At 39.2% G+C, this 115,343-nt stretch carries 112 protein-coding genes, 1 tRNA gene and 4 pseudogenes (2 of these 117 cut by a window edge); 52 read left to right on the plus strand and 65 right to left on the minus strand.

The features are described 5' to 3' along the window. Positions 1–1,164, plus strand: partial view of a DnaJ domain-containing protein gene (locus NMG86_RS03095; protein ID WP_043939416.1) — the 3' portion only. Its footprint begins 621 nt before the window's first position; the window shows 1,164 of its 1,785 coding nt (coding positions 622–1,785); the start codon falls outside the window, past its left edge; its stop codon occupies positions 1,162–1,164. Continuing rightward, complete coding sequence (locus tag NMG86_RS03100; RefSeq protein WP_043938869.1) at positions 1,145–1,357, plus strand: hypothetical protein; 213 nt, start codon at positions 1,145–1,147, stop codon at positions 1,355–1,357. The genes NMG86_RS03095 and NMG86_RS03100 overlap by 20 nt, the downstream gene beginning before the upstream one ends. Here the strand turns inward: NMG86_RS03100 and clpS are convergent. Further along, positions 1,354–1,647, minus strand: coding sequence for an ATP-dependent Clp protease adapter ClpS (gene clpS / locus NMG86_RS03105; RefSeq protein WP_026788621.1), 294 nt, complete (start codon positions 1,645–1,647; stop codon positions 1,354–1,356). The two genes, NMG86_RS03100 and clpS, sit on opposite strands and share 4 nt — an antisense overlap. Positions 1,648–1,882: 235 nt before the next feature. Between clpS and NMG86_RS03110 the strand changes: the two genes are divergently transcribed. Then, entirely contained in the window at positions 1,883–2,218 is a 336-nt protein-coding gene (locus NMG86_RS03110) for a type II toxin-antitoxin system HicB family antitoxin (protein WP_081694435.1), read from the plus strand. On the opposite strand, the gene NMG86_RS03115 is transcribed toward NMG86_RS03110, so the two are convergent. Both NMG86_RS03115 and NMG86_RS03120 read right to left on the minus strand, forming a co-directional pair. Beyond that, positions 2,189–4,312 (minus strand): DNA-binding protein, encoded by a 2,124-nt coding sequence (locus NMG86_RS03115; protein WP_026788622.1) that lies wholly within the window; start codon positions 4,310–4,312, stop codon positions 2,189–2,191. The genes NMG86_RS03110 and NMG86_RS03115 overlap by 30 nt on opposite strands. Positions 4,313–4,735: 423 nt before the next feature. Continuing rightward, complete coding sequence (locus tag NMG86_RS03120; RefSeq protein ID WP_026788623.1) at positions 4,736–5,305, minus strand: hypothetical protein; 570 nt, start codon at positions 5,303–5,305, stop codon at positions 4,736–4,738. 96 nt (positions 5,306–5,401) lie between these two features. On the opposite strand from NMG86_RS03120, the pseudogene NMG86_RS03125 reads away from it, so the two are divergent. The 3 genes and pseudogenes from NMG86_RS03125 to NMG86_RS03135 form a co-directional block, all read left to right on the plus strand. Continuing rightward, a pseudogene (locus NMG86_RS03125) lies at positions 5,402–6,012 on the plus strand (transposase family protein); the annotation flags it as partial. Positions 6,013–6,203: 191 nt separating this feature from the next. Beyond that, positions 6,204–6,482, plus strand: coding sequence for a hypothetical protein (locus NMG86_RS03130; RefSeq protein ID WP_199918608.1), 279 nt, complete (start codon positions 6,204–6,206; stop codon positions 6,480–6,482). After that, positions 6,482–6,922, plus strand: coding sequence for a PIN domain-containing protein (locus NMG86_RS03135; RefSeq protein ID WP_026788625.1), 441 nt, complete (start codon positions 6,482–6,484; stop codon positions 6,920–6,922). The genes NMG86_RS03130 and NMG86_RS03135 overlap by 1 nt, the downstream gene beginning before the upstream one ends. Positions 6,923–7,002: 80 nt before the next feature. Here NMG86_RS03135 and NMG86_RS03140 read toward each other — a convergent pair whose 3' ends face one another. Together NMG86_RS03140 and NMG86_RS03145 are read right to left on the minus strand one after the other, a co-directional pair. After that, a complete protein-coding gene (locus NMG86_RS03140; protein WP_026796987.1) occupies positions 7,003–7,467 on the minus strand; it encodes a hypothetical protein in 465 nt (154 codons plus the stop codon). Positions 7,468–7,668: 201 nt separating this feature from the next. Then, a complete protein-coding gene (locus NMG86_RS03145; protein ID WP_026788627.1) occupies positions 7,669–7,851 on the minus strand; it encodes a hypothetical protein in 183 nt (60 codons plus the stop codon). A 181-nt stretch (positions 7,852–8,032) separates the two neighbouring features. Here NMG86_RS03145 and NMG86_RS03150 point away from each other — a divergent pair, with 181 nt between their 5' ends. After that, a complete protein-coding gene (locus NMG86_RS03150; protein ID WP_026796988.1) occupies positions 8,033–8,548 on the plus strand; it encodes a helix-turn-helix domain-containing protein in 516 nt (171 codons plus the stop codon). A gap of 198 nt (positions 8,549–8,746) precedes the next feature. Here the strand turns inward: NMG86_RS03150 and NMG86_RS03155 are convergent, their stop codons facing one another. The 8 genes from NMG86_RS03155 to NMG86_RS03190 form a co-directional block, all read right to left on the minus strand. Further along, positions 8,747–8,896, minus strand: a complete 150-nt coding sequence (locus tag NMG86_RS03155) for a hypothetical protein (protein ID WP_162144795.1) — start codon at positions 8,894–8,896, stop codon at positions 8,747–8,749. Positions 8,897–9,002: 106 nt separating this feature from the next. After that, positions 9,003–9,803 carry a tetratricopeptide repeat protein gene (locus NMG86_RS03160; protein WP_043938867.1) on the minus strand — a complete coding sequence of 267 codons (801 nt, stop codon included), beginning with the start codon at positions 9,801–9,803 and terminating at the stop codon, positions 9,003–9,005. Positions 9,804–9,874: 71 nt separating this feature from the next. Beyond that, the gene (gene kaiC, locus NMG86_RS03165; protein ID WP_026788630.1) at positions 9,875–11,437 is read right to left on the minus strand and encodes a circadian clock protein KaiC; all 1,563 of its coding nucleotides are present in this window, start codon (positions 11,435–11,437) and stop codon (positions 9,875–9,877) included. A gap of 254 nt (positions 11,438–11,691) precedes the next feature. Next, entirely contained in the window at positions 11,692–11,994 is a 303-nt protein-coding gene (gene kaiB, locus NMG86_RS03170; protein WP_026788631.1) for a circadian clock protein KaiB, read from the minus strand. Positions 11,995–12,025: 31 nt separating this feature from the next. Further along, entirely contained in the window at positions 12,026–12,790 is a 765-nt protein-coding gene (gene map / locus NMG86_RS03175) for a type I methionyl aminopeptidase (protein WP_026796990.1), read from the minus strand. A gap of 77 nt (positions 12,791–12,867) precedes the next feature. Then, complete coding sequence (locus NMG86_RS03180) at positions 12,868–13,284, minus strand: hypothetical protein (protein WP_026794831.1); 417 nt, start codon at positions 13,282–13,284, stop codon at positions 12,868–12,870. 166 nt (positions 13,285–13,450) lie between these two features. Next, entirely contained in the window at positions 13,451–14,143 is a 693-nt protein-coding gene (bchM, locus tag NMG86_RS03185; protein WP_026788634.1) for a magnesium protoporphyrin IX methyltransferase, read from the minus strand. 145 nt (positions 14,144–14,288) lie between these two features. Then, complete coding sequence (locus NMG86_RS03190; RefSeq protein WP_026788635.1) at positions 14,289–14,807, minus strand: DUF4330 domain-containing protein; 519 nt, start codon at positions 14,805–14,807, stop codon at positions 14,289–14,291. A 38-nt stretch (positions 14,808–14,845) separates the two neighbouring features. Here NMG86_RS03190 and NMG86_RS03195 point away from each other — a divergent pair, with 38 nt between their 5' ends. The 13 genes and pseudogenes from NMG86_RS03195 to NMG86_RS03255 all read left to right on the plus strand — a co-directional run bounded on the left by NMG86_RS03195 (position 14,846) and on the right by NMG86_RS03255 (position 30,514). Further along, positions 14,846–15,025 carry a hypothetical protein gene (locus NMG86_RS03195; RefSeq protein ID WP_144018191.1) on the plus strand — a complete coding sequence of 60 codons (180 nt, stop codon included), beginning with the start codon at positions 14,846–14,848 and terminating at the stop codon, positions 15,023–15,025. 39 nt (positions 15,026–15,064) lie between these two features. Continuing rightward, positions 15,065–16,156: an ISAs1-like element ISPlr1 family transposase gene (locus NMG86_RS03200; protein ID WP_026795269.1), complete on the plus strand. Its 1,092-nt coding sequence runs from the start codon at positions 15,065–15,067 to the stop codon at positions 16,154–16,156. 693 nt (positions 16,157–16,849) lie between these two features. Next, positions 16,850–22,042, plus strand: a complete 5,193-nt coding sequence (locus NMG86_RS03205) for a response regulator (RefSeq protein ID WP_026796992.1) — start codon at positions 16,850–16,852, stop codon at positions 22,040–22,042. Positions 22,043–22,129: 87 nt separating this feature from the next. Then, the gene (locus NMG86_RS03210) at positions 22,130–23,179 is read left to right on the plus strand and encodes a mannose-1-phosphate guanylyltransferase (protein WP_026796993.1); all 1,050 of its coding nucleotides are present in this window, start codon (positions 22,130–22,132) and stop codon (positions 23,177–23,179) included. A 297-nt stretch (positions 23,180–23,476) separates the two neighbouring features. Next, the gene (locus tag NMG86_RS03215; protein WP_026798726.1) at positions 23,477–25,009 is read left to right on the plus strand and encodes a SagB/ThcOx family dehydrogenase; all 1,533 of its coding nucleotides are present in this window, start codon (positions 23,477–23,479) and stop codon (positions 25,007–25,009) included. Positions 25,010–25,076: 67 nt separating this feature from the next. Beyond that, positions 25,077–25,538, plus strand: coding sequence for a gas vesicle protein K (locus NMG86_RS03220; RefSeq protein WP_026796994.1), 462 nt, complete (start codon positions 25,077–25,079; stop codon positions 25,536–25,538). Positions 25,539–25,764: 226 nt separating this feature from the next. Next, entirely contained in the window at positions 25,765–26,550 is a 786-nt protein-coding gene (gene gvpF, locus NMG86_RS03225; protein WP_348534565.1) for a gas vesicle protein GvpF, read from the plus strand. A gap of 26 nt (positions 26,551–26,576) precedes the next feature. Further along, positions 26,577–27,029 (plus strand): annotated as a pseudogene (locus NMG86_RS03230) (SagB/ThcOx family dehydrogenase); the annotation flags it as partial. A gap of 67 nt (positions 27,030–27,096) precedes the next feature. Then, positions 27,097–27,558, plus strand: coding sequence for a gas vesicle protein K (locus tag NMG86_RS03235; protein WP_026796994.1), 462 nt, complete (start codon positions 27,097–27,099; stop codon positions 27,556–27,558). A 226-nt stretch (positions 27,559–27,784) separates the two neighbouring features. Continuing rightward, complete coding sequence (gene gvpF / locus NMG86_RS03240) at positions 27,785–28,570, plus strand: gas vesicle protein GvpF (protein WP_348534565.1); 786 nt, start codon at positions 27,785–27,787, stop codon at positions 28,568–28,570. 26 nt (positions 28,571–28,596) lie between these two features. Further along, positions 28,597–29,049, plus strand: a pseudogene (locus NMG86_RS03245) (SagB/ThcOx family dehydrogenase); the annotation flags it as partial. 67 nt (positions 29,050–29,116) lie between these two features. Then, positions 29,117–29,578, plus strand: coding sequence for a gas vesicle protein K (locus NMG86_RS03250; RefSeq protein WP_026796994.1), 462 nt, complete (start codon positions 29,117–29,119; stop codon positions 29,576–29,578). A 215-nt stretch (positions 29,579–29,793) separates the two neighbouring features. Then, positions 29,794–30,514, plus strand: a pseudogene (locus tag NMG86_RS03255) (ISAs1 family transposase). A gap of 351 nt (positions 30,515–30,865) precedes the next feature. On the opposite strand, the gene NMG86_RS03260 reads toward NMG86_RS03255, so the two are convergent. The 4 genes from NMG86_RS03260 to NMG86_RS03275 form a co-directional block, all read right to left on the minus strand. After that, complete coding sequence (locus NMG86_RS03260) at positions 30,866–31,816, minus strand: o-succinylbenzoate synthase (RefSeq protein WP_026795749.1); 951 nt, start codon at positions 31,814–31,816, stop codon at positions 30,866–30,868. Then, positions 31,813–32,622 carry a 2-succinyl-6-hydroxy-2,4-cyclohexadiene-1-carboxylate synthase gene (gene menH / locus NMG86_RS03265; RefSeq protein ID WP_026796995.1) on the minus strand — a complete coding sequence of 270 codons (810 nt, stop codon included), beginning with the start codon at positions 32,620–32,622 and terminating at the stop codon, positions 31,813–31,815. The genes NMG86_RS03260 and menH overlap by 4 nt, the downstream gene beginning before the upstream one ends. Positions 32,623–32,639: 17 nt before the next feature. After that, the gene (locus NMG86_RS03270) at positions 32,640–32,828 is read right to left on the minus strand and encodes a hypothetical protein (protein WP_026796996.1); all 189 of its coding nucleotides are present in this window, start codon (positions 32,826–32,828) and stop codon (positions 32,640–32,642) included. A 71-nt stretch (positions 32,829–32,899) separates the two neighbouring features. Continuing rightward, positions 32,900–34,576 (minus strand): serine/threonine-protein kinase, encoded by a 1,677-nt coding sequence (locus NMG86_RS03275; RefSeq protein WP_026796997.1) that lies wholly within the window; start codon positions 34,574–34,576, stop codon positions 32,900–32,902. 332 nt (positions 34,577–34,908) lie between these two features. Here NMG86_RS03275 and pheT point away from each other — a divergent pair, with 332 nt between their 5' ends. After that, positions 34,909–37,404, plus strand: a complete 2,496-nt coding sequence (gene pheT / locus NMG86_RS03280; RefSeq protein WP_026796998.1) for a phenylalanine--tRNA ligase subunit beta — start codon at positions 34,909–34,911, stop codon at positions 37,402–37,404. Positions 37,405–37,441: 37 nt separating this feature from the next. Continuing rightward, positions 37,442–37,711, plus strand: a complete 270-nt coding sequence (locus NMG86_RS03285) for a YciI family protein (RefSeq protein WP_026788645.1) — start codon at positions 37,442–37,444, stop codon at positions 37,709–37,711. Positions 37,712–37,772: 61 nt separating this feature from the next. On the opposite strand, the gene NMG86_RS03290 is transcribed toward NMG86_RS03285, so the two are convergent. The 3 genes from NMG86_RS03290 to NMG86_RS03300 form a co-directional block, all read right to left on the minus strand. After that, positions 37,773–38,243 carry a DUF2141 domain-containing protein gene (locus tag NMG86_RS03290; protein WP_026798725.1) on the minus strand — a complete coding sequence of 157 codons (471 nt, stop codon included), beginning with the start codon at positions 38,241–38,243 and terminating at the stop codon, positions 37,773–37,775. Between the two features lie 108 nt (positions 38,244–38,351). Next, positions 38,352–38,825 carry a tRNA (adenosine(37)-N6)-threonylcarbamoyltransferase complex ATPase subunit type 1 TsaE gene (gene tsaE / locus NMG86_RS03295; protein ID WP_026788647.1) on the minus strand — a complete coding sequence of 158 codons (474 nt, stop codon included), beginning with the start codon at positions 38,823–38,825 and terminating at the stop codon, positions 38,352–38,354. 80 nt (positions 38,826–38,905) lie between these two features. Further along, positions 38,906–40,288: a gluconeogenesis factor YvcK family protein gene (locus tag NMG86_RS03300; protein ID WP_026796999.1), complete on the minus strand. Its 1,383-nt coding sequence runs from the start codon at positions 40,286–40,288 to the stop codon at positions 38,906–38,908. 363 nt (positions 40,289–40,651) lie between these two features. On the opposite strand from NMG86_RS03300, the gene NMG86_RS03305 reads away from it, so the two are divergent. Continuing rightward, positions 40,652–41,380, plus strand: coding sequence for an ABC transporter ATP-binding protein (locus NMG86_RS03305; RefSeq protein WP_043939411.1), 729 nt, complete (start codon positions 40,652–40,654; stop codon positions 41,378–41,380). A 22-nt stretch (positions 41,381–41,402) separates the two neighbouring features. Here NMG86_RS03305 and NMG86_RS03310 read toward each other — a convergent pair whose 3' ends face one another. After that, complete coding sequence (locus tag NMG86_RS03310) at positions 41,403–41,690, minus strand: hypothetical protein (RefSeq protein ID WP_052338617.1); 288 nt, start codon at positions 41,688–41,690, stop codon at positions 41,403–41,405. Positions 41,691–41,865: 175 nt separating this feature from the next. Further along, positions 41,866–42,861 (minus strand): ATP-binding protein, encoded by a 996-nt coding sequence (locus tag NMG86_RS03315; RefSeq protein ID WP_337587945.1) that lies wholly within the window; start codon positions 42,859–42,861, stop codon positions 41,866–41,868. On the opposite strand from NMG86_RS03315, the gene NMG86_RS03320 reads away from it, so the two are divergent. Next, positions 42,800–42,955, plus strand: coding sequence for a hypothetical protein (locus tag NMG86_RS03320; RefSeq protein ID WP_237747580.1), 156 nt, complete (start codon positions 42,800–42,802; stop codon positions 42,953–42,955). The genes NMG86_RS03315 and NMG86_RS03320 overlap by 62 nt on opposite strands. 43 nt (positions 42,956–42,998) lie before the next feature. On the opposite strand, the gene NMG86_RS03325 is transcribed toward NMG86_RS03320, so the two are convergent. Genes NMG86_RS03325 through NMG86_RS03335 form a run of 3 tightly spaced genes read right to left on the minus strand, consistent with a single transcriptional unit; the run spans position 42,999 to position 45,087 of the window. Beyond that, positions 42,999–43,748, minus strand: a complete 750-nt coding sequence (locus tag NMG86_RS03325; RefSeq protein WP_026797002.1) for a hypothetical protein — start codon at positions 43,746–43,748, stop codon at positions 42,999–43,001. A gap of 38 nt (positions 43,749–43,786) precedes the next feature. Continuing rightward, positions 43,787–44,404 carry a hypothetical protein gene (locus tag NMG86_RS03330; protein ID WP_026797003.1) on the minus strand — a complete coding sequence of 206 codons (618 nt, stop codon included), beginning with the start codon at positions 44,402–44,404 and terminating at the stop codon, positions 43,787–43,789. Continuing rightward, positions 44,401–45,087, minus strand: coding sequence for a P-loop NTPase family protein (locus tag NMG86_RS03335; RefSeq protein WP_026797004.1), 687 nt, complete (start codon positions 45,085–45,087; stop codon positions 44,401–44,403). Before NMG86_RS03335 ends, NMG86_RS03330 begins: the two co-directional genes overlap by 4 nt. Before the next feature lie 165 nt (positions 45,088–45,252). Here NMG86_RS03335 and NMG86_RS03340 point away from each other — a divergent pair, with 165 nt between their 5' ends. Continuing rightward, positions 45,253–45,762 carry a helix-turn-helix domain-containing protein gene (locus NMG86_RS03340; protein ID WP_026797005.1) on the plus strand — a complete coding sequence of 170 codons (510 nt, stop codon included), beginning with the start codon at positions 45,253–45,255 and terminating at the stop codon, positions 45,760–45,762. A 110-nt stretch (positions 45,763–45,872) separates the two neighbouring features. Here the strand turns inward: NMG86_RS03340 and NMG86_RS03345 are convergent, their stop codons facing one another. The 6 genes from NMG86_RS03345 to NMG86_RS03370 form a co-directional block, all read right to left on the minus strand. Continuing rightward, complete coding sequence (locus NMG86_RS03345; protein ID WP_026797006.1) at positions 45,873–46,259, minus strand: type II toxin-antitoxin system VapC family toxin; 387 nt, start codon at positions 46,257–46,259, stop codon at positions 45,873–45,875. Further along, complete coding sequence (locus NMG86_RS03350; RefSeq protein WP_026788656.1) at positions 46,252–46,482, minus strand: hypothetical protein; 231 nt, start codon at positions 46,480–46,482, stop codon at positions 46,252–46,254. Before NMG86_RS03350 ends, NMG86_RS03345 begins: the two co-directional genes overlap by 8 nt. 103 nt (positions 46,483–46,585) lie before the next feature. Further along, a complete protein-coding gene (locus tag NMG86_RS03355; protein WP_026788657.1) occupies positions 46,586–46,945 on the minus strand; it encodes a DUF5615 family PIN-like protein in 360 nt (119 codons plus the stop codon). Positions 46,946–46,948: 3 nt separating this feature from the next. Beyond that, positions 46,949–47,173, minus strand: a complete 225-nt coding sequence (locus NMG86_RS03360; RefSeq protein ID WP_026797007.1) for a DUF433 domain-containing protein — start codon at positions 47,171–47,173, stop codon at positions 46,949–46,951. A 113-nt stretch (positions 47,174–47,286) separates the two neighbouring features. Next, positions 47,287–47,664, minus strand: a complete 378-nt coding sequence (locus NMG86_RS03365; RefSeq protein ID WP_141295697.1) for a type II toxin-antitoxin system VapC family toxin — start codon at positions 47,662–47,664, stop codon at positions 47,287–47,289. 54 nt (positions 47,665–47,718) lie between these two features. Continuing rightward, positions 47,719–47,934: a hypothetical protein gene (locus NMG86_RS03370; protein ID WP_026788659.1), complete on the minus strand. Its 216-nt coding sequence runs from the start codon at positions 47,932–47,934 to the stop codon at positions 47,719–47,721. Between the two features lie 155 nt (positions 47,935–48,089). On the opposite strand from NMG86_RS03370, the gene NMG86_RS03375 reads away from it, so the two are divergent. Beyond that, positions 48,090–48,407, plus strand: coding sequence for a hypothetical protein (locus NMG86_RS03375; protein WP_026788660.1), 318 nt, complete (start codon positions 48,090–48,092; stop codon positions 48,405–48,407). Continuing rightward, positions 48,404–48,766, plus strand: a complete 363-nt coding sequence (locus NMG86_RS03380) for a hypothetical protein (protein WP_026788661.1) — start codon at positions 48,404–48,406, stop codon at positions 48,764–48,766. The genes NMG86_RS03375 and NMG86_RS03380 overlap by 4 nt, the downstream gene beginning before the upstream one ends. 130 nt (positions 48,767–48,896) lie before the next feature. On the opposite strand, the gene NMG86_RS03385 is transcribed toward NMG86_RS03380, so the two are convergent. The 3 genes from NMG86_RS03385 to NMG86_RS03395 form a co-directional block, all read right to left on the minus strand. Then, on the minus strand, positions 48,897–49,160 hold the full coding sequence (locus NMG86_RS03385; RefSeq protein ID WP_026788662.1) for a hypothetical protein: 264 nt from the start codon (positions 49,158–49,160) through the stop codon (positions 48,897–48,899). Between the two features lie 23 nt (positions 49,161–49,183). Beyond that, entirely contained in the window at positions 49,184–49,477 is a 294-nt protein-coding gene (locus tag NMG86_RS03390) for a type II toxin-antitoxin system Phd/YefM family antitoxin (RefSeq protein WP_071782622.1), read from the minus strand. 114 nt (positions 49,478–49,591) lie between these two features. Beyond that, positions 49,592–49,807, minus strand: a complete 216-nt coding sequence (locus tag NMG86_RS03395) for a hypothetical protein (RefSeq protein ID WP_026788663.1) — start codon at positions 49,805–49,807, stop codon at positions 49,592–49,594. 173 nt (positions 49,808–49,980) lie between these two features. Here NMG86_RS03395 and NMG86_RS03400 point away from each other — a divergent pair, with 173 nt between their 5' ends. After that, entirely contained in the window at positions 49,981–50,511 is a 531-nt protein-coding gene (locus NMG86_RS03400) for a nuclear transport factor 2 family protein (RefSeq protein WP_026788664.1), read from the plus strand. A gap of 476 nt (positions 50,512–50,987) precedes the next feature. Next, positions 50,988–52,160: a pyridoxal phosphate-dependent aminotransferase gene (locus NMG86_RS03405; protein ID WP_026788665.1), complete on the plus strand. Its 1,173-nt coding sequence runs from the start codon at positions 50,988–50,990 to the stop codon at positions 52,158–52,160. A 4-nt stretch (positions 52,161–52,164) separates the two neighbouring features. Here NMG86_RS03405 and NMG86_RS03410 read toward each other — a convergent pair whose 3' ends face one another. Together NMG86_RS03410 and NMG86_RS03415 are read right to left on the minus strand one after the other, a co-directional pair. Further along, positions 52,165–54,219 (minus strand): ABC1 kinase family protein, encoded by a 2,055-nt coding sequence (locus NMG86_RS03410; protein WP_026788666.1) that lies wholly within the window; start codon positions 54,217–54,219, stop codon positions 52,165–52,167. A 103-nt stretch (positions 54,220–54,322) separates the two neighbouring features. Beyond that, positions 54,323–54,757 (minus strand): hypothetical protein, encoded by a 435-nt coding sequence (locus NMG86_RS03415; RefSeq protein ID WP_026797008.1) that lies wholly within the window; start codon positions 54,755–54,757, stop codon positions 54,323–54,325. A gap of 705 nt (positions 54,758–55,462) precedes the next feature. Between NMG86_RS03415 and NMG86_RS03420 the strand changes: the two genes are divergently transcribed. Next, on the plus strand, positions 55,463–56,740 hold the full coding sequence (locus NMG86_RS03420) for an NAD(P)/FAD-dependent oxidoreductase (RefSeq protein WP_043938862.1): 1,278 nt from the start codon (positions 55,463–55,465) through the stop codon (positions 56,738–56,740). Positions 56,741–56,826: 86 nt separating this feature from the next. Then, complete coding sequence (locus NMG86_RS03425; protein ID WP_026797010.1) at positions 56,827–57,507, plus strand: hypothetical protein; 681 nt, start codon at positions 56,827–56,829, stop codon at positions 57,505–57,507. 7 nt (positions 57,508–57,514) lie between these two features. On the opposite strand, the gene NMG86_RS03430 is transcribed toward NMG86_RS03425, so the two are convergent. From NMG86_RS03430 to ribE, 3 genes are all read right to left on the minus strand, one after another. After that, complete coding sequence (locus NMG86_RS03430; RefSeq protein ID WP_026797011.1) at positions 57,515–58,816, minus strand: phthiocerol/phthiodiolone dimycocerosyl transferase family protein; 1,302 nt, start codon at positions 58,814–58,816, stop codon at positions 57,515–57,517. A 106-nt stretch (positions 58,817–58,922) separates the two neighbouring features. Further along, positions 58,923–60,314 carry an asparagine--tRNA ligase gene (asnS, locus tag NMG86_RS03435; protein ID WP_026797012.1) on the minus strand — a complete coding sequence of 464 codons (1,392 nt, stop codon included), beginning with the start codon at positions 60,312–60,314 and terminating at the stop codon, positions 58,923–58,925. A gap of 411 nt (positions 60,315–60,725) precedes the next feature. Further along, a complete protein-coding gene (gene ribE / locus NMG86_RS03440) occupies positions 60,726–61,448 on the minus strand; it encodes a riboflavin synthase (RefSeq protein ID WP_026788670.1) in 723 nt (240 codons plus the stop codon). 193 nt (positions 61,449–61,641) lie between these two features. On the opposite strand from ribE, the gene NMG86_RS03445 reads away from it, so the two are divergent. The 4 genes from NMG86_RS03445 (at position 61,642) to NMG86_RS03460 (ending at position 64,517) form a co-directional block, all read left to right on the plus strand. After that, positions 61,642–62,151, plus strand: a complete 510-nt coding sequence (locus tag NMG86_RS03445) for a bifunctional nuclease family protein (RefSeq protein WP_026788671.1) — start codon at positions 61,642–61,644, stop codon at positions 62,149–62,151. A gap of 69 nt (positions 62,152–62,220) precedes the next feature. Further along, complete coding sequence (locus NMG86_RS03450; RefSeq protein WP_026797013.1) at positions 62,221–63,348, plus strand: aldo/keto reductase; 1,128 nt, start codon at positions 62,221–62,223, stop codon at positions 63,346–63,348. A gap of 58 nt (positions 63,349–63,406) precedes the next feature. Next, a complete protein-coding gene (locus tag NMG86_RS03455; protein WP_026788673.1) occupies positions 63,407–63,922 on the plus strand; it encodes a hypothetical protein in 516 nt (171 codons plus the stop codon). 13 nt (positions 63,923–63,935) lie between these two features. After that, positions 63,936–64,517: a Uma2 family endonuclease gene (locus tag NMG86_RS03460; protein ID WP_026788674.1), complete on the plus strand. Its 582-nt coding sequence runs from the start codon at positions 63,936–63,938 to the stop codon at positions 64,515–64,517. Positions 64,518–64,557: 40 nt separating this feature from the next. Here NMG86_RS03460 and NMG86_RS03465 read toward each other — a convergent pair whose 3' ends face one another. The 7 genes from NMG86_RS03465 to NMG86_RS03495 all read right to left on the minus strand — a co-directional run bounded on the left by NMG86_RS03465 (position 64,558) and on the right by NMG86_RS03495 (position 74,993). Further along, positions 64,558–66,210 carry a DUF6930 domain-containing protein gene (locus tag NMG86_RS03465; RefSeq protein WP_026788675.1) on the minus strand — a complete coding sequence of 551 codons (1,653 nt, stop codon included), beginning with the start codon at positions 66,208–66,210 and terminating at the stop codon, positions 64,558–64,560. A 235-nt stretch (positions 66,211–66,445) separates the two neighbouring features. Then, entirely contained in the window at positions 66,446–68,683 is a 2,238-nt protein-coding gene (locus NMG86_RS03470; RefSeq protein ID WP_026797014.1) for a phospholipase effector Tle1 domain-containing protein, read from the minus strand. An 85-nt stretch (positions 68,684–68,768) separates the two neighbouring features. After that, positions 68,769–71,912: a transglutaminase family protein gene (locus NMG86_RS03475; RefSeq protein WP_026797015.1), complete on the minus strand. Its 3,144-nt coding sequence runs from the start codon at positions 71,910–71,912 to the stop codon at positions 68,769–68,771. A gap of 80 nt (positions 71,913–71,992) precedes the next feature. Then, a complete protein-coding gene (locus NMG86_RS03480; protein ID WP_026797016.1) occupies positions 71,993–72,514 on the minus strand; it encodes a zinc ribbon domain-containing protein in 522 nt (173 codons plus the stop codon). A 108-nt stretch (positions 72,515–72,622) separates the two neighbouring features. Continuing rightward, complete coding sequence (locus NMG86_RS03485) at positions 72,623–72,988, minus strand: hypothetical protein (protein ID WP_042156298.1); 366 nt, start codon at positions 72,986–72,988, stop codon at positions 72,623–72,625. A gap of 83 nt (positions 72,989–73,071) precedes the next feature. Next, positions 73,072–74,088, minus strand: a complete 1,017-nt coding sequence (tilS, locus tag NMG86_RS03490) for a tRNA lysidine(34) synthetase TilS (protein WP_026797018.1) — start codon at positions 74,086–74,088, stop codon at positions 73,072–73,074. Positions 74,089–74,468: 380 nt separating this feature from the next. Then, positions 74,469–74,993, minus strand: coding sequence for a hypothetical protein (locus tag NMG86_RS03495; protein ID WP_026788681.1), 525 nt, complete (start codon positions 74,991–74,993; stop codon positions 74,469–74,471). A gap of 167 nt (positions 74,994–75,160) precedes the next feature. On the opposite strand from NMG86_RS03495, the gene NMG86_RS03500 reads away from it, so the two are divergent. Beyond that, positions 75,161–76,153: an aspartate carbamoyltransferase catalytic subunit gene (locus NMG86_RS03500; RefSeq protein ID WP_026797019.1), complete on the plus strand. Its 993-nt coding sequence runs from the start codon at positions 75,161–75,163 to the stop codon at positions 76,151–76,153. A 181-nt stretch (positions 76,154–76,334) separates the two neighbouring features. On the opposite strand, the gene NMG86_RS03505 is transcribed toward NMG86_RS03500, so the two are convergent. After that, complete coding sequence (locus NMG86_RS03505) at positions 76,335–76,931, minus strand: pseudouridine synthase (RefSeq protein ID WP_026797021.1); 597 nt, start codon at positions 76,929–76,931, stop codon at positions 76,335–76,337. 237 nt (positions 76,932–77,168) lie between these two features. On the opposite strand from NMG86_RS03505, the gene recA reads away from it, so the two are divergent. Then, positions 77,169–78,257: a recombinase RecA gene (gene recA, locus NMG86_RS03510; RefSeq protein WP_026797022.1), complete on the plus strand. Its 1,089-nt coding sequence runs from the start codon at positions 77,169–77,171 to the stop codon at positions 78,255–78,257. A gap of 62 nt (positions 78,258–78,319) precedes the next feature. Here the strand turns inward: recA and rnc are convergent, their stop codons facing one another. From rnc to trmD, 5 genes are all read right to left on the minus strand, one after another. Further along, a complete protein-coding gene (rnc, locus tag NMG86_RS03515; protein WP_026797023.1) occupies positions 78,320–79,018 on the minus strand; it encodes a ribonuclease III in 699 nt (232 codons plus the stop codon). Positions 79,019–79,165: 147 nt separating this feature from the next. Continuing rightward, positions 79,166–79,678, minus strand: coding sequence for an NYN domain-containing protein (locus NMG86_RS03520; RefSeq protein WP_026797024.1), 513 nt, complete (start codon positions 79,676–79,678; stop codon positions 79,166–79,168). A gap of 751 nt (positions 79,679–80,429) precedes the next feature. Further along, the gene (locus tag NMG86_RS03525) at positions 80,430–80,687 is read right to left on the minus strand and encodes a KGG domain-containing protein (RefSeq protein WP_036833253.1); all 258 of its coding nucleotides are present in this window, start codon (positions 80,685–80,687) and stop codon (positions 80,430–80,432) included. Positions 80,688–80,905: 218 nt separating this feature from the next. Then, the gene (locus tag NMG86_RS03530; protein ID WP_052338619.1) at positions 80,906–81,295 is read right to left on the minus strand and encodes a hypothetical protein; all 390 of its coding nucleotides are present in this window, start codon (positions 81,293–81,295) and stop codon (positions 80,906–80,908) included. Positions 81,296–81,390: 95 nt separating this feature from the next. Continuing rightward, positions 81,391–82,095 carry a tRNA (guanosine(37)-N1)-methyltransferase TrmD gene (gene trmD / locus NMG86_RS03535; protein ID WP_026797026.1) on the minus strand — a complete coding sequence of 235 codons (705 nt, stop codon included), beginning with the start codon at positions 82,093–82,095 and terminating at the stop codon, positions 81,391–81,393. 269 nt (positions 82,096–82,364) lie between these two features. Between trmD and NMG86_RS03540 the strand changes: the two genes are divergently transcribed. Beyond that, positions 82,365–83,219, plus strand: a complete 855-nt coding sequence (locus NMG86_RS03540; protein ID WP_026788691.1) for a cyanophycinase — start codon at positions 82,365–82,367, stop codon at positions 83,217–83,219. Between the two features lie 259 nt (positions 83,220–83,478). Beyond that, the gene (gene cphA, locus NMG86_RS03545) at positions 83,479–86,184 is read left to right on the plus strand and encodes a cyanophycin synthetase (protein ID WP_026797027.1); all 2,706 of its coding nucleotides are present in this window, start codon (positions 83,479–83,481) and stop codon (positions 86,182–86,184) included. Between the two features lie 357 nt (positions 86,185–86,541). Here the strand turns inward: cphA and tatA are convergent, their stop codons facing one another. Then, positions 86,542–86,736 carry a twin-arginine translocase TatA/TatE family subunit gene (gene tatA, locus NMG86_RS03550; protein ID WP_026788693.1) on the minus strand — a complete coding sequence of 65 codons (195 nt, stop codon included), beginning with the start codon at positions 86,734–86,736 and terminating at the stop codon, positions 86,542–86,544. Positions 86,737–86,826: 90 nt separating this feature from the next. On the opposite strand from tatA, the gene NMG86_RS03555 reads away from it, so the two are divergent. Continuing rightward, a complete protein-coding gene (locus NMG86_RS03555) occupies positions 86,827–87,567 on the plus strand; it encodes a phycocyanobilin:ferredoxin oxidoreductase (RefSeq protein WP_026788694.1) in 741 nt (246 codons plus the stop codon). A gap of 1 nt (position 87,568) precedes the next feature. Here NMG86_RS03555 and NMG86_RS03560 read toward each other — a convergent pair whose 3' ends face one another. After that, positions 87,569–88,438 (minus strand): hypothetical protein, encoded by an 870-nt coding sequence (locus tag NMG86_RS03560; protein ID WP_026797028.1) that lies wholly within the window; start codon positions 88,436–88,438, stop codon positions 87,569–87,571. 471 nt (positions 88,439–88,909) lie between these two features. Here NMG86_RS03560 and NMG86_RS03565 point away from each other — a divergent pair, with 471 nt between their 5' ends. Continuing rightward, positions 88,910–90,916 (plus strand): DNA polymerase III subunit gamma/tau, encoded by a 2,007-nt coding sequence (locus NMG86_RS03565; RefSeq protein ID WP_026797029.1) that lies wholly within the window; start codon positions 88,910–88,912, stop codon positions 90,914–90,916. Between the two features lie 117 nt (positions 90,917–91,033). Here the strand turns inward: NMG86_RS03565 and glyQ are convergent, their stop codons facing one another. Continuing rightward, positions 91,034–91,915 carry a glycine--tRNA ligase subunit alpha gene (gene glyQ, locus NMG86_RS03570; RefSeq protein WP_026788697.1) on the minus strand — a complete coding sequence of 294 codons (882 nt, stop codon included), beginning with the start codon at positions 91,913–91,915 and terminating at the stop codon, positions 91,034–91,036. A gap of 258 nt (positions 91,916–92,173) precedes the next feature. Between glyQ and NMG86_RS03575 the strand changes: the two genes are divergently transcribed. Continuing rightward, complete coding sequence (locus tag NMG86_RS03575; protein WP_026797030.1) at positions 92,174–92,728, plus strand: Uma2 family endonuclease; 555 nt, start codon at positions 92,174–92,176, stop codon at positions 92,726–92,728. Between the two features lie 55 nt (positions 92,729–92,783). Here NMG86_RS03575 and NMG86_RS03580 read toward each other — a convergent pair whose 3' ends face one another. After that, the gene (locus tag NMG86_RS03580) at positions 92,784–93,662 is read right to left on the minus strand and encodes a three-Cys-motif partner protein TcmP (RefSeq protein ID WP_026797031.1); all 879 of its coding nucleotides are present in this window, start codon (positions 93,660–93,662) and stop codon (positions 92,784–92,786) included. 133 nt (positions 93,663–93,795) lie between these two features. On the opposite strand from NMG86_RS03580, the gene NMG86_RS03585 reads away from it, so the two are divergent. From NMG86_RS03585 to NMG86_RS03595, 3 genes are all read left to right on the plus strand, one after another. Beyond that, positions 93,796–94,743, plus strand: coding sequence for an SPL family radical SAM protein (locus NMG86_RS03585; protein ID WP_040957289.1), 948 nt, complete (start codon positions 93,796–93,798; stop codon positions 94,741–94,743). A 119-nt stretch (positions 94,744–94,862) separates the two neighbouring features. Next, positions 94,863–95,117, plus strand: coding sequence for a hypothetical protein (locus tag NMG86_RS03590; RefSeq protein WP_026788701.1), 255 nt, complete (start codon positions 94,863–94,865; stop codon positions 95,115–95,117). Continuing rightward, on the plus strand, positions 95,105–95,524 hold the full coding sequence (locus NMG86_RS03595) for a putative toxin-antitoxin system toxin component, PIN family (RefSeq protein ID WP_026797032.1): 420 nt from the start codon (positions 95,105–95,107) through the stop codon (positions 95,522–95,524). The genes NMG86_RS03590 and NMG86_RS03595 overlap by 13 nt, the downstream gene beginning before the upstream one ends. Before the next feature lie 131 nt (positions 95,525–95,655). Here NMG86_RS03595 and NMG86_RS03600 read toward each other — a convergent pair whose 3' ends face one another. Next, positions 95,656–96,636 carry an aldo/keto reductase gene (locus NMG86_RS03600; protein WP_026797033.1) on the minus strand — a complete coding sequence of 327 codons (981 nt, stop codon included), beginning with the start codon at positions 96,634–96,636 and terminating at the stop codon, positions 95,656–95,658. Between the two features lie 147 nt (positions 96,637–96,783). Beyond that, positions 96,784–98,025 carry a Zn-dependent hydrolase gene (locus NMG86_RS03605; protein ID WP_026788703.1) on the minus strand — a complete coding sequence of 414 codons (1,242 nt, stop codon included), beginning with the start codon at positions 98,023–98,025 and terminating at the stop codon, positions 96,784–96,786. Positions 98,026–98,311: 286 nt separating this feature from the next. Between NMG86_RS03605 and NMG86_RS03610 the strand changes: the two genes are divergently transcribed. After that, on the plus strand, positions 98,312–98,707 hold the full coding sequence (locus NMG86_RS03610; RefSeq protein ID WP_026797034.1) for an allophanate hydrolase-related protein: 396 nt from the start codon (positions 98,312–98,314) through the stop codon (positions 98,705–98,707). 72 nt (positions 98,708–98,779) lie between these two features. On the opposite strand, the gene NMG86_RS03615 is transcribed toward NMG86_RS03610, so the two are convergent. Continuing rightward, on the minus strand, positions 98,780–100,513 hold the full coding sequence (locus NMG86_RS03615; RefSeq protein WP_026797035.1) for a pentapeptide repeat-containing protein: 1,734 nt from the start codon (positions 100,511–100,513) through the stop codon (positions 98,780–98,782). Positions 100,514–100,688: 175 nt separating this feature from the next. On the opposite strand from NMG86_RS03615, the gene NMG86_RS03620 reads away from it, so the two are divergent. Beyond that, positions 100,689–100,780: transfer RNA gene (locus NMG86_RS03620), tRNA-Ser, on the plus strand. 28 nt (positions 100,781–100,808) lie between these two features. Here NMG86_RS03620 and NMG86_RS03625 read toward each other — a convergent pair. Then, positions 100,809–102,173, minus strand: a complete 1,365-nt coding sequence (locus tag NMG86_RS03625) for a serine/threonine protein kinase (RefSeq protein ID WP_026797036.1) — start codon at positions 102,171–102,173, stop codon at positions 100,809–100,811. 129 nt (positions 102,174–102,302) lie between these two features. Then, positions 102,303–102,767, minus strand: coding sequence for a DUF29 domain-containing protein (locus NMG86_RS03630; RefSeq protein ID WP_026797037.1), 465 nt, complete (start codon positions 102,765–102,767; stop codon positions 102,303–102,305). A gap of 100 nt (positions 102,768–102,867) precedes the next feature. Here NMG86_RS03630 and NMG86_RS03635 point away from each other — a divergent pair, with 100 nt between their 5' ends. Both NMG86_RS03635 and NMG86_RS03640 read left to right on the plus strand, forming a co-directional pair. Beyond that, complete coding sequence (locus NMG86_RS03635) at positions 102,868–103,722, plus strand: SGNH/GDSL hydrolase family protein (protein WP_052338620.1); 855 nt, start codon at positions 102,868–102,870, stop codon at positions 103,720–103,722. 266 nt (positions 103,723–103,988) lie between these two features. Then, positions 103,989–105,020: a C39 family peptidase gene (locus tag NMG86_RS03640; RefSeq protein WP_026788708.1), complete on the plus strand. Its 1,032-nt coding sequence runs from the start codon at positions 103,989–103,991 to the stop codon at positions 105,018–105,020. A gap of 22 nt (positions 105,021–105,042) precedes the next feature. Here the strand turns inward: NMG86_RS03640 and NMG86_RS03645 are convergent, their stop codons facing one another. The 3 genes from NMG86_RS03645 to NMG86_RS03655 all read right to left on the minus strand — a co-directional run bounded on the left by NMG86_RS03645 (position 105,043) and on the right by NMG86_RS03655 (position 110,227). Continuing rightward, a complete protein-coding gene (locus tag NMG86_RS03645) occupies positions 105,043–108,030 on the minus strand; it encodes a PAS domain S-box protein (protein ID WP_081694439.1) in 2,988 nt (995 codons plus the stop codon). A gap of 677 nt (positions 108,031–108,707) precedes the next feature. Beyond that, positions 108,708–109,253, minus strand: a complete 546-nt coding sequence (locus NMG86_RS03650; protein WP_071782766.1) for a BON domain-containing protein — start codon at positions 109,251–109,253, stop codon at positions 108,708–108,710. Between the two features lie 11 nt (positions 109,254–109,264). After that, positions 109,265–110,227 carry a hypothetical protein gene (locus tag NMG86_RS03655; protein ID WP_052338621.1) on the minus strand — a complete coding sequence of 321 codons (963 nt, stop codon included), beginning with the start codon at positions 110,225–110,227 and terminating at the stop codon, positions 109,265–109,267. A gap of 393 nt (positions 110,228–110,620) precedes the next feature. On the opposite strand from NMG86_RS03655, the gene treS reads away from it, so the two are divergent. From treS to NMG86_RS03670, 3 genes are all read left to right on the plus strand, one after another. After that, a complete protein-coding gene (gene treS, locus NMG86_RS03660) occupies positions 110,621–113,941 on the plus strand; it encodes a maltose alpha-D-glucosyltransferase (RefSeq protein ID WP_026788709.1) in 3,321 nt (1,106 codons plus the stop codon). 114 nt (positions 113,942–114,055) lie between these two features. Then, the gene (locus NMG86_RS03665; RefSeq protein WP_026788710.1) at positions 114,056–114,340 is read left to right on the plus strand and encodes a BrnT family toxin; all 285 of its coding nucleotides are present in this window, start codon (positions 114,056–114,058) and stop codon (positions 114,338–114,340) included. Positions 114,341–114,344: 4 nt separating this feature from the next. Further along, positions 114,345–114,554 (plus strand): hypothetical protein, encoded by a 210-nt coding sequence (locus NMG86_RS03670; RefSeq protein WP_026788711.1) that lies wholly within the window; start codon positions 114,345–114,347, stop codon positions 114,552–114,554. 255 nt (positions 114,555–114,809) lie between these two features. Here the strand turns inward: NMG86_RS03670 and treY are convergent, their stop codons facing one another. Continuing rightward, positions 114,810–115,343: the 3' end of a malto-oligosyltrehalose synthase gene (gene treY / locus NMG86_RS03675; RefSeq protein ID WP_026797038.1), read on the minus strand. It continues 2,271 nt past the right edge of the window; only the last 534 of its 2,805 coding nucleotides appear in the window; its start codon lies off the right edge, out of view; the stop codon is at positions 114,810–114,812.

Here is a 115,343-nt window from a genome sequence, read left to right on the forward strand (position 1 = left end):
ACAGAAAAACCTAATATTGAAAATCACAATCTTGTTATTCGTCCCCATTCACCAGATTTATTATGGACAGAAACACAACGTTTAGCCGGACATCAAGATTCAATTCATGCGGTGGCTTTTAGTCCTGATGGTCAAACTTTGATCAGTGCTAGTGATGATCGCAATATTCACATTTGGGACGTTAATACAATTAAGAAAAAATATACTTGGTTTATGCCCTATGAGATGTATTCCGTTGCCATTAGTCCTAATTCAGAAATAGTTGCCACGGGGAGTGTTAATGGTCGAATTACCCTCTGGAATTTTCAGACTCGACAACTGAATCGAACTTTATTGGATCTGAATTTTCCTGAAAAAAATATGGGAATTATTACGTCCCTTGTATTTAGTCCCGACAATCAAATTTTAATTAGTGGAAGTAGCGATAAAACCGTTAGACTTTGGTATTTTAAAACCGGACAATCTAAACGAATTTTGAACGGACATACTGATGGAGTTTGGTCTGTAGCTATCTGTTCTCAGAGTCAATTTGTAGCCAGTGGTAGTGCTGATCAAACCATTAGAATTTGGGATCTTAAAACCTATCAAAATCCTATGGTTTTAACCGGACATTCTAACTGGGTGACTTCGGTTTTATTCAGTCCTGATAATCAAATTTTAATCAGTGCAAGTGCTGACAATACAATTAAAGTCTGGGATTGGAAAAATCAGCAATTAATTCGGACATTAACCGGACATTCCGCCGCTATTTTTTCAATAGCTTTGAGTCCAAATAGCCAAATTTTGGCGAGTGGAAGTGTGGATAAAACGGTTAAATTATGGAATTGGAAAACCGGAGAATTATTGCAAACGCTCTCCGGTTGTTCTCCCGTTGCCTTTAGTCCCGATGGTCAACGATTAGTTAGTGGAAGTCAAAAGGGTATTTTACAACTCTGGTATCAACAATTAGGTATACCAGAATTAATCGAATTTGAACGTTATCAAAATTGGTGGCAAGTATTAGGAGTACATCCCCAGGCAACACTTAATCAAGTTAAACAAGCCTATTATCAATTAGCAAAAAAATATCATCCTGATCATAACATTAAATCAGAAGCGATCGCAGTTATGCAAAGAATTAATCACGCCTATGAGACTTTTTTAAATGAATGGAGTCAAACGTGATTTTCGAGGAGAAATTGTTACTGTTGCAGTCAGGAATACAAAAGGAATGTCTGTTTCTCTTGCAATTGAAAGTTTACCAGCATTTCGCCCACCTGCAAAATTTGGTGGAACTGGAAAAGACCCTATATGGCAAATTGATGACAGAATTAGGTATTTTATTCTATCAAATCCAGTTAATTTTAATCAATATTAAGCCTTTTCTAAAGGCGCCATTGTTAAGCCTTCTCGACTTAATTGTTGATGATATAATTCCGCTTGTTCTTGGGGGCCAACCCATACCGTAGCTTGACCTTCATAATGGACTTGATTTGTTAATTCCCAGGCGCTATCGGCGGTCATCCCAGGAATATATTTCATCAAACAATTAGAAACGTGTTCAAAGGTATTAAAATCATCGTTCAAGACAATGACTTTATAATTAGGATAGGTTTGATTAACAGTTTGACGAGAGCGAGTTGGTGCAATAGTGGGTGAACTTGCCATGCCGCGAATAGATGCTAAAATTCCCATATTCATATCAATAACCCCAATTTCAAACACAATACAAATTAAACAATAATTTTTTATCCTCTCAACCCAAACCTGAATGATTGAGGTTTTTGGAAGTGATTTAGAATCATTATACCTTAAAATGAGTATTGTGGTTGTCAATTGGTTAGAAATGATTTTAAGGACTGGTGATGATCCAGATGCAGTTGCTAATTGAGAAAATGATACAATGACTTATTATATTGCTACTGTTCATAAAGATACTGACAGTGATTATGGAGTGCAGTTTTATGATTTTCCGGGTTGTATTACTGCGGAAGAAACTATAGAAGCCACACAAATTATAGCTCAAGAAGCCTTAATAGGTCATATTAATTTAATGGTTGCTGATAGAGATGAAATTCCAGTTCCCAGTTCCCTAGAAACAATTTTAAGCGATAGTGATCATCAAGATGCGATCGCATTTTTAGTGATTCATATTCCTGATAAAACTTTCAATAGAATTAACACTTCGACTAACAAACAACAACAACCCTTAAAGTTTGCCAAAAGCTCCCCAAATTAAACCGGAAACCATCCCCCAAATACTGCCAATTCCAGCCGATACAATAATTGAACCAATTAATAAAGAAGTTGTGCCTGTTGTTGCAGAAGTATCTAAAAAATTAGCAAAACTTGTTGCGGCTAAAACTCCTAAACCTGCTCCAGAAATTGCCCCTAAAAAATTACCCCAAATTGCCCCAATAAAAGCTCCCCTTCGTCCATATAAATTTAGGGATAAAGGCAAACTGGGAGCGCCTCCAACAGTTCCAAATAACCCTCCGGCTAAACTTCCACCAATAGTTCCCACACCCGCCGCCACAATCGCCGTTGCCATTATTCTTAGGGCAATTTCCGAAGAATTTGAGGTAGAATTAATATTAGAATTAGTTTGTTCAAATTGTTGCCAACCTACGGCTAAAATCCCTAAACAAATTCCCCCTAAAGTTCCTAAATATGACCCCCAAACTCCCCCAACAAATGCCCCACGTCTTCCCCATAATCGTCCAATATGAGGTAAGGATAAAGGAGGTTTAAATAAATGCCAAACCGCACCCCAAACCATGCCCATTAAAGCCCCCCACATTAAGGTTTGACCAATTAGGGGTTCGGTGTTCCATACTCCTAAAATTAATCCGGCAATTACCGCCGCCACAAAAATCCCTGACCAGCCCCCCACAATTAACGCCAATACTCGGTTTAATCCCCCCGGTGGAGGGAGATACACACTAATTACTATCCCTATAAATGCCCCCCACATTGCCCCCACCATTAACCCGCCAATAATTGCTTCTTTTCCTTGCACAAAAGCAACAATTAGGGCAATAATTGCTGATAAAACTGACGTTCCCCACAACCCGCCTAAGACAACTCCTTCAAATATATTACCTAATAAATTTTGGAGATAAAAATTAGGAGCTTGGGGCAAAACTAAGGTTTTTTTAGCTGTTGGTTGAGCAAAAATAGAACGGTTTGGCGGAGTGAATAAAGGACGATTATTAACCGGAACAGGTTTATTATTTAAAACTCTTTTTCGTTTGCGTTTGAGGGGTTGTAAATTCTGTTTTTGTTTAACTGCTAAACGGGAAGGAAATGGGTCGCGCCCACCTAATTTTTCTGTGCGATCACACCAAGGACAATGGCTTAAATGATTACCATAACGATGTTCTGATTGTTGATTACAGGTAATTAAATTCGCTTCAGCTTCTTTTAATACTATTAACCAAGTTTTCGCATCGGGTCTAAGTTGGGGATTATTATATGCAGTTTCAAAACATTGAATAAATAATTGTTGCAATTTTGGATACAAGATTTCAAAAGGAGGAGCATAGGGCATGGGTTGATAGGGAACCTGTTTTGTGCCATAGACAAAATGACCCGCCCGCACCCTAGACTCAATGGCTGGAGGGTCGCCACTGCCTTGATAAACGCCGGAAAAGGGGTGAGTCCCTTCCATCAATAACAGAAAAATTAATACCGCCAGTCCAAACCGATCCTGTTCGGGGGTACGGTTTAAGTCCCGAAAGGCTTGTCCCTGGAGTTCTGGGGGGGTAAATTCGGCTTTTCCCACGGGACAGCGATAAATTAACCCGGTATCGGGATCTCTAACTTGAAAGGAGTCGGTATCAACCAGAGTAACTAAGGCGGTATCACTAACTAAAATATTAGATTCATTAACATCACCAATAATATATCCACTACTATGTAAATCGGCAATAGAAGCGACTAAATTACGCGCGGTACGATGGAGATATAAATAGTTAAATAAAGGCTTTTGTTCCCGGCGACTTTTAGGGGTATAAAAAATATGAATTGGGGTAGCTTTATGCACCCGGGGCATTAAATAACCGACAATTTGGCGCTTATTATCGGTGGTATGCAGCAGGTCAACGGGCCAAGCGATCGCCGTCATTTCCGGGGAAACCATCGCCGTTGCTGGGGGATAGTTATACATGACGGTGAGTTTCTCGGCGTCTTCGTCGTTGGGTTTATGGTAGATTTTGGCAACTAAATTCGGATCTTCTAATATGCCATAGATGCGTCCTTCCCCCCCACTCCCTAGAGGGGTGTGGGTATCGAGAGTGATGGTTTGTCCGTTGAATTGGCGTTGCAGCCGCATAGCAAATTAGGGGGTTGAACCGTTGCACCTGTGAAATCGTAATTTAAGCATAGCGTGTCAGGGAAGGGTTATCCTTTCTCGACACGCCAAAAAGTAGGGTGCGTAAGCGATCTTCGCACGCACCAATTTTATAAAAAAGTGATCGCCCCATCTCCACCCACCAATTTTATAAAAGCGATCGCGCTATCTCCACCCACCAATTTATAAAAAGCGATCGCCCCATCTCCACCCACCAATTTTATAAAAGCGATCGCCTCAAATTTTAATAATTACAATTCTCTGTTTTTTCTTTGTAAATTGGGTTTTGGTGCGTGCGTAGGACTTACGCACCCTACGGTTTTGTAATTGGGGGTTTTGAGAATTATCGAAAAAAACGAGATAAGCTGTTCAGCATCTAAATTGGTCATGCAGAAATCTTGAATCTTATGCAGTGCGAGCGTCCTCGCTCGCTGGAATATACAGTTTAAATGCACAACAGCTTAATCCCATAATAATAACCGCAATTAACATCGGTAAACTACTAATAAAAAAAGCAGGAGAAGCCAGAAAAGAAAAGTCAGTATGAGATTTAGGACTCTCTTTTTGAGTGGATAAAACACTGGCAGTAATACCACTCATACTTAAAGCTGTACCAACAACAGCAATGGTTAAATTAAGATTGCGATCAGTTTTTGTCTGTTCAATATTAATAATTCCTTCTATAGTTTTAATCGCATTTTCCAAGAGATCAAATCCACTATTTAAACTTCTTAAATCCGATTTAATTTGTTCTAAATACTTTTCTTCAACATAATCACTAAAAAACTTTAAAAATGTGATTGTTGCTTCTGAATTAGAGTTAAATTTTAATTTAGAAATAGTTTTAACTCGTTTTTGATAATTGATTAAATTAGTTTTAATCGTAGATTGTTGCTCCTCTAAACTACCTAATTGATTAGAATAAATCGATAACACTTTTAATGTATCTGCTAACTCTATTTGTAACTGGTTCAAATTCGATCGCGGTTGATCAACTTGTTGGGGAAGATTGTTAACCGTAGTCTGAATAATAGGATAGGTTTTTTTAAGTTCGGATTTCAGTTTACGACTTTGCCAACAGGAAAGTTTCGTATTCCGGGAAAAAAAGTATTAATTAAAGATTCTGGTTATCCTAAAATCGTAGTGATGGATGTTACGGAAACAACTATTGAAAGACCGAAAAAAAACAGAAAAAATGTTACTCAGGAAAGAAAAAAAATCACACGCTCAAAATTCAGTTAGTAATTGATCAAGAAACTAAACAGATTATTTGTACAGATTTTGGACAAGGACATTGCCACGACTTCAGCTTATTCAAAAAAAGTAAAATTCATTTTCACCCCGAAACTGATAGCTTACAAGATAGTGGATATCAAGGGATTAAGGATTATCATTTTAATAGCTATGTCCCCAAAAAGAAACCCCAAAATGGCAATCTTTCGGTCTTAGAAAAGGACTATAATCTAGCTTTAGCTCATCAACGAATTGTGATTGAACACGTTAATCGGAGTCTGAAAATTTTCATAATCTTATCGAGTCGTTATCGGAATCGTCGCCGCCGTTATGGTCTTCGTTGTAATTTGTTGTCAGCCATTTATAATTATGAGTTGACACTAAGGTCTGAAAGTAAAAGTTTGCTATTATGGCATAGATTTTTTTTGCAAGAGGTCTATTTATTATAAACTGTGGGTTGGTGCGTGCGCGGAGCTTACGCATCCTACTAATAGCTGCGATCGGATTGGGTGGGGAAGAGTTGGGCTCTGGGGTCATGCGTCAAAGCTGTAGCAGGTCTGTAAAGATGATTGTAACCAACTCAGGGTAACTCGATAGTATAATCATCTAAATATAGTAGTGACAATAACTTTACAAGAATATGGATGTAGAAATTCAACAATTCCCTATTATTCTGGGACAAGGAGGGGAAATTACCATTCCCCAGTTATTACAAGATTCTCTCAATGTTAATCAGGGAGATATGCTGGTATTACTTCAGATAGGTAATCTGATTTTGCTTGCTCCAAAACAACCTCAAGTTCCCCAACTAATCGATCAGATTGTCTCTATTATGGAAAATGAAAATGTAGATTTAACTGATTTATTAGCGGGTTTAGAAACAGAGCGAGAGGCGATTTGGCTGGAGAAACAGGTTTGATGCGTAGGATATTTGCTGACTCTAGCGTGTTAATTGCCGGATGTGGATCGCGAACTGGAGCTAGTCGTGCTGTGCTGACAATGGCTGAGATTGGTCTTTTCAAGTTGGTTGTATCCCAGCAAGTTTTGGAGGAATGCGATCGCAACTTACGCAAAAAGTTACCTGCGTCTTTGCCAATTTTTACACAATTGCTGGCTAATATTAACCCTGAATTTCAACCCGATCCATCACTAGAAGAATCATTGCGCTGGGCCGATATTATTGAAGCTAAAGATACCCCGATTTTAGCGGCGGCTGTTCTGGCAAATGTTGACCGCCTGTTGAGTTTAAATACTAAAGATTTTACTGCTGAAGTTGCTGCACAAAGCGGGTTAATGATTCAAACTCCAGCACAATTTGTTAGAGAAATCCGAGAAATTGTGGAAGAAGGTTTGTCGTGAAAGTGATTTGATAATGATGAGAAAGAAAAAGGCGATCACACTTAGTTTTGTTCGTAAGGGCGATCGCGCTTTTGAGTAATTCAGTCTAGCCTCCCGAATTTTTCTTCTCGCTCCCTTGCTTCCTGTTCCTTCCTTTTTTTTTCTTCTGCTTTCTCAATTGGTTCTAGTTTTAACCTTAAAGACTCTATATGATTGAGCCAAGAACCTATGCGAAAGCAAGAGATACTACGCTGGGAATGATTTATCCCATAAAAGTATACTGAAAAAACATTGGTGCCAAGAGATCCTAGATTGATGCTGACATCAGATCCTGTCCTTCCATTATTATGGAGTCTCACATAATGCTTAATCTCAACAGTGTCATCCTTGTAATTCCACCTATATATTCTTCCGTTATCATCCTCTTCTTCTTCTTCTTCTTCTTTACCAAAACGTCTAGCAAAACTGCGACTGATATTATAAACTTCATACAATAGCGATACTTGCCATCCAACTTTTTCATCAAATGTTTCAATTTGTTGCCAGTCGTATTTATTTATTGACATTGTAATATTTTGAGATTTCTTATGTATTTTGTACGTGAATAGTTAGGAATAAACATCGCTGTTCAAAATTATATTTACTCCTAAAACTATAGAAATCTATTTCATCAAGAGATTAGGCAGTTTTTGTCCTATATCCTCGATAACATAATCAGAAAAACTCGAAGCAAAATGCCTACCTCCACTCTTCATTTGGTAGCCAGATTACCTAGATTGGTTGTTATACCAATAATGAACATGGTTATCATCTGGATCTGATTCACTGGCAGGTGCTACAAGAAAGCCTATTACAAGACCTGATGATGTATCAACGTTAAACTTAACTTGATATCCAGGCAATTCAGAGTAAGTATTCCAATTTTTTGGCCAAACTCGATCTTTTGCCATAAAACACCTCCTAATTTTTTTTCATGCTAGACCGATCGTACCGTCTATGTAAAGCGAAAAAAGTTGGAAAAAGTTGGATCTTCCTAGAATTGCGATCGACAACTGGTATACAAAGCAAAAAAGTTGGAAAAAGTTGGGAAAAGTTGGTTATAGTAACTACAGTTATCTCACCATCCCACCTATGGACAGTCCTCAAATATTGCAATTTGTCGATGAAACTGTCTACACCAAGACAGGCAAACATCTAAATGACTTGCAGCGAAGGATTATCGGAGGAATACTGAATCGTCAAAAGTATGCTGACGTTGCAGAAACTTATGGCTATAGTGCCAAACACATTAAGAAAGCTAGTCACGAACTTTTACAAATGTTATCTGATATTTTTGGCGAACAAGTTAAGAAAAGTAATCTTGAATCTGTTTTAGAACGGCAAATAAATCAAAACATAAATCTTGGTGATTATAATACTTTTCAAAACAATAAAATTAGCTATACTAACAATTGTTCAAATCCTTCTACTCATTCTACTCCTACCCCAGAGAAAAGTCAGCCCGAAACTCCTGATTTTCATCGCAATAATCAAGCTGATTTTGAAAAAATTGGTAAATTACGGCAATTTGGTTTGAGCGACGAGCAAATTGCAGAGATACTAGAGATACCTTTAGAGGTGGTTAAGCAGGTGAACTTCGAGGAGTAAGTCTGCCCTATCTCCGAACTTTACTGGAGCGATCGCTCTTATTTTTTTTGTTATAATCTAATTCTAACTGATTTATTAGTCGATTTCTAAGCTATGAACACAAAACTCATTGAATCTTTAGTACAAATCATCCAGGCACTTTCAGAAGAGGAGCAATTGCTAATAAAAGCAAAATTATTTAGCAACATCTCCTATCCTTTACCTCTGGAAATAACGCAGTAAAATAACATGATTAATGTTATCCAGTTTCTCAATAATTTGATTAATTCCGAGAATTTGTTGTAATTTTCTCAAATTAGGGATCATGTTTTGTCGCCAGTCAGGGAATAAACGATCTTTATTACGCATGAGGCTCCAGAAACCGGTTTTTTTAGAGCATCTGTTGGTCAAAACGAAGTATTTTGGTAAAAAAACCCGGTTTCTTTAATTGGGTGCGTAAGTCCTGAATATCAGACTATTTCAAATTCAGAAAATTGTTTAAGGCTGTTACTAATTTTGGCGGCCACCTTCTAACGGTTTTTACCCAATTAATATTTTTATATCGAGCATCCAGTCCCACTACAGCTACCCAATTACTTTCGGCTTCTCCTGGTTTTCCAATATCCCATAAACAGGCTGTTAGGGCGGCACGCATATCGGCAAAATTAGGATATTTACGCACTAGATTGTTCATGGTTTTTAGGGCTAATTCAGTTTCTCCTAATTGATATAATGTTAAGGCATAATTCCCCCGCGCAAAGGAATAATTTTTATCTAAATCACTGGCGGTCTGATAATCTAAAAGGGCTGCTGACCATTTTTCCAATCCCGCTTCCGCATTGCCTCGATTATTATAAGCCACAGGATCATTAGGGTTAATTGCTAATACCTGATTATAGTCGGCGATCGCTTTTTCCCACTCTCCTAAACCTTCATAAGCCACCCCTCGGTTTAAATAGGAATCAGGAAAATTAGGAGCTAATTCTATAGATTGATTATAGTCAGAAATCGCCGGATTTAGTTGATTTTGACTAACTCTAACATTGCCTCGGTTACTCCACATCGCCGGATTTTCAGGATATTGATCAATAATTTCAGTCCAGTAGGTTTCTGCTTGGGAAAATTGACCCTTTTGAGTAGCAGTAAATGCTTGTTCAAGTAAGGTATCCAGATCAGAAGATAGGGATTGATTTTCAGCCCCTAGGGGGGTTATATTTCCCCAAGTAAAAATCAGGATACTGAAAAATAGAACTATAATTCGGTGAAACCAACGCATTTTAGGTATTAATCAGAACAGGGAATAGGGAATTACGAATTAGGATGGCTATAGTTTAAATCCTTAACAACTTATTCATCCAAATCAATTCTCCCTTGAACTCCTTGAATAATTCGAGATAATTCATTCTTTTCATTAACAGAAATTCGGCTAGGAGAACCACTAATAATCCGTTCATAATCACGGAAAGAATCCGTAATTACCGGGCCATTCTCACTAATAGTATATTCTCTAATCCCTTTATCATGCCAGGAACCCCGCATTTTGAACACATTCAACGCCCGACACATTTCCCCACGAATTTCCACATATTGCAGCATCAAAATGGTATCGGTAATCGTTGAAATATGGGAATCCGTAATAGAATTAGACCCCATAAATTGATCGGTTGTATTGGTGAAAAATCCCGTAATTTCCTCTTGTTTAGCATAACCAGTCACCCCAATCACAAATTGACGGAAGGCGTTATTACTCACCCCTCGCGCTAAAGCTGATAAGGAATCAATCGCAATTCGATCAGGTTTAAAGTCGGAAATTTCCGATTTAATAATTTGCAAATGATCTTCTAAACCAGTAGATTCAGGATAACTACATAAAATTTTCAGTAAACCTTTGCTTTCCATTTCTTCAAAATCAATTCCCCAGGAACTCGCATTTCTAAATAATTGAGATCGGGATTCTTCATAGGCAAATAACAGAGCTCGTTGACCATTTCTACAGGCATTTTCCAGAAAAATACTAACTAATAAAGTTTTACCTGTTCCCGTGGCTCCGGTCGCCAGAATAATCGAATCTTTGAAGAAACCACCCCCACACATTTTGTCCAGGGTTGTATTCCCAGAAGAAACCCTAACATTAGACGAGCGTTGGGTAAGTCGCATCGCACCCAAGGGAAAAATACTAATTCCATCATTAGTAATCGTAAACGGATATTCCCCTTTCATGTGGGTTGTTCCCCGTAATTTCAGAATTTCCGCCGTGCGCCGACGTCGTTCTCCTTCTAAAGCATTTCTCAAAATTACGACATTATCGGAGACAAATTCTTCCACCCCAAACCGAGCCACGGGGCCATATTCAGCCTCTCGTTCCGTTGTCATAATCGTAGTGGCTCCCACCTGTTTCAGTCGCGCCACCAGTCGAAAAATCTCCCGTCTCACCACTCCAGCACCATCATATTGTTGGAAGACAGCCGTTACTGAATCAATTGATACTCGTCTAGCTTTATATTTACGAATAGCATATTGAATCCGTTCAATTAATGCAGATAGGTCAAAATTTCCGACTATATCCTGTCCTTCTGGGTCGGGAGAAGCATCTAAGATAAATAGTTTCCCTTCATCAATTAATTTTTGCAGATCCCATCCAAAACTAGAAGCGTTTTTAATAATATCTGTGGGTGATTCTTCAAAGGTAATAAAAATCCCTGGTTCATCAAAATAGACAATTCCGTTGTAGAGAAAGTGAACTGCAAATAAGGTTTTTCCGGTACCTGACGTTCCGCTAACTAGAGTAGCTCTAGCAATAGGCATTCCCCCATGACTAATATCATCAAATCCCTCTATCATGGTGCGGATTTTTTGCACCCCGGTTAGTTTGCGTTCATTACTTTCGATATCCTGAGAACTTTCAGTCATAAATTTTAAATTTTAAAAAACGTAGCTGATAATAATGCTACATTTACCACAAAATCTGGAACATTGACACTCCCCCGCCAAGCCAACCTACAAAGGCGGGAGATGGGGTGATCAAATTGAGAAACTATTGTATAGGGGTAAATACCGGAACTTGAGGGATTTTCTTTCGTGCATTGGTTGATACGCCTTGGTTGAGAGAACATCTTGACTTATGTATTTGTTAACAAACGTTAGCAAAAAAGTATCGGCTAGTTTCATTCATCCATTAGTTCTTCGTAAAGAAGATCAAGCCCAATTAAGACTTTTTCGCGATCGGACAGATCCCCAATAATTTTCCGCACCGGGGGAGGTAAAATTTTGGAGAGGGTAGGGGTTGCCAAAATTTTGTCTTCCTCCGCCAGTTGAGGATTTTTAAGCACATCAATCACTTTTAAGGCATAAACCCCTTGAAATTCCTGTTCTAAGATGTCTTTCAGGGTTTTTAACGCCCTGACTGAATTAGGCGTATTTCCAGCCACATAGAGTTTAAGGACATAAGTTTTTTGGAGAGGGCTCATAGATTTTTAGGGGTTAATAAGTAACATCCACTTAGTCTGCTAGGGTGAGAATCTCCACACCTGTTTCTGTAACCGCAACGGTATGTTCAAATTGGGCGGAGAGTTTTTGATCCTTGGTGATAGCCGTCCAACCATCTTCTAGGACTTTGGCTTCCCAAGTCCCTTCATTAATCATGGGTTCGATGGTAAAGACCATCCCCGGACGTAGACGTTTTCCTTTTCCCCGTTTTCCATAGTGGGGAATTTGGGGGGCGGTATGAAATACCGTATTCACCCCATGACCGACAAAATCCCGGACGACGGAAAAGCCCTGGGCTTCGGCATATTCTTGAATAGCTGCCCCAATATCCCCCACCCGTCCATCGGGTTTAACGGCTTCAATTCCTCGCCTTAAACATTCTTCTGTGACTTCGACTAATTTTTGGGCAATGGCCGAAGGCGTCCCCACAAAAAAGGTGCGAGACACATCACCATAATAGCCGTCTAGGATGGGGGTAACATCGACATTGATAATATCCCCGTCTTTGAGAATCTGTTTGGCGTTGGGGATACCATGACAGATGACTTCATTAACGCTGGTACAGATTGATTTGGGGAATCCATGATAGCCCAATGGGGCACTGCGAGCGCCATGTTCCTGTGTCCAGCTTTCGGCTTCATCGTTGAGTTCTAGGGTGCTCACCCCAGGTTTAATCATCGGTTCGAGATAATTTAACAGTTGCACCGCCAGACGTCCGGCTTGGCGCATTTTTTCGATTTCTCGACTGGATAAAAGAACAATTGTTTCACTGCCCATTTGTTTGTTAAAAATCTGGATGTGTCTCGCAGGTTATCAGCGTTTCTACTACGATATCATAAAAATAACCACAAATACTAATCAACGTGGAAATGATAAATAATTTCACCGTTTGATTTTTGTTCAAATTTGCCATTTAACTCTTGAGATTTTTTATCTAAAAATAATTTAGCTTCGAGTCGGGATAAATGGGTATATTGAGCTAATTTTTGGATACTAATTTCCCCTCCTTGAACTTTAACTAAATGCCAAAAGATAGAACTAATCCGTCGAGAACGAGCTTGATTTTTTTGACGGCGTTCTTGATACCATTCCCATGCGACCCATCCCCCAATTCCCAAGGAAGGTAAACCTAAAATTAATCCCCCTAAAATAATACTGAGTCTACCATCAGCAGTTGAATTAGGATTAATTAATTCCGTGGCGATCGCTAATAAACAACCCATTCCCACCGGAACTAATAAACTCGCTGTGATTACCTTCAGGAACTGCATCGTTTTTCCTCCCCACCGAGAGAGCGTGGAACACCATTAAAGCCGTATTAGCGGGGGGAGCACCGGGAGCAGGGGGAGCAAACTATTGCTTATTGCTTATTGCTTATTGCTTATTGCCTATTGCCTATTGCCTGTTGCCTGTTCCCTGTTCCCTTTTGTGTGTCTCCTAATCCGTATTGCGTATTGCTTCAATTAACCGGGAATAGTAGAAGCTAGTCCCGATCATAGTTTGTCGTTGAATCGAAAAACCATTGTCACTAAAAATTTTAACAATATTCGCTTCTTTATGTTGGTAAGCACGAGTAGTTTTACTCGGCCCTGGGAATAATTCCCCAACTTTTTTGAGTATAGTTAATGCTAAGGTTTTAGGAGCAAAACTCAAAATTACCCGTGATTCGGCTAGGGCACACAGATGAGAAATCATCTCAGGAATTTGATCTTGGGGATAATGAATCAAAACATCCAAACAAATCACCGTATGATAGCGACCTTGTAGGGTTTCTAAATCCTGGGCTGTGAAGCTGAGTTTCTGGATCACGTTCAGGCGGTCTTTTGCCCGATAATAGGCTTCAGCAACCATTTTTTCGGAAATATCACTACCGTAGACGATGGCTCCAGCCTCTGCTAAGGGAATACTCAAACTACCCACACCACATCCCGCGTCACAGATGCTTAAACCCGGCAGGTTACCATCGGCTTTTAACCACTCCAAGACCTGATCGACGGTTTGTTGATGTCCTTGACGGATATCAAGTTGCACCTTATTCACTTGACCGTCACCGTAGATGCGTCTCCACCGATCAAATCCTGTGCTATTAAAATAATCCCGAACTACGGTTTTCTCGTCTGCTACACTCATGGGTTTGTTTGAAATTAATTCCGTCCAAACCTTCATTGTAAGGTATACGGGAGCAGAGGGGGCAGTGGGATCAGGAGAGGCAGACTCTTTCTATTACCCATTACCCAAAACCCATTACCCATTACCCAAAGGATTAGTGTGCCGTTTATTGAACGCGGACGTCGATGACTGTACCGTTGAAGTTGTAGTTTTTGCCGTCAAGTTCAACGGTAGTACCCACTTTGATTTTGATATTGCCTAAAACTGGGCCTGTCTCGGTGATTTGACCTTTTCCTTCTAAGGTTAAAAGCAAATTATTATTAAATAGATTATCGGCGGTGGGGTCAGGTAGGGCTTTTAATGTGCCATCCGGTTGAGTCACGGGGATAATTCTGGGTAAAAAATTGACTTTATTCAAAGTAACTTGACCATAGGGTTGATTCCGAATAATTAAGTTAGTTTTTTCTCCGGTTTTAAATAATTCTTTGGCGTTACTGCTTTTGAGTCCTACCACCAAAACATCTATGGTCACGGGGCGGGTTGTCACACCGACTTGAGCCACTGAACCCGATGTGCCTGGATAAAAGAAAATCCCAAACAGCACCAGTAAAATTACTAAAGCTGCACCGAAATCGAGAATGCTAATCCTACCAAAGAGACGACCTTGAGAATCTAAAATTTTCATAGAACAAATGCACAATAAGTTTTACAAAGGATTGAACCTTGTCGATTGACACCAAACCTGTATTAGAGGGAAAAATTCAAGGAAACAGCGACAAACAGAACAACCCACGGTCAAGTTATAGCAGGGAACACCGGAACACCGGAACAGCCCCCCCCCAAACCCCAGGGCTGTTTCAAAGTCAGGTGAAAAAGAGTAAAGAAAGAGCGATCGCCACCTGATAAAATGGAGAGCGATCACCATTTTTTTCTAAAATAAAGATGCTAACAAGTTTAATAGAAAATTTAAAAGAAGTCAAGGATTTCCGAAAAAATCAGGGAAAAAGGTATAGTTTATGGGAAGTGCTATTAGTAGTAGTTTTAGGGGTGATGTCAGGGCATCAAGGATATCGAGAGATGGAATATTTTGTCAAAGCCAACGAAGTTATCCTGAAAAGAACATTCAATATCTATAGCCAAGGAATGCCATCTTATTCAACAATAAGGAGGGTGATGAGAGGAGTAGACGAGAAGGATTTAAGCAAAATAGTAAAAGAATGGTCAAGAGAGAATTCTCCTAAATTAAAGGGAATAGAGGGATTAGCAATAGATGGAAAAAGTTTAAGAAGTACGGTAAAAGACCCAGGCAATCAGCAGCAAAACATGGTAATAATGGTATCTCTATTTAGTCAAGAAACCGGATTAGTATTAGCGACGGAAAAGTTCGAGAGTAAAACCGGTTCAGAACAAGCTGTAGCCCAAGGGATAATAGAAGAATGTGGTCTAAAAGGAAAGTTAATAACTGCGGATGCGTTACATTGTAATGTCACCACAGTCCGAAAGATTATCGAGAGTGAAAACGATTATTTAATCGCGGTTAAAAAGAATCAAATCAAACTGTATAATCAAATTGAAAAAATTACAAAAACGACGAAAGCTGAAAGTATAGATACTCAAAAAGAGAGGGGTCATGGACGAGAAATAACTCGTCGGGTATCAGTGTTTAAAAATTCGATAAAAATTGAAAGCCCTTGGGAACATATTCAAAGTATAATTCAGGTAGAAAGGTGGGGATACAGAGGAAAAAAGCCTTATAGAGAAACGGTTTATTATATAAGTAGTATCTGGGAAAAGGCGGATTTTTTTTCCAAAAAAATTAAAGGGCATTGGGGGATTGAGAATCAAGTTCATTGGGTAAAAGATGTGTTATTTAAAGAGGATAGTATGAAAATTCATCAAGTACAAGCCGCGACTAATTGGGCACTGCTCAACACCCTAGGATTGAATATTTTCAGAGGTTTAGGATTTTTGTCAATAACAGAGGGAAGAAGGTGGTTAGGAAATCATTGGGAGAAATTAGTGGCTATCTCTTAATCCGAAGGTTAAAAATGAAAAAATAGAGCAATTAATTTAGGAAAAATAGATAAAAATCGGGAATGTAAGTCTTACTCCATAGGGAATAAGAATATTTATGCTGCTTAGATAATACCTCCTATAATTAATATTAATATAGCAATTATATGAAATATTAATTATTCGGAAAATAGCTATCATGTTTGAGAATTATGACCCAAAAGTAGGCTATAATTTTCAAACATGAAACAGCCCTGCCCCAAACCCCCCGTGCCCGGCAGGGCTAGGGGGGGAGGGAACACCGGGGGAAAACACTTTACCGTCTGGGTTCCAAGATCCGTCTGGTGTCTTAACTGCCTTGGCGGTTGCTATACCATCAAAAATTTTAAATTTAAAGGCGATTAAGAAGCCAAAATAGAGGTAAAGATTCTCGTTTAATCTCCAAAGATAACATCAATCTGGATTTTGTCTTCTACAATACCTCTGGCCCCTAGCACCCGAAATCTCAACCCCAAAAATCGCCTACAAGGTTGCCAGAGTTAGAGTAAACGGCAAAATTAGGTAAGACATCCACTAAAAATACCAATATGCTGGTAGTAGGAAAGGGTGTTACCCCCCAGGTATTCCAACCCTTTTCTTTGATCATTAGCCCAGTTTACCCAAAACCGAGTCCCAAACCTGATTCCACTCAGTACCAACCCCAATCAGCCTTCTATGTTTATTCCCTCAGTCTATCAAGCGATTAACCGCTATCCCCTCACCACAACACCGGAAACCCCTGTATCCGAGGTGATTTTGTTGATGAGTCGTACCCATTCTAGTTGTATTTTTGTGATTGAAGCGGATGATAGTGTCAATCAAAAGCCAACGATTATCGGAATTTTTACAGAACAAGATATTATTCAGCTTAATTCTATTGGAGATCCATTGCGAGGATTTCCAATTTCTCAAATTATGATTCGGTCATTTCTCACGGTGAAAGAATCGGAGGTTGATGATATATTTACCCTGATGGGAATATTAGAAAAACATCAAATTCAACAGCTTCCAGTTGTTGATGATCAAGGAAAATTAGTCGGGGTCATTAGTCCTAAAATTATTCTAAAACTCTCTTTAAGAGATTCAGAAGCTAGAAAAATAGCTAGATATTTACCCTCTGTTTCTGAAGAAATTTCTACAGAATTATCTGATAACTCGGATTTGGTGTTACCTGAATATCATCCCAGTTGCCAACAACTTCTGGATCATCTTTTTATTCCCGATCATTTAATTAAACTGAATCAACTTGCTCCTATTGCCGCTGCTAAAATTGTGCCGACATCGGGGGAGACAACTCTACGAGAATTAACGGAATTAATGTTTAACTATGGTGTGGATGAAATTGTAATTACAGAAACCTCTCCTTCTAATTCTAAGTTAACAGGGGATCAGATTTATATAACACAATCTCAATATAAATGGGTGGGTGTTGTGACTTCCCATGACATTATTTCCATGCAGGCATTGGGCTTGGATCTAAAAACTGTAAAAGCAATTACGATTTGTAATACTCCGCCTTTGGTTTTGCGATCGCAGGTTTCCCTCAAAACGGCATTAAACTTAATGAGAAAATATTATTATCAACTGCCCATAATTTTAGTGGATGATCATAATAATCCCGTCACCCTCATCTCCCCTAAAAACCTATTGTTGCAAGTTCTCCAACCCAAATCAATGCACAATACCCTATTAAGTTGGCAGCATCAATTTCAGCAGGTATTAAAAGCAACTCCATCTTCTCCTGAGTCCTTGCCTTTACCCTCAAATCATCCAGTTACGAAACCTTTAAAATCAAACCTAGAAGGAATTTATCATTGGAACTTAAAAACGAATAAAATTTTATATTCTTCCCAATGGAAAGCCATGTTAGGATATCAAGATCATGAGATTAAAAATACCCGAGAAGAATGGTTAAGTCGGATTCATCCTCAAGATTTGAAACTGGTTAAAGTCGCTCTAAAAGATTATTTTTCCAAGAAAAATAGTGAATATATTATAGAATATCGTATCCGGTGTAAAGACGGTCAATATAAATCTGTACGCAGTCAAGGTCAGGGGTTTTGGAGTGAACAAGGGGAACCTTTGCACTTGATTGGGACTCAAATTGATCTAGCATCTGATCACTTAGAAAAAACTCCATCCTTGAATGGTAATTATCCCATTGATGATCCGATTCAGCAATTAAAATCTATTGTGTTTAAAACCGATAGTCAAGGAAATTTTATATTTTTAAATCCCGCCTGGACGCAGTTAACGGGATTAACCATAGAAAATAGCTTAGGGACATCATTTGTAAATTATATTTATTCTCAAGATCGGACAAAAGTTAGCCAATGGTTTGAATGCTTAATGTTAGGTCGTCCCAAAACGGAACAACTTGATGTCCGAATGTTAGTGTTTAATCTTAAAGAGAAGGAAGGGGGCGAAAAGTCTTCTCAACCTGCAACTCGCCAGGTTTTAATTTCAGGTCAATTAATTTTAGATAAACACAAGCATATTTTGGGAGTTTTAGGAACATTAAATGATATTGCGGAACAGTTTAAAGAGTTAAATGATCTCAGAGAAAGAGAAAGACTAATCCATCAATTCTACGAAATTACTGTTAGTAATAACACGGATTTTAAAACTCGAATTAGTGCGATCTTGAGTTTGGGTTGTCATCGGTTTGGTATGGATATTGGTCTACTGGGAAAAGTTTTTGCCGACCGATATGAAGTGATTTCTTCCTATCTTGCTGATGATTTTCCTTTTGGATTTGCCAAGGGCGATACCTTAGCCATTGAACAAACCTTTGAATGGGAATCCTTAAAAACAGAGGATGTTGTTTGTTTAGAATCAATTAAACAATCACCTTGGAAAGACCATCCTGCCTATCAAACCCGACGTTTAGAAGCCTATATTGGTATTCGGGTGATGGTGGGGGGAAGGGTCTATGGAACTTTGAGTTTTATGAGTCGCAATTCCCGCGCCCCATTTCAAGAATTGGATTTAGAAATTATGGAATTAATGGCAAATTATATTGGCAATGAAATTGCTAGGGATCATTCTCAAGAAATTCTCCAACAACAAAATCAACATTTATTATTACTCAAAGAAATTACCCATAAGGTTCGTTCTAAATTAGATACGCAAGAGATTTTTCAAACTACTGCTACGCAAATTGGTAGAATTTTTGGGGTAAATCGTTGTTCAATTTATACCTATCGATCTGACCCTTATGCCCATTTATCTTGTGTGGCAGAATATCTGGAATCCGGTTATGATTCTACCTTGAATTTTGAAATTTCTGTAAGTTATAATCCCTATATTAAAAAACTCTTAGCTGAAGATCAAGCGATCGCTTCGGTGGATGTTTTTACCGAACCTTTATTAGAATCCTCTACCCCGATATGTCGGCGCATGGGGTTAAAATCAATGTTAGCGGTTCGGACTTCCTATCAAGGAGATGCTAACGGTATTATGATGCTGCATCAATGCGATAAAATGCGGCAATGGATACCCGAAGAAATTGAATTTTTAGAAGATGTTGCCAATCAAGTTGGTTTAACCTTAGCCCAGGCTAAACTATTAGAAGCAGAGGTTAAAAATCGTCAACAATTAGCTGAACAAAATAAAGATTTAGAAGAAGCTAGATTAGCCGCAGAAGTGGCGAGTCGGGCGAAAAGTGAATTTCTTGCCACTATGAGTCACGAAATCCGTACTCCGATGAATGCAGTAATTGGGATGACGGGGTTACTATTAGATATGAATTTAACCCCGGAACAATTAGATTTTGTCGAAACCATTCGCACCAGTGGCGATGCTTTATTAACGATTATTAATGATATTTTAGACTTTTCTAAGATTGAATCAGGTAAATTAGACTTAGAAACTAATCCGTTTAAACTGCGAGATTGTTTAGAAGAATCCCTAGATTTACTTTCAGGAAAAGCCGCAGAAAAAGGTCTGGAAATTGCCTATTTAATTGAACCTTCTACCCCTCAAATTATTTTGGGCGATGTGACCCGACTCCGCCAAGTTTTAGTGAATTTACTGAGTAATGCGGTGAAGTTTACCGCCCAAGGAGAGGTGGTAGTTTCGGTGAAAGCTTCGGAGGTAACTAATCTTCCAATTAACCTTAATACTGCCCCAACAATAGCCCATAAAATTTATGATATTCAGTTTGCGGTTAAGGATACCGGAATTGGGATTCCTGCCGATCGCATGGATCGTTTATTTAAAGCCTTTTCTCAGGTCGATGCTTCCACTTCTCGTCAGTATGGAGGCACGGGTTTAGGATTAGCAATTAGTCAACGTTTATGTGAAATGATGGGGGGACAAATGTGGGTGGTGAGTCGATCTCAATCCAATTCTTATACTGACAATCAATCTTTTATTTCGACAATAACTGGCAATCCTCCCGATGATTTTGTTAAGGAATTTGAGTTAGATGCAGGTTCAACTTTTTACTTTACTATTCGAGTGGAAGCAATTACAAAAATTGAAGCCAATGAACTTTCCGGTTTCCTGGTGGGTAAGAGATTATTAATTGTGGAAAATCATGGAATTAATCAAACGGTTTTAATCCGACAAGCTAAATCTTGGGGCATGATTCCTATTTCAGTTAAAACCGGACATGAAGCCTTAAATGTGTTAAAAAATAATCCTGATTTTGATTTGATTATTTTAGGCATGAATTTGGCTGATGTTGATGGGATTAATTTAGCTAAACGGATTCGAGATTGGGAACGAAGTCGTGCAGAAATATTCCCCGAACAGAAACCAATTAATATTACCTTCTTTAATTATGTGGTGAATACCGATTTGGCTAAACAGGTAGAACACAGTAATATTAATTGTGCCGGATTTATTAATAAACCTCTGAAACAATCACAGTTTTATAATACTTTGCTTCAAATTTTGGGTGAGTCTATAGAAAGTGCTATTCAAGAACCTGGGAAATCTTTAGGAGGATCAAATACGTTATCTGTTACCCCTTCTAGTAATTTAAAAATTTTGCTGGCAGAAGATCATGTTGTTAACCAAAAAGTGGCAATTCAAATGTTACAACGATTGGGATATCGTGCGGATATTGCTGGGAATGGATTGGAGGTTTTAGACGCTTTAAATCGACAATATTATGATGTGATTTTGATGGATGTTCAAATGCCCTTAATGGATGGTTTAGAAACCACCCGTCGCATTTGTGAAGAATATGCCAATCGTCCTAATAAACCTTGGATTATTGCGATGACGGCTAATGCTATGCAAGGCGATCGAGAAATGTGTTTAGCCGCTGGCATGAATGATTATATTACTAAACCTGTTCGTCGGGAAGAACTCGCCAAAGCCCTATCCCAATGTAAACCAATTCAGAATGGAAATGGTTATAAATCTTTGGAAAATTTATCGGATTTTGGCAGTAACGGACATTCTAATTCATCTTCTGAATCTCCGGCTAATTCTAATGGTAATGTGCCAGAATCTTCGGCGATTGATCAACAAGTATTAGAAAGTTTAAGGGAATATGATGATGAAGATGATCCCTTTTTCAATAGCTTAATTCAGGATTATTTAGCCGATACTCCTCAAAAAATTGCCCAAATTAAAACGGCAATCAACACTCAAGATATCCAAGGGTTAAAAGAAGCTTCCCATACCCTAAAATCTAGTAGTGCTCAATTGGGTGCTCTTAATTTTTCGGGGTTATGCAAGGAGTTGGAATATATGGGACGGGCAGGAATGGCCGCAGAAGATGGCACAAATCTGGAATGTTTTACATCGGGAAAAGCAGCTACCGGGTTATCTAAAATGGAAACGGAATGGTTAAGAGTCAAAGCCACTTTAGAACTGGAATTATCTAAGGAAACCCTGAATATACACAATTAATAATTGTTGATTTTTACTCCCTGAGTATTGACGTTTTTCTATTAATTCTTTAGAATTAATCATGAGGAAAAAAATTAAATTTTAAGTATGATTCCTGTGATTTTGGCTGGTGGAAAAGGTGAACGGTTTTGGCCCCTAAGTCGGAAACATCGACCTAAACAATTTTTGAGTTTAGATGGCAGTGGGATTAGTTTATTACAAACCACCGCAGAAAGGTTATTACCTTTAACCGAAAGTTGGGAGGGTTTATGGGTCGTAACTTCTGCTTTATTGGAGTCGGGAGTTCAAACTCAATTACCCCAATTACCCCACCCCAATATTTTAGCTGAACCGGAAGGACGAGACACCGCCGCTGCCCTAACCTGGACAACTTTAGAAGTAGCAAAACGTTACGGGGAAGAAGCAGTAATTGGGTTTTTTCCGGCGGATCATTGGATTGCGGAACCGGAGAAATTTCGCCAAACTTTAAAGGCGGCGGAGGTATTAGCAAAAACCCAAGATGTGATTGTTACTTTGGGGGTAAAACCCACATATCCTTCCACTGGATATGGTTATATTGAACAGGGGGAAGAAATTGGAATCTTTGATGGATTTCCCGCTTATAAAGTGGCTCGTTTTACTGAAAAACCCAATCGAGAAACGGCAGAAAATTTCTTAGAAACCGGGAGATTTAGTTGGAATGGTGGAATTTTTGTATTTCGTGTCGGTGTGGTTTTAGCAGAATTAAAAACATATCTTCCTGAGTTAGTTAGCGCCTTAGAATTGAAAGGAAAAGACGCTTATCCTGAGTTGAAAAAAATTAGTATTGATTACGCCTTAATGGAAAAAACCCAGAAAGCCTGTGTTTTACCCGTTGAATTTGGCTGGGATGATTTAGGGGATTGGAATGGGTTAGAACGATTATTAGGGGGAGATAAACCTAACGTAGAATTGGTTAAACATATTGGTTTAGATACAAAAGGCACAATTTTATTTAGTTCCAGTGATGAAGATGTGATCGTAACACTGGGGATTGAGGATTTAGTGATTGTGCGGGATGGAAATGTCACCCTCATTGCTAAAAAAGATCGAACTCAAGATATTAAACAGGTGTTAAAAACCCTAGGAGATGATCCAGAATTTCAGAAACTCTTGTAATCAGAGAAATTTGTATTAACAATAACCATTTGGGAGAGATGGCAAACGTCAATGATGTAACTGATGATAGACATTAGCTTTGTGGGATGGAAAGAGACTAGCACAGTGATTGATTTTTGTGATCACTGTGGCTTTGTCCTTTTGATCTGGTGTAGCGAGATCTTTTTCAAAATGTTGGGTTGAGTCAATCACCCAAATATTCCCAAAAGTAGAAATCAATTTCAGAAAATAGGAAGAAACTGAAAAGAAAAGTCTACACTAAAGAAAAGCGTTATTCTTCTGCATCAGGTTAATCTTATGTCAGAATCTCCGAAATCCATTGCCCAACACTACCATGAGCGGACGAAATATGACCCCGAAACCCTAGGGTTGAAAAGTCAGACCTTGGACTGGGAAAAACAGCCCATTCCTTTTAAAGAGTATAAAATCGGTACAGTATTTGATCTTAAACCCTACCTGCGGGACACAGACGAAGCCGTATCTAGTGATCCTAAAATCCGACTTTGGCAGCGTTTATCCCATTTGTTGCTGCATAGTTATGGTTTAACGGCCAAACTCCCCACGGCGGCGGGAGTCCATTATCTGAGGGCGGCACCTTCGGCGGGGGGGTTGTATCCTGCGGAAATCTATTTAATTTCCAGGGGGACGGCAATTTTATCGCCGGGTTTATATCATTATCAAGCCCAAACCCATGCTTTAGTTCAATTTTGGGAAAATCAAGTTTGGCCTGATTTACGAGATGCTTGTTTTTGGCATCCAGCATTAGAAAATACCCATTTAGCATTGATAACAACGGCGGTTTTTTTCCGTTCTTCTTGGCGCTATCAAGATCGGGCTTATCGGCGAATTTGTTTAGATACGGGTCATTTATTAGGTAATATTGAATTAATGGCGGCGATGAATGATTATCGACCCCATTTAATCGGAGGATTTGGGGATGATATTCTGAATCAATTGTTATATTTGGATACGGATGCTGAAGGAGCGATCGCGGTTTTAGCCTTAGCAGATTTATTAGAAATCAATGAAAATTTACCGATTTCAAGAACAGCTTTACCCTCGGAAACTCATATAGATTACCCTAATATTCCCGATGGAAAACTGCTGGCTTATTTACATAAATCTACTAAGTTAGAAACAGATTCTTCGGGAAGTCAAGGTTGGAAACTCCTAGAAACTGACGGAATATTAGAAGATAAATATAATTTTCCGTTTTGCACAAAAATTTCAACGGTGACAAGTTCAATTGATTGGGGTAAAAATTTATCAGGTTTAGAAAAAACTATTTTAAAACGGAGGTCTACAAGAGGTTACACTGGGGCAGAATTAATGTTAAATGAACTTCTAGCCCTTTTAGATTTTACCTATCAACCTTACCATTATATTCATCAAGGATTAGATGGTTCTCCAGATTATTTTGATTTGAGTTTAATTGAAACGTTTATTGCGGTTTCTGGAGTCTCTGGTTTAGAGGATGGGTGTTATTATTATGCTCCCAAAGCCCAAGAATTAAGGCAAATTCGCTTTAAGAATTTTCGTAAGGAGTCGTACTATTTGTGTTTACAACAGGATTTAGGACGGGATGCAGGGGCGGTATTATTTCATACGGCGGATTTGAAAAAAGCGATCGCCAATTATGGAGATCGGGTTTACCGCTATTTACATTTAGATGCAGGTCATCTCGGACAACGCTTGAATTTAGGTTCTGTTTATCTGCGTTTAGGAGTTAGTGGAATTGGGGGATTTTTTGATGATCAGGTGAATGAAGTATTGGGTATTCCTACGGATGAAGCCGTGCTTTATATTACAACATTAGGTAGACCCAGGTAGAGAAGCAAAGAGGGTTTGGAGATCAAACCCCTACGATAAAATATTACAACCATAGCATTTTAAACAAATGTCATCTTCTGAACCTTCGATAGAAACCATTATTACGCCGAAATCTTCTCGAAAAGATGCGGGTTTAGCGCCATTGGTGTTGACATTGGTGGAACTAATTCGACAGTTAATGGAAGCCCAAGTCATTCGACGGATGGAAGGAAATACCCTCAGTGAAGAAGAATTAGATCGGGCGGCACAGAGTTTACAACAATTAGAAATTCAGGTATTAAAACTGTGCGAAATCTTTGAAATAGACCCGGCAGACTTGAATATTGAATTATCGGAATTTGGCACATTATTACCCAAATCAGGAAGCTATTATCCAGGGGAAAATACACAAAATCCTTCGATTTTGGAATTATTAGATCGGTTAATGAATACGGGAATTGTGGTCGAAGGAAGTGTGGATTTAGGGTTAGCACAAATAAACTTAATTCATGCAAAACTAAGATTAGTCCTAACCTCCAAACCTCTCTAACTCTTGTATCATTTCCTCTGCTATAGCAATCCTAAATAGGTTGTAACATTTCAATACTGATATGAAACGGCCAGAAGTATTACCCCAGATCCCTCCCCCCCTAGCCCCCACGGGGGGTTTGGGGGGGCTGTTCCGGTGTTCCCTTTTGATCAGGGATTTTAAACACAACTCAAATAGGATTGCTATATATTAGAGAGTTTGACATTAAGGTTTATAATAGGTGTTGGTGCGATCACTTACACAGCCCAAGGGTTTAATTAATGGGGGTTCAATTATGGGAAATGGTTTATATTTATATGGGATTTTACCGACTAACCGAGTCCGACCTTTAGCCTTGCATGGGTTAGATAAACAACCGATACAAACCCATCCCGTTGATGAGTTTAGCTTTTTATATTCCGAGACTCAACAGGAACGTTATTTAGCCAGTCGGCGCAACCTATTAGGCCATGAAGACGTATTAGAAAAAGTGATGCAACATGGCTATCGAAGCGTTTTACCCTTGCAATTTGGATTAATTGTAAAAGATTGGGATCATGTGAAAGCGCAGTTAATTTTTCCCTATCAAGATCGGTTAAAAGAATTGTTTCATAAATTAGAAGGAAAACGGGAAGTTGGGGTGAAAATATTTTGGGAAGAAACAGAAGAATTAAACCTGTTAATGACAGAAAATCAAGGGTTAAGGGAAAAACGCGATAGCTTAGAAGGGAAACGTCTGAGTATGGATGAAATCATCGGTATCGGTCAAGAAATTGAATGGGCGATGAAAAATCGTCAACAGGGAATTATTGATAAATTTCAACAGACATTAAACCCCCTAGCGGAAGAAATTGTCGAAAATGATAACTTGACCAGTGCTATGATCTATAATGCAGCCTATTTAATTCCTTGGGATACGGAACCCCAATTTGGTGATAAAATTGAAGAACTTGATCACCATTTTAATAACCGCCTGCGAATTCGCTATAATAACTTTACGGCCCCGTTTAATTTTGCTCAACTCAGATCTTAATCAGGTGTGTTATGGTATTACGATACCATTATATTCATCAAGGATTAGATGGTTCTCCAGATTATTTTGATTTGAGTTTAATTGAAACGTTTATTGCGGTTTCTGGAGTCTCTGGTTTAGAGGATGGGTGTTATTATTATGCTCCCAAAGCCCAAGAATTAAGGCAAATTCGCTTTAAGAATTTTCGTAAGGAGTTGTACTATTTGTGTTTACAACAGGATTTAGGACGGGATGCAGGGGCGGTATTATTTCATACGGCGGATTTGAAAAAAGCGATCGCCAATTATGGAGATCGGGTTTACCGCTATTTACATTTAGATGCAGGTCATCTCGGACAACGCTTGAATTTAGGTTCTGTTTATCTGCGTTTAGGAGTTAGTGGAATTGGGGGATTTTTTGATGATCAGGTGAATGAAGTATTGGGTATTCCTACGGATGAAGCCGTGCTTTATATTACAACATTAGGTAGACCCAGATAGAGAAGCAAAGAGGGTTTGGAGATCAAACCCCTACGATAAAATATTACAACCATAGCATTTTAAACAAATGTCATCTTCTGAACCTTCGATAGAAACCATTATTACGCCGAAATCTTCTCGAAAAGATGCGGGTTTAGCGCCATTGGTGTTGACATTGGTGGAACTAATTCGACAGTTAATGGAAGCCCAAGTCATCCGACGGATGGAAGGAAATACCCTCAGTGAAGAAGAATTAGATCGGGCGGCACAGAGTTTACAACAATTAGAAATTCAGGTATTAAAACTGTGCGAAATCTTTGAAATAGACCCGGCAGACTTGAATATTGAATTATCGGAATTTGGCACATTATTACCCAAATCAGGAAGCTATTATCCAGGGGAAAATACACAAAATCCTTCGATTTTGGAATTATTAGATCGGTTAATGAATACGGGAATTGTGGTCGAAGGAAGTGTGGATTTAGGGTTAGCACAAATAAACTTAATTCATGCAAAACTAAGATTAGTCCTAACCTCCAAACCTCTCTAACTCTTGTATCATTTCCTCTGCTATAGCAATCCTAAATAGGTTGTAACATTTCAATACTGATATGAAACGGCCAGAAGTATTACCCCAGATCCCTCCCCCCCTAGCCCCCACGGGGGGTTTGGGGGGGCTGTTCCGGTGTTCCCTTTTGATCAGGGATTTTAAACACAACTCAAATAGGATTGCTATATATTAGAGAGTTTGACATTAAGGTTTATAATAGGTGTTGGTGCGATCACTTACACAGCCCAAGGGTTTAATTAATGGGGGTTCAATTATGGGAAATGGTTTATATTTATATGGGATTTTACCGACTAACCGAGTCCGACCTTTAGCCTTGCATGGGTTAGATAAACAACCGATACAAACCCATCCCGTTGATGAGTTTAGCTTTTTATATTCCGAGACTCAACAGGAACGTTATTTAGCCAGTCGGCGCAACCTATTAGGCCATGAAGACGTATTAGAAAAAGTGATGCAACATGGCTATCGAAGCGTTTTACCCTTGCAATTTGGATTAATTGTAAAAGATTGGGATCATGTGAAAGCGCAGTTAATTTTTCCCTATCAAGATCGGTTAAAAGAATTGTTTCATAAATTAGAAGGAAAACGGGAAGTTGGGGTGAAAATATTTTGGGAAGAAACAGAAGAATTAAACCTGTTAATGACAGAAAATCAAGGGTTAAGGGAAAAACGCGATAGCTTAGAAGGGAAACGTCTGAGTATGGATGAAATCATCGGTATCGGTCAAGAAATTGAATGGGCGATGAAAAATCGTCAACAGGGAATTATTGATAAATTTCAACAGACATTAAACCCCCTAGCGGAAGAAATTGTCGAAAATGATAACTTGACCAGTGCTATGATCTATAATGCAGCCTATTTAATTCCTTGGGATACGGAACCCCAATTTGGTGATAAAATTGAAGAACTTGATCACCATTTTAATAACCGCCTGCGAATTCGCTATAATAACTTTACGGCCCCGTTTAATTTTGCTCAACTCAGATCTTAATCAGGTGTGTTATGGTATTACGATACCATTATATTCATCAAGGATTAGATGGTTCTCCAGATTATTTTGATTTGAGTTTAATTGAAACGTTTATTGCGGTTTCTGGAGTCTCTGGTTTAGAGGATGGGTGTTATTATTATGCTCCCAAAGCCCAAGAATTAAGGCAAATTCGCTTTAAGAATTTTCGTAAGGAGTTGTACTATTTGTGTTTACAACAGGATTTAGGACGGGATGCAGGGGCGGTATTATTTCATACGGCGGATTTGAAAAAAGCGATCGCCAATTATGGAGATCGGGTTTACCGCTATTTACATTTAGATGCAGGTCATCTCGGACAACGCTTGAATTTAGGTTCTGTTTATCTGCGTTTAGGAGTTAGTGGAATTGGGGGATTTTTTGATGATCAGGTGAATGAAGTATTGGGTATTCCTACGGATGAAGCCGTGCTTTATATTACAACATTAGGTAGACCCAGATAGAGAAGCAAAGAGGGTTTGGAGATCAAACCCCTACGATAAAATATTACAACCATAGCATTTTAAACAAATGTCATCTTCTGAACCTTCGATAGAAACCATTATTACGCCGAAATCTTCTCGAAAAGATGCGGGTTTAGCGCCATTGGTGTTGACATTGGTGGAACTAATTCGACAGTTAATGGAAGCCCAAGTCATCCGACGGATGGAAGGAAATACCCTCAGTGAAGAAGAATTAGATCGGGCGGCACAGAGTTTACAACAATTAGAAATTCAGGTATTAAAACTGTGCGAAATCTTTGAAATAGACCCGGCAGACTTGAATATTGAATTATCGGAATTTGGCACATTATTACCCAAATCAGGAAGCTATTATCCAGGGGAAAATACACAAAATCCTTCGATTTTGGAATTATTAGATCGGTTAATGAATACGGGAATTGTGGTCGAAGGAAGTGTGGATTTAGGGTTAGCACAAATAAACTTAATTCATGCAAAACTAAGATTAGTCCTAACCTCCAAACCTCTCTAACTCTTGTATCATTTCCTCTGCTATAGCAATCCTAAATAGGTTGTAACATTTCAATACTGATATGAAACGGCCAGAAGTATTACCCCAGATCCCTCCCCCCTAGCCCCCCCCTTGGTAAGCAGGGCTGTTTCAAAGTCGGGTGAAAAAGAGTAAAGAAATAGCGATCGCTACCTGATAAAATCAAGAGCGGTCGCTAACTTTTTATAAAAATAAAGATGCTAACAACTCTAATAGAAAAACTAAAAAAAGTCAAGGATTACCGAAAAGCCCAAGGAACAAGGCATCCGCTCTGGCTAGTATTATTAATAGTCATCTTGGGGCTGATGCAGAGAAATTTAGGTTATAGAGAACTCGAAAATTTTGCTAAAATTAATCAAAAAGAACTCAGTCAAGTTGTAAAAATTAAGCTGGAAAAACTGCCATCATACTCAACAATAAGAAGGGTAGTAGAGGGGGTAGATTGGTCAAATTTAATCGAGATATTTAATGAGATGTGTATTAAACCTGAAAAAGTTGGAGAACAAAAAAGTTTCGGTTTATCAAGTGAATAGCAACTTTCACAAAGGCTGGAAACATCTGAAAATTGTGATTCAGATAGAAAGAAGTGGCAACAGAGGGAAAAAACCCTACAAAGAAAAAGTATATTATATCAGTAGTGCAGTCAACGAGGCGAAAACGTTAGCTCAAATTATTAAAGGACATTGGGGGATTGAGAATCAATGCCATTGGGTAAAAGATGTAATTTTTCAAGAAGATAAAAGCCGAATCCGTAACTTTCAAGCAGCTACCAACTTCTCAACTCTAAAAACTCTGGTGATCAATCTTTTCAGAAGTTGGGGTTTTGTATCAATAACAGAAGGACAACGGTGGTTAACTGATCACTGGCACAAAATTTTTATTATCTCGGAACTGTTTCCCCTGAAATCCTCAAGATAATCGAGTAAATCAGCGGCAAAAATTCAAATAAAATAGATATAAATCCTCTATGGTAAAGATATAGAGAAGTTTTTTTTGCTTAAAAATCAGAAAGATGATACCTTGAGCAATATTCCTGATAATTCAGTTAGAATTACTCGGTTTTTTCGCCGAATGAGGCAAAAATTGGGGAGTTAAATTGAGTCCCCAATTTTGGAAAATGAAACAGCCCTGCCGTGCACGGGGGGCTAGGGGGAGAGGGAACATGGGGGAAAATACTTAACCGTTTGGGTTCTAAGATCCGTCTGGTGTCCTAACTGCCTTGGCGGTTGCTATATCAGTTTTTCTCTCCTGGGATTCCGGGGATATAATTTAGGAAATAAACCAATGATTAATTCCAAATCCGACAGCACGATTATATAATAATAGTTCAGAGGCAATTTTTAAAGCGGAATTTTGACCGATATCGGTTTCAAAAACTGAAGAAAAAACGGTATCAATTTTATTTTTTTGGCAAAAATTCTTGAGTTTTCTTGGAGATCCAAAAATAGCAGGTTTGATCACAAAAATATCTGACCATCCTTGTTGATAACAAAAGTTTAATTGTTGTAAATTAGCAACGGATTCATCTAAGGCTAGAGAAGTGGAATAGCGATCGCATAATTCTAACATTAAATCCAATTGAGAAATAGATAAAGGTTGTTCTAAAAATTCAATTTCAATCAAGTCTTGATTGGCATTAATTAAATCACAGGTTTCTAACCAATATTCTGCTTGCTCAAAGGTTAAACCGCCATTTGCATCTAACCTAAGACGGATTTTTTGAGGACTGCTTAAAGTTTCTATTACGATCTTGACTAACTGTTTAAAAATATTAATTTCTGTTGTAATTTCATCAACACCTATTTTCCATTTTAAGGTTTGATATCCTTGCTGAAATAGGGTTTCCCAAGTATTTAAAACTATTTCTCCAGTAGGTAATAATCCGCTATATTGAAGTTTAGATAAATCAACTAATGGGTTAGAATTTAACTCAATTAATGCAGATTCAAACCCAAATTGACAAGCGGGTAAACTGTCAGAAATAGTAAAAATTGTTTCTGTTGAAATGATACTCGGAAGTTTTTGACAAAAGGCGATCGCATCTTCCAAGGTTTCCGACCCAAACCAACTTAAAGGTGCAATTTCTCCCCATCCTATATTACCCTGTTTATTGGTTAAATTTAAAATAATTCCTTCTCGAATATTCCAAATTCCGTGGGCGGTTTTGAGGGGAGTTTTAAACGGACGTTGATAGGGTTGAAACTGAAATTGATAATTCATTCCGATAAAAACTTAACTATTTTATTAATCCACTGTTGAGGATTTTCAATTAAAATATTATGACCACAATTCGGGATAATTTGCAACTGGGAAAGGGGACATAATTGGTTTATTTCTTGGTTAATTTGTTTGAATTTATGATCCAATTCTCCAACTAACAGCAATAGGGGTATTTGATTGTTGGGTAATTTTTCCCAGAGAGACGGTTGATTTCCGGTTCCTAAATACCGCAGGGATTTTGATAACTCCATGGGATTATTCTTTAAACGATGATCAAAAATTTGATCAAATTCAGGGTGATTTTTTAAGGTTTGAAATAGTGGTTGGTTATACCATTGGTCTAAAAATATTGGAAATTCCAGGGTTTGTAGTTGTTGAGATTTTTGAATATCTGAAATCAACCGTTGTAACCGCTCTGATTCAGTTTTGAGTCCTGGGTATGTGGATTCTAATATTACTTTTTGAAAATATTGGGGAAAATTTAAGGTTAAATATAATCCTAATCTTCCCCCCATAGAATATCCCATTAAATAACATTGGGCAATATTTAGATGGTTTAATAACTCTATTAATGCGATTGCTGTTTCAGACATTTGATAACAAATGTCTTCTCCTAAAACTTGAGTTTGTCCGTGTCCAGGGAGGTCAAGGGTTAAACAACAAAACTGGGAAAATAGTGGAGAAATTCGGGTATTAAAATCCTGACTATTTCCTAGAAATCCATGTAAAAATAAAATAACAGGTTGATTAATATTGCCGTTTTTGGTATAATGAAAACAATAGTTTTTTTGTTTTAAAAACGGCATAAAACTTGATGAAGTTATTAATCTAGTAGCCAATGTAAAAAGGGAACAGAAGCGGCACAAAATGCCATAAATCCAAATAACCCGAATAACATTCCAAACAATAAAAATTCTTCTCCTTTTTGTTTAGCTAGTTTAACAATAAAATAACTGTAACCATAACAGGCGATGAAGAAAATAACGATAAATGCGGTAAAATAGTATTGCATTGTGTTTTATGGTGCTACGCACTAGGAAATAGGGAATAGGAATAGGAAATATTTGTGCAGCTTACCCGGCTTTAAAACCAGAACCACCACCAACTTTTTCGTTTTCCATTTGGTCTAATTGTGCGCCCATTCATTTTAGCCATGGCTAATTGTTCATCGGTGACAATGGCATCCGTAAGATTAGCACCACAAAGATTCACCCCTCGCAAATTAGCCCGATTTAAACAGGCATTTCTCAAATTTGCACCCCGAAGATCTGCCCGTTCTAAATTAGCATTACTCATATAGGCTTTAACTAATTTAGCATTTCTGAAATTAACATTCGTTAATCTTGCCCGACCAAAATTAACTTCTGTTAAATCGGCCCCTTGAAAATTCGTATTACTTAAACGGGATTCATAAAAATTAGCCCCAGACCAATCAAAATTTTCCAAATTTAAACCACTTAATTTACAGTCCGCAAAATCCCGTCTACCCTTTACATAAGCAGTTTTTAATGTGTTTTCATTCCATTTTGGGGCTGAATTTACAGGGACAGAAGCAGAATTAACTTTTTTATTCGCACCAGAATCACAGATCATACTAACTGGAGCGCCTTGATTAGCACCGAAACCACTCACTAGAGCAGTTTGATCATAAATATCCTGATCTCCTCCAATCTTTCCTGATTTTTTTTGCCCTAACCGTTGTTTCCTTTCTCGAATTTGTGCACCTATTTTTTCTGAAGTCAACATCAACCCGGTATTTTCATTGAAAACAGTAGGTTCATCCGTAGGAGTTGGTAATTTGGAGTTAGAAGTTGAGTTAGACTTCTGCTGCATTACCATGCTTCCTGAAAGACCTTCATAACTAGATTCAGAATCTAATGCTCGCAGAACATCTTGCGCCGATTGATAGCGATACTGCACCGAAAATTCTAACATTCGTTGCAATATACTGCAAAAAGAATCACTCACATCTAAATGGGGTTGCCACAAAATTTCCCCGGTAATTTGATTACTTTCAAAGGAATTAGGAGACTTCCCAGTCATCAAATAAACACAGGTCATGCCCACCGCATAAATATCACTGGCATAAACCGGACGTAAAGCCATTTGTTCGGGGGGAGCAAACCCCGATGTCCCGATGGCAAAATTAGTAAAAGCCGTCTCTCCAGTTCCCATCATTGTGGCTTGGTTAACTTGATCTTTTACCGCTCCAAAGTCAATTAAAACTAAATTTTGATCAATTCGCCGACGTAAAATATTAGCAGGTTTAATATCTCGATGAATCACTTCTTGACTGTGAATATAATCTAATATGGGAATAATTTCCCGCAGAAATTTTTTGGCTTGTGCCTCGTCAAAAATACCCTTTTCCTTGACCTCTTGTTTTAAAGTATAGCCATCCACATATTCTTGTACCAAATAAAATTGTTTTCCCACGATAAAATAATCAATGAGCCGAGGAATCTGGGGATGATCACCAATTTTACCCAGGGTTTTTGCTTCCCGTTGAAATAACTCCCGTGCCATTTCTAAAATTCGAGCCGATGTCGCCGTGGGTCGTAGTTGTTTGACCACACAATTCGGGCGTCCGGGTAGGGACATATCTTGAGCTAGAAACGTTGCCCCAAATCCGCCTTTACCTAAAGGTTGAATCACCTGATAGCGATTTCTCAGCAGCAATTTTGAACCACAAGCCTTGCACTTGAGGGCATCATCTAAATTCTCAGGTTGAGGGCAGGCTGGATTAACACAGTAGCTCATGATGTTTGAGATTGCTTTTTACCAGTGAACGGAGAACTTGCAAAACCCACAGGACTGATAATATAATACTGGATTTGTGTTTCTACTTATTTCTTAACAACTATGCCACCCTTGAAGCATAAATACTCGTTTTCTATGAAACGTTTTATGGGAGCCAGAATCAATAATCTTGCCCTTGTAGCAATATTTGAACGTGTTGACACCAGAATTATAACACAAAATCCTCATAGTTTCAGTGATTGAGCTTCAACACCTTCAAAATCAACCAATAACAAACGCTCAACATCCGACTTGGTGCAACAATGGATTAGGAACATTGAAAGCGAATCACGATGCGTATTTCTCTAAATTGGTTACAAGAACTGGTAGATATCCAGAACACCCCCCAAGAGTTGTCTGAAATCCTCACAATGGCGGGGTTCGAGGTGGAAGATATTGAAGATTTACGTTCCTGGGCCGATGGGGTTGTCCTGGGGAAAATTATTCAAGCCGAACAACACCCCAATGCTGATAAATTAAGGGTTTGTCAAGTTGATATTGGTGCTTCTGACCCTCTGAATATTGTTTGTGGGGCGTCCAATGCGGCATCGGGAATGGTGGTGGCTGTGGCAGTTTTGGGAACTCATCTTCCTAAAATTAATTTAACACTAAAAAAGACAAAATTACGGGGAGTTCCCTCCGAGGGGATGATTTGTTCTTTAGCTGAATTAGGATTACAAAAAGACTCGGCGGGAATCCACAGTTTTAACCTGGAAAATCCGGCGTTAGGCAGTGATATTAGACCCTTATTAGGGTTAGATGATGTTATTTTAGATGTGACGGCAACTGCTAACCGCGCCGATGGCTTAAGTATGGTGGGAATTGCCCGTGAAATTGCCGCATTAACCGGGGCAAATTTAAGAATTCCTCAACCTCCAGAGTTATTAATTGAACAGCCAGATCAGTCTGAATCTTTAGCGATTGAAATTGCCGATAAAACCGCTTGTCCGATCTATATTGGTACTATTATTCAAGGGGTGAAAATTGCCCCTTCTCCTGAGTGGTTACAACGCCGTTTACAAGCCGCAGGAGTGCGTCCGATTAATAATGTGGTAGACATCACTAATTACATTTTATTAGAATGGGGACAACCGCTTCATGCCTTTGATTTAGATCGGATAAAACAGTTAACTTCCTCTCAAGATTTAACCGTGGGCGTGCGCTTTGCTAAATCAGATGAATCCATTAAAACTTTAGATGGTCAAACTCGGAAATTACAGGAGCAAAATCTGTTAATTACCGCCAATAATTATCCGGTGGCTTTAGCGGGAGTTATGGGAGGTGAAGAAACAGAAGTTTTTGCAGAAACTCAAAATCTATTGTTAGAAGCAGCTATTTTTTCACCCATCGCTATTCGTCGTTCTGCCCGGGCGCAAGGGCTACGCAGTGAGTCTTCTACCCGTTATGAAAGAGGAGTCAATCAGGCGGAATTAGAATTGGCTTGTCGGCGGGCTATTTTATTGTTAAAAGAGTTGGCTTCTGGGGTTCCTGTTCGTCAAGAAAGCGATCGCAGTTCTATAAAAATTCAGACTCCTGAAATTACATTAAGGTTAGATCGAATTAATGCTATTTTAGGACAACTGAAACGAGCCGAATCCCCCTATTTATTGCCGGAAGAAGTAGAAAAAACTCTCACTGCTTTAGGTTGTAAATGTAGGGGTGGGTTAATCCAAATTCCGGTAACTAGCAAAGATATAACAGAACCCGCCCGTACGGAATCTCACGGTAATTCTGTTATTTGGCAAGTTACTGTTCCCCCCTATCGTTATCGAGATTTAGAACGAGAAATTGACTTAATTGAAGAAGTTGCCCGTCTCTACGGATATGATCAATTCCGTGATACATTGCCCAGTCAAGGAGTATCCGGTTATCTACCCCCGGAACAGGTCGCAACTCGACAAATTCGGGCGGTTTTTCGCGGGGAAGGATTAACGGAATTAATGCACTATTCCTTAGTTAAAACAGAAGGGGATAATCAAGTTGTTTTAGATAACCCTTTGTTTGTGGAATATTCGGCTTTACGCACCGAAATGTTAACCGGATTAATTGACGCCTTTGTTTATAATTTAGAAAATGGCAATGGGCCGTTAAATGGCTTTGAAATCGGCAGAATTTTCTGGAAAGAAGGAGACGAATACAAAGAACAAGATGCCATTGCTGGTATTATGGGAGGCGATCGCAGTTTTGGCCGTTGGGTTAGAAGTGGTCAAGAACAACCCCTAACTTGGTTTGAAGCTAAAGGCATTTTAGAAGCAGTATTTCAACGCTTGAATTTAACCGTTGAATATAAACCGGAATCTACTATAGAATTGTTACACCCCGGACGCACAGCTTCCTTATGGTTACAGGGAAAACGCTTAGGAATTTTCGGACAATTGCATCCGCAACTCTGTCAAAAACAGGATTTACCGAATCAAGTTTATGCCTTTGAATTCGAGTTATCGGTATTATTAGAAGGGATGAATCGCCCCTCTAATTTAGTTCGTAAATTCAAACCTTTTTCTACTTTCCCCGCTTCCGATCGCGATATTGCCTTTTTCGTCCCCGTGGAAGTACCTGTATCAGATATTCAACGCTGTATTACCAAAGCCGCTGGGAATCTATTAGAATCGGTGGAAGTTTTCGACGAATATCGGGGGAAAAATGTGCCTGAAGGTCAGCGTAGTTTGGCTTTTCGTTTAGTTTATCGGGTTAGCGATCGCACTTTAACCGATACCGATATTGATCCCTTCCAACAAAAAGTCCGAGATGCTTTAGTACAACAATTTAACGTCAGTCTCAGAAGTTAGATCCCAGTCAAAAATCAACAATCAATCAGCAATAATTATGCCAAAATATGTCATGTTCGGAAGCTATTGTGAGAACGTTCTGGAGAAACGAGAACCCTATCGGGCGGAACATTTAGAACGATTAAAACAACAAAAAGAATCGGGTGTTTTATTAACTATTGGCCCGACTCTGGATGTTACTAAAATATTTGGAATTTATGAAGCGGAGGATGAAGCAACCGTGCGTCAGTTAATTGAGTCTGACCCCTATTGGCAAAATGGGATTTGGACAGAATATGATGTTAAGGCCTGGATTCAGGTCTATTAACTAGGACTTACGCAAATTTTGGGATTTAACCCTATATTTAGGGGTAATTTATGAATTACCCCTAACCGCCTAACAAATACATTAATTTAATATTAATATTAGTGTTTTCTCCAGCCACCACAACCGCAGCATCATTAAATTTTGGGGGCCCGGTGAGAATGGTGGGATTTTTAGAAAAACCAAATCCTTCGGTGGGAATTCCTAAAGCATTTCGGTTAGCCATTTTATCATTATTTGCATCATGAAGAACGGCAATCGCATAACTACCCGGTTGTAAATTATCAAAACTCATGACAACAGGAACTTCTGTAATACTCACACAACCGCTTTTTATCGCATCGTCTCCATTGCTGGGGAAGCCTTTATTACTCGCAAATAAACTCGCACAAATTTGTCCATTTTTATTTTTTAACCCATCAATAGTCAGGGTTATTTTGCTTTTGGTTTCAGCTTGAACATTAACAGCAACCGAAAAAATACTGACAAAAAGGAAAGAAGTCAGAAACATTAAGGGTTTTGTAGATTGAATCATTGGGGGATTTTGGGAAATAGGTTAAACTGGGATTAGTCTGTTTAAATTATCCCATAATTCAATAGTTTTGTAAAGTTATTTTGTTTGGCGATCGCCTCCAAATCATACTCAATTTAGCAATTCAATCTGATCTAAATCCAGATTAAAATTATTCTGACCAACATTAAATAAAGTAGCAAGACGATCAGCTTTTTCTGTATAAGTTAATTCTATTTTTAGATAACTTTCCGGTTTATAGGGCAAACAATCGGCCCATTCAATGGCAATAATTCCGGGTTCGACTTCAATTCCTTCCCAATATTGTTCTAAATTCAAGTGTTCAATTTCTGATGCTTCTAATCTATATAAGTCTAAATGATAGAGAGGAATCCTGCCATTTAGATATTCATTAATTAAAGTAAATGTCGGACTTTCAATAGATTCAGGAATATCTAAACCTGCGGCTAAACCTTGAACAAAAGTTGTTTTTCCGGCTCCTAAATTCCCTTCTAATAATAGAATACTATGGGGAGGGAGCGATCGCCCTAATTGTTTGCCTAATTCATGGGTTGCTTGGGCGTTGGGTAAATGGAATTGAGTCATAATTTTATCTGAATAGTTTAGAAAGGATTAAGCCCTGAAGGGCTTACTACGTTGTAGTGAGTCCTTTAGGACTCTCTAACCTACGGGTTATTTTTGCCAAACCATCTTAATAATACCTGGGCTAACCGATAGGGATCATGGCGTAAATATCCGGTATCGGGATCAACATCCATAACATTACTCATCACAATTCTTCGACCCAATTGTTTAACCAGATCTCGATCTAAAATAACTGGATGGGAGTCCTCTTGAGCATATCGAATTAAAGCATTAGCTGGGGGAACTGTTCCTTGAGTTAACACCGCATCAAATAATTGATAACCGCAGGCTTTATCAATAGCTTTAATATGATCAGAAACGGTGTAATCATCGGTTTCCCCAGGTTGCGTCATAATATTACAAATATAAATCCGGGGAACATTTCGAGAAGCAATAGCCGCGGCAATTTCTGGAACTAATAAATTAGGAATTACACTCGTATATAAACTACCAGGGCCAATAATAATTAAATCTGCCTCTAAAATCGCTTGCACCGCTTTCGGTAGGGCGGGAGGGTTGGGGGGAATACAGCCAATTGTCAAAATTTTTCCCTTAGCTTCAGTAATACTAGATTCCCCATGAATTCGGCGACCATCGGCTAATTTTGCCCATAAATTAACATCTGTTAATGTGGCGGGTAGGACTTGACCTCTAATAGCTAATACCTTAGAACTAGCGGCGATCGCCTGTTCCAAATCTCCTTCAATTTCACTCATGGCGGTTAAGAATAAATTTCCGAAACTATGTCCGGTTAATCCATCTCCGGCGGTAAATCTATATTGAAATAACTCCGTTAATAATCTTTCTTCATCGGCTAAGGCGGCGATACAATTCCTAATATCTCCAGGGGGTAAAACTCCCATTTCTCGCCTTAACCGTCCTGAAGATCCGCCATCATCTGCCACAGTAACAATGGCGGTAATATTAGCGCTATATTCTTTCAATCCCCGTAATAAAGTGGATAACCCAGTACCGCCCCCAAGCCCAACAATTTTCGGCCCCCGCAATAAACGGCGATGACTCAACAAACGATCGACTAATTGTTCATCTCCTGCCGGATAAAAGGCTTCACTAATTGAATTTAAACTGCGGGTTTGACTCCAAAGAACTAACACAACCCCCAAGGCAATCATCAATGGCCCTGAGATATAATTTGGCACAACGGTGGTAATCCATCCTAATAAATTTTTCAGCAGTTGTAGGATGTAATAAATCGGAGTCATTCCTGTCGAGATCGCTAACCCCAAACTGGCTACTAACACCCCCGTGGCGCTAACTGCCATCCACCGCTTGATAAACAACCCAGGAGATAACCATTTAAACCATTGGTTAATCATCCGGTGAGAACGATAGTTCGATAGGCCAAGATGGAGTCTGAGTTTCATAATTCTGCGGAAGGTGTGTTTGAACGAACCAGTTGACATAGATAGTGTTTTACTTCGATATACGGGCTTTTACAGACAATTTAGACTAGGGAGGTCGTGCTGATCGTAAAATAACGGACTAGAGGTTAATCCCATCGGGCTATCGGTGTGTTTAATTTTTCCTAACGAGGGAGATCAAAGTGATGATAACGATTAAATCGTTTGCTTAACAACTGTATTGGGTATAAGTTACAATGATAAGAAGGGTTGAGCGAAATGATCAAAGACGGTAACAAGGGAAAAACTCCGAGGATTAAGGTTGAACCCGTCGATTTTAAGGATAACTTGGTTTTATCAAAGCACTCGGAATCTTTAGAACCTTTAATTGAATTAAAAGGGGTGAGTAAAGCCTTTGGTTCCCAAATGATTTTGGATCGGGTTGATTTAACGATTTATCGGGGAGAAGCATTGGGAATTATTGGCCCTTCAGGAACGGGAAAATCAACGATTTTGAGAATTATTGCCGGACTTTTGCCCCCCGATGAAGGAGAAGTTTATATATTAGGAAAAAAACGGCAAGGATGGGTCGATGATATTACTGATCCGATTGGAATTGCTATGGTATTTCAACAGGCGGCTTTATTTGATTCTTTAACGGTGACGGAAAATATTGGTTTTTTACTATATCAACATACAAAATTACCTTCTAAAAAAATTAGGGAATTAGTTAATGAGAAATTGGAGATGGTCGGGTTGCCTAATATTGGCGATCGCTATCCCGCCGAATTATCAGGAGGAATGCGAAAACGGGTGAGTTTTGCCCGGGCAATTATGCCAAATCCAGAAAATCCGAGGGAGACTCCAGAGGTGATTTTATATGACGAACCCACCGCCGGGTTAGATCCGATTGCATCAACGGTTATTGAAGATTTAATTAGGGATTTACAACATAGTGGAAAAGGTTGCAGTACCTATAGTATTGTCACCCATCAAGATAGTACCATTCGACGCACGGCCGATCGGATTGTTTTTCTATATCAAGGTTTAGTGCAATGGCAAGGAACAATTAAGGAAGCATTTACCACCGATAGCGCGATTGTAAAACAGTTTTTTAGTGGTAGTATTGATGGGCCGATTCAAGTTGCTAAATAATATGGGAATTACGAATTACGAATTACGAATTACGAATTACGAATTGATAACGTTTTGCTGTTCCATATAGGTAATGATCGTGATTGATTGACCAATCTGGAGGAGCCTCAACAGTTCCCATTATTGATTCTAAGACATCCCAAGCATTTTGTTGATTTTGAACAACAGTTACCTTTTGCTCAGTTTTTTCTTCTTCGTGTTCTGTATTCCCTTCAGTATTCAGATAATTTTGTAACCATTCTGCCAGTTGACGGACTTCAATAGCAGATAATTTTTGAATAGCCGCTTCAACTTCTATTAGTGAATTCATCCTATTTTAGCGGTTAAGTAACAATTTGATTTTAACATTATTTCTAAATCCCTCGTTCCCTCGTTTCTAGGTTCTACCTAGAAATGCTAAAACGGTGGCTCACCCCACCCATTAATTTATAGAGGCGGAGCCTCAATCATAGCATTCCCAGGCTGGAGCCTGGGAACGAGAATAATTAATAATGTTTTTGCCTGGTTTTAACATATTGCGCTACCACCGGATTTAAACTAAAAAAAGTTATTTTTTCCCGCTCTTGTGTCTCTAATAAAAATCGCATACACAGGGATTTTATCGCATTAATTAAGTCGGAATTAGATAATTTTATTTTGTTTAATATTTCTGATAAGATAACCGCCTCTGTTTCTTGGGCAAGCTGAGTGATTACCGCAATTTCTTCCTCTGTTAATCTTCCTAATAATTTCTCTAAACGCGATTGTAATGATTCATCTAAAAGGGGCATATCATATTGCAAAAAATCAGCGACTTTACTACTAAATAATTCTCGAATCAGGGCAGCCGTTATATTTAACCAGAGGGGGTTGCCTTGATAGATATTAATTAGGGTTTCCCAGGTTTCTGTTTCTAATAATTGATGGGAGCTTAAAATCTCTTTCGCGCCTAGACCTAAACTCCCTAAAACTAAAGAATGAATTGGGGAATTTGATTTTTCTAATTCGGCAATTTCTCTAGGTTTTTCCGAACTAATTAACAGGAAACAACTATTATGATTAACTTCGGTGATTTGTTTAAAAAATAACTGATAATCTTCATAGCCTGATTTATATTGTCCAGCAAGTTGACCACTGCTAAAAAGTGCCTGCACGTCATCGAGAATAATTAGACATCGGTATTTTCGCAGATAATCGAGAGTTTGGGAAATTTTGGTTTCGATATTTTGGGGTATTTCTGATGATTCGGAGAAAATTTTTAGGATTTGGGAAAGATATTTTTCTAAGGGAGGGGAAAAGCGGAGACTCCGATAGATAATGTAATCAAATTGGGTTTTGATTGGGTCAATCAGGCGTAGGGCAAGGGTGGTTTTACCAATACCACTGATTCCTAGAAGTGCGATTAAGCGTGTACGATCTTGTGTTATCCAATTTTCGAGGGTGGAGAGTTCAGAAGTGCGATCGAAAAAGCTGAATATTTCGGGTGCGTCGCCTAAGTCTATGTGGAGTTGTTTAGAAGTTTGTTCGGGGTTTTGGGGAGATGTGGGCGATCGCGTTTTTTCTGGGCAAAAGTTGAGGTTATTAATCGCTACATGACCCTGACCAGATGAAAAGTAACAATTAGATGCTAAATAGCTTACTAAAACTCCACTTTAACCGTCAAGGTAAACTCATAGACTTCTTTTTTTAGTTGCTCAATTTGAGCCTGTAAATCAAGATAAACTGGAACTTTAATATCAGCAATTGCTTTAAAATTTTGCTTAAATTCCTCAGTGAGACTTAAAGTTAATTCTCGACTTTGTAGAGGATTACTACCTGATCTTTGAGCAATTAGACTTGTCATAGAATGATCACTTAACAGTTGATATTTATTTAGATGAGCTTCAGCTTCTTCTATATTCGGATTTCCCCCTGGGAATGTACTCCGAATTTTAAGTTGATTCCGTATTTGTTCCAAGGTTTTACTCTGTGCTTCAAGATTTCCCGTAACAGCAGAACTATTTAGAGAACCTTTATAAAGTTGCTTTCCTGTTGAAGTTTTAACTTCTATTTGTTCTACCGTAACTTCTCGCGCACCGAGGAACCCGCATAGAGTCGTAAAATGAAGATATTTTGCTAATGCAAAGGTTGAAGCCGATTTCTCAAGAACAACATAATCCGATGAATCATAAGGATTTTGAATTAATAAAGATTTTTCTTCCAAAAGTCCACTATTTTCTAATTTTTTTTCTAAAGAACTTGATGCTTCATCGGAAGGAACTAAAAGATGAATCTGCTCGCTTAAAAGTAATTCATTCCCACCCGGAGTATATTCTAGTCGGGTCAACTCATGAGAAGAAATAACTAAAATAGCTTTGCGTTTTTTAGGAGGAACTGCATCAATATTCATCTGTTTTGTTTGATTGATATTATTAGGTTGATTAGGGATTATTTTAAGTTGAATTTGCTCTGATTTGGGTTGATCAGGAATATTTGCAGGGAGATTACCAATAGGTTGTTTAGTCCTATTAACCCCCCAATTTGTAGCGGTGTTAATTGCCACCCTTGAAACTGTATCAGTAAGCTTACTGCCAAAGGAATGAAAAAACTCGTTGACAGACTGATAAGGTTTCTTTGGAACTGCACCCGCTTTTTTTTTTCTTCTAATTCGTGATCCAACCATTTTTCAATTGATTCTAATGTACCGTTTTGTAATGTTCTCTTAATTTGATTAGAGATAACTTCTTGAATCTCAGTACACACATCCTTAACCCAGTTTGCCGGGCACTCCTCTGGGAACTTTCCATAGATAACAATTGGAGCCAGACGATTACTTTCATCTTTCTCAGTAGGTATAACTTCTATGACAAATTTAGGATCACTATAACGAACAGTAACCGATGGGCCACCATAAGATGCAATTTCTATTTTTTTTGCAGAAATTTCATAAATTTCTGAGACAAGTTGCTCCTTTAATTTATCATCAGATAATTCTTTTCTGTTTCTAATAATGACATCAGGAGATTCATTATCAAGGCTTTGAACCCAAAATAATAGATTGTTCATTTTTCTACCTGTCTGAAAATTTCTTTAATTAGATTATCTGCATCTTGTTCATTTGCCAAACTTCCCAGGGCAACTTTAACTTTAGCTGCTCCCCCAGCAAGCTGAGTTATTTTTTTTACAATGGGAAGTGATGTAAATTCATTTTGATAATCACCGATTGTGTCACGAGTAAGATTTTTAAATCGCGGATCAGAATTCCAATGATTTCCAACAATAAAGAATTGCTTTCTTTCTGTTGCACCTAGTTCTTTAATCCAGTTTTGAATCTGTTTTAGATCGTTCTCAGTTCGTTTTTCTGTCCCCGAATCTTTATCTAATAACCTATCTGTTCTTACGATATATAAAACTAAATCAGCTTCTTCAAAAAGTTTTTTCCAATAAAAATATGCTATTTCACTACTTGAAACATCCTCAGTTTTTTTGATTAGAATATCCAGATCACCGAGCTTAATGCGCGTCCTCTGTATATCTTCTTTATTGACAGTTTGGTTATATCGCTCAATCAAAATCCCCTTTTCCATATATTTTAAAAGGGTAGTTTTTCCGACTCTCCTTGCGCCTAAGACGGCGATTTTCTTTCCCTTCAGGGAATAAACAATATTTTCCCAGTTAGAGACAACTGATCCGCTTACCACCGCGCCAACGGCAAAAGCGATAAAGATTGGAACAAGAGGCAACGGCATAAATATTAGACAAAATACATTTTTTAAGTCTTAAACTATACTAAGGTTCTCTGATAAAATCTGTAAAGACGGAAAAGGGCGGAAAAAGACGGCAATTTCTAAAATTTTAATGAAGGGCGGAAAAAGACGGATATAATAACAGTAGGTTTTTTCTGGTTTTTAACAATGGATATTCCTGATATATTGCAGTTTGTAGATGAAATTATCTCCTTTAAAACTGGCAAACATCTCAACGATTTGCAACGAGGAATTATTGAGGGAACACTGAAACGACAGAGGTACACTGACATTGCAGAAACCTACGGTTGCACTGCGGGTCATGCGAAGGATGAAGGTTACAAACTTTTACAACTTTTATCTAATATCTTTGGTGAAACTATTGATAAAAATAATCTTAAATCTGTACTAGATAGACAAATAAATTTGAACATAAATCTTGGCAATAATAATACTACTTTTCAAAATAGTAAAGAAATTAACTATATCAATATTTGTCCAGATGATCCAACTCTTTCCTCAAATAAAAGTAAACCTCCTACTGTTAATCCCAAAACCAGAAAAAATAAAGTTAATATAGAATTGATTAATAAATTACGGCTATTTGGCTTGAGTAATGAGCAAATTGCAGAGGTTATAAATCTTCCTTTAGATGCTGTTAATCAGGTAGATTTATAACATTATGCTTGATGTTGAGATTTTCGGGTTGATTGTTATTATAGCAATTTAGGATTGAAGGAAATGCGATCGCCTTTATCTTCCCAAAATGCGATCGCCCCTTTTTTTACCTAATCAAATGGATTTAATATAGTTAACCCATTAACGCGCTTAAAATCCTTAGCATTACGAGTTACCAAAACACATCCCTCAACTAAAGCACAGGCTGCAATTACACCATCACCTAGTTTCAAGCGATAATCTCGACGAATTTGGGCTGCACGATCTAAAACTGATTCTGTCAATGATACGCAGTTAAGAAGCCTCAAAAATTCTCGCATCTCATTCGCTTCTTCTTCCGTCAATGCCGGGTAACAAAGTAACTCTACCCAACTAATCGGACAGTAGAATGCCTCTGCATCTCCAACTTCAATTTCATCAAATATAGGCTGAACTTCCGGCCCATCATTGAAGTAGTAAATCAGGATGTTGGTATCGAGAAGATATTTATTAATCATCCCATTCTTCTCTAATTTGCAACTGGAATTCCAAAGCATCCAAACGAGGCGGCAAAAAACCGCACCATCTCTTTAAATTTTTTCCGGGTAATCTTTCACTGCTATGCTGAGTCTGGGTTGTTACTCGATCGCGCATCAATGCTGACAATACTTCTAAAAGTTGTTGTTGCTCATCAGGAGTGAGATTTTGAGCCTGACTCAGTACCTCGCTATAAGTAGACATTATGCTTGATGTTAAGATTTTTGGGTTGATTGTTATTATAGCAATTTAGGATCGAGGGAAATGCGATCGTCCTTTCCTTTCCAACACCAAATTAATTAACTCTCTATGTAAGCGGTTTTCTAAACCGATGTCCATCAGCCTCTACAACCACAAATGCCCCTTTTAGTTCTACTTCAGAGTGATTTTCTATGACTCCTGCTAGTTCGTTATGAACTGCATTCACCGTTTTAGGTAAAACTCGAAGGTAAATCACACCTGTTGCGATCGCCCTCACAAAAACAAGATTTCCGTAATCTCTGTCTCGCGTAATAAGGATGCGATTTTCTGCTTGGGCTACTCTGAGTATTTCTTCATCACTTGCTTGCGCTAGACCCATTTGAGCGACAACAATTACATCATGTCCTGTATCAATCAAAAATTTTGTGGTGACAGCGTATACATCTTGGTCTATCAGAAACTTCATAATTTAAGCTAATGCCAAATGCACATCTTCAGCCGCCACCAGTGCGATCGCATACTGTAGACACGCTCTAATATCCTCTACTTGCAAATCGGGATAGTAGTCTCGGATAATTTCTGCAAAAGAAAGTCCTTCATTTAGTAATTCGAGAACACTCTGAATAGTGATGCGGGTACCTGCTATGCAAGGCTTACCGAAGTGGATTTGAGGGTTGACCGATATCCTGTCCATGTTGACTACAGAGTTATATGTCTTTTTTATTTTAACTCATTAGATTGGCGATCGCACATTTCTATCTTCCCCAAAGTGCGATCGCGCCTATCTTCCTATCCAAAAATAATCCCTCAATTTCTCAAATTCTCCAACACTAAAACCGTTAACTCCGGTAAAGAAGGCAACCGGGCATCATTTGTCAAAAAAAACGAAGCACCCTCACAGATAGCTGTAGCCATTTGAATAGAATCGGGCGATCGCAAATTATAAGTTGCTCTTAGTTGTGCTGCTTTTTCAGCAATATCTGGAGTTAATTCAACCACAGTTAAACCTTCTTGATTGAGCAATATTTCACGATATTCTTGAGCCAAGATAGTGTTTCTCAGTCGCAGGGGATAAACTAGCACTTCTACTAGCGTTACTGTTGATGTCACTATCCTAAAATAACCGCGATCAAACGATCTAAAGAAAAGCCGCATCATCTCTATATACTTGGGATTTCGCTCCATAAAATAAATCAAAGGCGCGGTGTCTAATCCCACAACTTTTCCGGTGTAACTGAGCTATCCATTCCATGAATTTCGTTCGTGATTCACATATTCTTGAGCATCAATCCCATGCCAAATTTCCTCACCCAATCCTTCTAATTCTAAAATACTACGCTTAGGTTTAGGCTGAAATCGGTGACGAACATATACTAATAATTCAGAGATAAGTCGCAGTTGCTCATCTGGTGAAAGTCTTAGAACCTGAGTCAATACCGCGCTGTAAGTAGACATAGATTCTTGATTAAGATTTTTGTGCTGACTGTTATTATAGCAATTTAGGATAGAGGGAAATGCGATCGCCCTTAATTTTCCGAAGTGCGATCGCACTAATAACTAAGCAAAAGTATGTTAATATTTAGGGAGTATAAATCACAAGATTTAACTCCATGACTCAATCACTACCAAAAAAAAGCCCACCTCGCGGCAGAATATTCCCAGAACGCACCTTATCGCCTGAAGCACTAGCTCGACGCAAAGCTGAACGCGAAGTATTTCATAAGCGTTGTCGAGCAATTTTTGAGCAAGTTCGCCCCGCTCTCATCGCAGAACACTATGGCTGGTATATTGCTATTGAACCTGACAGCGGCGATTATTTCATTAACAAAGATCAAGAAGTAGCTAGTCAAGAAGCACGTCATAAACACCCTGATGCCGTACATTGTATGTTTTGCTTAAATGAAAGTGGAGCTACTGGCAAAATATGATTCAGGGTACTTTTGGAAGTAGGGGTGAACTGTTTTTTGAAATTGATTTGATTGCTGCTGATGGCTTAAATCTAACTGTGGAGGCAATGCTAGATACGGGATTTACAGAATTTCTGGCAATTAATAAACAAGATTTAGATGGTCTGGATTGGCAATTCGTCCGGCAAAATGAAATGATCACAGCACAAGGAGAAAGCACTTTTGATGTTTATGCTGGCAAAATACTATTAGGTGAACAAGAATTCGAGATCCCAGTTTTTGCAGGTGATGAGATTCCCGAAGTTTTACTAGGTTCCAGATGGTTAACAATCTTGCCGTTAGCGGTGAATTTTTTGGCGGGAGTTCTCACATTGGGGTAATAACTGATTCTGTCAATATGCTTGATGTTAAGATTTTTGGGCTGATTGTTATTATAGCAATTTAGGATTGAAGGAAATGTGATCGCCCTTAATTTTCCTAAGTGCGATCACCCATCTTTATTTAAGCACATTATCCATCCCTACCTGGAAGTGGACGATCTTGACGCAACTCTCGCTGCCATTTCACCGGATCGCTAATATCAGCACAGACATTACTTGCTGCAATTTTTTCCAATATTTCAACTGTTTTTTGGCGGCGAAACTCAGCACTTAGACTTGATTGATCTTCTTGTAAAGTAACGTAAACTCTAATAGGGCGATCGCTCTGTTTGGGAACATCCCGCGTCCATTCTAAAAGGTTTCCCTTCAATATAGCCTCATATATTCGCTGCATATCATCTCTAAACTATTTTTTTACTATTCTAACCTTTGAATAATTGTTTCGCTCCTTTCTTCCCCAAAGTGCGATCGCACATTTCTATCTTCCCCAAAATCTGGTAATGGTGCATCAAAATCATTACTTGTCCATATTTCTCCCTGGTGTAGTCCGGCTATTCGAGGTACATTTTGTTGAGCAATAGGAACTAGACGAGCTAACGGGTTATTACCATCTGTCAGTAAAATCTCTATCCCTTCATCAACCAGGTGTAATAATTCTTGCACGCTCATTTGTGAACGACTAATATCTACTGTTTTTTGAACTGTGGTCATATTAAGTCACCATATTGTTACTATTATAGCCCTTTCTAAATAGTTTGGATTTCGCTCCATAAAATAAATCAAAGGCGCGGTGTCTAATCCCACAACTTTTCCGGTGTAACTGAGCTATCCATTCCATGAATTTCGTTCGTGATTCACATATTCTTGAGCATCAATCCCATGCCAAATTTCCTCACCCAATCCTTCTAATTCTAAAATACTACGCTTAGGTTTAGGCTGAAATTGGTGACGAACATATACTAATAATTCAGAGATGAGTCGCAGTTGCTCATCTGGTGTAAGTCTTAGAACCTGAGTCAATACCGCGCTATAAGTAGACATAGATTCTTGATTAAGATTTTTGGGTTGATTATTATTATAGCAATTTAGGATCGAGGGAAATGCGATCGCACTAATAACTAAGCAAAAGTATGTTAATATTTAGGGAGTATAAATCACAAGATTTAACTCCATTCAAACGTTAGGTAGTAATCAACCCAGAGGAAGGGTACGACATGTCATCTCCCAGCCTGCAGGCAAAACTTGATGCGATCTTCAGTGCCCATATGGACGCGGAACTGGTCGGCGACCTTGACCAGACGCTGGCTACGATGGCGCCGAATCCGCATCTAGTGAACGTGCCAACCATGGTTGGCGGCCAAGGTTCGCGAGGCGTCAGGGCGTTCTACGCGAAACGCTTGATCGGCCAGTTCTTTCCGCCTGACGTCATGTTTGAAACGGTGTCGCGCACATACAGCGAGGAACGGCTGATCGATGAGATCATCATCTCGTTCACGCACACAAGCAAGATTGACTGGATGCTGCCAGGAGTCGAGCCCACAGGGAAACGGGTTGAAGCGGTGTTCGTGGTGATCGTCGGGATCGAAGGTGACAAGGTCTCCTACGAGCACATCGTGTGGGATCAGGCGAGTGTGCTCGTGCAACTGGGCCTGCTCGATCCGAAAGGTCTTCCAGTCGTTGGCGCGGGTGCCGCCGCCAAGTTGAGAAATCCGGCGTTGCCGGACCCGTTCTTCAATGAGGGCTAGCTGGGGCTTAATGCCAACCAATGCAGACCTAACAACAGCATACAGCGGACGGCGTTCGCGCCGCCGATGATGCTGAGCGTTATAGTGTAAACCCTTCGTCCAAAATCATTGCCAATTGCTAATATATATGTTAGGACTCTAGCATTGCTTTTCTCTATCAACACTAACCAAAAGCGCGATCTGGTTATGCTATATTATTAAGTGCGTTTTGTATATACAATATCATGCAGTTTGAATGGGTTGACTGTTTCGTCGATAAAATAAATGCTTAACTTTATTAATAAAAATTGGTAAACGGTCTGAAAACTATTTAACCCTAAATAATTATCCATTAACCTCAATAGATTAAGATTTGTTGTAGAAAAACCGTAGCAATTCTAATATAATGTTATCATTCTATAACAAATGGGTTGCCACGATGCAATCCCCCTCCTAGAATCTAAAGATTGAAACAGAAAATTACAGATTTTTAAAGTATGAAGCTAGCAGCGCGAGTAGAAAAAGTTCCACCGTCTGTAACGCTGGCGATCTCAGCGAAGGCAAAAGCAATGAAAGCTGAGGGGATGGATGTCTTAAATTTTAGCGTAGGCGAACCGGACTTCGATACCCCTCCACATATTGTTGCTGCGGCTAAAAAAGCCTTGGATGAAGGCAAAACTCGCTATGGCCCAGCAGCAGGGGAACCCCTGTTACGATCATTAATTGCCCAAACCTTAAGTAAAGAAACAGGTTTAGACTATAAAAGTGACAATATTATTGTTACTAATGGGGGTAAACATTCCCTCTATAATTTGATGGTGGCGGTGATTGATCCAGGGGATGAAGTAATTATTCCGTCTCCCTATTGGTTGAGTTATCCTGAAATGGTAAAACTGGTGGAAGGGATTCCGGTTATTGTGCCAACGGGTGCAGAAACTGGTTATAAAATCACCCCGGATTTATTGCGCCAAACTATTACACCCAAGACTAAACTTTTTGTTTTGAATTCTCCTTCTAATCCGACGGGAATGGTGTATACCCCAGAGGAAGTTCGCGCCTTAGCTGAGGTTGTTGTAGAAGCGGGTATTTTAGTGGTTTCGGATGAAATTTATTCTAAAATTATTTATGATGATGCTCAACATTTAAGTATTGCTGCTGCCCATCCTGAAAGCTATAAATCTACTTTAATTAGTAGTGGTTTTGCCAAATCCTTTGCCATGACGGGCTGGCGTCTGGGTTATTTAGCCGGAGATGTGGATATTATTAAAGCCACAACTCGTATACAAGGTCATAGTACCTCTAATGTTTGTACTTTTGCTCAATATGGGGCGATCGCTGCTTTAGAAAACTCCCTCGATTGTGTGGAGGAAATGCGTCTAGCTTTTGCGAAACGACGAGAAGTAATGTTCAATTTATTAAATGCAATTTCAGGAATTAGTTGTCTAAAACCTGATGGTGCATTTTATATGTACATTAATATTGAAAAAACAGGTTTAAATTCCGTTGAATTCTGTAATTCCTTACTAGAAGAAAAACATTTAGCCTCCGTACCAGGCCATGCTTTTGGAAATGATGACCATATTCGTTTATCTTACGCAACGGATTTAATCACGATTGAAAAAGGAATCAAGCGATTAGAGGAATTTGTTCATTCTAAGATTAAGGTATAATCAATTAACGACTGGGTGGTAGAGATAGGGGCTGTTTAGGCAAGGATTTTCCTTGACTAGAATCTCCGTTTTTTTCAACAGTAGATCCTAATTGATTATCCTCATAAATTAGAGGATCAGAAGATAGAAATAACTCCCGAATCAGTCTGGCGGCGGCTCGTTGAGCTAATTCCCCCGCCACTTTTTGGCTCAGGTTTTGTACTTCTGGTTTAACCATTAAACCAGGAACTCGCTGGACTAATAGCATGGGATCAAAGCCTTTCGTATCTTGGAGAATACCCACAATTCTTTGAATTTGTTCTAAATTATTCTGATTGGGGGTGGTTTGAGGGGCTGTGGTGGGAGTTGGGGAGACTTTGACTCCCATCCATTCCGCTACTTTAGATTGGGCTGTGGTCAACGCATTACGAGAGGCTGTATCAATACCTTTAACCAACTCATTCCCTAACTGTTCTCGAATCAATTCTCCCCGCTCTGAAAATAAAAAGTCGAGGGTTTGATCCAGCATTTGGTTGATATCATAATCCTCGCTATTTTGGGCATTTTTGAGTAAATTTTCCAAACGATTCCATCGAAATGATCCATCTTTAAACAATAAATCTTTTAAGGAGGTTCTTAACTCAACGGAAGGATCGGTTAAAAGTCTTTTTGCTACATAAGGATAGGCTTTACTTAACACTTTAAAATTGGGATCAACATTAATGGCAATCCCCTCTAAGGTGACTAAAGATCGAATAATTAAGGCATAATAAGCCGGAACTTGGAAAGGGTACTCATACATTAACTCAGAGAGTTGATCCGTAATACTCTTAAAATTTAGTTCGGCAACACTCGCCCCCAAAGCATTACTAAACACTTCTGCTAAAGCCGGAATAATTGGGGTTAAATCGGTTTCAGGCTTTAAAAATTCTAACTTCACATAATCTTTCGCTAATCCTTCAAAATCCCGATTAACTAAATGCACAATAGCCTCTAATAACCCATATCTTTGATAGGGTTTGACCTCGCTCATCATGCCAAAATCGAGATAGACTAATTTTCCTTCAGGACTGGCTAATAAATTACCTGGATGGGGATCGGCATGGAAAAACCCATGTTCCAATAATTGCCTTAAAGAACATTGTACCCCCACTTCAATTAAGTAACGGGCATCAATTCCTCGGGCAGTAACTTCTTCTAAATTGGTTAATTTAGTTCCGTTAATCCACTCCATGGTTAAAACCCGTCGCCCGGTATAACCCCAATAAATTCTAGGCACATAAATATCGGGAATATTACCGTAAAGTTGTTTAAATCGTTCGGCATTTCTGCCTTCGTGGTTGTAGTCCATTTCTTCATAAATTCTTTCCCCAAATTCATCCATGATGGCGACTAAATCACTGCGGATAAATTTGAATCTTTTCTTTGCAAACTGGGCTAGGGTTCGTAAAATATAAATATCCAGGGCAATACTTTCGGATAAACCTGGACGTTGAACTTTGACTGCAACGGTTTCTCCGGTTTTTAATTTGCCTTTATAAACCTGTCCCAAGGAAGCCGCAGCTAGGGGATCGGCACTTAATTCTGCATAGATATTATCGGGGTGATCGCCTAATTCTTCTTCAATAAATTGATAGGCAACTTCATTGGAGAACGGGGGAAGTTGATCTTGTAATTTGGTTAGTTCGTCTAAATATAAAGTAGGCATAACGTCGGGCCGGGTGGAGAGGGCCTGTCCAACTTTAATAAAGGCTGGGCCGAATTCGGTTAATATAGTTCGCAGTTGAATTGCCCGTTTTCTCTCGGTTTTAACTTTTTTTCCCCGTTTGCCATCAAACCATAATCCTAGGGCGAAGGAACCGAATTTCCAAATAATTCTAAATAGGCGTCCCCAGACTTGGAACAATCGAGAACGGTAATAGTCGGCAATGGCAACGGGATCGTAGCGCAGAGTAGGTTGATCCGATTCCTTGTGGATGGTTCCCTCTGGCCGGGGATGATGTTCGTCCATGGACTTGGAGGAAACATCAATGGTGGCAGGGGAAAATGATCCGTTCGGTTCGAGTTGGGTAATAGTCATGGGGTGAATTTAAGTCAAGCCGGGGCTGAGTTTTGAATTTATATGAACTATTGTAACAACATTCCTATCAGTGTAGAGAGACGCGCCATGGCACGTCTCTACTTCAATCCAGATTTTCTGTTTCTCGGTTGGGTGCAAGTCGGTTGCACATATTCAATAAATGGAGACGGGTACTCACGGGAAGACGGGGTAGGGGGACTTCCAGATTTGGCCAGGTGGGTAAATCAAAACAGGGACAACAATTGGGGGGCATTCCGGCAACTTTCACTGGAACCAGGAGGGAACACCGCCCACAGGATTCGATTTCCCATTGGGAGGAAAGTAGGTTTTCAATGGTTTGCTCGGTTCCATCTAAATAGCATTCTCCAGACTCGGGGGATAGAATTTCGTTCCAGCATTCCTCAAACTGTTGGCTATACCTTTCTCCTTGAACCACCGGTTGCGGTAGGCGGGAGTCTGCGCCGTTGCGAATGAATACTTTTTTGCCTAACTGCAACCAGTGGGCCAAATATTGTTTAACTTGATTTTGGGAAGCCATGATTTTAATTTTTTGAGGTTTTATAGCAGGGAACACCGGAACAGCCCCCCCAAACCCCCCGTGCACGGGGGGCTAGGGGGGAGGGAACACCGGGGGAAAATACTTCACCGTCTGGGTTCTAAGATCCGTTTCTGTCCTAATGTCCTAACTGCCTTGGCGGTTGCTATAACAGCTAAATTTAAAGATGATGGGGCAGAACTTTAACTTCAAATCAAAGGCAATTAACTATTTTTATATTTTTTGAGTTAAATTATATCGGTTAAATTCACATTAGAACCAAAACTAAATCCATACTAATCCTATAATTTTATTGATAATAAAATCGATATATTACAATTTTTCTAGGAAGTTAGCCTCGATTGGAATTGATGAGATAGCTTTATTAAAAGCAGATGAACTTGTATTAACCAACCCCATTCTATCATTTAATCATGAATATGGATAAAAATATTTATTAATCTTGGCAAAAATTAATAAATATATTTTTGTTTTTTAAATCTTCATTTATTTTAGCAATAATTATATTAAATAATTATGTGTTTTTCTTTTAATAATCAATGATTAATTTTTAATTAAATTCCCTATAAATTTATTCTGTGCAGGGCTTCTGAAACCGAAATCTTAAAAGTTGTTAATAGATTGGATATTTAGCTCATTTCTCCGATAAACTCAATAAGCAGATCAGTCCAGAAGTCACAAACTATTATGTCTAGTACAACCTCGCAACCTTCAAATTCCGATCTAACAACTCCGATAACCCGCCATCAAATTGTCATTGTTGGGGGAGGAGCCGGAGGAATTACCGTCGCCGCCCAACTAATGCGGAAAAATTCCAGCCTTGATATTGCCATTATTGAACCCTCGGATAAACATTACTATCAACCCGCTTGGACGTTGGTGGGTGGGGGAGCCTATAATATTGAAGATACAATTAAGGATGAAAAAGACTGTATTCCGGCGGGTGTCAAGTGGATTAAAGCTTATGCGGATAAATTTGAACCTGAAAATAATTTAGTGATTACAAAAGATGGTCAACGAATTAATTATCAATACTTAGTAGTTTGTCCGGGGATTCAAATTGATTGGCATTTAGTTGAGGGATTAAAAGATGCTATTGGTAAAAATGGAGTCACCAGTAATTATTCCCTAGAATATGCCCCCTATACTTGGGAATTGTTGAAGAATTTTAAAGGGGGAAATGCGATTTTTACCTTTCCATCCACACCGATTAAATGTGGAGGAGCACCCCAAAAAATTATGTACTTAGCCGATGATACTTTCCGCAATAATGGGGTGCGGGAAAAAAGTCGGGTGATGTATTGTACGGCGGTGGCTAAAATGTTCCCAATTCCGGGCTATTGTGAAGCCTTGGAAAAAGTGGTGGAACGTCGAAATATTGAGGTAAATTATAAACATAATCTCAAAGCAATTAAACCGGAAACAAAGGAAGCAATTTTTACGGTGACAACGGATAACGGTGTGGAAGAAGTCAGGATTAAGTATGATTTTATTCATGTCACACCGCCCATGAGTTCCCCTGATTTTATTAAGAATAGTCCCTTAGCGGTGCAACCGGGGGGATGGGTAGATGTGAATAAAAATACGTTACAACATAATGTTTATCCGAATGTTTTTGCATTAGGAGATGCGTCTTCTTTACCTATTTCTAAAACGGCGGCGGCTATTCGGAAACAAGCGCCTGCTTTAGTGGAAAATCTTTATGGGTTAATTCATGCTCAAAAACTAACGGGAAGTTATGATGGTTATACCTGTTGTCCGTTAATTACGGGTTACGGAAAAACGATTATGGCGGAGTTTACTTATGAGAATAAACCCGACTCTAGTTTTCCTTTTGATCCTACCGAAGAACGTTATATTATGTGGTTAGCCAAGCTTTATGTTTTACCTTGGTTATATTGGAATCGGATGTTAAAAGGTGCGCCCTTTGAAGCGGAACGTTTGAAGAAGTTAACCGGAAAATAATTTAGAAACCGGGTTTTTTGCTATTGCAATTTTGTCTAACTTTTCCCACGCTATACTAATTTTGTTGGCGTGGGATTATTGTTTAAATGGGACTTCAACTCAATAATGTGATTCCTTGGGGACGCAGTTTAAGCGAATATATCAGGATGTTTGATTTAACACCCGATGATTTGCAACAATCAATTTTAGATTGTGCGGGAGGCCCTGCTAGTTTTAATATTGAAATGATACAACGGGGCTATCAAATTATTTCCTGTGACCCGATTTATCAATTTTCGGCTGATGATATTTACCAACGGATTCAAAATACCTATACAACCGTTATTGATGGGGTAAAGGCCAGTTCTCAGGATTATGTTTGGGATAGTATTACCTCTCCTGAAACGTTGGGGGAAATGAGAATGGCGGCGATGGAACAATTTTTAGCAGATTTTACAATAGGAAAACAACAGGGACGTTATCTCACCGCAGAATTACCGCAACTTCCCTTTAAGTCGAGTCAATTTAATTTAGCATTATGTAGTCATTTTCTCTTTACTTATTCCGACCATTTTTCAGAAGAATTTCACCTAGAAGCAATTTTAGATTTATATCGAATAGCTCAACAAGTTAGAATTTTTCCCCTATTAAAAGTATCAGGAGAAACCTCTCCCTTCCTACAACCAATTATTCAGGAATTAGAAACTAGAGGCTATATGACTATGATTAAAACCGTTAATTATGAATTTCAAAAAAACGGCAATCAGATGTTACAAATTCAGAAATAATCATAGATTATTGAGAAATTTCTCTTAGGCAATCGATAACACCATTGGCAAGATGATTCATTGTTTCTTGGCTAATTGAAGGCTGGGAGACTATAAAGTTAAAAATCATTTGATCTTGAAAAGTCGTAACTGCAACTGTGAAAATCTTTCCAAAGATCACATTCGATGGTACGAAACTAATTTCTTCTATTTCTAAATCTCCATAAATATTAGGAATATCAACTCTGCCCATATTGGTTACGGAAACTGTCATAGGTGATTCATCTGGCTGATTTAGATAATACTCAACAGTCTTTCTAAAAACCTTCAAAGGTTTAAAAATATCTTGATTTTTAATCTTTGATTCAACTTGATGCGTAACATCTCTGGCTAAATCCCAAAATGAAGTTTGACTTTTAATGGTGTGGAGTGAGGTGATCCAGGAAGCGATACAACTCATATTTTTAGGGCCAATAACGGGTTTAATTCTTCTGCGTAAATCCACAAAAGAACGGCAGGATAGATTAATATTTCTTAATTCCCCTTTTCTGATTTTATCCCCTACTGTCATCAGCATAGCTGCACATAAAGCTCCTTGTATCGTTGTATTTTCTTGGTGACAAATTTTAATCAGCTTTTGGGTTAAATCCTTCTCTAAATACCTTGAAGTCATACCACAATTTCTAAGCTGAATAGGAACGGTTTTTTCTGACTCTAATCGTTCGGGTTTATGCCAAAACATTTGCCATTTTGTCTTCAATAAAAATTTTTTACCTTGGATAACTCCTTTGTTTCCTAGCATCCAACTGGGTAAAACTTCATCTATGGGCGGAAGTACATTAATAGTCTCAAAATCCATAGGACTACCCGATATCAGGGATTGGTAAAATTTCAAGATTTGCGATTGTAGGTTAATAGAAGATGTTGCATCAGTTATAGCATGATGTACTGTTGTAATTAAATAACTTTTATTACTTTCAATAGCATGGTTAATTAAAACACACCTTAACAAGCATTTACTACTATCAATACTCTGATTTAATTCTTCTCTTACAACATCTTGCCAACCCTCTGAATGGTTCTGGATGACTACACGCAGAGGAATTTTATCTACCCCTTCACTCGTAAAATTAAAGTTATCCCCTGAACTAACAATTTTAGAATTCAATCTAGGGTTAACACATTGAATCAGATTTAGCCCTTCTCTTAAAATATCTGGATTAATTTCACCCAAAATCTTACTTATTGTCACCACATTAAATGTTCCTTTCTGGTGATTCAATATTTCCATTGCTTGTTCACTATCTACAAGGGTTCTGTTGTAATCCATGGCTTTTTTGATGGTATAATTTATTGGCTGATTCACTAAATAAGTTATAATATTTTACCATAGGAGTTTGGATACCAAACCCCTATTTTTTGTCTAATTGACACGATTAAAACTCAATGGTTTGTGGGGCTCTGGGGAAGGGAATTACATCCCGAATATTCCCCATCCCCGTCATAAATTGTACCACCCGATCAAATCCTAATCCAAATCCGGCGTGGGGGACGGTTCCATATTTCCGTAATTCCAAATACCACCATAATTCCTCTGGATTTATTCCCAAGGTTTTCATCCGATTTTCTAACATTTCTAACCGTTCTTCCCGTTGGGAACCTCCGACAATTTCCCCAATTTTAGGAGCTAAAACATCCATCGCCCTAACGGTTTTTCCATCCTCATTTAAGCGCATATAAAAGGCTTTAATTTCTTTAGGATAGTCCGTAACCATTGTCGGTTTTTTAAAGTATTCTTCAGCTAAATAACGTTCATGCTCCGATTGTAAATCTAAACCCCAACTAACGGGATATTCAAACTGTTTATCCGCTTTTTCTAAAATTGCGATCGCTTCAGTATAAGTAATCCTTCCAAACTCATTATTAATAATATTATGAGCCGTTTCTAATACCGATTTATCAATCCTTTCATTAAAAAATTCCATGTCTTCAGGACAGGTTTCTAATACCGATTTAAAGATATATTTTAAGAAATCTTCGGCTAAATCCATATCTCCTTCTAAATCACAAAAAGCCATTTCTGGTTCAATCATCCAAAATTCCGCTAAATGGCGAGAAGTATTAGAATTTTCCGCCCGAAATGTCGGCCCAAAAGTATAAACATTCCCAAACGCCATCGCCATAATTTCTGCTTCTAATTGCCCACTTACGGTTAAATAAGCAGGTTTTCCAAAGAAGTCTTGATCGTAATCAACCTGTTGAGATTCAGTTAGGGGAATATCCTTTAATTTAAAGTTAGTTACACTAAACATTTCCCCCGCTCCTTCACAATCACTACCAGTAATAATAGGAGTATGAACCCATAAAAAACCCCGTTCTTGGAAGAATTGATGTACCGCCGAAGCACAGGTATTTCTAACTCGAAAAACTGCCCCCAAGGTATTAGTCCGGGCGCGTAAATGCCCAATTTCGCGGAGAAATTCAAAGGAATGACGTTTTTTTTGTAAAGGATATGTTTCAGCGTCTGCTTCCCCATAAACCGTAACTTGAGATGCTTTTAATTCTATCCGTTGTCCCTTGGCGGGAGATTCGACTAATACCCCGGAAATTTCCACCGATGCACCTGTATTTAGTTGTTTTAAAATATTCCCATAGTCAGCTAAATCGGGATTTAATACTACTTGCAAATTAGCCAAAGCTGAACCATCATTGACTTCTACAAAGGTAAATTCTTTCAATTCCCGTTTGGTTCTGACCCAACCCTGAACCGTTACGGTTTCGTTAAGTTTACCCGTTCTCAAAAGTTGAATAATTCTGCTCACTGTCATGGTTTTATCCTTTTGGCTACTATTATATAGCAATCCTAAATAGGTTGTAACATTTTAATACTGACATGAAACAGCCAGAAGTATTATCCCAGATCCGGCGTTCCCTCCCCCCCTAGCCCCCCGTGCACGGCAGGTTTGGGGGGGCTGTTCCCTTTTGATCAGGGATTTTAAACACAACTCAAATAGGATTGCTATATAGTAATCCTAAATAGGTTGTAACATTTTAATACTGACATCAAACAGCCAGAAGTATTATCCCAGATCCCTCCCCCCCCTAGCCCCCCGTGCACGGGGGGTTTGGGGGGGGGCTGTTCCCTTTTGCCCAGGACTTTTGAACACAACTCAAATAGGATTGCTATATTATTCCTAGATTAGCGAAAAATGGAGCGAGCGCCACTAAAATAACATTAATTAACTAAATCCATGTTCAGCTAAAAACTCTGGGGTAATTTCTGTTAAGGTGGAAATTGCTGGGATATTATCATAACTTTCAACATAATTCAAGTTTCCTTTGAGATAACTTTGGAGAAATTTCCCGACATATTTTCCTAAAATATCTGCTTCAATATTAACCCAACTTCCCGGTTGTAAATAGCGTAAATTGGTTTCTTGATAACTATGGGGAATAACCGCCACTTGAAACCAATTACCGTCAAGATCACAATCAGAAATTGTTAAACTAATTCCATTGACTGCAATACTTCCTTTTGGCACAATATAAGGAGCAATTTGACGCCGCCAAATATTGGCGTCACTAACAGGAGCGCCAAACCGCATTTCCCAAGAAGTTGCTGTCGAAGTAACGGACTGGAGACACCCGACTCCATCAATATGACCCGTAACAAAATGTCCCCCTAACTTACTTCCGGCTCTTAGGGACGTTTCTAAGTTAAAATAACCTTCTAAACTCTGTCCCAGTTTTGTCCGGTTTAAGGTTTCAGGAGACGCCGTGGCGATAAACCCTTTATCCCGAATTTCTACCACCGTCAGACAAACTCCATCCACTGCTACACTATCACCGATGGCTAAATCCTTTAAAATTAAGTCCACATCCCCCAAGACGCAACTAATTTGGAATTGATCTTGTCCTAGAGGTTGAAGGGTTGCCAGCGCTTGAATAAGTCCTGTAAACATAGAGCAGTTAGTTGTTAAAGGTTGAGGTGTTCAGGGTTGAGGTGTTCACGGTTAACGGTTAATACCTCAACAGCTAAAATCCAATGTCGATTCCGACAAAAATCAAGGCATACTGGAATAGAGTTGGTATAAGTATCTATGGCTTAACCACTGAGCTTGTCGGGAATATTTGATAGAGAGGCTAATAAACGTAATGATTGAAATGAAAGTCGCTGGAATTGCACTCGACGCGGCTACACGCAGCCCGATTATTCTACTGCGAGATGCGGTCGAGAGACGTGCTTTACCGATTTATGTTGGCCAGGATCAAGCCAAATCGATCCTCGGTGCTTTAGAAAATCATAAACCACCCCGACCCCTGACCCATGATCTATTTGTTAATCTTCTCGAAACTTGGGATATGACCCTGGAAAAGATTATCATTCATTCCTTGCAAGATAGCACGTTTTATGCTGTGTTAATTGTCCGTCAAGGAGAAATTAGGAAGGAAATTGATGCTCGTCCTAGTGATGCAATTGCTATTGCTTTACGCACCGATAGCTCAATTTGGGTTATGGAAGAAGTCATTGCAGATGCTTCTATTCCTGTGGATAGGGATGCGGATGAAGCAGAAAGACGAGCGTTTCGAGACTTTATCTCTAACTTGAGTCCTTCGGATTTAATCAAACGTTCAGAACTGAATAAAACCGATGAAACACAATAGGAGAGTCGGGGGAGCAGTCCGTCCTCACTTGCTAATAAGAAAGAACAGTTAATCATCAATATATCAATAATGCGTTATAGACGGTTTGGCAAAACGAACCTAGATTTTTCTGTATTTTCTTTGGGTACAATGCGTTATTTGGCATCTTCAGAAAATGCCTATTTAACAATCAAAAAAGCGATTTCTCTGGGGATAAATCATATTGAAACCGCACAGGGTTATGGTGAAAGTGAATCTTTTTTAGGGGCGGCAATATTAGGGGGTTTGTCAATAGAGCGATCGCAATTTTATATTACGACTAAAATCACCCCCGATTCTAACCCAGATGTGTTAGAAAAAAAAATTGATCAATCCCTAAAACGCCTAAATTTAGATTATCTCGACTGTCTAGCAATTCATGGAATTAACACCAGAGAACACCTAGAACAAACCCTTCAAGGACTATCAGGAGTTGAAAAAGCGATCGCCGATGGTCGAGTACATCATTTAGGGTTTTCAACTCATGCTCCCCTAGAGGTAATTTTATCAGCAATTCAAACAGATTTATTTCAATTTGTCAATCTGCATTATTACTATTTTTTTCAAAAAAATGCGATCGCCATTGAGTTAGCTGCTCAAAAAGATATGGGAATTTTTATTATTTCTCCGGCGGATAAAGGTGGACAACTTTATTCTCCTCCAGAAACCTTAAAAAACCTCTGTGATCCGATTTCTCCCCTAATATTAAATTACCGATTCTTATTAAATGATTCCCGAATTACAACTTTAAGTGTAGGGGCGACGACCCCCGAAGAATTAGAATTAGATCACCCTTTAAAAGTAGCCGACCAAGAAATTGAATTAACCCCAGAAGAAATCGCTATTTTTCAACAATTAGAAACCCAAAAAATAGAACGTTTAGGAATAACAAAATGTAGTCAATGTGATCAATGTTTACCCTGTCCAGAACAGATTAATATTCCCGAAGTCTTACGATTAAGAAATTTAGCTCTGGCTTACGATATGATCGAATTTGGAAAATATCGTTATCAAATGTTTGAAAATGCCGGTCATTGGTTTCCAGGTAATAAAGCAAATCGTTGTAACGACTGTGGCGACTGTTTACCCCGTTGTCCTGAACAATTAGACATTCCTACCTTATTAAAACAGACCCACGAACTTCTCAAAGGTACAGAAAGAAAACGACTTTGGGAATAGAAATTATCTGCCTTCGTGTCTTCGTGTCTTTGTGGTTAACTTAATCCTATCATAATTTATGAATTTAATCAATAAACTAGCTAAAGTTTTTATCTGTATCTTGATTTTTAATAGTTTAATTTATCCAGTGCGATCGCAAACATCTCCAGAAATTTCCCTGAATAAACCGACAAAATCCTGTTTTTCAGAAGATGCTGTTTTACCCTTTCCTCCTGTCTCTCAAACCGAACCTAGTATCCCTAATCTTTGGTTAGCTGAAAAACTCTATGAAGACAAAGTTATGAAAACTTGGTATATTGAAAATAATGTTGTGCAACTTTCACCTAATATTTATTTAGATGCTCCTATAACATTAGTAGTAGACCGAGAAAAATGGAATGCACAACAGTATTTAGGACAATATGTATTGGTAAATAGATTTGCGACCGTAGCTCAAAGTTATGGTTATAATTTGCGAGTTTGTAACCTTCAAGGAGATTTACTTGGCTATTATTACTGTGATTTTACCAGATCTCCTTTAGACTGTAAGGTTAAAATTAGATCTACTGGTTTAAGAAGACGAGATTTTAAATAGGAGTCAACAAATTATGATTGCTCAAAGTGAAACAAAAATCTACACTCCTGAAGAATACCTAGAACTAGAAATTGTCTGTGAAACTCGCAACGAATATCGCAATGGAGAAATTATTCCTATGACTGGTGGAACACCTGACCATAACGAAATTGCTGGAAACCTGAACGCTTCTCTCAAACTTGCGTTAAAAGGTCAACCTTATCGCATTTTTATCGCAGATCAACGGCTGTGGATTCCAACTATTAACATCTATACCTATCCCGATGTTATGGTACTGCAAAAGCCCATAGAACTGCAAATCGGACGAAAAGATACAGTGATTAATCCTGTTCTTATCGCCGAAATTCTATCTAAATCCACCCAAAATTATGACCGTAGCGAAAAATTTGCCACCTATCGAACTATCCCAACTTTTAAAGAATATTTATTAGTGGATCAATATCGGATTCATGTTGAACATTATGTTAAAACTGGTGTGAATCAATGGACATTTTCAGAATATGATGATCCGAATATTACTTTATCTTTAAATACCCTGGAATTACAAATATTAATTGCTGATCTTTATGAAAATATTGATTTTATCAATTCCTAATAGAATGATTCCCCCCTTTTTTAGTTGAGGGGGAATCTTTTTAAAAATCTGCTGGAATTAACTGTAATCGGCCTAAATCTAAATCCTCAGAAGGAATAAAATGGACTTCCAATAAAGCCATCATATCCTTAAATTGGGGTTGACCTCGGGAAGCACCCGTTAATCCCATAGCAATAATTAAACCACACCAACCCTTGGTTTCTTTACAGCGTTGTTCCCATTTTTTCCGGGCTTCTTGATGCACCGGATCATCTTCAATAAACTCCCCAAATAAATGTAAATCTCCATCTTCTGTTTTAAGAATTCCCAAGTCATAATTGCAGCCCCGAGTCGGATCTTCACCCGGATTAAAACAAATTCCTTCGAGTCCGCCCGCATCTTGTAAACTGCGAATTAATACCTCAGCTTTCGGTTTAGTAGTTTGAATCACAACCACTGGTAAACCATCGCCAGCTTCTGTAATTTCTGTTTCTGCGGCTTGATGAAATTGGGTATTACTTCGCAAATATTTAGCAGTTTTCCAGGGGATAACTCCCAAACTCAAGAAAGACTTGGGCGGGACTAAATCATCGCGTAACCGAGGAACATCGACGTCCATGTCCTCATCATCATCTTCGTCATCATCCGCCACCATTGACGCCAACTCCGAAGCAATATCGGGTAAAGTTTCCACCTTTACCGAGACCTGTTTTTTCTCCCCATCGGGCAAATCTACCGGAATCCGATACCGACGGTTTAGACTAGGAAACTCATATCGGGCTAATTTTTGACGATGATCCCGTAAAAAGCGATGTAAGGCTTCTAAAGCAATTAAAACAGTCGCCGCTTCTTCATCATACAAAATCGAACGTAATCCTTCTAAGGGATGAAGATTACCAAAATTGGGCTCGATTTCCGATGGGGATAAATTAGTGATACTGACAAAATCATCATCATCCTCGTCCTCATCTTCATCAAAACCATCGGTGCGATCAAAAGTAACAAATAAACAGTCCTGAGTTAAAAAAGCTTCCTCTAAATTTTCATAGGATTTATTGCGAATAATTCTTTCTCGAAACCGTCTTAACGAGTCCAAAGAACGATACAACAATACCCCATAATCCATTCCCAGTTTACCCAAAGTGGAAATATATAAGGTATTAACACCAAATAGGTTTAATTCAACTGAAATAATCTGATGATCTCCTAAATGTTCCCAAGGAGCATCTTGCCAAATTTGATAGGCTTTTTCCGTCACCACTTTTGCATATTGGGCCGGGAGTTGGGGCGGGCGGCTCTGGGCCACTTCCTGTAACCCTCGAAAAATTTCATCAATCAGAGGTAAATCCGGGACATATTCAATGACGATATCTAAATCTTGGAGAACCCCCCGCAGAAAAAATTGAATTTCCCGATCTTTGACCACTATTTTTTGGGGACGGGCCACGGGCGCGGAACTTTGGGGATGTTCGATGGCCCTGAGTAGTGTCCTTACAATTGCTTCTGGCCCCATATCTGATGCCACCATATCCATTGCTCGCACCATCCCCTGAGATCCATCTACCCAAATAATACATTCGCCCGTAGCTTCGGAGTCTGTGTCGGTAGTAGGACTGGCATCGGTTGCCATTGGACGCCGATCTCCTTCCCACACACTGGGAATTTGGGGTAAATTTTTGAGCCTACGGACGGTTGAGTGATTGAGAGTTGCCATCAAATTAATCTTAATCTTGGGGTAGTTTCACCAGTTTCGATGGTGCCACACAACGAATAGCTTAAACTCGCCATGTTGTAATGCAATGCTGTATCCATCTTATAGGAAAAATCCCAGAAAAATCCGTCGCTTTAGGACAGTCCATGGCAAAATCCTACACTCTGTCTTTACCAAGGACTACCCACGATTGTAAACCCTGACCAAACACTGTAGTTTGAAAAATTAATTAAGGGTATCAAAATTCGTTGTCAATTCTATTTGATGATTCGGTTTCAATCAAATCCTTGAGCATCGGATTAAGATTTTTGGGTCGATAATCGGGATCGGCGTTAAGTCGTTTGATAACACTATGATGAATAATAATTTCAGAAGATTTTGGCGATCGCCATTCCTCACCACCCAGAGAATAAACGCCAGTAAGACTATTATCAAATTTAGCCGTTATATCTGGCTTAATCTGGAATTCTTCACTTTCATTTTCAGGGAAACAAAACTCTAATCCTAATTTTTTAGCTTGGTTTATCATCCATTCTAAAGGATAATCCGATAGTCCCTGATATTCTTTAATTCCCCCACCGATACAGTTATGTTCACCAGAAAACCAGACTTCTTTAACTATTTGGTCAGGATTTTTTTCATTTCTCTCCATGACAGCTAAAGGAAAATTTTTGGATTTCTCATCAATGGCAACTGCATGAAAAGCATTTTCTACAATGGGACTTAATCTATTATCAAAAAATTCATATCTCTGATTCCATGGTTTGGCAATTGGTAACCAAGGGGTTAAATCAGGAATACCTAATTTTCCTACTGTATCCCAACAGCCTAACATTTTAATCGGTACACGATACTGTAGATAGTCTTTTTCGGTATCAATTTTTTTGGAATTTTCTTCACGGAATTTTTGAGCTTTTGGATGATTGGGACTAATTTTTACATCTCGATAAAGCTGATAGGCTTTAGGAATTTCCCGAATCTTGGAACGTTTTAACAAACCACACTTATGGATCATACCCACTAAAGAGCGAACGATGTAGGCTCCACGACTAAAACCCATGAGGTAGATTTCGTCCTGGGCATCTACGTTATAGTTCATACATAAAAAGCGATAGGTTTCTTGAATAATTCTGTCAATTCCCCATCCAAAAGCACCTTCGCCTAAACGTTTGATTAAATTATCTAAATTATCTTCTTCTTCTGTGCCATATCCTGGTAAATAGAAGACAATTTGCGGTGTTTGATCGTCGGCTGCATATTTAACTGATCGGGCAAATTTGATCACATTATTTGGATAGAAACTGGCGGGTTGATTCCAAGTTCCATCACAGCAAATCACTAATCGTTTTTTCTGAATACCAGAATAAAGTTGATTGGATTCTAGTGTTTCATCATTAGAAATTTGTTCAATAATTATGGGTTGAGTTGATTCTGAAATCGGTTCTAAGATTTCCGATTCTGATATTAGTTCATCGGTAATAATCGGTTCCGAGATTTCTAATATTGGTTCTAAGATTTCCGATTCTGATATTAGCTCATCGGTAATAATCGGTTCCGAGGTTTCTAATATTAGTTCTAAGATTTCCGATTCTGATATTAGCTCATCGGTAATAATCGGTTCCGAGATTTCTAATATTGGTTCTAAGATTTCCGATTCTGATATTAGCTCATCGGTAATAATCGGTTCCGAGGTTTCTAATATTGGTTCTAAGATTTCCGATTCTGATACAGGTTCATTAGTGGTCATAGGTTGACTAGATTTTTTAGTTTTAGTTCTGGTTTTAATTTTATTTTTAATCCTGGGAGTTTGTTCAATTTTTTTGGCAGGTAATTTCTCTAATTTCCAACTCGTCCCATAAATTATGCCATCGTTAGTATAGCTGGTTTTGTCATTAACATCCCCATTTAGAGGTAAATAAGTTGATAACCCCAGTTCATCACCGACTAAACGCCGATTCATGTCCTGTTTAATTTCTTCTTGGGTGCGAGCTTGATTCCAAATATAAAATTCAGCCAGGGAACCCTTCCAATAATGAGAACTATTGACAGAAGAACCAATGACCAGTTTTTTGATCCCCGTTAATGGTCTATTATGCCCGTTCCCTCGATGCCAGACTCCTCCATTCCGATAAATGTACATTCGCCCGGTGGTGGCATTTTTCACAAAAGCCCAATGAGTCCACCCATTATATTCTCTGAGTCTCACGGTTTTATCAATGCGATCAAACCCATCCTGATTTCCGGCGTCCCAAAAAATCCGAGTATCTGTTTCATCCCACCAAGGCAAACTAATTTGTAAGACCCGAGTATTTTGATTATTATAAGCCTCAAGAATACTGGTTTGTTCGGTCAAACTGTTTCCGCCCTTAGCCCAAAATTCGATAGTGATGGCTTTGTCCAGGTCGGGAAAACTTTTAGATAACTCTATGTGGTCATTGATACCATCAAAAACTAGGACTGATTTTTGTTCAGACATTAATTTTATCCTAATAAAATTATTAAAGGGTTCTGCACGGGTTTTAAGATATTTTACCTTTATTTTACCTGTTTTTCTTGCATCATCAAGGAATTTGGCGTAAATCTAAGGTTAATGGATATTCAGGATTTAATTTTAAAGGTGGAAGTTTAATCAATCCAGATGTGTGACCCATGGCTACAAATCGTTCTAACATTCGACTTTCTGCTTCTCGATGATTAATCGGAAATTGTTGATATATTTTACCATTGGGAGGACTCACAAAATAAGTACAACCCCCAATGGAACGGTTTGACCCAGTATCAACAATATCAAAAATTAAGGGATCATGGGGATCAATAGCAGGATGCAATAAAGAAGTATAGCGTCGCGCCCGAAACCTTACCGCACCGACATATTCCCCTGGATTTCCAGTGGATTTTAAGGGAATAGGACGACCCTGACAAGTAACAATATATCGAGCCGAATAACTATCAATATTAGCAGAATTTCCTAAAGCATTTCTTAATATAATTTGTACCCTTTCCATGGAGGAATCTACATAACGGGCCGTACTTCCTGACGAGCTTTCTTCTCCTAAAACGTGCCAAGGTTCAATTCCATGACGCAGTTCTAATTCTACCCCCTCTTTTGTGATTTCTCCATAACGAGGAAACCGAAATTCAATAAAAGGAGCAAACCAATCAAATTCAAATTCATAACCAACGGTTTTTAAGTCCTCAATAATTGTTTTTAAATCCTCTCCTAAATAATGGGGTAACATAAACCGATCATGTAGAGTTGTTCCCCAACGAATTAATGAATGGGTATAGGGTTTTTCCCAGAACCAGGCTACTAATGCCCGAATTAATAACATTTGTAATAGGTTCATCTGGGGATGGGGAGGCATGGCAAAAGCGCGAAATTCTAATAATCCTAATTGATTTTTAGGGTTTTCAATTGGGTATAATTTATCAACACAAAAAGCTGAACGATGGGTATTTCCAGTAATATCAACTAATAGGTTTCTTAATAAACGATCTACTAATTTAGGAGCAATATTGGCTTGATATTCCAACTGTTGAAAGGCAATTTCTAACTCATATAAACTTTCATGTCTAGCTTCATCCACCCGGGGAGCTTGACTGGTTGGCCCGACAAATAAATCACAGAATAAAAACGATAAACAGGGGTGATTTTGCCAATAGGTAATTAAACTTCTTAATAAATCGGGACGACGTAATAACGGGCTATCATAAACAGTTTTTCCGCCTATGGTAACATGGGCACCTCCCCCGGTAGGAATTCGTCGTCCATCTAATAGATATTTTTCCGTTCCTAAACGGGATAATCTGGCTTCTTCATATAAAATATTTGTAATTTCGACTAATTCTTGCCAGTTAGAGGCGGGATGAATATTAACCTCAATTACTCCCGGGTCTGGGGTAATTTGAAACCCGATAATTCCTGTATTTACTGGGGGTGTATATCCTTCTATTAGCACTGAATATTGAAGTTGGGCAGTGGTATTTTCAATGGCTGTAATTAAATCTACAAAACTCCGAGGAGAGGAAATTGGAGGTAAGAAAACGTGAATTTTTCCCTGTCTAACTTCCACACTTAAAGCCACCCTAATTGAATTAATTGGAGATTCTAAGGGTTCAAAATTCGGAATAATTGGCGAATGAGTTAAGGGAATAATTGCTTCTGGTTCAAGTTGATCATTTTGCCAATCTAAAGAACTTAAAGGTAAGCGAAATCCTATCGGTAAATTTCCAGTTAAAAGTTCTATTTTGTTGGGAGTAGAAAGTCGCCATTGGCAACTACTCCAATGAATATTTTCTGCTTTTTTAACTGATAAAATAGGTAGTGTATATCCAGATATAATATTAGAATTTAGTTCGTAAGCTGAAATAATAAAATCGGATTTAACTCCTAAATTTTTAGCTAAAGATTCAATAAAAATTTGGGCATTTTTTGAGGTATAATTATTGTTTTTATCCTCCTGAGCATAGAGTTCTCGATTATGCCATAAAGGGATTCCATCTGTTCTCCAATAACACCCTAAAGTCCAACGGGGCAAGGCTTCACCTGGATAAGATTTTCCTAATCCATAATGAAGTAATCCACCTTTATGAGCAAATTTAGCTTCTAATCTATTCAGCAGTTGCCAAGCAATTTTGCGTTTTTCTTCTCCTAATGCTGTAACGCGCCATTGGGAAGATTCAAAATCATCAATTGAAACAAATGTTGGTTCCCCACCCATAGTTAAACCGACATTTAAACGTTGTAAATTATCTTCAACTATTTCGCCTAAATAATTAATTTGTTGCCATTGTTCTTGATTATAAGGTTTAGTAACTCTAGGGATTTCGTGATAGCGAGAAACTGTTACTGAAAAGTCTAGTTTCGACTCGCAAGGTTCAAAAGTTCCCTGGACTGGACTGGCATCTTGGGGGTCAGCCACACAAACTAAAGGAATATGACCTTCAGCAGTAATTAAACCTGATGTGGGGTCAAGTCCTATCCAACCTGCACCCGGAATATAAACCTCAGCCCAGGCGTGTAAATCAGCATTATCATAAACTGGCCCTGGCAACCCATCCAAGGGGGGAATATCATTAGTAAGTTGAATTAAATATCCCGAAACAAATCGAGCCGCTAATCCATAATGGCGTAAAATTTGAACTAATAACCATCCCGTATCTCGACAGGAACCGATTTTTTTCTCCAGGGTTTCTTCACAGGTTTGGATACCAGGTTCTAATCTGATTTGATATTGGATATCTTGAGCTAGTTTTTGAATTAAATCCAGTAAAAAATTAGAAGTATAAATATCCTGTTGACGATGAATTTCTACCCAATTTTTTAGTAATTCTCCCGATTCCGCAATCTCTAAAAATGGACTAAGTTCTTTTGCTAGACGGGGTTCATATTCAAAAGGATAGTGAGTAGCGTAGCTTTCAATTAAAAAATTAAAGGGATTAATTGGTTGAATTTGGGCAATTAAATCAACTTCAATTTTAAGATAATCTGTGGTTTGGGGAAAGTTAACCTTAGCCAAAAAATTGCCATAATGATCCTGTAACCAGGTTAGTTGATAGTCAGAGGGGGAAATATTCAGGGCATAACTCAATATCGGTGTCCGACAATGGGAAGCAGGACGCAATCCAATGGTCTGAGGGCCAAGAATTACCGGACGTTCAAATTGATAGGAAATCTGATGGTTAAGACTAACTTTAATAGACATTTTTTAGATATATTAGATATACAATATTAGCTAACGAATAAAAACTGTTAACTGATGACTCTTAACTGATGACTGATTACTTACAATTGATGACCACAATTAGAACAAAATCGGTCTTCCGGTTTTACCGATGTCCCACATTGACTACAAAAAGACTTAGGATTCTCCTCCGATGAACCCGACCCCATTCGCATAGACATCGGGTTCATATTCATCTGCATATCCCCCATTTTTAGGTTCATGGGTTTCATGGGTTCCATTTTCATCGGTTCCATCGGTTTTAATGGAGAAACAGATACCCTCGTGACTTCCTGAACCGTGAGTTGTTGAGAATCAGTCACAGAGGGCATTTCACCCAGAATACTAACGCTAGTCCCTTGAATTTGTAGGCTTCTTTCCCCCTGTTCGGATATGACTTTGAGTACCAGACCATAAGGAGTCTGGAACACCTGGGGGGGTGAACTCCAAACTCCGGTTGTAAAACTGCTACTCGCTTGTTGCTGTTGTCCAGGGCCACTGCTAATGAGGGTGACAACAGTTTGTGCGCCCTGATTTTCTAAATAAACGCTTTGACCTGTCCCTAGCTCGCATACATAGGCCATAGGAAGGCTCCTTTGTCAACTCTATAGTGCTATTTTGCATTGTAGGGTCGAGTTTCTCAAAGGATAGGGTTTCTTAACAATTGTATTAGGAATGACCCAAGCCAAACGTTATTGATATGTGTATTCTTCACCGCTACAAATCTTTTCTCCGGTGTCCACTGATTCAGTACCATCTTCAAAGACAGCCCGAAAGTCATAGTTACAATCTTCTCGACCATCATCTATCTTAATAGTTATACTGTCGCCAGGGTTAAGAACATCAACGCCAAGAATATCATCTTCCCAATCTGAGGTACTGGGAGGGGAAGCATAAAATTCTGTCATCACTTTATCAGTCCCATTGATCAATTTAAAAGTTACAGCCTCCGATTGTGCGATCGCTTTTGAATTTGTTAAGCTGATTCCTGGTACCAATATTGCTGTCGCTAGTAACAGAGTAGAAAGACATTTATTTTTACCAAACTGACTAATCATTACAGGTTCCTCACCAAACAATGGAATTGCTATAGAACTATATACCTTGATGAATAGTTTTGTCAAGAGGGCGGAATTTAAGTCTAATTTGATGTCAGACTAAAGACGATCCACTCCCCATCAACAATGGCGATCGCACCCCCAGGAAAGGGATCGGTTTGAGTCCGATTTGGGGCATGAATTAAAGCAGTTAATTTTTCAATTTGTTCAAAATTAGCAGATTTTTGCATAACTTTTTGTAAGACTTTCCGACTCACTCGACGTTTTAGAGCTTCATGGGTTTGGCTCAGGGCTAAACGATTTATTTTTAATCGATCTTGACTGCCATTTTCCCAAAATACCACCTGTTGAAATAGGGTTTCTGTCAGTTCTTCTAAATAGTCTACTTCCGATCGCAATAATTCTGCGGTTTGGGCTAGATGAGATTCGACTTGGGGGTTAAAATGGGTTTGTAAATAGGGTAAAAGTTCTTGGCGAATTCGGTTACGAGCATAATGTAAATCATTATTGGTAATATCTAGCCAAATCTTTAGGGCTTTTTCTTGACAAAAATGCCCTGTTTGTTCCCTAGTAATATCTAATAAAGGACGAACTAAAATTATCGAATTTGTTGATATAGAATCCAGAGGACGTTGCCAAGTTAAGGCTTGTAAACCATCGGCGCCACTACCTCGAATTAAGTTATAAAGTAGAGTTTCAGCCCGATCGCTTTTGGTATGACCTGTAACAATATAAGCATAATTATTGCTTTGAGCAATTTCAGTTAAAACCTGATAACGCCATTCCCTAGCTGCGGCTTCTGTAGCGGGAATAATATCGGCGGTTTCTCGATAAAAGGGAATTTGCCAACTATCAGCTAATTGTTCAATATAATCGGTATTGGCTTGAGAATCAGAACGCCAACGATGATCACAATTAACCATAGCAATTTGCCAATGCCATTTGGGTTGTAAATCTAATAATAATCGAATTAAACATAAAGAGTCCTGTCCCCCCGATACCGCCACTAATAAACGTTTAGATCGAGGTAAAATATTGCGATCGCGTAGGGTACGATGGAGTTGGGTATGTAATAGAGTCCATTCAGAAAGATTAGACATGATTATTCGTAAAAGCAGGGAATAGGGAATCGGGAATCGGGAATCGGGAATCGGGAATCGGGAATCGGGAATCGGGAATCGGGAATCGGGAATAGCCCCCCCAAACCCCCCGTGCACGGAGGAGCCCCCCCAAACCCCCGTGCACGGAGGAGCCCCCCCAAACCCCCCGTGCACGGAGGAGCCCCCCCAAACCCCCCGTGCACGGGGGGCTAGGGGGGAGGGAACAGGGTAGAGGATTTGTAATTAATTTTTTTAGGTACTTAGGAATGGAAAACCAATAAGGTGACTAATTGAGCAATAGTTTACGGTAGATAAGGGTTTCCAGGGTTTAATTGTGCAAGTTATTTATTTTTCATTCCTTACCCAAATTTAGATGGCTTTTATAACGTAATTTCTTCTCCTTGTTCGGTAAAAATTACCTCATTAATTTGCCAATTAGAATTACCAATAATTGTTTTTCTCAAACTCCCAAACAAGGCTAACTGTTCACAACTAGACAAGGAATTAAACGTCCGATCCGCATTAGTCGGAACGCGAAAATCAATCGTCACAACCTGTTTTTCTGGATCTACATTTACCCGATAATTTAAAGTAAAATCCGAACTACTTTGTTGTGCTAAAACCTCTGCGATCGCCCTTTCTAAAGCCTGTTTTTTGGGAACCGTAATTTGTCGAGGAACTAACTCAGAACATTGAGTATCCACCTGATAAATGGTCACGGGAACCGTGTCAGCATTGGAAATAGCTTGTTTTTGAGGTTCAGAGGTCGGTTGAGGGGAAACGGTGGCTGTAGGCGTCGGTGTCTGCGGGGTTTCAGTTTCCATCGGAGGGGTGCTACAACTACTTAAGTTAAGAATAGTAACACCAAGGATACAAGCGGTCAAAAAGGATTGGATACTGTTCATAGTTCAAAGGGTATTCTAAAAATAACTATTAGTTTATTGTTCAAGCCTTGAGGTTTATATTCCGCTTTGAACGATCACCCAGTATAATTAAATATTGGATCAAAATTCCGATGATTTTAAACCTCAAATTTTGATTCCAAAATCCTATAATTGCTAATTATTTGACAATGGCTACTGCTCCCTGGACTCGCCGCCATATTTTATCCCTAGCTGACTTTACGGCGACGGAATATAATAACATTTTACAAACCGCCACTAGCTTTCGAGAAGTCTTAGGACGTCGCACCAAAAAAGTCCCCGCCCTCCAAGGTCAAGTGGTCGCCAATTTATTTTTTGAGCCCTCAACCCGGACTCGGAATAGCTTTGAACTCGCCGCCAAAAGACTATCAGCAGATACCTTAAATTTTGCTCCGGGGACTTCCTCCCTGACCAAAGGAGAAACCATTCTCGACACCGCTAAAACCTATTTAGCCATGGGGACGGATATGATGGTAATTCGTCATAAACAGGCTGGAGTTCCCTTTGCGATCGCCGCAGAATTAGACCGTTTAAATGCAAAAGTAGCGGTTTTAAATGCGGGCGATGGTCAACACGAACACCCATCCCAAGCACTATTAGATTTATTCACAATTTGCCGAATTCTTGACCCAGACAACCCTCAAATTGAACAATTAAATGGCAAAAAAATAGCCATTGTCGGAGACATTTTACATTCTCGGGTCGCCCGTTCTAATATTTGGAGTTTAACCGCTACCCAAGCGGAATTACACTTAGCCGCTCCCCCGACTTTACTCCCAGAATTATTTGCTGAATTTGGCAAAAATCGCCCCGGAAAACTATTTTTACATTGGAATTTAGATGAAGCTTTGGAAAATGCCGATTTTGTCATGACTTTGCGCTTACAAAAAGAACGGATGACCGCCCATTTATTACCCAGTTTACGCGAATATCATCAATTATTTGGTCTGACCCACGAACGCTTAAAAGCCTGTAAACCAAATGTGAAAATATTGCATCCTGGGCCAGTAAATCGAGGGGTAGAATTAAGTTCTGAATTAATGGATGATCCCGAATTGAGTTTAATTTCCCAACAAGTAACCAGTGGAATTGCAGTTAGAATGGCACTATTATATTTAATTGGAGGGGGAAAACCTAATTAATTATTATGGAATTTTTATTAAGTACCTAAACAAAATTAATTACACATCCTTTACCCTGTTCCCTCCCCCCCTAGCCCCCCGTGCACGGGGGGTTTGGGGGGCTACCCCGTGCGGGGTTTGGGGGGCTGTTCCCTGTTCCCTCCCCCTTCTATCAACTAGGTAATTTATTTTGTGCAACTACTTAATAATTTCCTAATATTTGCCTTAATTGTTTCAATTCAACCTCGGTTAAATCTCGCCATTCACCGGGTGCGAGTCCTGTTAAACTTAAATGGGCGATCGCAACTCTAACTAACCGTAATGTTGGAAACCCCACCGCCGCCGTCATCTTCCTGACTTGACGGTTACGACCTTCAGTTAAGGTTAATTCCAACCAAGCCGTAGGGACGGTTTTCCGAAACCGAATCGGAGGCTCACGAGGAGATAAACTGGGTTCAGTAGAAAGTAGTTTAACCTGGGCGGGTTTTGTCCGATAATCTGATAATTGTACCCCCTGAGTTAACTGTTGTAACGCCGTTTCATCTGGTATTTTTTCCACCTGTACCCAATAGGTTCGTGGATGGGCGAATTTAGGATCAATTAAGCGATGTTTAACAAAATTATCATTAGTTAAAAGTAACAATCCTTCACTATCTCGATCTAACCTTCCCACAGAATAAACTAAAGGAATAGAAATAAAATCCTTCAGGGTTTTACGAATAGCAGTGGTGGGATCATCATCGGTAAACTGACTCAAAACATCATAAGGTTTATAAAACAAAATATAGCGATAAGACATATAAAAATGACAGAATTGTTATTATTATATTGACGAAAACATCAATTTCTCTTATAATGGGGACAAATTCCCTGAGAGCTTGGGCAGACAAACTGCAAAAAATTGTTAAGCTCGTCGATATCCGGGGAGATCCATAATAGTCAGAACCCCGGCATAACTGCTACCATACCAGTTATGCACACTAGCGGCTAGTATGGCTAGGATGTCAAAATTAACCGTTACTTAAAATTACAGCGAATGGCTAAAGATACTAAAGATAATTCTAGTTCTGAAAAGAAAAAAGCTCTAACCCTTGTTTTAAACCAAATTGAGAAAAGCTTTGGCAAAGGGGCCATTGTTCGGTTAGGGGATTCCACCCGCATGAAAGTGGAAACCATTCCCAGTGGTGCATTAACCCTAGACCTAGCCTTGGGGGGCGGTTTACCCAAGGGACGGGTAATTGAAATCTATGGGCCAGAAAGTTCGGGTAAAACCACCTTAGCCCTCCACGCGATCGCCGAAGTCCAAAAAGCCGGAGGAGTAGCCGCCTTTGTCGATGCCGAACACGCCCTAGATCCCAGCTATGCGGCCGTCCTAGGGGTGGATACGGAAAATTTACTGGTTTCTCAACCGGACACCGGAGAAATGGGCTTAGAGGTGGTGGATCAGTTAGTGCGGTCTGTGGCCGTTGATATTATTGTGATTGACTCTGTGGCTGCCCTAGTTCCCCGGGCTGAAATTGAGGGGGACATGGGGGACTCCCACATGGGTTTACAAGCTCGGTTAATGAGTCAGGCGTTACGCAAAATTACGGGAAATATTGGTAAGTCGAATTGTACTGTTATTTTCCTCAACCAATTACGTCAAAAAATTGGTGTTGTCTATGGAAACCCAGAAACCACAACCGGAGGTAATGCCTTAAAATTCTATGCCTCTGTACGTTTAGATATTCGTCGAATTCAAACCTTAAAACGGGGAACGGATGAATACGGAATTAGGGCTAAAGTTAAGGTAGCTAAAAATAAAATTGCCCCTCCTTTCCGTATTGCAGAATTTGATATTATTTTTGGAAAAGGCATTTCTACTTTAGGCTGTTTAATTGATTTAGCCGAAGAAACCGGGGTATTAAAACGCAAAGGAGCTTGGTATAGTTACAACGGCGATAATATTGGTCAGGGACGGGATAAAACCCTCATCTATTTAGAAGAAAATGCCACCTTAGCCAAAGAAATTGAACAAAAAGTTAGAGGAGCTTTAGATAGTGGGGCTGTGGTTTCAGCTAATTCTGTCATCCAGGTAGATAGCCATGATGATGAGGATATTGATGCCAGTTCAGAAGAAGAATAAAGTTATGTAGTAAGCCCTTTAGGGCTAAGAGTCCTTCAGGGCCCAGAGTCCTAAAGGACTCACTACAATAGACCCAATTTTTGCAGCGCCACTTCGGCGGCTTTTTTTTCCCCATCCTGTTTTCGCTTCCCTTTTCCATAGCCATATACCTTATCCCTAACCCGAACTTCAATACAAAATTCCTTAGCATGATCTGGCCCAGATTCTCCGATCACATAATATTTCGGGTTTTCACCAGATTTTTCTAACGCCCATTGTTGAAAGCGGTTTTTACAATCAATCAAAGTTTGAGGGGTGGTTTCCGACTGGGGAAATACCATTTCATTCGCAACAGCAGAAAATAACGGATGTATGAACTCTCGCACAGCGTCAATATTGGTATCTAAATAATAGGCCCCAATATAGGCTTCAAAGGCATCACTAAGTAAGGAAGGGTTGGTGCGTCCACCGTCTCGAATTGCCCCTTTTCCTAACCGTAATAACTCCCCTAAATTAAATTGTACTGCAAATTTAGCTAGTTGTTTTTCATCAACCAACACAGACCGTAAACGGGTCATATTTGCCTCACTCATTTTAGTCATATCTTCGGGATAGCGCTTTTTAAATAGCAATTCTCCCACTAAAAATCCTAGGACGGCATCCCCTAAAAATTCTAATCTTTCATTGTCTTCTCCAGCGTTAGGATGTTCATTCAAATAGGAGCGATGGGTTAATGCTTGTAATCGCAATTGTTCGTTTTTGATCTCTGGTAATTTGGTCATAAGCTGTTAAGTATCTAAATTAGTTATTGTTAAATCGTAAAGCCTGTATATTGCAAACTTATCTTGCTACAGCATACGGTTTAAATGCTTAACAGCTTAATCATATCCTATTCAGGCGATCGCAATTTTTCTCAACTTAGACTAAAATCAATTCTCCGTGTAAGGAATCATAGCAGGAGAATCTAGTTTTTCTGGAGTTGCCTGATTGAGCTTAAAGGATGGGATTAATGAATCAATTTCATCAATATGATAAGCATAATCAACAGCATTTTTTAGTTCTTCAGCAACATTATTCATCCAAATTAATATTACTAATACTTTTGAGTCTTTTAACTTTTGAACTAAGGGTAAAAAACCTCCATCTCCTGTTGTTAAAACTACAGTTTTAATGCTTTTGCTTTGATCTGATAAAATATGCTTATTACAGTCTTCAATAATACGGTGATCAGCCGCATTGTTTCCTGGCAAAACATTAATCATGTCAATTTTTATGTCAGTGAGAGTTTGTTCAAATGACTTTTTTTCTTGTTTCCAATAAGCGTAAGCATTGCTAATCAATAAATCGCTTGTTTGAATTAACCCTTGATAGAAGTGTTTAATTTTGCTAGAAGAAGTTTTACCGTTTTGAACATCCCAATAAACTGCTGTAGGAGTTTTCATGATTGATTTCTAGTGTTATTGTTAATTAAACACCTAGCATTAATCAAGTTTTGAATTCTAACCTTTTAGACCCCTTCGCCTGAATTAAGACCTATTCGCCATTTCCGAGTCCAAAACAGAACTCCAAAACTAGCACTTTCAGTGCAACGTCTAAAGGATTGAATTAAAACCCGTAGTTTTGATTGTGTTTGGCTAAAGTCTCAGGTATCGGAATCAGGAATATAGCTAGAGGCAACAGACAGAGGACAAAGGACAGGAGTAAAACAATTAATAATTAAGGATCACAACCATCATTAATGTCCTAACTGCATTGCCAACTGCTGTATTCTTGATTCCGATAGATGAGACAGAAGTCAATTTTCCACTCAAACCTATTACTAGGTGATTCCATTATAATCAAGCCCTCCAAAAATGTCAAGTATTTTTTTTGCTATTTAGGTTAGGGCTGATAATTTCAAACTCCAACATGAGGATAACACACTCGGCTGGAGTCTAAAAACCTGCTATAAGAGTTTAACTTGCATAATACCCTCGCCAAAAAGTTCAACTATACCCCCCTTAATATCTTCCTTAGTGTCTTCGTGTCTTTGTGGTTATTTCCACAAAAAAATGACGAAAGAGGTATTGCTTACAAAAATAGGGTTGATCCCAGGAAAAACCCCACTTTGTAAGATCGAGTGCCAACAAAAACAGTTTTTTGTTAAAAAACCCAGATTTTATTACAGTTTACTAAAAACACCCTTCCCTGAGATTAGGGATTTTCGTCAGTATTGTTTTCATTTTCTTTATCTTTCTTATGGCTATTCTTGCCACCTTTGCGTCCAATGGCTGCCATGTGTTCGCGATTTTGGCTGACCGCCTTACCGCCTTTGCGTCCAGCTTCTCGGGCTTCTTCGGAAGTAAATTCATGAGCGCGTCCCGACTCATGGGCTGCTTTACCTCCTTTGCTCGCAATTTCCCGTTGCTTTTCTTGATCCATTGAAGCAAATCCACGTTTTTCCGTAGCCATGATTTTCTCCTTATTTTTTATTGATTGGCTAAACACTACTGTATCTGTGTGATTAGGATTAACCTTCTACCAGAAGATAGACTTAACCTTTTTCACCAATAAACCGAAACCATAATATTAATAGTAGCATTTCTAATCTAACTCATGGGGAAATGTTCTATTTATTTAATCAATATCTGCTCCAGACCCAGACCCAGACCCCAAAATCATGCCTCTACTTAATAAACAATGGTATAAAATAAATCTTTCATTTTTTCCTTTCCCACCTGAGCAAATAATTCATCGAGAGAACTGGCATCCGCAATTAAATGACCTTTTTCTAAAGCCACCCATCTGCCTCGATAATGTTCACGATGCCGAATTACCCAATTGAGATTTAAAGGAGTATCAGGCTTGCGAGATAGTTGATAAAAAGGCACATCGGGGGAGGATAAAATTCGAGCATAGCGTTGAATCTTATCATGATTCGGATAATCTTGACTGGCTTGATTAGAAAGGGTTTTAGCTTGATGAAAATTCCCTTGACATAACGCCAAATCAATCGCTTGAATTAATTCTTCTGGGGTATCAGCATTCATGGGGATTAAAAACGAATAAACTTCAGCCATTAACGATTAGTGATCAGAGACTCGAATCAAAACTAAACGTTGACTGCTTCAGTTTAATGGGATAGAAAGGCAAACCAAGGCAAAATAAGAGCGGATTAAACCCGTTCGTCCGGGTGTTCGCGTATCCAATCTTGCCACAAATCCGGGCGGCGTTCACGGGTACGTTGAAGTTGTTGTTGCTTTCGCCACTGCTCAATTTTGCCATGATGCCCTGACAATAAAACATCAGGAACGGGTATTCCTCTAAACACCGCCGGACGAGTATAGTGAGGATAATCTAGTAATCCCTGTTCAAAACTTTCAGCTTTGAGAGATTCCTCCTTTCCCACCGTTCCAGGTAATAATCGCACAACTCCATTTAAGAGTGCCATGGCTGGAATTTCTCCCCCGGTGAGAACAAAATCCCCCAAAGAAACTTCCCGGGTTACTAAGGAGATAATTCGTTCATCAATGCCTTCATAATGTCCACAAATTAAGACAATCTGATCACAGTTTAACGCTAAATCTCGGAATAGCTCTTGGTGCATTTGTTCCCCTTGGGGAGTCAAAAAAATCACTTCTCGACGGGGTAATATAGGTAAGGACTCAACCGCCAAGTAAATCGGTTCTGGTTTCAAAACCATCCCCACACCGCCCCCAAAGGGTTCATCATCGACTCGGTGATGTTTGTCCTGGGTGAAGTCCCGGGGATTCACTAAATGGACATGAGCAATTTCTTTCCCCAGGGCTTTACCCAGAAGACCTGAGCTAAGGGGAGAAGCAAAAAAATCAGGAAATAAAGTAATAATGTCAAAACGCACAGTATTATTAATTGATCAATTAGGCTTAAAATTTTTTTAAGCTCAAACTTGTAACAAACATTTAATGGTATATGATAATCCATAAACTAAAATATTTGTTAATTCGTATCAAAATATACTAAAATGGATCAGCTTTTTTGAATCTGGCTTTGCTACCAGAACTGGGTTCGGTGCGAATTTCACCCGTGAAACAATTAGGAGTCCAAGGACGGCTAACCTAATCACTCCCGTGGCTGAACCCAGTATAGATTGATTCGAGGAGACACACTATGCAGCAGTTGACATCTCAAGCCCTTGAACAAATGATTCCCCAACAAACCAAAACCTCTATCATGATTATTGGTGGAGCCGAAGACAAAGTTCATGGACGTGAGATTCTGCAAACCTTTGTTCACCGGGCTGGTGCTTCCAACGCCCACCTTGCCATCATTCCCTCTGCCTCCCGCGAACCAGTGGTTCAGGGAGAGAGATATAAAAAAATCTTTGAGGAAATGGGGGCCACATCCATTGAAGTCTTTGATATTCGGGAACGCCATCATTGTGAAGATCCCAAGTGGCACGCCTTCTTAGAAACCTGTACCGGGGTATTTATGACGGGGGGGGATCAATTGCGGCTTTATAGCTTATTGGCCGATACCCTGCTGATGGAAAAAATTAGAACCGGAGCCAGACAAGGGCGCATGGCCTTGGCTGGAACCAGTGCTGGAGCCGCTGTAATGGGCCACCAAATGATTGCCGGAGGCGGAAGTGGGGAATCTCCCAATCGCTCCCTGGTAGATATGGCAACGGGCTTAGATATTGTGCCAGAATTAGTTGTAGATCAACACTTCCATAACCGGAATCGCATGGCACGGTTAGTGAGTGCTGTCGCAGCCCACCCCGACAAAATTGGCATTGGCATTGATGAGGATACCTGTGCCCTATTTGAAGCCCAAGGTTTACTGCGGGTCGTAGGAAAGGGATGTGTAACCATTGTGGATACCCACGAAATGTCCTATACCAATTTAGTGAATGCTGGAGCCACCGATCCCCTAAGTGTATTCAATTTGCGGGTACATATTCTATCCTATGGTGATCAGTATAACTTTCACTCCCGTCGTCCAAGTTCTGCTCCCAGTGTGTAAATTGACATACATGATCGGTGAACTTGGCCAAATTCAAGGTTTTCCCCTCTAATTTGAAGATGGGAAACCCTGATTAGGGGTGATTGGGAATCGGCAAGTCTCGAAAAGAAAATCGGAAATCCCCAACTGCTCTGATCTAGCAAAGTTCAATAGTTCTGAAAAACTGTTCACTGCAAACAGTTTACAAGTCACCTTAGCTAGAAATTTAATAAAGCGGACTATCATCCCGGCCCATTCGGAGCATTATACTCACACCAATATGAAAATTCTTAAAATACAGACCTTAAGAGGCCCTAACTACTGGAGTATCCGACGCCATCAACTGATTGTGATGCGTTTGGATTTAGAAGAATTAACGGAACGCTATAGCAGCGATATTCCAGGCTTCTATAACGGCTTAACTTCCGCTCTCCCGAGTTTAATTGAACATCACTGCTCACCGGGTGTCCGAGGGGGGTTCCTCAGTCGGGTAGAACGGGGAACTTTAATGGGACATATTATCGAACACATCGCCCTGGAACTCCAACAGTTGGCCGGAATGACCGTAGGATTTGGTCGCACCCGTGAAACCTCCAGTCCGGGGATTTTTCAGGTGGCGTTTGAATATGATAACGAACACGCTGGGCGTTATGCGGGCCGAGCCGCTGTCCGATTGTGCCAAAGTATTGCGGATACGGGAACCTATCCCAGCGAAGAACTTGCCCAAGATATTGAAGATCTCAAAGAATTAAAAGCTCAAGCCTCCCTTGGCCCTAGCACAGAAACCATTATTAAAGAAGCCGAAGCCCGGGATATTCCCTGGCAACAACTGAATGCTCGGTTTATGATTCAGTTTGGTTATGGATGTTATCAAAAACGGATTCAAGCCACCCTCAGTAACCAAACCGGAGTTTTAGCCGTAGAGTTGGCCTGTGATAAAGAAGGGACAAAACAAATTCTCCGAGATGCGGGGGTTCCGGTTCCCAGGGGAACGGTGATTCGCTATTTGGATGAACTCCAAGATGCCATTGATGAGGTGGGGGGTTATCCCATTGCCATTAAACCCCTCGATGGCAACCATGGACGGGGGATTACCCTGGATATTACCAAATGGGAAACGGCTGCTATGGCCTATGAGGAAGCCAGTAATGCCTCTAAAACCCGCAGTGTGATTTTAGAACGCTTCTATACAGGTCGGGATCATCGGGTGTTAGTGGTGAACGGTAAAATGGTAGCCGTAGCGGAACGGGTTCCGGCCCATGTTGTCGGGGATGGCAAATTAACCATTGAACAATTAATCGAAAAAACCAATCGTGATCCCCGTCGGGGCGATGGCCATGATAATGTCCTCACCCGAATTGTGGTGGATAAAACCGTGCTATCCATGATTGCGGAGAAAGGTCATACCCTAGAAAGCGTTATGCCCCCCGGAGAAATCTGTTTTCTGCGAGCTACGGCTAACTTAAGTACGGGAGGCAGTGCCATTGACCGTACCGATGAAGTTCACCCGGATAATGTCTGGCTATTTGCTCGGATTGCTAAAATTATCGGTTTGGATATTGCCGGAATTGATGTGGTGACGCCTGATATTTCTAAACCTCTGCGGGAAGTCGATGGGGTGGTGGTGGAAGTGAATGCCGCCCCGGGTTTCCGAATGCACGTCGCCCCCAGTGAAGGTTTACCCAGAAATGTGGCCGGGGCGGTGATGGATATGTTATTTCCCCCTGGCCAGCCCAGTCGCGTCCCAATTTTAGCCGTCACCGGAACTAATGGTAAAACCACTACTACCCGTTTGTTAGCTCACATCATCAAACAAACCGGGTTAGCGGTTGGCTATACCACTACCGACGGGATCTATATTGGGGAATATTTGGCCGAACCAGGGGACAATACCGGGCCCCAAAGTGCCCAACTGATTCTGCGTGATCCGATGGTGGAAGTTGCTGTCCTTGAATGTGCCCGGGGCGGTATCCTGCGGGCAGGGTTAGGCTTTGATACCTGTGATGTCGGTGTGGTCTTGAATGTGTCGGCGGATCATTTGGGCTTGGGGGATATTGATACCCCGGAACAAATGGCGAAGGTGAAAAGTGTTGTGGCTGAAGTAGTGATGCCGAAAGGCTATGCGGTGTTGAACGCTGATGATCCGTTGGTGGTACAAATGGCCGAACGGGTAAAGGCTCAAATCGCCTATTTCACCATGAATCCTGATAATGAAATTGTGTTGAAACACACGGAATCCGGGGGATTGGCGGCGGTCTATGAAAACGGATATCTTTCGATATTAAAAGGAGATTGGACACTGCGGATTGAACAGGCGGTGAATGTTCCGATCACCATGCAAGGTCGCGCTCCGTTTATGATTGCTAATGCTTTGGCCGCTTGTTTGGCCGCCTTTGCCCAAGGGGTAAAAATAGAGCATATTCGGGCGGGTTTGTCAACCTTTATCGCCTCGACTTCCCAAACCCCCGGACGGATGAATTTATTTAATATGGGGAGTTATCACGCCCTGATTGATTATGCCCACAACCCGGCAAGTTACATAGCATTAGGGGCGTTTGTGAAAAATTGGCCGGGGCATCGGATTGGGGTGATTGGTGGCCCAGGCGATCGCCGGGATGAAGATTTTGTCACCTTGGGTCAATTGGCGGCGGATATCTTTGATGAGATTATTGTCAAGGAGGATGACGATACCCGGGGCCGAGAACTGGGTTCGGCGGCTCAGTTAATCAGCCAGGGGATTCAGCAAGTTTTAGGCACTATTCCTGGCCGTCAGGTACGTTATGAAACAATTCTTAATGAAACCCAAGCGGTGAATACGGCTTTGGATCGGGCTGGGGCGGGATCGTTAGTGGTGATTCTACCCGAAAGTGTGAATCGAGCGATTAAATTAATTGAGGTTCGCAACCCCATACAGGAGTCTATTGACAATTCCCATTCTCCGAGTCTTAATTCCTCAACGGTGATCCAATCTTCGATCACACTGTAGGGGCGGGTTCGAGTTAACCTTTGCTACCCACAAACAACCTCCCAAAACCCGCCCAGACATCACCCCAAATTAACGATTAATTCAATATTATTCTGGGGTTGGGCGGGTTTATAATGATTAGTTGTTGGAAACGGATATTAGTACGGAACCCGCCCCTACGGGGTTTGAAGAAATTAGTTCTGTAGGGGCGGGTTCGAGTTAACCTTTGCTACCCACAAACAACCGACCAAAACCCGCCCCGATTACCCATAAATCAACGATTAATTCAGTATTATTGTGGGGTTGGGCGGGTTTATAATGATTATTTGTTGGAAACGGATATTAGTACGGAACCCGCCCCTACGGGGTTGGGATACATTAGGATTTGTGGGAATTCTGTTCTGTCTCGGGGGAGACTGAATCAGAAATATCTGGAGGGCTGGAGAATCCATCTTTAAACCCCTTAAGACTTTGGCCCAAACTTTTCCCAATTTCAGGAATTTTTTTAGGGCCAAAAATTAACAGCGCCACCACTAAAATAATTGCGATTTCTGGCCAACCTAAACCAAACATAATCTTTAGCTGCCTTTATAAAGGGATAAGTCAACCTTCATACTAAACTGATATTCTATGATATAAGTCTGAAACGTTTAAAATCCTACAATGGTTAACACCTCCTTCCCCTCGATTCGAGAACAACAGCACTCTCTCATCCGCCAACTCGCCAACCAAATTCAGGTTAGTTGGAGCCAATATCTCGATTTGGAACCCTACCATTTACCAGAAGATTTAGGATATGTGGAGGGACGCTTAGAAGGGGAAAAACTGATCATTGAAAATAAGTGTTATCAAACCCAACACTTTCGGAAACTCCATTTGGAATTGGCTAAAGTTGGCCAAAACCTGGATATTCTCCATTGCGTGATGTTTCCGAGGGTGGAATATGATATCCCCATGTTTGGGGCTGATTTAGTCGGGGGACGGGGCCAAATTAGTGCGGCTATTGTGGATTTATCCCCTACCCATTTAGACCGTAGTTTACCGTTACCCTATCAACAGCAATTACAACCCCAACCGCAACAACAGTTTTCCCAACCCCGTGAAATTCCCACTTGGGGGGATATTTTTTCGGAATTTTGTTTATTTATTCGACCGACAACACCGGAAGAAGAAACTAAATTTTTGCAAATTGTGACGCAATATTTGAAAGTTCATTGTGAATATGCGATCGCTCAAAACCCGATTTCTGAGGAACAAAAATCGGAAATTATTGCAGGTCAACAACGGTATTGTACTCAACAACAACAAAATGATAAAACCCGCCGTGTCTTAGAAAAAGCCTTTGGTGAAGAATGGGCTAATAACTATATGACAACGGTTTTATTTGATCTGGCTCCCAGCTAACTTAAGTTAATTTAGTAGATTCTGATTTACTGCTTTTTTTGCGTTGAGTTTTCCCTTGAGTTTTGGCTTGGGTTGTTTCTTCATGATGAGTTTCATGGGGTGGTGATTTCATCCCCGCAGGTCGAGTTGTACGGAAGGTAACATTGACTCCTTCATTCGATTGTTCTAATACCAATAAAGGCGTTGGTTTGGCTTTTTGATCCCATTCAATATGAACAATTCGTCCTTGAATAGTGGGTTGCCAATTATCATGTTCATCACTGGCGCTTAAATAGGTTTCTAAACAATCAATAATTTCATTAATTGTAGTTGATGTTGATTGGGTGGGTAATTTCATCAGTCGCACTTGAATCCGAAATAACACCCGTTTTTTAGAGTCTCCAGCAACACCAGTTTCATATTCTACATCAAAGATAGAATCGACTTGACGGGCTGTTCCGGCGGTGCTTTGTTCTCCAACAGCCGTTTGAGTTGGGCGGAGGGCGATGGAAATTTGTTGTTTAACTTTCATCTTAATTTGAACAATAATGGCATAGTGGAAAACGTCCTCCGCCATCCGCATTCTCAAATAATCTAAGTTAAATTCTCGTGAGTGAATTAAATCTGGGTTTTTCTCCATTTTGGCAACCGTACCGACTGCCAATTTATATTTTTTCTGTAGCTCTTTATTTCTAAATATTTCTGTGTTTACCTGTTTAGTTAAAGCCTTAGTTTTTATTTTGAAAAAAACTATACTTCCTAATAGTAAAATAAACAAAATACCCGTCGCCCCCATCCAGATTAGATCCGTACTCATTTGGGGACTTTTAGCCGGAGGTTTTGGGGGCTTTGCTGCCAGCAAAGGCTGAACTAGGATAATTTGATTAGACATAAGTTATAATCACTTAATTTTTAGAATTTGCGATAAAACCGTTGCAACCGATCCAGAATAGGTTAAAATGAAAATGGCATGGATAGTACATCTTTATTTATCTAAGGATCAGATTAAATTTATTTTAATGGCTTGTTTTTGATCCCTTAATTTCAGGTAATTCATAAATTCCATACCTGTACTGTTTGATCAAATTTCAGGCTATTAAGAAAAACAAAAATACACCTCTGATCTTGCCATGATAAATCTATTTAACTCTAAGTTATCAAAAATTCTGTTCCATTGTCTAGGATTTAGGAAAAAAATCAGCAAACAGTTCAGGTCAGTTCAATTACTATGATTACACTGATCCTGTCCTAAATAGGAAAATCGACAGTTTCCCCTCTACAGTCCCACTTTGGTTGATCTTTAAAACTCTACTGCTATTCTAGCTAAGAGTGTTTCCTGTTCCCTTAATTTTACTGTTGCGTTGTGAGTTACGAACCCCTACACCACAAATACCGTCCCCAAACCTTTGCCCATTTGGTCGGACAAGAGGCGATCGCAACTACCCTCACGAATGCGATCGAATCTCAACGCATCGCCCCGGCTTACCTATTTACCGGGCCGAGGGGAACGGGAAAAACCTCCAGTGCCAGAATTTTGGCCAAATCGCTGAATTGTTTGGCCAATCAAAACCCAACAGCCACACCTTGCGGGGTTTGTGAGGTTTGCAAAGGGATTACTAATGGATCAACTTTAGATGTAATTGAAATTGATGCGGCTAGTAATACCGGGGTTGATAATATTAGAGAATTAATTGAGCGATCGCAATTTGCCCCGGTTCAATGTCGTTATAAAGTATATGTTATAGATGAATGTCATATGTTAAGTACGGCAGCATTTAACGCCCTATTAAAAACCTTAGAAGAACCGCCAGATCGAGTCGTATTTGTATTAGCAACAACTGACCCACAACGGGTTTTACCTACTATTATTTCCCGGTGTCAACGGTTTGATTTTCGACGAATCCCCCTAGATTCCATGATCAAACATTTAAAATATATTGCCCAACAAGAAGCTATTAATATTGCTGATGATGCGGTTTTTATGGTAGCTCAAATTGCTCAGGGGGGGTTAAGGGATGCTGAAAGTTTATTGGATCAACTTAGTTTATTATCCGGTGAAATTACCGTTGAAAAAGTCTGGGATTTAGTCGGGGCAGTTCCTGAACGAGATTTAATTAGTTTATTAGAAGCAATTGACTCCGGGGATACGGCTATTATTTTAGACTGTATTCGTAACCTATTAAACCGAGGACGGGAACCTTTAATTGTCCTGCAAAATTTAGCCGGATTTTATCGAGATTTATTAATTGCTAAAACCGCATCAACTCGTTCTGATTTGGTCGCACTGACTCAACCGACTTGGGAACAACTTTGTCAATTTTCCCACCGTTGGGATAGTACAATTATATTAGCAGGTCAGAAACATTTACGCGAAAGTGAAGTTCAAATCAAACATTCAACTCAACCGCGTTTATGGTTAGAAATTATCTTATTAGGTTTACTTCCAGCAGCGTTACAAAAATCTGTTATAACTCAAACGGTTACTGTTACCCAAACTCCTCAAAGAACCGTCCAAACCCAACCGGAAACCGTTCCATTTGTACAACGTTCAGAACCTTCAAACCCGTCACAAAATCCAGTTAATTCTCCCGTTTTTCAACCTACATACACCCCCGAACCTCAACCGCAAACCCAACCCCAAGTTAAAGCAGAAATTCCCGCACCACCCACAGAACCGCCTATTGTTACCGATGCTAATTTAGATCAAATTTGGCAACAGGTATTAGATTATATTCAACCCAATGGAACCCAACAAATGTTCCGTCAACAGGGTCGTTTAATTCAGTTTAATTCTGAAGTAGCGGTGATTAAAATGGCTTCTTCAACTCTGTTAAAAATGGCACAAACTAAACAAAAATTATCCAGTTTAGAAAAAGCATTTCAACAGGTTTTTGGTCATCCTGTGAAAATTAATTTTGATAGTAGAGGCGGAAATTCTGTGAATCAAGTTCAAGATATAACTCCCCCTTCTCCACCTTATTCTCCTGTTAATAATTCTAGGGTTTATTCTCCAGAAGTTGTACAAACTCCTGTAATTAATACTCAAGAACAACAACAAATTTCTGAATCTCCAAATCAGGATATTAACAAAAATCATCAAATAGAAAATATTAATAATAATTCATTTAAACCAATTGAAAAAGTAGAAACAGTTCCTATAAGTCCTGAACAAGCAGATACTCAAGCAGTAGCGATCGCATCTCAAAAATTAGTTGATTTTTTTCAAGGGAAAATGATTGAATTAGAAGAAAAACCCACATCTAAAACCGCTACTTTATTAGACAAAAAAGCTGATGCTATTGAAATTAATGAAAATGAAAACTTTATAGAAATTGATGATCTGGATGAAGAAAATGATGATGATTTTTGATTTCGTGTCTTTGTGTCTTTGTGGTTTATTAAAAATACCCGGTATCTCATAGGATTAAAAACTTTTATATTGTTAAGTGGAGTGGTGCGTGCGCGGAGATCCACGCACCCTAATTATTTATCTAGCCAGGGAGGTTTTTTCTAAGGGGAAACCTAACTGTTCTCGCTGTTCTAAATAGCGTTGGGCGACTCGTCTAGCTAAATTGCGAATTCGACCAATATAACGAGTCCTTTCTGTCACCGCAATTACGCCCCTAGCATCCAATAAATTGAAACTATGGGAACATTTAAGAACATAATCTAAACTCGGTAAAACTAACCCTTTTTCGATTAATTGTTCCGCTTCCTGTTCATATAATCCAAACAAAGTAAACAAAAATTCTGGGTTTGAGGCTTCAAAATTATAGGTACATTGTTCTATTTCTCCCTGTAAGTGAACATCCCCATAATTAATTTTATCTGTCCAAGAAATTTTAGTCATTGCATCCACATTTTGCAGATACATTGCTAGACGTTCCAAACCATAAGTAATCTCAATAGAAACGGGACGACAATCAATACTTCCGCATTGTTGAAAATAGGTAAATTGAGTAATTTCCATCCCATCTAACCAGACTTCCCAACCCACACCCCAAGCCCCCAAAGTCGGAGATTCCCAGTTATCTTCCACAAACCGAATATCATGATCTTCGGGGTTAATTCCTAATAGTTTCAAGGAGTCTAAGTAAACCTCTTGAATATTATTCGGAGATGGTTTAATTAACACTTGATATTGATAATAATGTTGAAAACGGTTGGGGTTTTCTCCATAACGGCCATCGGTGGGACGACGACAGGGTTCGACATAGGCGACCGACCAGGGTTCGGGGCCAATGGCGCGTAAAAAGGTATGGGGGTTCATGGTTCCCGCCCCTTTTTCGGTATCATAGGATTGGGCAATCAAACAGCCGCGATCGCTCCAAAATTGATTCAGGGTAGCAATAATTGATTGAAAATTCACGGGATGTAATTCTGATCTAATTGTTTTGACATTAATCAATTTTACCATTAATTTTTGGGCATGGATGAAATGCCTTTAAATAGCATTACTAATCCTCCAATTAAAATTGCGATCGCTATTCCCCCCATCACCGCATCTAATACCCCAGTATTTTCCATTTATTGTTAATTTCCTATAATTATTCTGATTCTATTCTAACACAATTCGTTTTTATTGATAGAATAAATATATCCATTAATTCACCGAAAGGCAACATCAATGACAATCGCCCTTTTACAATGGACAATCGAAGACTATCATCGCATGATTGATGCTGGAATTCTCGATGATCGATCTGTTGAATTATTGAATGGTCAAATTATTAAAATGTCTCCCGAAGGAATTCCCCACGCTTATTTTAGTGATGCAACAGCAGATTATTTAAGAAATTTATTAGGAAATCGGGCAAAAGTTCGGGAAGGAAAACCGATTACGTTATTTCAATCGAGTTCTGAACCCGAACCCGATCTTGCTATTGTTGAACCCTTGGGAAGTGTTTATTTAGAACATCATCCCTATCCCAATAATATTTTTTGGTTAATTGAGTTTTCTAATTCTAGTTTAACAAAAGATTTAGAGCAAAAAAGCAAAGTCTACGCAACAGAAAATATTCGAGAATATTGGGTTGTGAATTTGCAAAATCAAACGTTAATTGTATTTAGAAATCCTCAACAGGGTGATTATCAATCTCAAGAGATTTTAACTCAAGGAGACATTTATCCTCTGGCTTTTCCTGATATGGCGGTTTCTGTTCAGAGGTTATTAGTTGTTTAGTTAGAAAGCGATTACAACTTTTCCAAAATTATTACAGGAATTAAAATACTACTGTTCATGATTTTAGAATATGTTGTGCTATTTTTATAGCTGTTGGTGCGCCCTTGGGATTAGCTGATGCAAAACACAGGAGATATAGAGGTGTATTTTGGGAATTAAGCAAAAGTAGAGGATTTTCAGCTACACCTGCAAATATAATTTTTAATCTTTCAATAAAAAATCTCCCTATTAATTTATAGTCAGCAATTTTTTCCGTTTCTGTATAAGTTCCAAATAAGTTAGTTTTTTCAGAAATTGTATAAAATGTATCCCACCAACTTGTTGTTCCAAATGTTTCATTCAGTTTGTTTCTAACGGATTCACTTATATTACCATCTCGCTTGAGTAATCGATTAATCGCTATTCCTACGGGAAACAAATACCATAAATCAATTGCTTGAGTTTGGGCTATTGCTTCAATAGTCTTCCAAGGAACTTGCATTCCAAAAGGATCAAGGAAAAGAACCGCACGATGTCGTTCCCAATTAGTATTTTGATTACATTTTCTTTTTAGAAATGTATTAGCATCCGAATGAACGATTTCAATTTTGTCGGATAAATGGTTAAATTCAATTTTGAGATTATTTAATTCTTTTATTTTTTCCTCATCTTTTTCTACAAAAATATATTTATTAAATTCTGGTTTAACTTGAAGAGCAATTTTGGCAGAACCTTCTATAAATTGTTGAGATTCTGGATCAATCAATTCAGGCAACATTAGCTGACCTTGTTCATCAGGAGTATTAAGTGTTCTATATCCAGTTCCAGCAAAAGCATCTATGTAAGCATATTGGAGAGGGTATTTATTCATAATTGTTGAGTAAGCAACAAGATACTTTTTGACTCTACTCAGTTTTTCTTCTGTCCAATCTCCTCCAAAACGTTGCTTTTTCATAATCTTTATCCTTTAGCTTGCAATTTATTAAAATGTTGAAAATAAAATCAAAATATGATAAGGTAACAGAGTGGATATTTTAATAGATATCAGAAACTAACTTTGATTATCTTTGTTTTGGTTGAAAACTGTTATGTCTATTATCCAGGGAAACGAGAAAATAGTCAATCCCCTACAAAAAAGCAATTTAAACAAGAAGGGATTATGCGATTATGTGATTAATATTGCATCTGGCTGTTTGCATGGATGCACGTTTTGCTATGTTCCCTCAACACCTGCTATTCGTACCCGACAATCACAACTTAAAGAAAAAGGTGTGGATAATCCTCAAATGGACTGGGGAAAATATCTATTTATTCGTGAGGAGATTCCTGAGAAATTAAAAAAAGTTTTAAAAGGCAAAAAAAAATGGAATGAAACTCCATCAGGAAAGGGTGTTGTTTTACTTTGTTCAGGGACTGACCCTTATCAAAATCAACAGGTAGCAAAAATTACTCGTGATACAGTTAAGACTTTACAGGAAAAGAACAAGAGAATTAGAATTTTAACTCGCAGTCCTCTATGGGTAAATGATCTAGATCTTTTCAATTATCCTAATGTAACAGTTGGTATGAGTTTACCCTATTTAGATGATGAACTCAGTCGTCAAATTGAACCCCAAGCCCCTCCTCCATCTAAACGCTATGAAGCTTTATTAAAAGGCAAAAAAGCCGGATGTCGCCTTTATATTGCGATGGCACCCACTCCGCCCACTTTAACTTTAGATAACTTTAAAAATTATTTAGATAAAATCATGACTTTAGAACCAGAAGTAATTTTTTGGGAACCAATTAATGCGCGAGGAACTAATGGAAAACGAATGATTGCAGCAGGCTTAGACTGGGCAAATTCTATCATGACTAAACGTTCCTGGTCAGAAGATTTTTTAAGGCAATGGGAAGATATTGAAACGGCAGCCGAAATAGTGGGTTGTAAAGATAAACTTCATATATGGCCCGATCCAGAGTTAAAAAAATATGTCGATAATCCTCAAAAAGTTATAGATTGGTTACATCGTCCAACAATTGAAAACTGGGTTTGATATTTGCCTATAAAAATTATGTCAGGAGTATTTTATACATAAAAAAAATAAAGTTATAATAAAAATGCTATACTTTAACGATATTCGCCATCTTTCTCTAATCTGTGAGGATGATTATAATGCCAACCTTAACTATAACAACAGAACAAATTATTGATCTAATCCAACAATTGCCATTAAAAGAAAAACGGATCATATTGCTAGAACTTGTGAAAGAAACAGAAACCAAACGTCAAGAACGCTTAGACTATGGTGAAAGTCAATTGCGGAGATTGTGTAATGAAAGAGGAATCAATTGGAATACTTTATCTGACGAAGAACGCGAGGATTTTATTAATGATTTAATTCATGAGGATAGACCATGTATCCAATAGTCGTATTTGATACGAATGTATTGCTATCTGGTCTGGGTTGGCGAGGTAGTCCTTATCGATGTTTGGAATTAGCTAGAACGGGTCAAATTAAGGCGATCACTTGTCAAGAATTATTGGATGAGTTGCTGGAAAAGTTAGAGCAAAAACTCAATTTTACAGATTCTCAAATTACAGATACTTTATCCGATTTATTGAGTTTCTTACAGGTCGTCAAAATTTCTAATACTCTTAATGTTATCATCACTGATCCTGATGATAATATGGTGTTAGAATGTGCGGTTGTTGGTCATGCAAATTATATCGTAACTGGAGATAAAAAACATTTACTTCCTTTACAAAATTATCAAGGAATTGAAATTGTGAATGCAGCAAATTTTTTGAGTTTAATGGGTCAGGGGCGGGTTTAGGTAGGTTAAGGGTGGGATTTTAATATTCTTACAGAACCCCCCTACGAGATGGTTTGATCGATAATGCTATGTGTTTCCATTCTTTTTTACAGAATATTATTGTCATTTAATTAATAAAAATTTTAGAAAAACTAAGAAGTCTGGAAAATATTTTGTACCATTTGTTGATTAGAACGCATCACAGCATTATCTAACGCTGCAACTTCTCCTGAGTCCAAATACCACCCTAACGCCCCTAAATTATCCTTAGCTTGCTCTAGGTTTTTTGCCCCAGGAATCGGAATTGTACCTTTACAAATACACCAATTTAAAGCAACTTGGGTTAAAGTTTTAGACCGAAATTCAGCAATTTCTTTCAGACTGGCTAAAATCGGTTGAATTCCGGGTAACAATTTTTTAAATAATCCCCCGCGAATGCCTTTTGGTAAAGGGGTATTTTCTGAGAATTTTCCGGTTAATAATCCTAACCCTAACGGACTATAGGCAATTAATTTAATTCCTAATTCATCACAAACCTGTTTTAACCCTAATTCCGTTACCGGATAGGTCGATAATAAAGAATATTGTACCTGTAAAGTTGAAATCGGAATCCCCCGATCTGCAAATTTTTGATAAACTTTTTTTAACCGTTTCGGCCCATAATTCGATAAGCCAATTCCTTTAACTAATCCCTGTTCATATAAATCTCCTAAACCCGCTAATAAATTCCCTTCTTGCCAAGGAGCGTAATTAGCTGTAGACCAGTGCATTTGAACTAAATCGACATTTTTTCCTAACCGTTTAGCTGAATTTTCAGAGGCATTAATCATTGATTTGCGGGTTAATCTCCAGGGATAAGGAGCTAATTTTGTGGCGATACAAATTTGCTCTTGATTTATTCCTTGATATTCTTGAGAAAACTGTCCTAAAAGCGATTCACTGCGTCCATTTAATTTCCCTGTACCGTAGGAATCTCCCGTATCAAATAAGGTGACACCCTGACTGACACACAAATTAAATACTTGTTGTAACTGTGTATCCATACTGGGATCATAACCCCATAATAGGCGATTTCCCCAGGCCCAGGTTCCGCATCCCATTTTAGGTAAAGATAGGAGTTGATGATTGTTCATAATCACGATTAATAACGATAATAACTGCTCATATTATAAGACAATTAAATCATTATTTTAAAAAAATAGTAAGGAACCACAAAGGCACTAAGACACGAAGGGATAATCGGATTTTTCCGTTAGTAATATGCACATCCCAGATGATGTTTAATGGCTTTGATCTAATAATAACAAAGTTTGTAATAATACATTGGCTCCTTGGGTACAATGTTCGGGGGATGTATATTCGGCTTCGGAATGACTAAAGCCTCCTTGAGAGGGGACAAAAATCATTCCCATATTGGTAATTCTGCCGATTTCTAAGGCATCATGTCCGGCGCGACTGGGAAGATAATCATAATTTAAGTTTAACTGTTTACAAACAGATTCAATACTATATTGAATTTCAGGAGTCGCTAAGGTTGGTTTAACACTGAGTAAGGGAGTTGTTGAAATTGTGGTATTAGTTGAATGGGCGATCAATATTATCTTATTGTGCAATTGTGCCAACATTTCCTGTAAACAATTATCAGATAAATCTCGCATATCTACAGAAAGTTCTACCTGTCCGGGGATAATATTAACTGCATTGGGTAAAACATTAAGATATCCTACGGTTGCTACGGGTTGGGAAGGCATTTTTAACGCTATTTCTCGCACTGCTAAAATTAATTCTGCCGCCGCTATTAACGCATCCTGTCGCATTTCCATGGGTGTTGTTCCGGCGTGGTTGGCTTTTCCAATAATCGTAATTTTTAGGCGCTCCATTCCTACCACACCCTGCACAATTCCAATAGAAACCCCCTTTTGTTCTAATATGGCCCCCTGTTCCACGTGCAGTTCCACAAACGCCACCAGATCTGCCCGTGACCGTCGCGCTGTTGCTAGGTTATCCCAGTTGCCTCCCACCCGTGCTAAACATCCTTGAATCGACTCTCCTGCCTTTGATTGATAACGATCTGGAGCATCGAGTAACACCGTTCCTGCGATCGCCTGAGCACCAATCATGGTACTTTCTTCGTCGGCAAATACTATCACTTCTAGGGGATGATGGAGTTGTAGATTATGGTTTTTTAATGTGTGTACTACTTCTATGCCAGCTAATACCCCCAAAGCTCCATCATAGCATCCGCCCGTGGGTACGGTGTCGATATGGGAACCTGTCCCTAAAGCTGGAGCCGTGGGACTTTTGCCCTGATAGCGACCGATGAGATTTCCGGCTACATCGGTGCTAACGGTCATTCCCGCCTCTAGCATCCACTGTTTGACGGTAGCACGCCCCTCCAAATCCTCTGGGGAAAAGGCGAGGCGACAAATACTACCCGAAGGTTGTTGACCGATTTGGGCTAAAGTGTTGATTCGGTGATGTAGGCGATCGCTATTAATACTAATTTGGGTAATCTTATCCATAATTTGATTCTCCTGAAAACCAATAAATCAAAATTTAATCTTTTTTAACATCTATTTTTTATTCTTTCCACCATTCTCTTGATTTCCGTACTAGAATACTGTATAAAATGTACTTTACAAGCTCAAAAACCACTATAAATTTCTATAGCGATCGCGCCATAATCAGTTATCAGTTATCAGTTATCAGTTATCAGTCTAAGAGTTAATTAATTGACTAATAAATCCCCATTACCCATTACCCATTACCCATTACCCATTACCCATTACCCATTACCCATTTCCTTCTATGACTGATAAAACTAAACGGATCTTTATTTGTGGTTCGGCCCTCCATGGTCAACCGGATCATAAAAACTTAGGGGAAGCAAAATTGCTTAAATCCGCTAAAACCATGCCCCTATATCGCTTACACGCGGCGGGCAATGGTTGGCATCCGGCGATTTATGAAATTGGAGAAGACGGAATTTCTATCCCCGGAGAAGTGTATGAAATCTCCCACACCCAGTATGAACATTTACTGGTTAACGAACCTCCGAATATGTATCCAGGGGACATCAAGTTAGAAGATGGGGAAGTCTTAACTGCGATGCTCTATCCGAAGGAATTAATCGAACACTATCAATGGCCAGATATTTCTACTTTCGGGGGTTGGGCTGCTTATAAAAAATCAAATCCAATTTAATGCGGTAAGGGGTCGCCCTCTATAATGTTAGTTTACCGGATTAGTCTTTGTGCTAAAATCAAAAAATCAAGTTTATTCTTCCCATAAAAGAGCGATCGCAAATCTAACTAATTCCCCCATCAACGAAATTCTTTCCGTTGGACTAGCGACCTGTTCCCAACGGAATAAACTCTCTTTAAATAGGGGTTCTTGTTGGGCGCGTTGCACAATACCTTGAATAATCACTTGATGTTGTAAATCCTCAAGTTCCACACCATTTTTAGCCAGGAAATCTAATAATCTTTGGACACTAACCACAAATTTTTCCGGTTCCTGCGATCGCAAAATCCCTTGAATTTGACGAGAAATTTCTTGATATAAAGTTTGATGATTATTCCCTTCAATTATAGCAGGAGAGATCACCGCTTCAGGAATTCCATCCAAATCTACCGCCGCATTAAAAATAGGAACCTCCAAATTTAATAACCCCAAAATGTCCGATCTTTTCTGTACAAGTTTCTGCTTCATTGAGGGATAAGACTTTAAAATATGTTGACTCAGAAGTTTAGCATTGACTAAATAATTTGCCCTAACATAAAGTAAAAAACTATCCGGTTGGGTTTCAAATCCTTGAATGCTCAACTCAAGTTCATGACTCTCCTGTTCCACTTTAACTAAAGTATAAACCAAGGCTTCCCAATTCGGATATTCCGTAAATTCTACCGGAATTAACTGGCTATCTTCTGGGGAATCTTGAGCTAATTCTCCAGGTAAAAAATTTCGGTCACTGGGATAACGATTTTTTGGTTTTTTATTCGTATAATCAAAATCAGTATAAACATATTCACACTCTACTTTATTCAGTTCAACTTCTGATTTTTGCCAATTATAAATACAACATCCCGTTAATTTAGCTCCCTCTAAATTCGTTCTAATTAAACGACTTTCGATTAATAAAGTATCTCGCAAATCCGCCTCGCTTAAAATCGTATCTCCCAGATAAGCACCGCTTAAATCCGCCCTGCGAAGGTTTGCCCCCCTTAAATTCGCTTCGGTTAAATTTGACCAAAGTAGATAAACTTCCTCTAAATTTGCCCGTAATAAATAAGCCTTTTTAAAACTGGTTTTTAATAAATAAGCTCCGGTTAAATTTCCTCGACTCAAATCCGCCCCATCAAGAACCGCATCGGTTAAATCTGCTCCCGTTAATACTACTCGGTGCATATCCGCCCCCGTTAAATTCGTAGACCTTAAGGTGGCACCATTTAAGTCTGCTTCCGTTAAGTTGGCTTCAATCAGAATGGCATCTTTTAAATTAGCCCCCGCTAACTGAGATTCTCGTAAATTTGTCCGAGTTAAATTCGCTGCCACCAAACTTGCCCGAGTTAAATTTGCCTCCATTAATTCTGCACCGATTAATACAGCATTATTTAATTTTGCCTGTTCTAAATTAATCTGATCCAATTTCGCGCCCGTTAAATCCGCATTACTTAAATCCGCTTCAATTAAAACTGCCCAATTCAAATCCGCCTGTTGTAAAGTAGCAAATCGTAAGTCCGCCTTTGTCAGATTTGCACCACTTAAATTGCTTTGATTTAGATTACTTTGGGTTAATACCGTACTGTGTAAATCAGCCCGACGAAAACACACTCCCACTAATTGAGTTTTGCTTAATACCGCCCAACTGAGGTTAACGCCTGTGAGGTTCGCGCCTGTGAGGTTAATCTCCTGCAAATTGACACCGCTTAGGTTCACCTCACTTAAATCAATATAGGTAAAATTGCGCTCTCCCGCTTGATACCGATCTAAAAATTCTTGTCTGTTCATGGGACAGCTTGGAACAAGGCTGAAAAGGGTTCATCAACAGTCTATCTTGTTTTTCTGGCCGTGATCAGGGGGATTGGCTTCCCATCCTGACCCAAAATTGTCATCACCCTAAAATTTTTCATTTACCCCTAGACAGACTCTAAATGATCTGTTAGTATATTTAATTGTCACGCTTGGAGAGGTGGCTGAGCGGTCGAAAGCGACAGATTGCTAATCTGTTGTACGGCAGGTAACTCCGTACCGAGGGTTCGAATCCCTCCCTCTCCGTTGTTTAGTATTGAGAAACCCGGTTTCTTTACCGAGGATAAAGCCAATCTTGGATTTCTTGGGTTAACCAGGCGCATTCCTCGGCCACAAATACTTCGCCAATTCTATAGGTTTGGGAAGTAGTGCGAATTACCACCTCATATTTAGATTCTTTTTTTTCCATAAAAACACCGATAATATTACCTATAAAACCCGACTGTAAAGGATATTGAATTCCCCTAGATTTTCGGATAATTCTAAATTCATGGTGATCAAATTCAACCCAGGTTTTTTCATCAATTAAAAATAATATCCAAAGGAAGCCAGAAGCAAATAGGAGTGAAAACAAAAACCAAAATAACATGGGATTGTTAAAAAATATTGGTATAAAAACCGATAATAAGAAACCTAAACCAAAATAAATCATCAAAAAATGCAAACACCCCATTTCCATTTTAAATAGTTTTCCTAACCCTTTGGGCGGGAGATAAATATTTAAACGCTGTGAAGTTTTATCTAGGGAAATTCTACTGTAAAATGGTTGCTTCAGTTTTTGAATTAAAGCGCTTTGGGGGGTAGTATCAGGATTGATTCGAGGACGAATTTTTCCGGCTTTTAACAATTCTAAAGCTTCCCGGGCAGTTGGCAATCGGTTTTCTAAGGAAATTTCTGTTATTTGTTCAATCCATAAAACAAAATTCCGATTTAAACTAACCAGATCTGCAAATTGAATTCGAGAATTCTGTTGAGGTAAATCCGCCGGAGAAGTATTAGTTAATAAATGAATTAATGTGGCTCCTAACGCATATAAATCCGAGGCAGCGACCGCCCGTCCCCAAAATTGTTCTAAGGGTGCATAACCACTGGTTCCAACAACGGTAAAAGTCACCCCCGTCACCGATGCTTGAGCTTGTACCGCACCAAAATCCACTAAATAAATCTGTTCTGAACTGTCTAAAATTAAATTACTTGGTTTAATATCTCGATGTAAAACTGGAGGACTTAATTCATGCAAATAAATTAATATTTTTAAGATATCTTTGGCTATTTTTTTAACTTTGGCTTCAGTAAAACGGTGCCCTTTTTCTAATAGGTCTTGGAGGGATGAACCGGGAATATAATCTTGCACTAATCCAAACCAAGGTAAGCCCCCACCTAAATTTTGATCTATAGAAAAATAATCTCGATAATGGGGAATACGCGGGTGATTTAAGGCTTGTAAAACCTGGGCTTCTCGTTCAAAAAGTTTTAATTCTTCCCAAGCCATTTGGGGGCTAAACGCTAATAACTTGATAATAACCTCTTCTTGAGTTTCTTGATCCATTGCTAACCAAGTTTGGCGTCCGGCGGCGGTACGTCCATATTGATGCTGGAGTTGATAGCGGTCTTGGAGGATTTGTTGTTGATTAAACATATTTAATATTATGCGTAATTCCTGTTTTATACTGATAACTAATTACTGATAAATGACTAATATGATGAAACAGGTTCCTTCAACGTAAGCGGGCTAAATTATTTAAAGTTTTCTTGGGAAATATTTGGCTTAAAAATCAATAACTTCTGGTAAAAATTCAGGGTCAATAACTTGGATAATAGGATAAGGACAATCTACTGGAAATCTATCCAATGGCAATCCTGTTTCATTACTAGCAGCTTTCTTCCCCCGCCGATAACACTCCGCTAAAACTTCATTTGGAAGCGACTTCAAACTAGGACTTTCTTCGAGTAAATCAGCAATCCGATTTCGTTGTTCATCAATCGTATTTTGCCAAGAACCGCTACGCAAATTAGCTTGATATTGCCATTTGAGTAAATGGTGTAATAATACCTCCAAACGACTTTTTAATTCCCGGCGATCTGATTTTCCCAAACTTTCAATTTCCTCAATGACAGCCTCCCAATCCACTTCTCCAAATTGTCTCCCACGAATAAGTTGTACAGTCCGTTCTGTCCAGGCTAAAAAGTCTATTTCATATAACTTAGATAGGATTTTCGGAGTAGTGGTCATGATTTTTTCCTAATAAAAGGTTCCATTTCTAGTTAAAATATGTGGGATTTTAATACAGCAAAATCACCCTTGCTGTAGCTTCCCATAACACTGCTCAAAGATGAAACAGGTTCCTTCAATTGTAGTCCAATTTCTTCTCACCCTTACAATCGCTGGTTTAGGATGGTATGCTCTGGCCGCATCGGTACGCATACAAGCCGCAACTCCCCAAAAAGCGACTTCCCCCTCCTCCATCCCTCAACCTCAACCTCCTCAACCTCAACCTCAACCCACCATCGACCCCCAACCGGAAGCCCTACGCAATAAACATCGAATTGTGGTAGTTGGAGATAGTATTACCCAAAGTGGAGGACAATATGGCGGTTATGTCTGGCTATTACAACGCTATTTGAATTTACTATATCCTGATAAACCTGTTGAAATCATCAGTTCAGGTGTTTCTGGGAATACTTCAACCCAACTGAATGAAAGATTTAAACAAGATGTTTTAGACAAAAAACCCGATTTAATTACGATTAATATTGGGGTGAATGATGTTTTACAAAGTTTTCAAACTCCGACGACCGCAAGACCAAATATTCCCACAACCCAAGAATATCAGCAAAATTTAACCGCCATGGTACAGGCGGCAACCTCAAAAGCAATTCCAGTTTTATTATTATCACCTACTATTATTCATGAAGATCTCAGTAGTCGAGAAAATCAACGAATTGCCGAATATATCGCCGTAATGCGGGACGTTGCTCTGCAATATCGCTGTCAATTTATTGACTTAAATATTCCCTTTCGCCATGTCATTATCACCTATCAACGTTATGGGGGACAGGGACAAAATCTATTAACTCGGGATGGGATTCACCCGAATATTGCCGGACATCAAATTATTGCCTATAATATTCTCAAAAGTTGGGGTGTGCCTGAACCCAAAATCCAAAGTTTAAAAGTCAGTAATTAATTTAATCTTCCATAGCAATTCTTATCGGTGTTGATAACCAGGGTTAGGGTATCATCCCCAGCATGAGTAATTCCCCCTTTTTGGGAATAGTTGAGAATTGTTAATTTTAATTTGGGACTATCCAATAATGCTAATTTACGCGATAATCAATAACGTCTGAAATTTTCACACCCATTAAGAGGTTAAACTACAAACATCAGAATCCAGTTATTGCGATTATTGTTTATTTTTGTCAGACCCTAAAGTTATAGCATCTATTACTGAATATGAAATTACAAGACATTTTAGGAACCGAACAACGTTATGATGTGAAGGTGATCACATCGGATCAGGACTTAGCCCGTCAAATTCAGGTAATTTTAATTAATTTAACCTTGCTTGACCCCCCATCAGATGGCAGCTTTGGACAGAAATCCACCGCAGCCCTGCATCGGTTTCAAACCTTAATGGAATGTGAAGAACCCGGATTTTTAGGAGCGAGAACTGCCAAAAAATTAATAGAAACCAAACGGGAACAACTTCCTACCGATGTTCCGGTTCTTAAAATTACCCAAGAAACAATTTTAAAACTGAGACCCGTGACATCTTCCCAATTAAGTGAAGCTGAGAAAAAAGGCATAAAAGCAGGTCAAGAATTCAAACTTATAGCCTATGAACCCCTACGCGGTCATATTAGAGTCGCTTTTCGGGGAAATGAATTTGGGGAACAATCAATTTGGTATGTATTTGATCAACACGCCGAAATTTATCAAGGGAAGAATTTAGTTTATCCTAAACCCCGCCCTAAAAGTATCAAACTCGCTAATTTTCCCTATAAATCTCAACTGGATAACTTTTATAATCCCACCGGGTCTTGTAATGTTACTTCCATCGCCATGTGTTTGCAATATTTAGGCATTCCTCGGCGTACCAGTGGCGGTCAATTTGAAGATGAACTCTATGAATATGCCTTACAACAAGGTTATAGTCGCTGGAGTCCCTATGATTTAGCCAAAATTGTTAAAGATTATGGAGCCAAAGATTTCTTTTCAGACCGGGCAACCCTAGAGGAATTACAAGACTGGTTAGCTGATGGTAAACCGGCGGTACTTCATGGTTATTTTACTGCCTTTGGTCATGTTATGCCCGTGGTGGGTTATGACGAAAAAGGCTTACTGGTACATGACCCCTATGGAGAATGGTTTCCTTCGGGATATCGCACGGATTTGAGTGGTGCTTATTTACCCTATTCCTACAATTTAATCCGTCGAGTTTGTATGCCCGATGGGAATTTTTGGGTACATTTTATTTCGACTTAATTTCTTGTTTCTGGGGCTATCCTCAAAGTCCCCCTTGAGATGGGGGATTGAGGGGAAGCTGACGAATCCTTTCTAAATAAAATTGTGCCGCTCGGTCAATGGGATTTAAGGCAAAACAATCTTCAAATGCCTTCATCGCTTCTTGATAATTTTCAATATTATAAAGAGAAACCGCTTCTTCAAATAGAGTTTTAGTTGCTAATTTTCCGTCTTTAATTTGAGGTAAATCGGCATCAAATACTTCAAAAACAGACACCATTTCCGATTTGCCTTTAACATTAACCCGACCCATTAACCGAATGCCATAAAGACTAGGATTTTGTAACGCCTTTAACGTATATTCAGAAATTAATAAAGGCACACCAAAATATTTGGTTAACCCTTCAATTCGAGAGGCTAAATTCACCGCATCACTAATCACCGTACTATCCATCCGATTTTCTCCGCCCACGGTTCCCAACATTAAAGATCCCGTATTAATTCCAATACCAATAGACACTTTAGGTCGGTCGGATCGGCTTCGGGTCAGATTATATTCCGCCAGTGCTTTTAACATAGTAATTCCCGCTTGAATCGCATCATCTGCACCCCCATTAAATAACGCCATAATTGCATCACCAATATATTTATCAATAAACCCTTGATGTTGGGTAATAGCAGGTTCCATACGGGAAAGGTAGGAATTAATAAATTGAAAATTATCTTCCGGGGTCATCTTTTCACTAATGCTGGTAAAGTCGCGGATATCGGAAAATAAAATAGACATTTCATGTTGTACTCCCTCTCCTAATTTCACCTCGGCGATACTGTTATAACCCAGGAGAGAGAGAAATTGTTGGGGGACAAAACGAGTGGCGGCTTCCGTTAATTCTAACTGAGTTTGCATGGCAACTTCTAAATTACTATTGACTTCAAACAGTTCCTCAATAAACTGTTGACGCTCAACTTCAGCTTTTTTCCGTTCCGTAATATCGGCAATAAATCCTTGGTAATAGAGTAAATTACCATTGGGATTAAAGACGGGTTTAGCACTAGCAGAAATCCAAATTTTATGTCGATCTGCCCGATAAATTTGAAATTCAAAGTTAGAAACCGTTTCCTGTTCCTCCATTAAACTAATAAATTTCTGATGACGTTCAGATTGCACATATAATGAATAACTAGAAGTATGTAGAATATCCATCAAATCTTGGGGAGAATCATAACCATAAATCCGAGCCATAGCCGGATTAACATTAATATAAGAATGTTCAGGATGATATTGAAAAATCCCTTCTAAAGCGTTTTCATAAATACTGCGATAATTTTCCTCTGCAATTCTCAGGGCTTCTTCCGCTTGCCGACGTTCAGTAATATCAATTCCCACCGCAACAGAAGCCAAACCTTGCTGGTATTTCTGCACCACAATTAAATAGTAACGCCGTTGATCATTTAGGATAATTGGCAAAATTTGAGAAGCTGATTGTTCAGGACTTGATAGAAACTGACGGATAAATTCAACATATTCTGAATTCTGCTGAAAAAATCCAATCTTTTTACCAATAATTTCTGGCATATTCAAACTTAAATTATCTGCTAAATGACGATTTACACCGATATAAACTCCATCAGCACTCAGCCAAGAAATGGAACCAGGTACGGCATTTAATACCGCTTCTAACTGTTCTTTGGCGGCGGATAAAGCCTCTTTTGCCTGTTGTAAATCAGCATTTTTTGTTTCTAATTTGGCAAAGGATTCTTGCAGTTGCTCGGTCATGGTATTGAAAGAACTAGCTAAAACTTCAAGTTCTGTAATCCCTTTAGTTTCAATATGTTGATCCAACTCCCCTTGAGCAATCGCTTTTGAAGCTTGACTTAATTTCAAAATTGGTTGAGAAATCCAACGGGAGGTAGCAATTCCTGCTAAAATTGCGATCACTAATGCCACTAAACATAAAATAATAGTCAAGCGATTATTAGCATTAATTTCATCCATAAAATCCCGTTCTGGAATCACCACCACAATTAACCAGTCCAGTCCCCGACCATCTTTAAAGGGTAAAACTTGAATAAATTGCCGTTGATTATTCAGTAGAAACTCTGTTTGTACAGGTTTATCTAAGCTGGCAAAACTGCCATATTGATGGATCAGTTGTTGGGTTGCACCTCGAATTAAAGGATTTTGGCTATCGGTTGCGGGGAGGAGTTTGGCTTGCTTCCCTTCTCCGACGGTTAGGGTTTCATCGGTCGAACTCGAAAGTAACTGACCAGTGCGATCGCTGACAAAGGCAATACCCGATTTTCCGATCGCTAAACTTGATAGGAATTTGCGGAAATCATCGGGAAGCAAAACATCCGTGGCGCAAACCCCCAGCAGTTCGTCTGTATCGGGATTATAAATTGGTTGGCTGGCCGTAACCGTAGGTAGCCCGGTGGAGAAGGCTAAATAGATATCACTCCAGACCGGACGCCCAGTTTTTTGGGCTTTTTGATACCAAGGGCGTTGTCGCGGGTCATAAATAGCCCCACTATCCTTGTGTAATGTGGTGGGTCGTCCCTCCCTATCAACATTGTAGAGATATAAATGTTGTCCGGTTTCGGCGTTAGCTGTCCACAAACCCAAGGTATTATTCTCTAAAATCCGCACCGCCCCTAAAAATTCTCCTTGGGAGTTACCGCAATAAATCGAATACAGCAGGGGGGATATTTTTAATTGATCTAATAGGGGACGGGCGCTGTCAACATTCCTGACATCGAGTTCCCCGCGCAAAAATGCACGACTATTGAGTTGGTTAAGTCTGTAGGGGTTTTCAAAATAGCTTTTGAGTTCCTGTTCAATCCTGGCGCTCAGTTCGCTCCTCAGTTGAGAAGCGAGGGTATTGACGGCTTTTTGAGCATTCTTAAAGGAAAGATACCCTACTAAGCTAACGGCGGCAACGATTTGAATGACAAATGTAACAACAAGGGTAGTTCGCAGGCGCACTTTAGGTTTACTGGGGGGGAACGAAGGTGCAGAAGGAGTGAATCTCATGGTGGGTGGGTCAGGATAATAGATCAGGGATCATAGCTTTATTCTGAATCCCTAGTCTTTAAACAGACATTTTAGGCATAACACCGTATTTACCCCTAGGTTTGATTGGCTATCTTTCATCATAAGAAAAAGATGGGAGAGTGGAAACTCAGTGTCTTCAGACCACCAGAGGAAACGCGACACAGGGGAATTTATTCCCATTGAAATATCAAAAAATGTGCTAGAATCAAAAACACATGAGTAAGAACAATAAATATCTGCGTGTTGAAGTATCCTAGTATCGGAGAAATCCCGGCTCCCCTGAAACAACGGTTAGATTTAATTCTAACGGCAGTATGACAAGCAAGGAGCAAGTAAAGGCAGGATATGGAGCGTACCGCAATTTGGCTTAGTGATATCTTCTGAAAGTGTTTTGATTCAAAAGTAAAAGTATCGGGAAGATCGGGTTTTTCGTCCGATCAACTCAGTAGACGATATGCGGCAATCGTAGCGAGAATTAGATTAAACTAATCCTGTCCGCAGAATCGAGCGTGTCTTCAGACCTGAGAGTGTCAAAACTGTCTTCAAGAGTTACAAATCACCATAATCCTGATCAAAAGTCAAACCCGCCCTGAAACAAATTCAAGGCGGGTAGACGGTTTAATAGAATTTCTGCATTAATCCTATTATTTTTTTTCCTAATTGGGATTGGTTGGGGGCTGTTCCGAATTATTATTAGTCACGGGTTTAACCTTTTGATCTTCAGTTTTAGATTGGGTTTCTTTCCCAGGTTGGGCTGGAGCGATCGCCACATTAATTACAACCTCCGTCACCCCTTTAATTTCTTTTGTTAAGGGATCAATCCGGTCATATTGGGGTTGGTTTGGCACTGTTCCAGCTACAGTTACAACTCCATCTTTAGCTGTAACCGTTAGTTGACTTGCGGGTAAATTAGCTTCTAATTTAGAGCGAACTTCACTTTCTAAATCACTCGACGCTCGAATAGCATCACCACCGGTGATATTATTCCGTTGTTCCCGCGCCCGAATATCTTCATTAAGCTGACGTCTTCGCAGTTCGTTTTTGGCATCTTTCTGAACGGCTTGGGAGGTTTCTACCGTTGGGGTTTCTGCGGTTTGGTTTGACCCACTCGGTGCGCCTGTGCTAGTTTTGGCAACATTCCCGCAGGCTACTGTGCCCAGCAATAAGAAACTACCCATGAGTAAAGCGGTTAATTTTTTCATGATTATAACTCCTAAACAAAAATATAAAGTAGGGAACACCGAATTAGAAACAGCATAAGCTGTTCCCAAATTCGGAAATTAATGGCTTTTAAACAGGGAAAATAGATTTTGGTCTGTTCGGTGGGAATACCGTCTCCCATACCGTCAAAGCGATCGCTCATTTCAATATCCGCAAACCATTGTTGTTTTGGCTGATGAGAGACTAAACGAATCTGAGTTAAGGGGAAACCTGTACTTCTTAAATCCGTAATCGCCTGTTCGGTGTCCTGTGGATTGGAGAACACACCCATCGCCCGTTTATTGCCGTTGGTATGTAGGGAATGGTCTGAATTAGGGAAGGTAATATCTCGGTTGAGGTGTTCCGGGGACATGGAGGCAAGACCGGGGGCATCATAAACCCTGTATTCCCGAATATTATGGGTTTGTAAAATTTTGTGGGCGCGGGTAATATCCGCCTCGTTGCCATCAATAATCATCAAATATTCACCGCGACCGATGCAGTCGTTATAGACTTTGGCATCTGCTTCGGGAATTCCCAAGCCAATTAATCCCCCTAATAACCCTCCGGTGGCAACCCCAATCGCTGTCCCGGCTAAGGTAGTTGCGATCGCTGTAGCAGCGGCTCCCGCTAACATAATCGGGCCAATTCCAGGGATGGCGACACTGCCTAAACCGACTAATAACCCGGTTAGTCCACCTAAAACCCCCCCAGTGGTCACACCTAAAGCAGCCCCTTCTTCGGCTTTATTATCAACTCGGTTGGCAACATGACCCTCGGAAACGGAATCACTGACATCGGCTCCAGCAATGTTGTCGTCATGAATTGCATCTTTTGTCATCACAGAAATCTGATTCATCGGAAAACCAGAGTCTTTTAAGGCATGGAGGGCTTCTTCAGCCGTACTCCGGTTCGGAAATACACCTACGGCACGCCGATTTTTAGTCGCCACAGAATTAGACTGACTGATGACCATAATATTGTTCCTTGAAAATATCTTATTTGTTTGTGTTTGTAGCTTCAACAAGATCGACTCAATTTATTAAGTTTTAGTGCTAAAAACGAGACGACACATTCTGTCGTAAAGATCAACACTACAATTTTTTTTAAGTGACCCCATCTCCTCAAAACGGTCTGAGGTTTACAGGTGTTTAATTATGAATTTTAACTTCCATAATCACTACGTTAACGAGATCAGAGATATTTGCCCTCTGTCTTTAGAGACAAGTTTTTATCACTGATGACTGATGACTGATTATTAAGTTATGTCTAAAGAATGGTGATTTTCCTGATAATTTGTTTTATAATAAGTAAGTGTGTATTAACTCTATTCAAACAAAACACCGAAAATCTTAGGTAATTCAATAAAATGCAACACAATAAACTCCCCAACGATCCTCTCTGGTTTAAAGATGCCATTATTTATGAAGTTCCAGTTCGCGCCTTTGCTGATAGTAATGGGGATGGTATTGGAGACTTTATTGGACTGACGGAAAAATTAGATTATTTACAGGATTTAGGAGTAACGGCTCTCTGGATTCTTCCCTTTTTTCCCTCCCCCTTGCGAGATGATGGTTATGATATTGCCGACTATATTAATGTTAATGGAATTTATGGGAATTTAGAGGATTTTAAAGCCTTTTTAGATGCCGCCCACGATCGCGGAATTAGGGTGATTGTCGAATTAGTAATTAATCATACTTCCGATCAACATCCTTGGTTTCAACGGGCAAGATTAGCCCCCAAAGGTAGTAAAGAACGGGATTTCTATGTCTGGAGTGAAACCCCAGAAAAATATCCAGAAGTCAGAATTATTTTCCAAGATTTTGAAACCTCAAATTGGGCTTGGGATAGTGTGGCAAAATCCTATTATTGGCATCGGTTTTATTCCCATCAACCGGACTTGAATTATGAGAACCCAGAAGTCATTACTGCAATTTTAGAAGTCTTAGATTTCTGGATGGAAATGGGAGTCGATGGAATGCGACTGGATGCCATTCCCTATATTTTTGAACGGGAGGGAACCAACTGTGAAAACTTACCCGAAACCCATAAACTATTAAAACAATTACGCAGTTATTTAGATACTAACTATGCTAACCGAATTTTCCTCGCCGAAGCCAACCAATGGCCGGAGGATGCGGCGGCTTATTATGGCGATGGGAATGAATGTCACTTGAATTTTCACTTCCCCTTAATGCCTCGATTATTTATGGCTTTACGGATGGAAGATAGCTTTCCAATTATTGATATTTTAAACCAAACTCCCGCAATTCCTGATAATTGTCAATGGGCATTATTTTTAAGGAATCATGATGAATTAACCTTAGAAATGGTAACAGATGAAGATCGGGATTATATGTATAAAGTTTATGCTCAAGATCCCCAAGCTAGAATTAATTTAGGCATTCGTCGTCGCCTTGCGCCTCTATTGGGAAATGATCGCCGTCAGATTGAATTAATGAATAGTTTATTACTCTCCTTACCCGGAACTCCCGTACTCTATTATGGGGATGAAATTGGCATGGGAGATAATATTTATATTGGCGATCGCAACGGCGTCAGAACCCCGATGCAATGGACTCCAGATCGCAATGCTGGGTTTAGTCGAGCGAATCCGCAAAAACTCTATTTACCCTTAATTTTTGATTCTGAATATGATTATAAAGCCGTTAACGTAGAATCCCAAAGTAGTAATCCTAATTCCTTTTTATCTTGGATGAAACGGATTATTGCCATGCGAAAACGGTTTCAAGCCTTTGGACGGGGAACCTTTGAAATCTTACATTCAGAAAACCGTAAAGTTCTGGTTTTTACCCGCACCTATCAGGGAGAACATCTATTAATTGTAGCTAATTTATCGCGATTTGTACAATCGGTGAATTTAGATTTATCCGCCTTTAAAGGCATGGTTCCCGTGGAAATTTTTGGCCGGACAGAATTTCCTAAAATTAGTGATTCTTCCTATTTTATTAGTTTATCTCCCCATGGGTTTTACTGGTTTATGCTCCAGTTTGATCCGAAAGTGGCTTTATTGCCTCGACCTCAAGCCCAATTAACCAATTTTATTGTTCAAAATAATTGGCAAGAAATCCTTACCCAACCCAACTTAAAAACCCGTTTAGAATCTATTTTACCCGCCTATATCTATCGCTGTCGTTGGTTTCTTTCTAAATCTCGTATTCTCCAATCTGTAAAGATTACAGAATTCATTCCTATTCCCTATCAAGATAGTCAAGCGGTGATTATTTTATTGCAAGTGGAATATACAGAAGGATTCCCAGAAACCTATCTAATTCCTTTAGCTTATGCGGAGGAGAAATTAGCAGAAACCCTGAAAATAGAAACACCACAATTGATTTTAGCAACGGTACAACAGAATACAGAAACCGGAATTTTATTAGAAGTGGGGCAGAATCTTGACTTTTTAAGTTTACCCTTAAAAATGATTATTAATTCTGATCGTTATGCGGGTCGATTTGGTAATTTAATTGCCACCACAACCGATGCCATAAAACAACAGAATTTAGAGCAAAAATTAGACCCCCATTTATTAAAAGAGGAGTATGATAATTCCTTTGTAGTTTATGGCGATCGCTTCCTGTTTAAACTATTCCGTCGAGTAGAAGAAGGCATCCATCCCGAGTTAGAAGTTCGTAAATTTTTAGAACAAAAACAACAGTTAGGATATACAACGCCATTACTGGGTGGATTAGAATATCGTCGTCACCGAGGAGAATCCCTCACATTAGGGTTTCTTCAGGGGTATATTCCCGATGCGATTCATGCTTGGAATTATACCTTAGATAGTTTACGAGATTACTTTGATCGGGTAGTCTTACAACCGAGTCAAGATTTAGAAATTTTGTCTTCACCCCGTTCTTTCTTTGACCTCTATCAACAACCGATTCCCGAAGAAGTTTTACTCTTGATTGGTTCCTATTTAACCAGTGCAGAACTTCTGGGAAAACGCACCGCAGAATTTCATATTGTTCTAGCGAGTAATCCCCGTAATTCTGACTTTGCCCCGGAACCATTTTCTACCTTTTATCAACGTTCAATTTATCAATATTCTCGTAATTTAACCGGACAAGTTTTGCTAAAATTCAGGAAACAACTGGAAACTTTAACCCCGGAACTTCAACCCCTAGCCCAACATATTTTGAATAATCAAAACTATATTTTGGGTCGGTTTCAAAGCCTATTAAATTTGAAAATTACCGCCCTGAGAACCCGATGTCATGGTAACTATTCTTTGTACGATGTCTTGTATACAGGAAAGGATTTTATTATCATTGATTTTGAGGGAGAATCCTATCGGTCACTCAGTGAAAGACGGATGAAACGTTCCCCCCTGCGAGACGTCGCGGGAATGTTACAGTCTTTTGATTTTGCTACTCGTTTCGCCCTGCGGGAAGAAGTAAAAAATGGTATGATTCGCCCAGAGAATTTAGCCCTGATGGAACAGTGGGGTCAATTATGGTCAAGTTGGGTGAGTGCTGCTTTCCTAAATAGTTATTTAGAAACAGCTTCCCAAGATCGTTTTTTACCCCAAGGAAAACAGGAACTTAATGTCTTATTAGATTGTTATTTGTTAGAAAGAACCATTCAGGAATTAGGCTACCATTTAGATTATCGTCCCGAATTATTAGATATTTCTCTCAAGCGATTAGTTTCCAGTCTTCACTAACATATTTAGGACTTACGCAGGGCCTAAGAAACCGGGTTTCTACTTAGAAACTGTTGGTGAAAACTAGATATGGTTTAATCACTAAGGATAAAGATTGAATGACCTTTTGGCAGAATGAATAAAATAACCTTTCACTGGGATGAGCAAAAAAACAAAATTAATCAACAAAAACATGGTATTACTTTTGCAGAAGCTGAATCAGTTTTCTTTGATGATTATGCTATTCAATTTTGGGACGAGGATCACTCCCAAGAAGAAGAACGTTTTTTACTTCTGGGCATAAGCTCTAAAATGAGAATATTAATTGTAGTTCATTGTTTTCGAGAAGAAGATTCTATCATTATAATTATCTCAGCCAGAAAAGCTACTAAAAATGAAAGTCAAGAATATAGGAGATAAAACAATGGAACCGGAATACGATCTGTCAAAAATGAAAAAAAGACCTAATCCTTTTGCCAAACAGTTAAAAAAACAGGTCACTATTTCTCTCGGAATTGATGTGATTGAATATTTTGAAACAATGGCTCAGGAAAAAGGTATATCTTCCCAGGAACTAATTAATCTTTATTTGCAAGATTGTGTTGTTTCTAAGCGGCAATTATCTCTAAATTAGCGACAGGGTGCGACTGGTTAAAGGATTATTTTGTTACTCGTCCAGAGGAAAAACAAAAGTTAAAAGTGTGTCAAGATCATCCCAAGTCTAAATAAATTAGGACTCACGCAGGGTTAAAGAAACCGGGTTTCTGATGAGTGACTATTGGGGAAAACAGGGGAATTTTAAGCTGATTCCAATCCACCGTAAAGGCTAAAATAATTGCGGTTGCGGTTGCTAATCCTAGAATCACTGAGGTTTCTGTTCCCTGTTCCCTTAATTATCTGTACATGAAGTTGCCAATAAAGCCACCGGAAACACCGTTAAAATATCTCCTATTTTCAAGAAATGATTGCCTTTAATCCCTTGGTTTGTAATCATTTCTTTCCAATTAGTTGTCCAATCTTCCGGTAATTTAATCGCTGTATCTTGCCAAATATTGTCCCCTAAAGGAAACTGTTTTGGTTCAACTAAACTTGTTAAAAATCTGGGAACAACAGTAATTGTAATCGTCTGACCATAGGTGCGACCAAAGGCTAAAATATGTTCCCCATAGTCTCCCGTTACCTCTAAGGGAATGTAAGTTCCCTGTTGATAAACTTCCAGATATTGTTTACGAATGGCTAACCCTTGAGTAATTAAAAATAATTTAATCCGTCCATCTTTAGGGGTCTGTTTTAATTCCTCAATTAAAGATAAAATATCCTTTCGAGAACGGCTTTTAATTTCCTGAATAAACTCGATCCGTTTTTGATAATCAACGGGACGACGATTATCCGGGTCAACTAAACTAAAATCCCAGAGTTCTGT

The sequence above is a fragment of the Planktothrix rubescens CCAP 1459/22 genome, from assembly GCA_904830895.1.
Taxonomy (GTDB): Bacteria; Cyanobacteriota; Cyanobacteriia; order Cyanobacteriales; family Microcoleaceae; genus Planktothrix; species Planktothrix agardhii.

What these genes read in the sequence shown, in the direction of transcription:
- NMG86_RS03220 (WP_026796994.1), top strand. Translation starts at nt 25,077, where the DNA reads ATGTCATCTTCTGAACCTTCGATAGAAACCATTATTACGCCGAAATCT.
- NMG86_RS03140 (WP_026796987.1), bottom strand. Translation starts at nt 7,467, where the DNA reads ATGTCAATAAATAAATACGACTGGCAACAAATTGAAACATTTGATGAA.
- NMG86_RS03540 (WP_026788691.1), top strand. Translation starts at nt 82,365, where the DNA reads ATGCAGCAGTTGACATCTCAAGCCCTTGAACAAATGATTCCCCAACAA.
- NMG86_RS03250 (WP_026796994.1), top strand. Translation starts at nt 29,117, where the DNA reads ATGTCATCTTCTGAACCTTCGATAGAAACCATTATTACGCCGAAATCT.
- NMG86_RS03465 (WP_026788675.1), bottom strand. Translation starts at nt 66,210, where the DNA reads ATGGCAACTCTCAATCACTCAACCGTCCGTAGGCTCAAAAATTTACCC.
- NMG86_RS03110 (WP_081694435.1), top strand. Translation starts at nt 1,883, where the DNA reads ATGACTTATTATATTGCTACTGTTCATAAAGATACTGACAGTGATTAT.
- NMG86_RS03410 (WP_026788666.1), bottom strand. Translation starts at nt 54,219, where the DNA reads ATGACTATTACCCAACTCGAACCGAACGGATCATTTTCCCCTGCCACC.
- NMG86_RS03455 (WP_026788673.1), top strand. Translation starts at nt 63,407, where the DNA reads ATGAATTTAATCAATAAACTAGCTAAAGTTTTTATCTGTATCTTGATT.
- NMG86_RS03485 (WP_042156298.1), bottom strand. Translation starts at nt 72,988, where the DNA reads ATGATTAGTCAGTTTGGTAAAAATAAATGTCTTTCTACTCTGTTACTA.
- NMG86_RS03670 (WP_026788711.1), top strand. Translation starts at nt 114,345, where the DNA reads ATGGAACCGGAATACGATCTGTCAAAAATGAAAAAAAGACCTAATCCT.
- NMG86_RS03135 (WP_026788625.1), top strand. Translation starts at nt 6,482, where the DNA reads ATGCGTAGGATATTTGCTGACTCTAGCGTGTTAATTGCCGGATGTGGA.
- NMG86_RS03495 (WP_026788681.1), bottom strand. Translation starts at nt 74,993, where the DNA reads ATGAACAGTATCCAATCCTTTTTGACCGCTTGTATCCTTGGTGTTACT.
- NMG86_RS03385 (WP_026788662.1), bottom strand. Translation starts at nt 49,160, where the DNA reads ATGCAGCGAATATATGAGGCTATATTGAAGGGAAACCTTTTAGAATGG.
- tilS (WP_026797018.1), bottom strand. Translation starts at nt 74,088, where the DNA reads ATGTCTAATCTTTCTGAATGGACTCTATTACATACCCAACTCCATCGT.
- NMG86_RS03500 (WP_026797019.1), top strand. Translation starts at nt 75,161, where the DNA reads ATGGCTACTGCTCCCTGGACTCGCCGCCATATTTTATCCCTAGCTGAC.
- cphA (WP_026797027.1), top strand. Translation starts at nt 83,479, where the DNA reads ATGAAAATTCTTAAAATACAGACCTTAAGAGGCCCTAACTACTGGAGT.
- NMG86_RS03650 (WP_071782766.1), bottom strand. Translation starts at nt 109,253, where the DNA reads ATGAAAAAATTAACCGCTTTACTCATGGGTAGTTTCTTATTGCTGGGC.
- NMG86_RS03365 (WP_141295697.1), bottom strand. Translation starts at nt 47,664, where the DNA reads ATGGAGCGAAATCCCAAGTATATAGAGATGATGCGGCTTTTCTTTAGA.
- kaiB (WP_026788631.1), bottom strand. Translation starts at nt 11,994, where the DNA reads ATGAGCCCTCTCCAAAAAACTTATGTCCTTAAACTCTATGTGGCTGGA.
- tsaE (WP_026788647.1), bottom strand. Translation starts at nt 38,825, where the DNA reads ATGACTCAATTCCATTTACCCAACGCCCAAGCAACCCATGAATTAGGC.
- NMG86_RS03430 (WP_026797011.1), bottom strand. Translation starts at nt 58,816, where the DNA reads ATGGATTACAACAGAACCCTTGTAGATAGTGAACAAGCAATGGAAATA.
- NMG86_RS03480 (WP_026797016.1), bottom strand. Translation starts at nt 72,514, where the DNA reads ATGGCCTATGTATGCGAGCTAGGGACAGGTCAAAGCGTTTATTTAGAA.
- tatA (WP_026788693.1), bottom strand. Translation starts at nt 86,736, where the DNA reads ATGTTTGGTTTAGGTTGGCCAGAAATCGCAATTATTTTAGTGGTGGCG.
- NMG86_RS03155 (WP_162144795.1), bottom strand. Translation starts at nt 8,896, where the DNA reads ATGCGTAATAAAGATCGTTTATTCCCTGACTGGCGACAAAACATGATC.
- NMG86_RS03445 (WP_026788671.1), top strand. Translation starts at nt 61,642, where the DNA reads ATGATTGAAATGAAAGTCGCTGGAATTGCACTCGACGCGGCTACACGC.
- NMG86_RS03585 (WP_040957289.1), top strand. Translation starts at nt 93,796, where the DNA reads ATGTCTATTATCCAGGGAAACGAGAAAATAGTCAATCCCCTACAAAAA.
- pheT (WP_026796998.1), top strand. Translation starts at nt 34,909, where the DNA reads ATGCGTATTTCTCTAAATTGGTTACAAGAACTGGTAGATATCCAGAAC.
- NMG86_RS03575 (WP_026797030.1), top strand. Translation starts at nt 92,174, where the DNA reads ATGACAATCGCCCTTTTACAATGGACAATCGAAGACTATCATCGCATG.
- NMG86_RS03350 (WP_026788656.1), bottom strand. Translation starts at nt 46,482, where the DNA reads ATGTCTACTTATAGCGAGGTACTGAGTCAGGCTCAAAATCTCACTCCT.
- NMG86_RS03190 (WP_026788635.1), bottom strand. Translation starts at nt 14,807, where the DNA reads ATGAAAATTTTAGATTCTCAAGGTCGTCTCTTTGGTAGGATTAGCATT.
- kaiC (WP_026788630.1), bottom strand. Translation starts at nt 11,437, where the DNA reads ATGACTGAAAGTTCTCAGGATATCGAAAGTAATGAACGCAAACTAACC.
- NMG86_RS03305 (WP_043939411.1), top strand. Translation starts at nt 40,652, where the DNA reads ATGATTTTGGATCGGGTTGATTTAACGATTTATCGGGGAGAAGCATTG.
- treS (WP_026788709.1), top strand. Translation starts at nt 110,621, where the DNA reads ATGCAACACAATAAACTCCCCAACGATCCTCTCTGGTTTAAAGATGCC.
- NMG86_RS03470 (WP_026797014.1), bottom strand. Translation starts at nt 68,683, where the DNA reads ATGTCTGAACAAAAATCAGTCCTAGTTTTTGATGGTATCAATGACCAC.
- NMG86_RS03530 (WP_052338619.1), bottom strand. Translation starts at nt 81,295, where the DNA reads ATGGCTGAAGTTTATTCGTTTTTAATCCCCATGAATGCTGATACCCCA.
- NMG86_RS03130 (WP_199918608.1), top strand. Translation starts at nt 6,204, where the DNA reads ATGGATGTAGAAATTCAACAATTCCCTATTATTCTGGGACAAGGAGGG.
- asnS (WP_026797012.1), bottom strand. Translation starts at nt 60,314, where the DNA reads ATGACAGTGAGCAGAATTATTCAACTTTTGAGAACGGGTAAACTTAAC.
- NMG86_RS03635 (WP_052338620.1), top strand. Translation starts at nt 102,868, where the DNA reads ATGAAACAGGTTCCTTCAATTGTAGTCCAATTTCTTCTCACCCTTACA.
- NMG86_RS03160 (WP_043938867.1), bottom strand. Translation starts at nt 9,803, where the DNA reads ATGCGTTGGTTTCACCGAATTATAGTTCTATTTTTCAGTATCCTGATT.
- NMG86_RS03405 (WP_026788665.1), top strand. Translation starts at nt 50,988, where the DNA reads ATGAAGCTAGCAGCGCGAGTAGAAAAAGTTCCACCGTCTGTAACGCTG.
- NMG86_RS03400 (WP_026788664.1), top strand. Translation starts at nt 49,981, where the DNA reads ATGTCATCTCCCAGCCTGCAGGCAAAACTTGATGCGATCTTCAGTGCC.
- NMG86_RS03450 (WP_026797013.1), top strand. Translation starts at nt 62,221, where the DNA reads ATGCGTTATAGACGGTTTGGCAAAACGAACCTAGATTTTTCTGTATTT.
- rnc (WP_026797023.1), bottom strand. Translation starts at nt 79,018, where the DNA reads ATGACCAAATTACCAGAGATCAAAAACGAACAATTGCGATTACAAGCA.
- NMG86_RS03610 (WP_026797034.1), top strand. Translation starts at nt 98,312, where the DNA reads ATGACTGATAAAACTAAACGGATCTTTATTTGTGGTTCGGCCCTCCAT.
- NMG86_RS03340 (WP_026797005.1), top strand. Translation starts at nt 45,253, where the DNA reads ATGGATATTCCTGATATATTGCAGTTTGTAGATGAAATTATCTCCTTT.
- NMG86_RS03605 (WP_026788703.1), bottom strand. Translation starts at nt 98,025, where the DNA reads ATGGATAAGATTACCCAAATTAGTATTAATAGCGATCGCCTACATCAC.
- NMG86_RS03180 (WP_026794831.1), bottom strand. Translation starts at nt 13,284, where the DNA reads ATGCAGTTCCTGAAGGTAATCACAGCGAGTTTATTAGTTCCGGTGGGA.
- NMG86_RS03145 (WP_026788627.1), bottom strand. Translation starts at nt 7,851, where the DNA reads ATGGCAAAAGATCGAGTTTGGCCAAAAAATTGGAATACTTACTCTGAA.
- NMG86_RS03590 (WP_026788701.1), top strand. Translation starts at nt 94,863, where the DNA reads ATGCCAACCTTAACTATAACAACAGAACAAATTATTGATCTAATCCAA.
- NMG86_RS03285 (WP_026788645.1), top strand. Translation starts at nt 37,442, where the DNA reads ATGCCAAAATATGTCATGTTCGGAAGCTATTGTGAGAACGTTCTGGAG.
- NMG86_RS03525 (WP_036833253.1), bottom strand. Translation starts at nt 80,687, where the DNA reads ATGGCTACGGAAAAACGTGGATTTGCTTCAATGGATCAAGAAAAGCAA.
- NMG86_RS03330 (WP_026797003.1), bottom strand. Translation starts at nt 44,404, where the DNA reads ATGAACAATCTATTATTTTGGGTTCAAAGCCTTGATAATGAATCTCCT.
- NMG86_RS03210 (WP_026796993.1), top strand. Translation starts at nt 22,130, where the DNA reads ATGATTCCTGTGATTTTGGCTGGTGGAAAAGGTGAACGGTTTTGGCCC.
- NMG86_RS03370 (WP_026788659.1), bottom strand. Translation starts at nt 47,934, where the DNA reads ATGTCTACTTACAGCGCGGTATTGACTCAGGTTCTAAGACTTTCACCA.
- NMG86_RS03630 (WP_026797037.1), bottom strand. Translation starts at nt 102,767, where the DNA reads ATGACCACTACTCCGAAAATCCTATCTAAGTTATATGAAATAGACTTT.
- NMG86_RS03235 (WP_026796994.1), top strand. Translation starts at nt 27,097, where the DNA reads ATGTCATCTTCTGAACCTTCGATAGAAACCATTATTACGCCGAAATCT.
- NMG86_RS03460 (WP_026788674.1), top strand. Translation starts at nt 63,936, where the DNA reads ATGATTGCTCAAAGTGAAACAAAAATCTACACTCCTGAAGAATACCTA.
- clpS (WP_026788621.1), bottom strand. Translation starts at nt 1,647, where the DNA reads ATGGCAAGTTCACCCACTATTGCACCAACTCGCTCTCGTCAAACTGTT.
- NMG86_RS03325 (WP_026797002.1), bottom strand. Translation starts at nt 43,748, where the DNA reads ATGAATATTGATGCAGTTCCTCCTAAAAAACGCAAAGCTATTTTAGTT.
- NMG86_RS03395 (WP_026788663.1), bottom strand. Translation starts at nt 49,807, where the DNA reads ATGTCTACTTATAGCGCGGTATTGACTCAGGTTCTAAGACTTACACCA.
- NMG86_RS03205 (WP_026796992.1), top strand. Translation starts at nt 16,850, where the DNA reads ATGTTTATTCCCTCAGTCTATCAAGCGATTAACCGCTATCCCCTCACC.
- NMG86_RS03355 (WP_026788657.1), bottom strand. Translation starts at nt 46,945, where the DNA reads ATGAAGTTTCTGATAGACCAAGATGTATACGCTGTCACCACAAAATTT.
- NMG86_RS03375 (WP_026788660.1), top strand. Translation starts at nt 48,090, where the DNA reads ATGACTCAATCACTACCAAAAAAAAGCCCACCTCGCGGCAGAATATTC.
- NMG86_RS03520 (WP_026797024.1), bottom strand. Translation starts at nt 79,678, where the DNA reads ATGAAAACTCCTACAGCAGTTTATTGGGATGTTCAAAACGGTAAAACT.
- NMG86_RS03335 (WP_026797004.1), bottom strand. Translation starts at nt 45,087, where the DNA reads ATGCCGTTGCCTCTTGTTCCAATCTTTATCGCTTTTGCCGTTGGCGCG.
- NMG86_RS03645 (WP_081694439.1), bottom strand. Translation starts at nt 108,030, where the DNA reads ATGAGATTCACTCCTTCTGCACCTTCGTTCCCCCCCAGTAAACCTAAA.
- NMG86_RS03360 (WP_026797007.1), bottom strand. Translation starts at nt 47,173, where the DNA reads ATGGACAGGATATCGGTCAACCCTCAAATCCACTTCGGTAAGCCTTGC.
- NMG86_RS03655 (WP_052338621.1), bottom strand. Translation starts at nt 110,227, where the DNA reads ATGGTCATCAGTCAGTCTAATTCTGTGGCGACTAAAAATCGGCGTGCC.
- NMG86_RS03345 (WP_026797006.1), bottom strand. Translation starts at nt 46,259, where the DNA reads ATGATTAATAAATATCTTCTCGATACCAACATCCTGATTTACTACTTC.
- NMG86_RS03415 (WP_026797008.1), bottom strand. Translation starts at nt 54,757, where the DNA reads ATGGCTTCCCAAAATCAAGTTAAACAATATTTGGCCCACTGGTTGCAG.
- recA (WP_026797022.1), top strand. Translation starts at nt 77,169, where the DNA reads ATGGCTAAAGATACTAAAGATAATTCTAGTTCTGAAAAGAAAAAAGCT.
- NMG86_RS03150 (WP_026796988.1), top strand. Translation starts at nt 8,033, where the DNA reads ATGGACAGTCCTCAAATATTGCAATTTGTCGATGAAACTGTCTACACC.
- bchM (WP_026788634.1), bottom strand. Translation starts at nt 14,143, where the DNA reads ATGAGTGTAGCAGACGAGAAAACCGTAGTTCGGGATTATTTTAATAGC.
- map (WP_026796990.1), bottom strand. Translation starts at nt 12,790, where the DNA reads ATGGGCAGTGAAACAATTGTTCTTTTATCCAGTCGAGAAATCGAAAAA.
- NMG86_RS03625 (WP_026797036.1), bottom strand. Translation starts at nt 102,173, where the DNA reads ATGTTTAATCAACAACAAATCCTCCAAGACCGCTATCAACTCCAGCAT.
- NMG86_RS03595 (WP_026797032.1), top strand. Translation starts at nt 95,105, where the DNA reads ATGTATCCAATAGTCGTATTTGATACGAATGTATTGCTATCTGGTCTG.
- NMG86_RS03275 (WP_026796997.1), bottom strand. Translation starts at nt 34,576, where the DNA reads ATGAGCTACTGTGTTAATCCAGCCTGCCCTCAACCTGAGAATTTAGAT.
- NMG86_RS03425 (WP_026797010.1), top strand. Translation starts at nt 56,827, where the DNA reads ATGGGACTTCAACTCAATAATGTGATTCCTTGGGGACGCAGTTTAAGC.
- NMG86_RS03260 (WP_026795749.1), bottom strand. Translation starts at nt 31,816, where the DNA reads ATGAATTATCAATTTCAGTTTCAACCCTATCAACGTCCGTTTAAAACT.
- NMG86_RS03300 (WP_026796999.1), bottom strand. Translation starts at nt 40,288, where the DNA reads ATGTCAACTGGTTCGTTCAAACACACCTTCCGCAGAATTATGAAACTC.
- NMG86_RS03215 (WP_026798726.1), top strand. Translation starts at nt 23,477, where the DNA reads ATGTCAGAATCTCCGAAATCCATTGCCCAACACTACCATGAGCGGACG.
- NMG86_RS03615 (WP_026797035.1), bottom strand. Translation starts at nt 100,513, where the DNA reads ATGAACAGACAAGAATTTTTAGATCGGTATCAAGCGGGAGAGCGCAAT.
- NMG86_RS03115 (WP_026788622.1), bottom strand. Translation starts at nt 4,312, where the DNA reads ATGCGGCTGCAACGCCAATTCAACGGACAAACCATCACTCTCGATACC.
- NMG86_RS03420 (WP_043938862.1), top strand. Translation starts at nt 55,463, where the DNA reads ATGTCTAGTACAACCTCGCAACCTTCAAATTCCGATCTAACAACTCCG.
- NMG86_RS03600 (WP_026797033.1), bottom strand. Translation starts at nt 96,636, where the DNA reads ATGAACAATCATCAACTCCTATCTTTACCTAAAATGGGATGCGGAACC.
- NMG86_RS03270 (WP_026796996.1), bottom strand. Translation starts at nt 32,828, where the DNA reads ATGCAATACTATTTTACCGCATTTATCGTTATTTTCTTCATCGCCTGT.
- NMG86_RS03200 (WP_026795269.1), top strand. Translation starts at nt 15,065, where the DNA reads ATGCTAACAAGTTTAATAGAAAATTTAAAAGAAGTCAAGGATTTCCGA.
- NMG86_RS03505 (WP_026797021.1), bottom strand. Translation starts at nt 76,931, where the DNA reads ATGTCTTATCGCTATATTTTGTTTTATAAACCTTATGATGTTTTGAGT.
- NMG86_RS03390 (WP_071782622.1), bottom strand. Translation starts at nt 49,477, where the DNA reads ATGACCACAGTTCAAAAAACAGTAGATATTAGTCGTTCACAAATGAGC.
- NMG86_RS03640 (WP_026788708.1), top strand. Translation starts at nt 103,989, where the DNA reads ATGAAATTACAAGACATTTTAGGAACCGAACAACGTTATGATGTGAAG.
- NMG86_RS03310 (WP_052338617.1), bottom strand. Translation starts at nt 41,690, where the DNA reads ATGAATTCACTAATAGAAGTTGAAGCGGCTATTCAAAAATTATCTGCT.
- NMG86_RS03665 (WP_026788710.1), top strand. Translation starts at nt 114,056, where the DNA reads ATGAATAAAATAACCTTTCACTGGGATGAGCAAAAAAACAAAATTAAT.
- NMG86_RS03100 (WP_043938869.1), top strand. Translation starts at nt 1,145, where the DNA reads ATGAATGGAGTCAAACGTGATTTTCGAGGAGAAATTGTTACTGTTGCA.
- NMG86_RS03560 (WP_026797028.1), bottom strand. Translation starts at nt 88,438, where the DNA reads ATGTCTAATCAAATTATCCTAGTTCAGCCTTTGCTGGCAGCAAAGCCC.
- NMG86_RS03290 (WP_026798725.1), bottom strand. Translation starts at nt 38,243, where the DNA reads ATGATTCAATCTACAAAACCCTTAATGTTTCTGACTTCTTTCCTTTTT.
- NMG86_RS03555 (WP_026788694.1), top strand. Translation starts at nt 86,827, where the DNA reads ATGGTTAACACCTCCTTCCCCTCGATTCGAGAACAACAGCACTCTCTC.
- NMG86_RS03380 (WP_026788661.1), top strand. Translation starts at nt 48,404, where the DNA reads ATGATTCAGGGTACTTTTGGAAGTAGGGGTGAACTGTTTTTTGAAATT.
- NMG86_RS03475 (WP_026797015.1), bottom strand. Translation starts at nt 71,912, where the DNA reads ATGTCTATTAAAGTTAGTCTTAACCATCAGATTTCCTATCAATTTGAA.
- NMG86_RS03580 (WP_026797031.1), bottom strand. Translation starts at nt 93,662, where the DNA reads ATGAAAAAGCAACGTTTTGGAGGAGATTGGACAGAAGAAAAACTGAGT.
- menH (WP_026796995.1), bottom strand. Translation starts at nt 32,622, where the DNA reads ATGCCGTTTTTAAAACAAAAAAACTATTGTTTTCATTATACCAAAAAC.
- ribE (WP_026788670.1), bottom strand. Translation starts at nt 61,448, where the DNA reads ATGTTTACAGGACTTATTCAAGCGCTGGCAACCCTTCAACCTCTAGGA.